The following is a 108963-nucleotide window of genomic DNA, read 5'->3' as shown; positions in this document are numbered from 1 at the left end:
TGGGCAGCATGATCGGGCTGCTGAGTTTTCAGGCGTCGAATTACTTTGCCGACGGCAAGCTGCCGGCGCGCACGGGCAATGATCACGGCATCGCGTCGCCCTACGGCTTGTTCGAGACGGCGGATGGCCAGGTGGCCATCGCGCCCAGCAATGATGTCATCTATCACAAGCTGCTCGATGCGCTGGAGCTTCCGGGCTTGCGCGCCGATCCTCGCTACCAGACCAACGCCGACCGCATGCGGAACCGCGCGTCCATTGCCGCGGACATCCAGGCGCGCACCCGGCAGCACACGAGCGCGCATTGGATCGAACGGCTGAATCAATTTGGCGTGCCCTGCGGGCAGGTCCTGAACTTGCAGGAGGTGTTCGAGGACCCGCAGGTGCGGGATCAGCAGATGGCGATAGACGTGCCCCATGGCGAGCACGGCGCCGTCCGCATGCTGGGCTTTCCCATCAAGTTTTCGCAAGCGCCAAGCCAGCCGGTGACGGCGGCCCCGGCGCTGGGCGCGGATACCGAGCGGGTATTGCTGCAGTTCGGATTTGCCGAACAGGATATCCACGGCTTGCATGAACGCGGCGTCATTTGAAGACGCCGCGGTAAGACCATACGGGCTGCGTAAGGGCAGCCTATGTACCTATAACGACGGAGACACATGACATGCTACGCACCCTGCTGCTATCAGCCTGTGTACTTGGCCTTGCCGCCAGCGCCCAGGCCCAGGACTCATATCCGAACCAGCCCATACGCATCATTGTTCCCTTCACTCCCGGGGGCGGCACGGACTTTCTGTCGCGCACGGTAAGCGCCAAGCTGGGCGAGACGACGAAATGGAATGTGGTGGCCGAGAACCGGCCCGGCGCGGGGGGAACGATAGGCATCGGGGCGGCGGCGCGCGCCAAACCGGATGGCTACGAAATCGTGATGGGTCAGGTCGACAACCTGGCCGTCGCACCTTCGATCTACAGCAAGCTCTCGTACGACCCGGTCAAGGATTTCGAGCCGATCGGCATCGTGGGCGAAGCGCCCCTGGTCATCGTGGCGGGCAAGAACAGCCCCTACCAAAGCCTGGGAGCGCTGATCGATGCGGCGCGCAAGGCGCCGGGCACGGTCAACTATGGCTCGCCGGGAGCCGGCACCATCACGCATCTGGCCGCCGAACTGCTGCAGCAGCGCGCGGACATCAAGCTGGTCCATGTGCCCTATAAGGGTTCGGGTCCCGCCATGGCCGATCTGCTGGGCGGACAGGTGCCGGTGATCTTCACGTCGATCCCTTCGGCGGCGCCGCAGATCAAGGCGGGCAGCGCCGTGGCGCTGGCCGTCACATCGCCCAAGCGCAGCCCGATCCTGCCCGACGTGCCTACCGTGGCTGAACTGGGTTATTCGGGCTTTGACGTGCGCGTCTGGTATGGCCTTCTGGCCCCGGCCAAAACGCCCAAACCCATTATCCAGACGCTGAACACCGAACTGAACAAGGTGCTTGCCCTGCCCGCCATGCAGGAGGCATTGGCCGCACAGGGCGCGCAGGCCATGCCCACGACGCCGGATCAGTTCGCGTCGACCATCAAGCAGGATTACCTGAAATGGAAGCCGGTGATCGAAGGGGCAAAGGTCAAGCTGGATTGATCGCGAGGCGTACGGGCCGGGACCGGCATGGAGGCTGCCCCGCGCATGCCGCAGCCGGTCCGCATGAGAGCGTGTGCAACGTAGCCATACCCTGTGACGTCATGAGCCGACCTCTGAATTTCCGTCAGATCGAAGCCTTCCACGCGGTCATGCTGGCGGGCACCACGACCGGCGCCGCGCGGATGCTGCGCACCACTCAGCCCTCGATCAGCCGCTTGCTGGCTCAGGCGCAGCAGGCCAGCGGCCTGAGGCTGTTCGACATGGAGCGCGGCCGCTTGCGGCCCACGCGGGAAGCGACGGAGCTGTTCAACACCGTTCAGCGCCATTTCGTCGGGCTGGAGCGCATCGAGGACCGCGTGGCGGCCATGCGGCGCAGCGGCAGCGGGGTGCTGCGGCTGGCGTGCACGCCAGCGCTGGGCCTGGGCATGCTGCCCGGCGCCGTTGAGGAATTCACCGAATGCTATCCGGATGTGCATATCAATATGCAGACCGTGGGCAGCCAGTATCTTCGGGACGGTCTGTTGCACGGCGCCTATGACGTGGTGGTGACCACCGTGCCGCTGGATGGCTCGCACCTGGCTTTGCACAGCCTGCACGAAAGTGCGGCGGTCTGCGTGATGCGGCCAGACCATGCCCTGGCAGCGCTGCCGTCCGTCGGTATCGGGGATTTGAACGCGCGCCGGCTGCTGGTGCTGAACGCGGACGACGACGTCTACCTGCAGTTGCGAGGCGCGATGCAGCAGCATCAGGTGCAGCCCGCGTCGGAAATCGAGACCACCTATTCGTCGACGATCTGCGCGCTGGCGGCCGCGGGCAGCGGCCTGGGGCTCGTCAATCCCTACATCGCCGCGGTGTTCGCCGGCCAGTTGGCGATACGGCCGTTCCTGCCGTGCCTGCCGGTTCGGGTCTGCATGGCCTATCCCGCCCAGACCGCGCCATCGATCGTGACCGAGGCGTTCGTGGATATCCTGGCGCGCAGGTTCCGCGAGCTGCCAGGCTTGTCGTGATGCAGGAGGGATCGGGACGAGGCGGTTGGAAGCCATCCGCCCGTCCGTTGGGAAGGGGCGCCGCCCGGCCTGATCTGCCGCGCGGCGCCATTCCAGCGAACGCTTACGCGCCTACGGGCTTGCCGTCGGTGCGACGGACCACCACGGTCGCGGAGCGGGCGTCGCCGCCGCCCGAACGCAGCGTGTTCCAGGTCGCGTTGGGATGCTGGATGTTGATGAAGAACGTCGTCAGATCCGGCGTGTAGGCGATGCCGGTGATTTCGCAACCCACGGGTCCCACCAGGAAGCGCTTGGACTCGCCGGTCTTCTGGTCGATGTAGTACATCGAGTTATTGCCGAAGAAGTCGGTGGTCGAAGAACCGGTGCCAGCGTCGGTCTGGACCCAGAGACGGCCCTTGGGATCGACGCGGATGCCGTCGGGGCTGGAGAACGTATCGCCCTTGACGTTGCCGGTCAGGTTGGCGGCTACGCCGTCAGCGGCGTCGCGGCCCGCCAGCAGCAGCAGGTCCCATTCGAAAGTCGTGGCCAGCGGGGAATCACCGCGCTCGTGCCAGCGGACGATCTGACCATGCGAGTTGTCCACGCGCGGGTTGGGCGCGCTGGTGCGCTTGCGGCTGCCGTTGTTGGTCAGCGTGCAGTACACGGTCTTGTCGACGCCCACCGTGATCCACTCGGGGCGGTCCATCAGCGTGGCGCCGGCGACGCGCGCGGCGGCCTGGGTCTTGATCAGCACGTCGGCCTGGGTGTTGAAGTCCACGAGCACGCCGGTGATGACGGTGCCGACGGCCAGTTGCGTGAAGTTGCCCGGGTCGGTGGCGCCCGTCGTGAGGCCATTCTTGCCTACGGACAGTTCCACCCAGTTGCCGCTGCCGTCGTCGTTGAAACGGGCGGCGTACAGCGTGCCCTCGTCCAGCAGGCCCATGTTGTTGGCGCGGTTGACCGGGTCATAGGCCTTGCTCGGCACGAACTTGTAGATGCAGCCGGGCGTGGTGTCGTCGCCCATGTAGAACGCCACGCGATTGTTGGCGTCCAGCATGTAGGCCGTGTTTTCATGGCTGAAACGGCCCATCGCGGTGCGCTTGACGGCGGTCGAATCCGGATTCTGCGGGTCGATCTCGACGACCCAGCCATAGCCTTCGTCGGCCGGCTTGCCGACATCGCCCACCAGGTAGTGGTAGTTGTTGAGCGTTTCTTCGCAGGTCAGGTACGTGCCCCAGGGCGTATCGCCGCTTGCGCAGTTGTTCAGGGTGCCGACGACGGTTGCGCCGACCACCGCCTTCGCCGGACCGCTGACGTCATACACGGTGTTGCCGGTATAGCGCTTGTTGTAGCGGGAATCGGCCTTGACCGCCCACGCGCCGTCGCTGCCGCGCGCAACCTCGACCACCGAGACGCCGACGTTCGACAGACGGGTCCGCAGGCCTTCGACGCTTTGGTCCAGCGTCGCATTGTCGAGGGCTTCGTGGTTCAGGACCAGCAGGCCGCCCTGGTTGGGGTCCACGCCTTGCAGCGCGTAGAAATGCATGCCGTCGTGCTGGCCGCCCGACTGGTTTTCGGTGGCGGGAAACGACTGCGGAATACCCGCGTAGCCGGCCGAGCCGATCACGCACTTGTCGCCGGCCGAATACAGCACCTCGGCCACATAACCGGAAGGCACGGTCACCGTGTCCGCGACGATCTTGTCGCCCAAAGGCGTGAACGTGACTGAGTAGTCGGGGCCAGCCGGCTCCGTGGGAGGGGTGCCGCCGGGGGCGGGCGTCTCGCCCGGCGCCGGGGTGTCCCCATCGTCGTCGTCGCCGCCACAGGCGGTCAGCAGCGTCGAGGCGCCGAATACGGACAGCATCGACAGGCCGAAGCTGTTCTTCAGCAGCGTGCGGCGCTCGGGATTCGCTGCGACGATATCTTCGAGCATCTGGCCCGGAACCGTGACTTCTCCCTGGGCATCGCGGTAGGGAGCGCGCAACTTATCAGTCAAGTAGGACATTTCAACCTCATAGAATTGAGAACGGATCGCTCAGTTGTTTGTCAGCCTTTCGGCGGCGAGGTTATATGGCCTCCATTACACAAGAGTGACTGTCGCGCGAGTCCGGCGGGGAACGGCAGACCCATTCTCGTTACTAAGATGGCACTTCCCCTATTTTCCACAGGTTTGCCATGCCCGCCATCCACCCTGGAATCCGTAGCGCCAGCCGTCTCTCTTGGCGTGAGAAGCCATGACCGCCCCTGGCCAGACTCTGGGCCTGGAAATGGAGATGGCCGTGGCGCGCAGCGACACCGGCGCGAGCCATCCGGTGGCGGGCTATTTCGAACGGTTGGCGCGGATCAAGGCCGCGCGCGGCGAGGCGCCGGCCCTGTCGCGGATTGCGGGGCAGGATGTCGGCGTGTCGGTGGCCGCGGGCGAGAGCGGGCTGGACAATGGCTTCAACCTGCTGGAGACCGCCTTCTCGCCGGTATCCGCCTCGGAAGGCGGGCTGGCGGAACTGGGCCGGCGCGTGCGGCGCGAGCTTGAAGACGCGCTGCAGGCCTTGGACGCCGAGGGCGCAACGGTCCTGAACGTGTCGGAACATCCGGCATGCACGCTGGACCCGGCCTGGTATGCCAAGGTCCAGGTGCCGCGCCCCATCTACCGCGAACTGGTGGGGCATCGTGAATGGCTGCATCGCGTGGGCATCGACGCCAAGGCGCAGAACAGCCCCTGCACGTCGGTCGACGTGCGGCAAGCGGCGCGCGCGTTGAATGTGGTGTTGGCGCTGGCGCCGGCCAGCGTGGCGATATTTGCGAACAGCCCGCTCGAGAACGGCCGCGAGACGGGCCTGAAGGAGAACCGGCTGACGGTGTGGGACCGGATGTTCCGCTATTCGCGCTACGCGGGCGACCACTTTCTGCAGCGCTTGCCGGAACGTCCTTTCGCCGACCTGGGGGATTACTTCCGCTGGATGTTCGGGCCCGGCACGGCGACCCGCTGCCTGCCCCTGGCGGTCGAGGACGGCTACAAGTCGGCGGCGGGCGTGTACCTGCAAGGCAGTCCGCCGCTCTCGCGTTTCATGGCGTCCGACGGGTGGCCGGGACTGCGCACCGATACGGGCGCATCGTTGACAGTCGTGCCGCAAGGCGGACATTTCGAGTATTCGCAGTTCGCGCATTTCCTGGACGCGCGCTGGCGTTACCGGCTGGATTCGCATCCCCCGCTTGATGCGTTGCGCGAGGCCTGGACGCGCCCCGGCGGCATCGAGGACCTGTATGCCGGGCTGGGCGTGACGGGCTATATCGAAGGGCGCGCGCCCGGCGCGGGCTTTGCCGACGCGCAACTGCTGCAGGATGCCGGCAGGGCGGTGGCGGCCACCACGGTGATGGCGCCGTCCGCCTTGCAGCTGGGCCTGATGCGCAATCTGGAGCAGGCCGAGGACCTGGTACGGGACTGGGGATGGCTGCGCCTGCGCGCCCTGCGGGCCGATGCGATGCGCCACGCGCTGGACGACGATGCCGTCTGCGCGCTGGCCCGCGACGTGCTGGCGGTGGCGGAAGGCGGCCTGGACGCCGGCGAACGGCATTGGCTGGATTACGCCCGCTATGCGGCCGGCAGCCGCAGCACGGGCGCGGACAGGCTATTGCGGCTATGGCGCGAGCAAGCCGGCCAGTCCGGCCGGCTTCAGGCGGTGTGCCGCGCCAGGGCGGCGGTGCCGCTCTGACCCGGGCGCGCGCGGCGGAACCGGACCGGGTCCGGCTCCGGGTCCGCTAGACCGGCATCATCGTCAACGGGGGCGGGGCGCCATTGCCCAGGCCGTTGATCACGGCCAGCAGCCTGGCCTGCTGCTCATCCGGACTGGGCAGCGATTGCAGCGCGAGCTTCTCGTCGGGCGACAGCATCGCCGCCACCTCTTCCAGCGAATCGCATCGCATCGAATAGGCCTGCTGCGTGCGGGCATCGATCTGCTCCAGCGCCTTCCAGGCCGACAGCATGTGGGCCTGATGCTGCGTTTCGTCGCTGATGCTGGACGTGAGCGTCTTGATGTCGCCGTGGAAGACCGGCAGGGCGTTCGGCCCGGCGTTCCACACTTTCTTCTGGTCCTTCAGATTGGCGCCCGCCTGATCCGGATGGCTGGTAATCAGGTTCACGAAAAAGGCCTTCACCTTGTCCAGCACGCCTTGCGGCTTGGCCTCGGGCTTGCCGCCGTGCATGATCTGGTAGCCCTTGCCGTTTTCGTCGAACGTCAGCAGCAGGGTGCGGGCCCGCATCTCGCCTTTGGCGTCCGCATCCAGACGCACGCGCGCGCCGGTGGCGTCGTGGGGCTTGAGGAACACCTCGGACGGCATGTTGCTGCCGATGCCGCCATCCGCAAAGACCTTGTTTTCGCCATTCATGTCGATCGACACGGCCTTGAACGCGATCGGGAAGGCCATCGACATGCGCGCGGCATAGGCCACCGGCATGTCGGGCGCGGTCTGCGCGTCGAAGTAAACCTCTTGCTGGTCGGTCTTGTTCCAGCCGGTCAGGGTGAGGTTCTTGAATTTGTCCGGCGCCAGCTCATGCATGGATTTCAGATCGCCGAAGGTGATCATCTTGCCTTGCCGGTTTTCGTCGAAGTTCTGCGGCTGGCGCAGCTCGTCCAGCCGCACCTGCGCCACCGGGTCGAGCCGCGCCAGCCTGGCCTGGAAGGCGCCGTCGTTCCAGTTGCTGTTCAGGTAGTTGGCGACGCTTGTGGCGCTGCTCTGGTCCACCACCTTCAGCGAGGCGACCGCGGGCGCGAGGCCTCCTTCCATCTGCAGGTCGGGGTACAGGCGGGGCAGGTCCCCGCCGCCCTTGAGCGCGTCCAGCACGCCGGGGCGGAAGAGGGCGTCCGCGGGGCCGCTTTCGAATTCCGACGCCGACAGGCCGCAAGCCAGGCAGGTGGCCGTCAGCGCGCCGGCGGACGAACCGGCCAGGTTCTTCAGCCCGGCCATCATGCCGGCCTTCTCCATCTGGTCCAGCGCGGCGCTGTAGCCGACGCCCTTGGCCCCGCCGCCGCGCAGCACCAGGTTCTCCAGTTGCGGCGCGGGCCGGATGACGACGTACTTGCCCTGGTGCGAGATGATCTGCGGGCTGGTGTCCGCCGGGCGCAGGTTGGCCGTCAGTTCGTGGCGCGCGGCGTCCACCTTCAGGCGGTCCAGCGCCATCGCGGCTTGCGAGCCGGCCTTCTTCATGGCGGCGGCGAAGTCCTTGCCGCCGACCGAACCGTCATTCTTGAGCGGCAAGGCGTCGAAGGTGCGCTGCATGATGGAGTCGAACTTCGCGTGCGCCTCGCTGGCGAAGCCCGCGATGCCATTGGGGCCCATCATGCCGGTCAGCGCGCTCGTTTCCTGCTGGAAATATTGTTCGAAGGACTGCTTGGCGGCCTGCACATGGGTGGCGCTGCTGTCGGGCGTGACGAACAGGCCCTTGAGCTGGCCGAGCAGCGAGGTGGGCGCCTGGGTGGGTGCCTGCCAGGCGGGTGCGCTGGCGCTGTTCTGGATCTGGCTGGAAATGTTCGTCATGCCAGTGCTCCCGGAGCGACCGGGGCGGCGCCGCCGCCGACGCCGCCAAAGGAGATCTCGGCGTTGTCCAGCGACAGGCTCCTGACGAGTGCGCGTGTATCCAGCGCCTGCGTCACCTGGTACTGCAGCCAGCGCGGCCAGATGTCGTCGTCCAGCCGGTCCAGCGCGATGCGGGCGGTGGTGGCCACGAAATCGCGGCTGTCCAGGCCGACCGCGAAGGCGTTTCCGCGCAGCGCGTTCTGATTGATGAGCAGGGCGCTTTTGATGATGGCGCGGCGCAGGCTGCCCTGCACGGCCACGGCATCATGCAGGTAGAAGTCGGCCACGGCGAGGCGATTGGATGGGTGCAGCGTGATGCGTCCGGGCAGGTCGTCGAACAGCAGATCGAACTGGCGGGAGCCGGCGGGCAGCGCGTCCAGGCCGCAGCTCTGGGCCAGCCGCGACAGGTCGCGTTCGGCGCGTTGCGCATCGCCCAGCAGGGCGCGCGCATCGGCCGGCGCGACGGGCAGGCGCTCGGCGGCTTCACCGGGCGCGCGCTCCATCTGGTCCAGTTCGCGCAGCAGCGCGTCCGCCGCGTCGTGCAGCGGCTGCGCGTCGCAGGCGGCGTACAGCGGCAGGCTCAGGCTGGCGCCCAGCTCGGGCGAGATGCCGCCGACCAGCCCGGCACCCAGTCGCGTGTCGAAGCCCCGGCGCAGCAGGGCCTCGCCCAGCACATCGTCCGTGTCGGGCGCGTCGTGGAAGGCGCGGCGCCAGGCGGTCAGGACGGCGCAGCCCTCATTCGGGTTGAACGTCATGCCAAGGTGGCGTTGATCGTCCAGCGGAACAGCCCATTGCGCCGGCGGCGGGGTGTCGCCGGCGGGGTGGAAGGCCGCGTGCGTGTATTCGGCGGCGGCCTGCGCGATGTCGGAAATCGAGTTGTGTGCCATGGGGGCCTCACGGAGTGGAATCTAGCCCGTGAGTAACCGGACGCCGCTCATGAGTTCCCCCGATTGGCCGATGCCATGAACGCGGTTAAGATGGGCGCCGTTTCCACCGCTCTCCTGCCTACCTGCCGCTGGTGTTTCGCGGCGCCTCGCATAGCCCGTACCGTGTCAGATCCCCTATTCGCCCGGATACTCTCCGAACTCGGCCAGGCCTTGGGCATACCCGCTCTCGCGCCTGCCGAAGGCGGCCTGTGCCAGCTTGCATTCGACGGCCGGCATCTGGTGCAGCTCATGGAACATGGCGCGCGCGCGCAAATACTGCTGTCCTGCGCGGTCGGCGGCAAGATGGACAATGCGCAGGCCTTGCTGGCAGCGCAAAGCAACTTCATGCAGGCCGGCGGCGGCGTGGTCGCCTGCGCGGCGCCCGACGGGCGCATGCACCTGCAACTGGGCGTGCCGCGCGCCGATTGCCGCGCCGACAGCCTCATGGCCGCGATCGACGCCCTGCTGGGCCAGGTCGAGGCCTGGGAGACGCGCAGCGCGCGCGCCGAACCCGACGTGGACGCGCTGCGGCGCAACCCCGCCTTCATGATGCAGTCGGTATAGGGGCGGCGGCGCCGCCCGCATCCCTAGCTGGACTTCTGGATCACGCCCTTCAGCGAATCCGCGATCTGCTTGGTGATCGTGCTCTGGATGTCGATCATCATCGTCCATTGCTGGATCTGTTGCTGCATTTGCAGCATCTGGGCCTGGGACACGCTGCCGTCGGCATTGGTGCCCATGTTGGCCAGCGTCGATTGCAGGTTGGTTTCCTGCGTGCGAATGCTGTCGTAGATCGTGCTGTTGACGGAGTTGAAGTTCAGGCCGGACGAGCCGGAAAGACCGTTGATTGCCATGCTGCGTCTCCTTAGCGGGACAGGGAAGTGAAGGCGGACGGCGGCACCGCGGCGCCGGCATCCGAAACAGGTTGAGAGGACCGCTGCGCCAGGACGGCGCGGGCCGCCTGGGCGGCCTCCGCCACGGCCAGGCAGTCCTGAAAGGCGGCGGGCGACAGACCAGCGGCCATGCGGGCGCGGGCGGCGTGTTCCAGTTGCGTCAGGCGCTCGGCCAGCGACGCGCTCAGTTCGGCGCCGCCGGGGGCGGCCAGTCGGTGTTCGAGTTCGGTCAGGGCGGCGGGCGTGTTCATGGGCGGCGGGTGTCGGTTGTGGTGTGGGCGGCGATAGGGACCGGGACGCTCAGCGCGTCACGATCGCATTGCGCGGCCCCTCGAAGATGATGCGTGTGTTTTCCACCGTGACCAGGCGGTACTTGCGGTAGACGCCGCCCACCAGCAGCTTGCTGCCATCTTCCAGCACGATGAAGGGCTGGGGGCCGCCGACGACGCTGCGGATCATGAAGGGCACGCTGTCGGCAGGCGCGGCGGCGCTGGCGGCGGCGATCCGGGCAACGCCCAGATGATGCTTGTTGAAGTCGTCCACCAGGTCCTGCAGGCGTTGAAGCTGATCGTCATCCAGCGCACCCGGAGCGATGTCCAGGTAGTCGGCCTTCCAGGCGAGCGTGACGCCGGACAGTCCGGCGTCCACCATCTGGCTGGAGAACGTATCGCTCAACTGCTGCGTCAGCACGATGTCATTGCCCAGCACGGTCATGCCGGGAAGCTGCGCGCGCAGCGCGTCCATGGCGGAGGCGCGTTCGCGCGCGCTGCTGGCGATGCCGGCGATGTTGAGCCGGCCGTCGCCCTGGTACTGGGGCTCGTACTTGACGTTGAAGGCCCGCAGCGCGGCGCGGGCGGTGCGCACCGCCTCGTCCTCGTTGCTGATGCGCATGGCCGGCATCGGCCAGATCTGCGACAGGGACGCCGCGACGGCGTCCTGTTCGCCCGCGTTGCGCACCCAGCCCGATACGGTGACCGTGCCGTCGCGCGACAGTGATACGTGCAGGCGCGAGGCCAGCCCCATGCGCTCGAACACGGCGGATATCTGCCCCATGGATTTTTCGGCCGCGGCCAGGCGCGGGTCCGGCGTGGGGGCCCGCTTGGCCGTGGAGGGCGGGATCAGCGCCAGCGCGATGGCCACGATGATGGTGAGCAATACCGCGCCCAGGCCCAGCGCCATCGGCCAGGAGTCGCGCTTGCGGCGCCTGCCGTGAGCGGGCGGCATAGGCAGGCGGCGTTCGAGCAGGCTGTCCTCGTCGGAAGCGCCCGTGGGGGCCGGCCCGGGCGCGGTGTCCGGCGAGGCCGGCGCGGCTGCGGCCGCGACGAAGGGGGCATCCGCGGTCGTGGTGGCGGTAGTTGCGGCATCCGGCGCGCCGCTGGCGGCGTCGGGAACCTGGGGCCAGGGATCGCCGCGGCGCGCCACCGTGATCCACACCGGGCCCAACGGCGCCGGCCGGTTGAACGGCGTGCCGGGCAAGGCGTCCGGCTGGCCGCCGTCGATCGCCAGATCCCAGCCGCCCGCGCCGATGCGCACGCGCGCGGCGCGCGCACCCATGCCGTCGTCGGCCAGCACGATGTCGCAGGCGGGATCGGCGCCCAGCACCGAGCCGTCTTCCACCAGGCAGCGCGCATCGCGATGCAGGCCGCTCAGGACGCGCAGTTCCAGCGCTTCGCTCATGCGGGGGCTCCGTTGTGGCGCGCGGTCACAGGTCCACCCTGGCCAGCGGCTGCACGTTGATCTCTTGCGTGAGCTCCTGGTAGGACAGCACGGGCAGCTCGTACAGATCCTGTTCGATCATCTTGCGCAGATAGCGGCGGATGTCCATGGAGGTCAGCAGCACCGGCTTTTGTGCCGTGGCGCTCAGGTCGCCGGTGGCGCGCTTGATGTTGTCGACGAGTTTCTTGGATGCGTTGGGATCCAGCGCCAGGTAGCTGCCCGCCGAGGTCTGGCGGATGGCGCCGCGCACGGTCTCCTCGACGTTCGGGGCCAGCAGGTAGGCGGGCAGAATGTTCTGGCCGGTGGAGTACTTGTAGCTGATGTGGCGCTTGAGCGACACCCGCACGTATTCGGTGAGGAGCACGGTGTCCTTCTCTTTCTGGCCCCATTCGATCAGTGCTTCCAGCACCGCCCGCAGGTTGCGGACAGAGATGTCCTCGGACACCAGCCGCTGCATGATCTCGGCGATCTTCTGCACCGGCATCACGCGCAGCGCCTCTTTCACCAGGTCGGGGAAGCGGTCTTCCATGGCGGTGAGCAGGAAGCGGGTCTCCTGGATGCCGATGAAATCCGACGAGTATTTCTTCAGCACGAATGCCAGGTGCCAGGTCAGCACCTGATGCGGATCCAGAAACGGGATGCCTGCGGCGGACAGCGTGGGCGCCAGGTCCGCGTTGACCCAGATGGTGGGGATGTTGGGCAGGAAGCGCTTGTCCGTTTCATAGGGAACCTGCAGCGCCTGCAGGTTCTGTTCGGTGTCGCGCACCAGCACCGCGCCGGGCCGCAGCTTGCCCTGGGATACCGGCACCTCCGACAGCAGGATGTTGTAGGTGTCCTGCGGCAGCGCATCGTTGAAGCGCAGCTGGATGCCGGGGAACGGCACGCCCAGGTCGAAGTACAGCGCGCGGCGGATCTTGAGCAGTTCTTCGTTCAGCTCGTCGGCGTCGAAGCTGCGCTGCAGGTGCGCGGCCACGTCGATCATCAGCGGCAGCGTGGGCGCGAATTCGGCGCTGCCGTCGTTGCGGGGTTTGGCGGCCGGTTTCTGGCCATCGGCCGCCAGCGCCGGGATCTCGGTGATCTCGCCCGTCTTCTCGTCCACCACCTTGCGCGTGCCGCGCAGCAGCACGAAGCCGATGGTGCCCACGACGGCGGCCAGCGCCAGGAAGGTCAGCGTGGGCATGCCGGGGATCAGGCCCATGCCCACGGCGATGGCCGCCGCGATCAGCAGGGCGCGCGGCTGCGCCAGCACCTGCGCGCCGATGTCCTTGCCCACGTTGGAGGGGCCGTCGCCCGTCTGCACGCGGGTCACGATGATGCCGGCGCAGATGGCGATGAACAGCGCCGGGATCTGCGCGATCAGGCCGTCGCCGATGGTCAGGATGGAATAGACCTGCACGGCCTCGCCCGCGGTGAGCCCGCGCTGCATGGTGCCGATGAGGATGCCGCCCAGCAGGTTGACCGCGACGATGATGAGCCCGGCGATGGCGTCGCCCTTGACGAACTTCATGGCGCCGTCCATGGCGCCGTAGAGCTGGCTTTCTTTTTCGACGATGGTGCGGCGCTTGCGGGCCTCGTCCATGTCGATGGTGCCGGCGCGCAGGTCCGCGTCGATCGACATCTGCTTGCCCGGCATGGCGTCAAGCGAAAAGCGCGCCGCCACTTCGGCCACCCGTTCCGCGCCCTTGGTGATGACGACGAACTGCACGATGGTCAGGATCAGGAAGACCACCAGGCCCACGATCAGGTTGCCGCCCACGACGAAATTGCCGAAGGTCTCGATGATGTGGCCCGCGTCGCCCTGCAGCAGGATCAGGCGGGTGGTGGCGATGGAAATGCCCAGGCGGAACAGGGTGGTGACCAGCAGCACCGACGGGAACGACGAGAACGCCAGCGGCGACGGCAGGTACATGGCGACCATCAGCAGGATGGCCGACAGCGTCATGTTGGCGCCGATCAGCACGTCGACCAGCGTGGTCGGCAGCGGCAGGATCATCATGAAGATGATCGAGACGATCAGAATCGCCAGGACGATATCGTTGCGGCTGGTGGCGGCGGCGACGACGCGGTTGAGGGCTTGCATGGTGCGGCTCAAGGGGACACGGTCTCGGTGGGCAAGGCGGTGGCGGCGGGGCGCAGGGCGACGTAGGCGCGCATCGCCGCGGCGGCTTCGTCCCGGCGTTCCAGCGACAGCAGGGTCTGGGCGCGGATCAGGTGGAAGGGGGCGTCGATGCCGCCCTGCATGGCCAGGCCATCCAGCGTGGACAGGGCGTTCTCGGGCTTGCCGGCGCGCAGTTGCGCCAGCGCCAGCGTGGCGAGCTGGCGCGGTTCGGCCAGGCCCAGCGCGCGCAGGGCGTTCAGCAGCACCGCGGTCTTCTCGGGCCGGTTGTTTTCAAGGTAGACATACGCCAGCAGGCTGAGCAGCTCGCGCGCCTCGTGGGTCAGGGGCATCGGGCATTCATCCTTGGTACAGCGCGCTTCGGTACATGGTGACCAGTTCGCGCAGGCCGGCTTCGTCCTTCAGCAGGCGCAGCGCGCGGTTCAGGACCCGGGCGTCGTCCTGGCTCTGGTGCTGCGTCTGTTCCGCCGCGGCGGCCAGGCCGTCCAGCGCCGATTGCAGGGCGTGCTGGAATTTTCCCGGCATCAGCAGGTCGCGGTTGTCCAGCGCGGGGCGCAGGTGTTCATCCAGGTAGCGGGCGGTATTGGGCTTGTCCAGCAACTGGGCGAGCTGCGCGCGCACGCCGTCGGCGGGAGGCGTGAGTTCATGGCGCTCGGGAAGCTGCTGGCCGCCGGTCTCGCGGCCCGTGTACGAAATGCTGTCTATGCCCCGGTCGAACGCCAGGCCGTTGATGCGGATGTCGGACATGATGGTTCCGTGTCCCGTGTTCAGTCGTCGCGCGCGGCATCGAGCCAGCGCGACAGATGCTCGACGGCCTGCCGGAGCTTGTGGCCGCTGGCGTCGGCGGCCGCCAGCCGCGTCACGGCCAGCAGGCGCGGCACGCCGTCCTGCTCGCGCAGCGCCGTCTGCACCGGCCAGCCGTCCAGGCGCGAGAAATGCGCGCGCCGCCAAGCCTTCTGCAGACGCTCGGACGCGTCGTAGGGCACGGGCTCCGATACATAGACCAGCACTTCCTCGCCCGCGGGCTCGATGGCGACCCGGCGGCCCGAGTCGAGCTGCAGGGCCAGGTTGCCGCCGGCGCCGAGCGCCAGGCCGGGCATGCCGATGTCTTCGCCGAAGGCGCCCAGCGCGCGGTCCAGGCTGTTCATTCGTATTCCTCGTCGATGGCCGTGTCCAGGGCCTGTTGTGCGGCGTTCAGGACGGATTGCCGGGTGTCCGCGTCGGCGTAGACCTGCACGGGCAGGTCCTTGAGCAGGGCGCGCACGCCGCCCAGGAAGGCGATGCGGCCTTCGACGGTGACGACGCCGTGCGAGCCCGCGAGCCCGGAGAAGCGGGCCTCGGAGACCCATTTCTCGTTGCTGACATTGACCAGGTCCTGCATCAGCCGTTCGGTGTCCAGGGCCTTGCCATGGTCACGCTCCAGTTTCGCGGCCAGTTCCGCGCAACCGTCCAGGACGGTGACGGCGGTGCCCAATTGATAGAGATCCTGCATCAGGGACTGCAGGCGATCGGGGCTGGTGGACGGGCGCGCGGCGGCCAGATCCAGTCCCAGGGCCTGGATCAGTTGCTGCAGACCCCGGCCGACATCCTTGCCGCCGAAGCGCTCCAGCGCCAGGGCCAGCGTCTTGGCCAGGGAGGATTCGCCCAGCACCACGTCGCGGTAGGTGCGCTGGAATTCGGCCACGCCACGGCTGTCCTCGGCATAGGCGGAGGCGGCGCTGACGGTGTTGAGGCCCGCGCGGATCTGCGGACCGCTTTCCAGTTCCAGATCGGCCAGCGCTTCGCGCAGGCCGTCCAGCACGTCTTCGGGCGCGCCCTCGCTTTCGCCCTGGCGCAGCGCGTATTGCAGGCCCAGGTACTGCTGCGACACGTCGCCGAACGCACGGCCGGCGGCCTGGCGGGGATCGCCCTTGCCGCCCAGCAGGAAGCGCGCCAGTTCAACCAGCTTTTCCTGGGCGTCGGCGTCATGGGTGCCGGCCAGATAGGCCAGGATGGCTTCGGTGCTCAGCGTCTGCAGCGGGGCGTCGCCCCGCATCTTGCGCTCGGAGTGGTGCTTGTCTTCGGTTTTCTCGGCCATGTGCAGGCTGAGTTCTTCGGCGGAATCCGCCAGCGAGAACTCGCCGGCCACCGCGACCGTTGCCTGGCCCAGCATCGTGCCGACCTGCTGCTGGCCGTGCTGAACATCGGCATGCGAGGTCGTCGAGGAAAAGGCGGAAGAGGGCAGTCCAGCTTCGATACGGTTCATAAGGCGCGTGAGGGCAGCCGACACAGGCCGCGCGTAGTCAGTGGTAGTAACGGCACGGCGGAAAAGGTTCCATCCATTCCGGGTGGAACCAAGCAGGGGGCAAGCGTTACGAACACGGGGTGGAGGCGGACGGCGGCAGCGTCGCCGCCGCAAATGCCGGGAACGCAAGGGTTAACCCTGGGTCTGCAGGGCCGGCGTCCCGCTGGTAGCGCAACTAATTCAAGGAGAAAGCGATGTCCTCGGTAGCCGGAGTGGGTGTAGGTGGAGTCTCGGGCATGGATCTGTCCAGCATGGATCTGGAGACCGCGCTGATGGCGGTGCAGACCCAACGGACCCAACTATTGGAAGACTCGCTGCGCCAGCAGCTCGATTCCGTGAATGCGCGCAATGCCGAGATGGCCGGCCTGAACGAATCCATGACCGCCAAGTCGGCCGACAACCTGAAGCTGGAGTCGTCGAATGTGTCGATGCAGGCCCAGATCGCTGAATTGAAGGATCTGCAGGGGCGCCTGGCGGCCAGCAAATGCCCGGATTCCGAGGGCTGGTACGGCCTGTCCTGGGGGCAGGGCGACGACAAGGCGCTGTCCCACGCAACCTTGGACCAGATCAAGGCGTCCGGGCTGACCGTGCCGTCCGGCGCCGATGAGCCCCGCGACGTGGACGGCAACGGCACCATGGATGCCAAGGGCCGCGTCGTGCAGGGCTGGGTTGACCAGATCGGCGGGAAGGTCGCGGAACTGGAAGCCAAGATCAAGGAGAACGCCGCCACGGTCGACACCAACAAGAGCGACATCGCCGCGGCCAAGAACCAGGTCGACGCGCTGGGCAATACCCAGCAGATGGAAATGATGCGCCTGCAGAGCATGACCGGAAAGCGCAATGAAGCCTTCGACGTGATGACGAACTTCATCAAGAAGATGCAGGACAGCCGGTCCAGCATCATCGGGAACATGCGCTGACGCCCTGCGGATATCCCGGGGCGGGCGGCGCGGCCGGGGCGGACAAATAATCCGCCCCGCGTGGAACTCCCGGCCCGGGCCCGTTACTTACACGGTATGCGGCGTCCGGCTGGCGCGCACCCAGGCGCGGTCCCCGGATCGCGGACGATGACCAAATTCTCGGAGATTGGCAATGACCACAGTAAACGGTTCGAATGGCGCCGCCGGCGTGGGGCAGATCGACCTGTCCAGCATGGACCTCGAAACCGCGCTGATGATGGTGCAAGGCGAACGCGTCAAGCTGCTGGATGCGCAGTTGCAGAACCAGATCAGTGAAGTCCAGGCGCGCAACACGCAGATCGGCAAGCTGAACGACGCCATGAACAGCCTGAATGCCCTTGCCGGGCTGTTCAAGTCGGGCAAGGACGGCAACACGGCCATGAAGGACGGAGGCATTCCCGACTGGAACAAGGCCGGCACCGAAAACGACAACCGCTACAACCAGATGCGCGACGCGATGTTCAAGGCCATGGAAGACGCGGGCATGGACCTGAACACCGACAAATACAAGCTGCAGATCGACGGCGGCATCAGCAAGGTCACCAAGGGCAGCATCGACACCGCCATCCAGGCCATCAAGAACAAGGTGGATGCGCTGTCGAACACGCAGCAGATGGATATGTCCCGCCTGCAGAGCATGTCGAACAAGCGCAACGAAGCCTTCGACGTCATGACGAACTTCGTCAAGAAGATGCAGGACAGCCGGTCTTCCATCATCGGCAATATGCGTTGATTTTTTCCCATTCACCTTGAATCGCGACGAAGACATGAGCCAGAAAAAGACCCCCGAACAGATCCATGCCGAAGCCGAGCGCGTGCTGGGCGACGCCCGCCGCGCGCTGGAACGCGCCGACGACTTCTACCGCGACCAGGGGCTGGACCCGGAAAAGGTCCGCGCCGTGACCGCCGCCCGCCTGGGCCCGAAGGAAAAGGCCGAGGCCGAGGCCCTGTTCCGCCAGGACCTGGAAGCCATCGAGACCGAGGTGGCGCAGGAAATGGCGCGGCAAAGCTTCGCCAGCGCGCCGTCGGGCGGCGTGAAGAAAATGCGCCCGATGGTCTGAAGGAACGGACGCCCCGGGGAAAAGGAGAGCCACATGAGTCTGGATGCCGAAGAGAACGCCGCGCTGGCTGAAAACCTGGCCGCGGCCATGGAAGAGGCCACTGGCGGCCTGGCCAGCTACATCCGCGCGGGCGGCAAGCTGGGCGACGTGCTGGGACTGACGCAGGCCGAACTGGAAGCGATGTATTCGCTGGGCTACGCCATGTATGAACAACAGCGCTACAGCGAGGCATTCAAGGTGTTCTCGGCGCTGGTGTCCTACGACCATACGCAGCCGCGCTATGGCCTGGCCCTGGCCGCCGCCAGCCGCATGCTGGGGCGGCACGAGGACGCCATGCGCCAGTACCTGCCCGCCATCGCCGCGAATCCGCTGGACCCCGCGCCGCTGTACCACAGCGCCGAATCCCTGGTCGAGATGGGCCGGCGCGACGAGGCCATCGAGGCGCTGGACGCCGTGGCGGCGATGTGCGACGGCGAGCCGCAGCACGCCACGCTGGCGGCCCGCGCGCAGGTCCTGCGCCGCGCGCTTTCGGGGCCGCCGGCCTGAACCCTGACCGGCGCCCGGCGGCGTCGAACCAAGATACTGGAGCCATTCCATGACGAACATTTCCGTAGGTAGCGGCGGGCCGCTCCCGATGCAGAATCTCGACGACCTGATCAAGCCGGCGTCGCCCGACGTAATCAAGAACATCACGGAAAGCGCGAAACAGATCGCGGCCGAGAACGAAGCGCTCAAGCAGAAGCTCATGGGTGCGCTGGGCGCCACGGGTAATGTGGATCCGGCCGCGCTGGCCCAGATCTCCGCCACCATCGAAAAGCAATTGCAGGACTCCGTGGGCGGCGTGCGCCATATGCAGGCCCCCGAGGGCAAGCTGGGCGCGGACGTGGCGGCCACGCTGAACCAGCTCCACGGGCTGAGCGAACAGGACGTGCAGACGGACATCTACGCCTTCATGGCGTTGTTCCAGCAGATGGCGCAGACCATGCGGACCTCGGCGCGCGAAGTCCGCCAGAGCGAGATGGAGGCGCAGGTCGGCGCCCTGAAGAACGCCGCCCAAGAGATGCGCAACGCCGCGCAGGATCGCATGGTGGGCGCCATGGTGGCCGGGGCATTCCAGATCGCGGGCGGCCTCGCCCAGGTCGGCGCCGGCGTCATGCAGGGCCGCACCCTGGCCGGCAACGGCCCGTTCGCCGAGTCGCAGGCCAAGCGGCAATCGGATATGGGCGGCGGCGTGTCGGGCATCGCTGGCGGCATCGGCTCCATGGTCAATGCCAGCCAGGAGCGCAAGGCTGCCGAGCACGACGCGAAGAAGGCCGAACTGGAAGCGCAGTCCAAGGTGCATGAATCGGGTATGCAGCAGGCCTCGGAACTGGCCCAGCAGATGATGGACGTGATCCGCGACGTGCGCGAGAAGCTCGCCGCCATCGAGCAGTCCCGCATGGAAACCAATCGCGGCATCGCCCGCAACATCTGAGCCCCCGTGCCGTAAAGGATTCCGACATGAGCTCCATATCCCCCAACTCTCCCAACATCGGCGGCGCGCCCCTGCCCGGCGGCGTGGGGATCCAGGAAGCGGCCGCGGGCGCGTCCCAGGGCGCCGCGGGCGCCGCCAAGGTCCGCGAGCTGCTGGATGCCTTTGTGGGCATGGCCGGCACCCTGCCCGGTGCGAAGGATGCGGGCGGGAGCGGCGGCGACGGCGTGTTCAACGCAAACGGGGCGCCGGCGCTGCAGCCGCCGCCGCAATCGTTCTCGGCCAACGACATGATCGACCTGCTGCGCAGCATCCGGTCGAAATCCGACGAGGCCCAGGTCGCAAGCGCCAAGGAAAACCTGTCGGTGGCGCGCACCAAGATGGAAAAGAACAACGAGGCGCAGCTCCAGAAGATCCAGGACTACGTCAAGAAGTGCGAGGAAGCGGACCGCAAGGGCGTGCTCGGCAAGATCTTCGGCTGGATCGGCAAGATCGCGGCCCTGGTGTTTTCGGCGATCGCGGTGGCCGTGCTGGCCGCCGGCACCGTCGCCACCGGGGGGGCGGGCGCGCCGCTGCTGGCGCTGGCGGTGATGGCCCTGATCGGCTCGACCGTCGCGCTGGCGGACCAGATATCGAAGGAATGTGGCGGCCCCGAGATCAGCCTGGGCAACCTGATGACGACCATCGCCAGCAAGTTCCTGCAGGCCTGCGGCGTCAGCGAAGAAACCGCCCAGCGCATCGGCAAGGTGGTGGCGGGACTGGTGGGTCTGTCCTCGCCCGCCATGCTGCTGATCGAACCCGGCCTGATCGGCGGGCTGGCGGGCGGCATCGCCGAACTGGCCGGCGCCGACCCGAAGACTTCCATGGCGGTGACGATGGCCTTCGCCATGGCGGCGACCATCGCCGTGGGCGTGGTCACCATCGCCGTCACGGCAGGCGCCAGTTCGGTCAGCACGGCGGCCCGCATCGTGGGCGCCGCCGGCCAGATCACCCAGGGGGCGACGCAGGTCGCGCAGGGTGCCGTCAAGATGGACGTGGCCAAGACCCAGAACCAGGCCGACAACATCCAGGCCGACAAGAAGGAACTGGACGCCATCACCCGCAAGCTCCAGGCCAGGATGGAAGAATCGCGCGAGGAGATCACCAAGGTGATCCAGCAGATGGAAGAAGGCTTGCGCATGGTGACGCAGATGATCAACGGGACGGCGGACAGCATGTCGCAGATCACCGCGAACATCGGCAAGCGCATGGCCGTCTGATGGATCACCCTGGACACGGCGCCCGTGGCGCCGCCTCGCAAACGAATACGCAGCAAGGATTGGAAATGGCCGATACCGCAATTGAACGCAGTGAGTTTGGCGAAGCGCTGTTGCGCGGCATGGAGGGCTTGCCGTCCAGCCGCAGGCTGACGGCCGAACAGCTCGAGGTCGTGTATGCGCTGGCCTACGCCCAGGTGGCGCAGGAGCAATATGCGCAAGCGCTGCCCATGTTCGCCTTCCTGGCCCAGTACGGGCCTACCCGCAAGCACTATCTGATCGGCCTGGGCGTATGCCTGCAAATGCTGGGTCGGGCGGACGAGGCGATCAACATCTATTCGCTCGCGCTCACCCTGTATCCCGATTCCCTGCCGACCGCGCTGCGCGTGGCGGAGTGCCAGCTTGCCTTGCGTCAGATGGACCAGGCGCGGCGCACGCTGGAACTGCTGTCCACGCCGGGCACGCCCGACGACGTGCGGCTGCGGGCCGGCGCGCTTTTGCAACTTTCTTCGCGCGAGGCCGCGTCATGAAACATGAACGATAGCGCCGATATTTCGGTTTCCGCCGACGCGGGCGAAGCCGTCTCCCTGGAGACGGCTTTTGCGCTTGCGGCGGACGACGCCCGGCTCCTGACCGAAGTCGGCTTCCTGGCGGCGGGCGCGGGCGACGCGGCCCGCGCCGAAACCATATTCAACGCCCTGCGCCGCCTTCGTCCCGCGGCAGCCTACCCGCTGATCGGCCTGACGGTCGCCTGCCTGAACGCAGGCCGCGCGCCCGACGCCGTGGCGCTGCTGGAATCCGCCGCCATGGCGGACCCCGGTGAGCGGGCGCTGCTGGACGCCTGGCGCGGATTCGCGCTGCAGCTTGCGGGCCGCAATGGCGAAAGCCGGCGCTTGCTCGAAGCCGTCGCGCAGGGGCAGGGCGATGGCGCCACGCTGGCGCGCGGCCTGCTCGGCCTGCCCGCGCAGGACGCCTGACATGCGCGCCGATGTTGCTTGCCATCTTGATTACAGGAGTTAGGGACCATGGAAATCGCCGCGCTCTCGGCCGCCTTGCCGCCCATACTGAACGCGCCGGCCACCCCGCCCGCGCAACTCGCCACCGAACGCTTCAATGCGGTCATGAACGCGCCCGACGTGGATGCGCCCGCGCTGACCGGCCTGCAGGCGGCGTTGCAAACCGCCTTTGCGGCGCCCGTGGATGCGGCGCCGCAGACGCTGGGCAACCAGATTCTGTCCAGCCTGCGCAGCACGACCACCGAATACGCCGAAAAATGGCAGGGCATTTCGGGCCGGCTGGACGCGATGGCCACGCAGCCCTCCGTGGCCGACATGATGCGGCTGCAGGCGGATCTGCTGCATGTATCGGTGAACTACGAAATGGTCAGCAAGGCTGTGTCGCGCACCACTCAGAACATCGATTCGCTAGTCAGGATGTCGTAATGCCATACGTTTCATGCTCTTCTTCCGGCGCGGCGGCGCGCGGCCAGGGTCAGGCGCTGCTGGGCCGTCTGCGCTATCTGCTGCTGGGCCTGCTGCTGGTGCTGGCGGCCTGCGGATCGCGCGTCGAGCTGTTTTCCGCCGCCAACGAAAGCGAGGCCAACGAGGTGCTGTCGGTGCTGCTGGACGCGGGCATCTCGGCGCAGAAGGCCACGACCAAGACGGGGGTGTCGGTGTCGGTGGAAGGCCAGCAGGTGGCCCGCGCGCTGGATATCCTGCGCGCGCGCGGCCTGCCCCGGGAACGGTTCGACGGCATGGGGCAGATCTTCCGCAAGGAAGGCCTGGTGTCCTCGCCCCTGGAAGAGCGCGCCCGCTACATCTATGCGCTGTCGCAAGAGCTGACCAACACGCTGTCGCAGATGGATGGCGTGCTGGCCGCCCGCGTCCACGTGGTGCTGCCCGAGCGCGGCGGCGTGGGCGAGACCACCACGCCGTCGACCGCCGCCGTGTTCATCAAGCACCAGACCGGCTACAACCTGGACGCCCTGCAGCCGCAGATCCGCAAGCTGGTCACGCATGCCATTCCTGGCCTGACCGAAGACCGGGTGTCGATCGCGCTGGTGTCGGCGCAGCCGGCGGCGGCATCCGCCGCGGCCGGCGCCGCCACGCGCAAGGTGATGGGCGTGGAAGTGGCGGAAGACTCGGCCAGCGCCTTGACCGCATGGCTGGTCGCGCTGGCCTTGCTGGTGCTGGCGCTGGCCGGCGCGATCGGACTGCTGCTGTGGCGTTATGGCAAGCCCGTGGCCCGCACGCCGGTCCGGCGCGAACCGGCGCACGAGGCGCGTGGATCATGACGCCGGCGGCCGGCGTGCTGGATCGACGGCTGGTTGCGTTCAACCAGCTTCCCAGCCGCACCCTGCATCCCAGCCGCCACGCCGCGTTCGTGGCGCCCGCGATCCTGGATGCGCTGGCCGCCGCGCCCGCGTTGGCGGGCGCCTGGCACCGGCACTGGTCGCGTGAAATCCTGCTGTCGCTGGGTCTGCTCGAACGTCCCGTGACCGACCCCGGAAGGCCCGAGCTAGCGCTGGCATTGCTGGCCCCCGATGCGCTGGCGCAGTGCGCGCGGCGCCTGGGCGCGGTGCTGTGCGGCCCCCGCTTGCGCCGCGCCATCGCGGGCGACGAGGTGCGCCTGCTGATCGGCAGCCTGGGCGCCGATCTGATGGAGTTCACGCGCCGGACTGCCGGAAAGCTGCACGCCGGCCTGCCGGAAAGCGCGGCGTGGCCGGTTGAACAGGCCGCCGCCGCCGTGGACACGCTGGGTCAGGGCGTCTTGCGGGCCGCGTTGAGCGAAGCGGGCCCCGAAATGTTGCTGCGCGCCGAACTGAAACTGCCCGAACTGCCCGGCCAGGATTCTCCCCTGCCCGCCGCCGAAGCGCTTGCGCTTGGGTTGTCGATACTGAAGAACACGGATCCCCTATGGCATTCCTCATTCCCCGCGCTCCGCTGACGCCCCGCGCGCTGGCGGGACGGATCGATCCCGGCGTGCGCGTGCTGCGCGCCGCGGACCAGGCGGCCTGGGCCGACGCCGACGCCCTGCTCGCGCGGGCGCGCGAGCAGGCGGACGCGATCGTCGGCGGCGCGCAGGCCGCGTTCGACGCCGAAAGCCGGCGAGGCTACGACGAAGGCCGCGAGTCCGCCTTGCTGGATCAGGCCGAGAAGATGATCGAGACCGTCGGCCGTACGGTCGAGTACTTCGCCGGCGTCGAAAATGAGATGGTCGAGCTGGTGATGGCGGCGGTGCGCAAGGTCGTCGACGGCTTCGACGACCGCGAGAAGGTCATGGTGGTGGTGCGCAATGCGCTGGCCGTGGTGCGCAACCAGAAGCAGATGACGCTGCGCCTGAACCCGGCCGAAGTCGACACCGTGCGGGAACAGATCAACGACCTGCTGGCCGCCTATCCCGGCGTGGGCTATCTGGACATCCTGGCCGACGGCCGCCTGGCGCGCGGCGCCTGCATCCTGGAAAGCGAAATCGGCATGGTCGAAGCCAGCCTGGAAGGCCAGATCCAGGCGCTGCGCCAGGCCTTCCAGCGCACGCTGGGAAGCAGAATCTAACCATGCGCCAGTTCGACTACATCGCCGAGATGATGAGCCTGGCGCTGCAGGATACTCCGACCCTGCGCATCAAGGGCCGGGTCACGCAGGTGATCGGCACGATCATCAAGGCCGTGGTTCCCACCGTGAAGGTGGGAGAGGTATGCATCCTGCGCAACCCCGGCGAGAACTTCGAGATGAAGGGCGAGGTGGTGGGCTTCGCGCGCGACGCGGCCCTGCTGACGCCCATCGGCGACATGTATGGCATTTCGACCGCGACCGAAGTCATACCCACCGGCCGCGCCCACATGGTGCCGGTGGGGCCGGGCCTGTTGGGCCGGGTGCTGGATGGCCTGGGCCGCCCCTTGGACGAGGCCGAACTGGGGCCGCTGGAAGCCAGCAAGTTCTATCCCGTGTTCGCGGAAGCGCCCGACCCCCTCAAACGCCGCATCATCTCGGAACCCCTGGAGCTGGGCGTGCGGGCGCTGGACGGCGTGCTGACCTGCGGCGAAGGCCAGCGCATGGGCATCTTCGCGGCGGCGGGGGGCGGCAAGTCCACCTTGATGGGCATGCTGGTCAAGGGCGCGGACGTGGACGTGACCGTGGTGGCGCTGATCGGCGAGCGCGGCCGCGAGGTGCGCGAATTCCTGGAGCACGAACTGGGCCGCGAGGGCCGCCGCAAGAGCGTGATCGTTTGCGCCACCAGCGACAAGTCGTCGATGGAACGGGCCAAGGCGGCCTACGTCGCCACCGCCATTGCCGAGTACTTCCGGGATCAAGGCAAGCGCGTGCTGTTCCTGATGGATTCCGTGACGCGCTTTGCGCGGGCCCAGCGCGAAATCGGCTTGGCGGCGGGCGAACCGCCGACGCGCCGCGGCTATCCGCCGTCGGTGTTCGCGACGCTGCCCAAGCTGATGGAACGCGCGGGCATGAACGAGCACGGCTCCATTACCGCGCTTTACACCGTGCTGGTGGAAGGCGACGACATGACCGAGCCCATCGCGGACGAGACCCGGTCCATCCTGGACGGCCACATCGTGCTGTCGCGCAAGCTGGGGGCATCCAACCACTATCCCGCCATCGACGTGCTGGCCTCCGCCAGCCGCGTGATGAACGCGGTCATCACGCCCGAACACAAACGGGCGGCGGGACGGCTGCGCGAGCTGATGGCCAAGTACCAGGAAGTTGAGCTGTTGGTGAAGATCGGCGAATACAAGCGGGGCGGAGATGCCGTCACCGACGAGGCCATCGACAAGATCGGCGCGATCAACACCTTTCTGAAGCAGCGCACCGATGAACGCGCGAGCCTGTCCGAGGCCCTGACCCGCATGACAGAGATCGTGGGGGCCTGATGAGCGTCTTCGACGAACTGCTGGCCATCAAGCGCTTCCGGGAAGGGCAGGCGGAGATCGCCGTGTCGCGTCAGCGCCTGCGCCACGCGGAGGCGGACGCCGCCAAGCGCGATACCGACGCCGCGCTGGTGGCCTATCGCGACGAGGCCGAGCGGCGCGAACAGGCGATGTACAGCGACCTGTGCAGCCGGGTGGTGCGCGTGCGCGAAATCGAAAACGTGCTGCAGGGCGTGGCGGGGCTGCGCGAAGGCGAGCGCCAGCGGGAGCAGGCGGTGGAAGCCGCCGCGCAGCAGCTCGACCAGGAAAACAAGGCGCTGGCCGCCAGCCGCCAGCAGCATCAGCACGCGGTGCGGCTGACGGGAAAGTTCGTGGAGCTGGCGCGGATCCATCTGGACGAGCACCTGAAAGCGCTGGAGCAAAAGGAAGACCTGGAAATGGAAGAAGCCGCGTCGGTCTCGCGAGACCGCGAGGACTGGGAGCAGCACGAGGAGTACGAGCCGGCATGAGCATCGACCGACGCATCGGCCTGGAGACGGCCATTTCGCAGGGCACGCGGACGATGGCGGATTCCGGCGGGCACGCCCCCGGACGCCAGGCGAGCGACGCCGACCGCCAGGCCTTCGAGCGTGCGATGTCGCAGGGCGAGGCGGAGGCCGCGCCCGAGCCGCCCGCCGCATCCTCGCCGTTCGCGCTGTTCGGCGCGAACGCCCGCGCGCAGGTTCCGGCCGGCGACAGCCAGTCGGAATCCCTGGCCCAGGCCCTGAGCGAAACCGCCGAGCAGTTGCTGGTTGCCGACGGCAGCCAGGGGCGCCGCCAGGTCCGGGTCGAATTGAAAGACGATGTGCTGCCGGGCGTCAGCGTATCCGTCTACGAAGAAGAAGGCCGCACGGTGGCGGATTTCACCTGCGCCAATGAACGTTCGCGCGAGCGGCTCTGCGAGATGGCGCCCGATCTGGCCGCGCAGCTTGCCGAGAGCCTGGACAGGCCGACCCGCGTGCGTGTCGGCACGGACGACCCGGAAGATCCCTGTTTGGCCGAGACCGATGCCCCGGCGCCGTCCCGCTGATTCCCCTTGAATTCCCATGACCGCCAGTACGCATAATCCGTTGCCTTCCTATCCGCTGCCCCGCCTGACCGGCAATGAAGCGCGCGCCCGCTCGCTGATCGCGCATCACGGCGCCGACCTGCGGGTCGTCCTGGCGCCGCTGGCCGGCGCGGACGCCGAACCCGCCGCCTGGCGCCTCGGCTTCACGCCGGGCGTGCCGGACGCGATACGCCAGTCGGCCACCTTGTCCGCCGACCTGGAATGGGCGGGCGCCCGCCTGCGGGTGGGGCTGCCGCCTTCGGCCATCCAGGCCTGGCTTGCGGCCCGGCTGCCTGGCCTGGACGCCGGCGCCATGCCGGCGCCATTGGCCGCGACCGCTATCGAGACACTGCTGGCGGAAGCGATGGCGGCCCTGAGCGCATCGTCGCCGGGCGGCCCGGCCCGCGTCGTCGCCATGGGCGGCGCGCCCACGCCGCTGCCGCAGGCCTGGACGCTCACCGCGCGCAATCCCGCCAATGGCGATACCCTCCACGCCAGCCTGGAAACGGACGGGCTGGGCCTGATGCTGCTGGCCGGCCTGATCAGCGGCGCGGCACCGGCCGACAACGGCATGGCGGTGGACGCGGTGCCGGTACGCGTCGGCGCCCGCCTGGGCTGGACCGACGTGCCGGCCGCCGAACTGCGCACCCTGCAAGCGCGCGACACGGTCTTCCTGGACCACTACCTGGTCTCGCCGGAAGGCGAACTCTGGCTGACGGCGGGGGCGCAAGGCCTGCGCGTGCGTCCCGAACAATCCTCATACCTCGTTACCCAAGGCTGGACTTCCCTTATGACCGAGACGCCTCAACCGCCGGCCGACGCCGAGCCCGGCGCCCAGACGCCGTTCGATATCGACGCCATTCCCGTGCGCCTGACGTTCGAGCTGGGCGAGCGCCACCTCACCCTGGGCGAGCTGCGCCAGCTCCAGCCCGGCGAAACCTTCGACCTGGAGCGCCCGCTGGCCGATGGTCCCGTCATCGTGCGCGCCAACGGGGCGCTGCTGGGCACGGGCGAGCTGGTCGAAATCGATGGCAGGATAGGCGTGACGCTGCGCGCGCTGGGCAAGGCGGGCGCATGAGCGGCGCCGCGGATCCCATCAGCCTGGCCGTCGTCCTGGCGCTGCTGGCGCTGGTGCCGCTGGCCGCCGTCATGACCACCTCGTTCCTGAAGATCGCGGTGGTGCTGACGCTGGTGCGCAACGCGCTCGGCGTGCAGCAGGTGCCGCCCAACATGGCGCTGTACGGCCTGGCGCTGATCTTGTCCGCCTATGTGATGGGACCGGTGGTTATGCAGATCGGCGACGAACTGCGGGCGCCTCCCGCGGCGGCGGCGCCCGGCATGGCGGCTCCCGGCATGACTTCCGGCATGGCCGCGCCCGGCGCGCCGGCGCCGGACCGGCTTGAAAGCATTCTGGACGCGGTGGCCCGGGGCGCGGAGCCCATGCGCGCCTTCATGATGAAGAACAGCCGGCCCGAGCAGCGCGACTTCTTCGTGCGCACGGCGCGCGAACTGTGGGGCGAGCAGGCTGCCCGCAACCTGAAGCAGGACGACCTGCTGGTGCTGATTCCGTCGTTCCTGGTGTCCGAACTGACGGCCGCCTTCCAGATCGGCTTCCTGTTGTACCTGCCGTTCGTCATCATCGACCTGATCGTGTCCAACATCCTGCTCGCGATGGGCATGATGATGGTGTCGCCGGTCACGATATCCATGCCCTTGAAGCTTTTCCTGTTCGTCATGGTCGACGGCTGGACCCGGCTTATCCAGGGCCTGGTGCTGTCCTATAGCTGAGCGCGCCATGGGAACCGTCGATCTCGTCTCTTACATGACCCAGGCGCTGTACCTGGTGCTGTGGCTGTCCTTGCCGCCGATCGCGGTGGCGGCCATCGTCGGCACCTTGTTTTCGCTGTTCCAGGCGCTGACCCAGATCCAGGAACAGACGCTGTCGTTCGCGGTGAAGCTGATCGCGGTATTCGCCACCATCATGCTGACGGCGCGCTGGCTCAGTACAGAGCTCTACAACTTCACGATTTCCGTGTTCGACCTTTTCTACAAGATCCACTAGGGCTGCCCATGATCTCCGGCATCACCTACGCTGAAGCAAAAGTTTTCCTGGGCACGCTCGCGCTGACGCAGCCCCGGATCCTGGCGCTGTGCGCGATGCTGCCGCTGTTCAACCGCCAGCTGCTGCCCGGCATGCTGCGCTATGCGATGTGCGCGGCGATCGGCCTGATTCTGGTGCCGGCGCTGGCCCCGCGCTACGCGGTCATGGAACTGGGCACGGTCGAGATCGCGCTGCTGGTGGTCAAAGAGGTCTTCGTGGGCATGGTCATGGGCTTTCTCGTGGCCATTCCGTTCTGGATCTTCGAGGCCGTCGGCTTCGTGGTGGACAACCAGCGCGGCGCCAGCCTGGGCGCCACGATCAATCCGGCCACGGGCAACGATTCGTCGCCCATGGGCATTCTGTTCAACCAGGCGTTCATGGTGTTCTTCCTGGTGGGCGGCGGCTTCACCCTGATGCTGACCATGCTGTATGACAGTTTCCGGCTGTGGGACCTTTGGGACTGGTCGCCCACGCTGCGCAAAGAGAGTATTCCGCTGATGCTGGATCAGCTTGGCCGGTTCCTGCGCCTGACCCTGTTGTTCGCGGCGCCCGCGATCGTCGCCATGTTCCTGGCCGAGGTCGGGCTTGCGCTGGTGAGCCGCTTCGCGCCGCAGTTGCAGGTGTTCTTCCTGGCCATGCCCATCAAGAGCGCGCTGGCGTTGCTGGTGCTGGTGCTCTACATGAGCACGCTGTTCGAGTACGCCGGCGAGGCCACCGGCCAGATCGGTTCGGCGCTGCCGTTCCTGGACAACCAATGGCGGGCGCCATGAGCGGCGAAAAGACAGAACAGCCAACCGGGAAAAAGCTGCGCGACGCGCGGCAGAAGGGCGATGTCGCGCACAGCAAGGACTTCACCCAGACGCTGCTGGTGCTGGCGCTGTTCGGCTACATGCTGGGCAATGCCCACGGCATCGTCGAATCCCTGGGCCGCTTGATCCTGATTCCCGCGACGCTCGTGGGCATGCCGTTCGAGCAGGCGCTGCCCACCGCGCTGGATGCCGCGCTGCGCGAAGCCGTGGCGCTGGTGCTGCCCTTCGTGCTGATCGTACTGATCGTCGGTATGTTCTCGGAGTTTCTGCAGGTGGGAGTGGTGCTGGCGTTCGAAAAGCTCAAGCCCTCCGCCAAGAAGCTGAACGTGATGGAGAACCTGAAAAACATCTTCTCCAAGAAGAATCTGGTGGAGCTGCTGAAATCGATCCTCAAGATCGCGTTTCTCTCGGTATTGGTGACGCTGGTTGTGCGCGATGCTCTGCCGGAACTGATGGCGGTGCCGCACAGCGGACTGGCAGGGCTGGAGGCGGGCGTGGGCGGCATGATGCGCACCCTGGTGGTGAACATCGCGTTTGCCTACGTGGTGATTTCCCTGGCCGACTTCGTCTGGCAGCGCATGCAATACCGCAAGGGTCTGATGATGAGCAAAGAAGACATCAAGCAGGAATTCAAGGAGATGGAGGGGGATCCCCACATCAAGCACAAGCGCAAGCATCTGCACCAGGAAATGGTGATGCACGGCGCCGTGGCCAGTGCGCGCAAGGCAACGGTGCTGGTGACCAACCCCACCCACCTGGCGATCGCGATCTACTACCAGCCCGACGAGACCCCGCTGCCCCGGGTGCTTGCCAAGGGTGAGGGCGCGCTGGCCGAACAGATGATGAAGGCGGCGCGCGAGGCGGGGGTGCCCGTCATGCAGAACATTCCGCTGGCGCGCGCCCTGATGGCGACCGCGGCCGCCGACCAGTACATACCCAGCGAGCTGATCGAGCCCGTCGCCGAAGTGTTGCGGCTGGTGCGCAAGATGGCCGCGAATCCGGAATCCCAGCCATGAGCCCAGTCCATCCCCTCGTTTCAGCCTACGTCAGCCGTCACGGCCTGCCTTTGCCCTCGCGCGCCGATGGCCGGCTCACCGTGGTGGTCGACGACACGTTCCGCATCCACCTGCATGCCGCGCCCAGCGGCTGGCTGGCGATGACCTCGCGCCTTTGCGGCCTGCCCGAGCAGAGCGCGGCGCGCGATGACCTGGTGCGTGAAATCGGCAAGCTGGCCGCGGGGATGCTGAGCCGCCATGCGGCTGCCTGCGTGGTTGATCCGCAAGGCCGCACGCTGTGGCTGCAGCAAACATTGAGTCCGGACAGCAGCCCCCTGGCGCTGGACGAAGCCGTCGGCGCGTTCGCGAACGCCTTGTCCTTCTGGGCGGGCGCGGTGCGGCGGCTGGCATGAAAAAACGTTCCGGGACTTTTACCCGAGGAGATAGCGTGTTCAAGCGGATGATTCTGGCGACAGCCCTGTCGCTGGGCGTGAGTGGCGCGGGCGTGGCCGCGCCGAACTGGGCCAACGTGCCTTACAGCTATTACGCGCGCGACGAAAACCTGCAGACGCTGCTGCGTGAATTCGCGGGCGGCTTCAGTTTGTCGCTGCAGATGGGTCCCAGCGTGTCGGGCACCGTCAACGGCAAGTTCAACGCCAACTCGCCCACCGAATTCCTGGACCGGCTGGGCGGGGTGTATGGCTTTAATTGGTTCGTCTACGCGGGCACCTTGTTTGTCAGCCGCACGAACGACATGAAGACGCGTTCGGTCAGCGCCATGGGCAGCTCGATCAGCGCCTTGCGCCAGGCCCTGCAGCAGCTCGGCATCCTGGACCCGCGTTTCGGCTGGGGCGAACTTCCGGACCAGGGCATTGCCCTGGTGTCGGGCCCCCCCGGCTATGTGGATCTGGTGGAACGCACCGTCGCCGCGCTGCCCATGGGCGCCGGCGGCCAGCAGGTGGCGGTGTTCCGCTTGAAGCATGCATCGGTGAACGACCGCACCATCAGCTACCGCGACCAGAAAGTCGTGACGCCCGGATTGTCCACGGTGCTGCGCAACCTGATCACGGGTGGCGGCGGCGGCAACAACAACGAGACGTTGTCCGCCATCGCCGCGCCCTTGCGCGACAGCCCGCCGTCCTTTCCGCAGGTCAACGGCGGGCCGGCCGCCGATAGCGCGCCCACGGTTGCGGCCGCCTACGGCGCGCCGGTCCCGGCGGGCAAGGGCGGACTGCGCCTGCGTGAACCGACGGTGCAGGCCGATGCCCGCCTGAACGCCATCATCGTGCAGGACATTCCTGACCGCATCCCCATCTACCGCAGCCTGATCGAACAGCTCGATCTGCCCAGCACGCTGGTCGAGATCGAGGCCATGATCGTCGATGTGAACTCCGACCTGGTCAACGAGCTGGGCGTGTCCTGGGGCGCGCGCGCGGGCACCACCAGCTTCGGCTATGGCAACCTGGCGTTGACACCCAGCGGCGGCCTGCCGCTGGACGGCGCGGGGGCGTTGTCGCCGGGCACGATCGGCGTCAGTGTGGGCTCCAGCCTGGTGGCGCGAATACGCGCGTTGCAGACCAACGGGCAGGCGAACATCCTGTCGCAGCCCTCGATCCTGACGGCCGACAACCTGGGCGCCATGATCGACCTGTCGGATACGTTCTACATCCAGACGCGCGGCGAACGCGTCGCGACGGTGACGCCCGTCACGGTCGGCACGTCGCTGCGGGTGACCCCACGCCATATCGAATCCCGCGATGGGGCCCGCGTCGAACTGACGGTGGACATCGAGGACGGGCGCATCCAGGAAGAACGCCCCATCGATGGCCTGCCGACCGTGCGCAAGAGCAATATCAGCACCCTGGCCGTGGTGGGCAATGACCAGACGCTGCTGATCGGCGGCTACAACAGCAGCCAGAATTCCGAGCAGGTGGACAAGGTGCCGTTCCTGGGAGACATCCCGGGCCTGGGCATCTTCTTCTCGAACAAGTCCAAGACCGTGCAGCGCCGCGAACGGCTGTTCCTCATCCGGCCCAGGGTTGTCGCCGTCAACGGCGAGGTCGTGGCTCTTCCGGGCGCGGCGAACAGCGCGCCGATGCTGGATGCGACCTGGACCGGCGGCACGCCCATGACGGCCGGACAGTATCTGGACCTGGCGCAGGGCCAGCGCACGCGCATCCTGTTCGGACCCAATGTCGAGGTGCAGGGCGGCGGCGGACCGGTGCGCGTGTCGGAGTGGATGCAGGGCGTCCCGGCGGCGCAGCCTGTCTTGCAGGGCAAGTCCAATGCCACGCAGGGGCCGGTGATCCAGGTGATGCCGGTGGCGGCGCCGGGGACGGGCAGGGCGCCTTGAGGCGTCCTAGTCGTCCAGCCGCAGGCCCTTCTGGGCCATCTTGTCGCGCAGCGCCGAGCGCGCGCGCGACAGGCGGCTGCGCACGGTGCCGATGGGCACCGTCAGCAGGGCGGCGGCTTCTTCGTACGAGATGTCGTCGAGCCCCACCATGAGCAGGATGTCGCGCATGTTGTCGGGCAGCTCGTCCAGCGATTCCTGGAGCAGCGCCATGGTCTGGTTCTGTTCCAGCACGCGGTCGGGAGTCAGGTCGGAAGACGCATGGTCCTGCAACACGCTGTCGCTGACGAAGTCGTGACGGCGTTCCGGCGCGCGCGACAGGTGGTTGCGCACCAGATTCAGCGCAATGCCGTAGAGCCAGGAAGACAGTTGCGATTCGCCGCGGAAGCTGCGATAGGAGCGGGCCGCTTCGACAAATGCCTGCTGGGCCAGGTCCTCGGCCTCGGTGGCGTTGCCGATGTGCTTGATGATGAAGCGCTGCAGGCGGGTGGAGTGTTCACGCACCAGGTCGCGCAGCAGGTATTGATCGCCCGAGTCCCATCCCTGCCCTTCGCCATCTGCGCGAATGGGCGGCATATCCGCTTCCGGGGAAGCAGGCGTGCAATCGCTGGGATTGGTCATGGGATGAAAGAAAAGATACGAGTTTTAAGCTACAAGTTACTACTTGTGTGGCGAATTATCGCAGCTTAGCTGCGTAACAATATTTCGAAAATCGAAATATTGCGCTAAAAGTCGGGTTTTTCGGGGTGTATTTGTAAAAACAAGTAAACCGCCAGCTCGATATTCCGGCTGGCGGAAACTAGGCGGTTTTGATCAGTTCCCGCAGCCAGCCGGATGCCGTGGCCAGCGATACCGGGCTTTGGCCCGAGCGGGCGGCCTGGTCGAAGCGGCCCTGCATCGACTCGTCCAGCGCGGCGCGGCGGGCAGCGTCCAGGCTGGACGGCGCGATGCCGGCATCGGTGCAGGCCTGCTGGAAGGCGGGCGTGTTGCCGGCCGCGGACGTGGCCAGGCGGGTCATGAAGTCCACGCCGGACAGGGCATGGCTGGATGTTTCCGCCATGTCGATGGCGGCGGCGACGGTGCGGGCGGACAGCGGCTTGCCCGGACTGGGATCCAGGCCCAGTTCGCGCGACACGGCACTGGCGATCCCCTGGCCGTAGCTATGCGCAAGCGCTTGCGCGAACATGGCGGTCGTGTCGACATGGGGAGCCACCCATGCCACGCTGCGGCCGCTGGGCGTGGCGCCCATGCCGAGCACTTGCAGCTTTTCGCCCGCGATATCGACGTATAGATCCTGGCCACCTTCCGCGGCTTTGGCGAAGGCGTCCAGTGAGACGAATGGCGACGAAGGGGTAACCGATGAAATTGTCATGCAGCCAAGAAATCCTGCGTGTCCTAAATCGGGCCCGTGTAAGGTTTAGCGACTCCTGGGCGTAAGTAACCTGGGCGCCGCTTTAGTTCCACGGTAATGACACGTGCGCCATTTTATGACATCAACGGCTTTGCCGCGTCGGGCGGGCCGTTTCGACATATGACATTACCTCGCCGGCTGCCCCGCGGGTGGCCTCTTTTGGCGTTATTGCGTTTCGTAGACTTCATCGGCCGCCAGCAGGATATCGACCGGCGGGTCGAAACCGATGACCCGCGCGGTTTCAAGGTTGAGCGCGATCTTGGCCGGATCGATCCACACCTGCGACAGTTCGCGCGGCTTGGCGCCGTTGAAAATGCGCGCCATCGTTTCGGCATGGAACAAGCCTACGTAGGAGTAGTCCGCCTGGGCCAGGCTGAGGAGCAGGCCGTGCTTGACCTCTTCCGAGCCCAGCATCGAAAAGCTGGGCACGCGCGCCTGGCGCAGGATCTCGGCGATCGTGTCGATGGACGCGGCGGTCACGCCTCGATGCACGGTGACATAGACGGCGTCCACCCGGGGAGCCAGCTTGGCATAGCATTCCACGGCATTGCGGGTGGCGATCTCGGCGGCGATGCCGTTGGACGGCGCGTTGCAGGTCAGCACTTCGAACCCCTCTTCGCGCGCGACCTGCTCCACGGCCTCGACCGCGCTGTAGGTGCGGCCCTCCGGGCTGTCTTCGTACACCAGCCCAAGGCGCTTGAAGGGGACGATCTCGTGGAACAGCCGCACCTGCCGCTGATAGCGTTCCGGCTGCACGCGCGCGTGCAGGTTGTCCAGGCCGCTGTCCTGGGCCGAGCGCGTGATGCGCGCGCCGACGGCATCGCTGGTGGAGGCGACGATGGTCGGCACGGGCGCGCCCATCCCCGCCATGTCCTGGCCGGCCCAGGTGCCCATGGCGATGATGAGGTCCAGGTCATGCCTGTCGGCCAGGCGCCGTTTGATGGCGTCGCGCACGGCCGGGCGCTTCGCGGCGTCGAAATTGCCCGGTTGCCACCAGGCGTCACGCACGAACTCCAGCGTATCGCTGCGCGCGTTGTCGGCCAGGAACGCCCACATCTGTTCGCCGTTCAGGCCATCGGGTATGGCGGGCACGTTGATCCAGCCCAGTTTTTGCAGGCCGTCGACGGTCACGCGCAAGGTGCGCGGATATTCGCTGTAGTCGCCGCTTTCGAAATAGCCGATACGCCATTTCTTGCCGTCGGGCCTGGGAGTGGGCTTGGTGGGAAACACCTGGGCCGCGGACGGCGCCGAGGCCGCCAGGGCCGGGGCCGCCTGCGCCATGCTTGCCGCGGGGGCAAGCAGGACCAGGCAGAGCATCAGGGTGGACAACGGTTTCTTCATGGGCGGCGGATCACAATCAATGTGATGTCATCGGATTGTTCCGCGCCGTCGGCAAAGGCCTGCACGTCTTCGAGCAGACGCTTGGCCAGGCTGGCCGAGGCAACGGGGGGATTGGACAACACGGCCAGCAGGCGGGGGTCGCCGTACTGGGCGTCGTTCGGGTTGACGGCCTCGGTGACGCCGTCGGTGTAGCCCACCAGCATTTCGCCGGGCGCCAGGACCGTGGACAGGCTGCGGTACACCAGGTCTTCCTGCACGCCGCAGGCCGGGCCGCTGCGGCCTTCCAGCAAGCGCAGCGTGCCGTCCGCGCCCACCACCGCCGGCGGCAGATGGCCGGCATTGGCCCACTGCAGTTCGCCCGTGGTCAGGTCCAGCACGCCCAGCAGCAGCGTGACGAACATCATGTTGGGATTGTTCTCGGACAGGCGATTGTTGATCTTCTGCATCATCAGCGCGGGGTCTGTCTCGTCCTCGGCGGTGGCGCGGATCAGCGTGCGCGTCACAGCCATGAACAGCGCGGCCGGCACGCCCTTGTCCGACACGTCGCCGATCGCCAGGCACAGGCGTCCGTCGGGCAGCGTGAAGTAATCGTAGAGATCGCCGCCCACTTCCTTGGCCGGCAGCATCACGGCATTCAGGTCGACCTGTTCGCGGATGGCGCTGGATAACGGCACGGGCAGCAGGCCGAGCTGGATCGCGCGGGCGATGTTCAGTTCGCTTTCGAAGCGTTCGCGCGCCGTGGTCTCGCGCATCAGCCGGGCGATGTTCTCGCGCAGCTTGTGGTCCATGAACAGGAACGAGGCGGCCAGCCGGCCGACTTCGTCCTTGTGCTTGTCCGGCAGCGCCGCGATGTGCGCGGGAACGCTGGACGCCGCGGTCAGATCCTGTTCGGGCAGCAGACGCGCGTAGTGCGTCAGGGTTTCCAGCGGGCGCACCACGCGGGCTGCCATCAGCCAGGCGCAGATCAGCGCGACCAGCATCATGCCGATGAAGATCAGGGCCTGCCGGTTCAGGAGTTCGCGCGCGGGCGCGGTCAGGTCGCTTTCCGGCACGGCCGCCACCAGCGTCCATCCCAGCGGCGCGAAGCGCGCGCTGTCGATCCGCCACGGTCCGCCGCCGCCGTCGAACGACAGGCTTTGCAGTTCTCCACCGCCTTTCTGCCCCGCCAGCAGGCCGCGCAGTGTCTCGCCCCGCGGGTTGGCCGCATCGAGCAGGCCGGCTTGCTTGTCGGGCAGCGGCACGATCATCCGGCCGTCATCGGACGTGATGAAGATGAAGCCCGATTGCGCGAGCGTCAGTTTGGACAGCGTGGCGCGCACCGAGCTTTCCATCTGCTCGCGCCGCGTCTGGATCTGTTCGATGACGTCATGCGCGCTGTCGGTGATGGCAAACACCCAGTTCCACGGGCGGAAATAGCCGAAATAGGCGTAGCGGGTTTCGCTGTCTTCGCGCTGGGCGGAGGGCGGCCAGCGATAGATGGCGAAGCCGTAGCCAGAGGTGCGGCTTTCTTCATACAGGGCCTGGGCCAGCGGACGGTTCTTGAAATCCGACAGTTGCGACAGGTCGCGATCGATCATCTCGGGATTGCCGCTGGCCAGCACCTGGAAATCGGCGTCGTAGACAAACGCGTAGCGCCTGTCGTCGAGCTTGAGCCGGTTGATCCATGCGCGCGCCATGCCCTTGGCGGCGCCCGGGGTCATGACGCCGCGCTCGGCCATGTCGGCGTAGGAGCTCAGCGCGGCGGCCACCACGGTGCCGGTCTGCATGAGCTGGCGGCGCCCGTTGCGCACCGTGGATATCTTGTCGGTCAGCAGCGCGCCCCAGCGGGCTTCGGCATCGCGCAGAACCAGTTCCATCACGTTGCTGACGGCGTGGCGCTCGCTGTTCATCACCGTGCGCGTCACGTTGCGCTGCGACGTCAGCATCACGAATGCAGCCACCGCCACGAGAAGCGCCACGACCAGAAGAAAAATCTTGCTACGCAGCGACCGGAACGGCATGGAGGCAGGAGTGGGCGGTGGGGAAGGAGATGTGAAAAAAGATGCAATTTGCATTAATTGTAAATACCATTGGTGCCCGTGTGTAAATACTTTGCGGTGTTTCAGTCCCATGCGTAGCGAACCGATTCAAATAGTCCTGGAGGGTTTGAAACGCCGCCCGGTGCTGGAAGTCACGCTGGCCTGTCTGGCCGTCCTGCTGCTGGCGCAGGCGCTGATCGGCGCCCTCAGTCTCTCCGCGTTGAACCGGCTGGTGGTGGACACCACCGCCGATCGCGTCGAGGTCATCGCGCGCCGCGCGGCAGGCAATATCGAAAACGGATTGCGGCTGGGCAAGCCCCTTGAGCAGTACTTCGGCTTGCGCGAAGGCCTGCGCGACAGCGTGTCGGGATCGCGCGATCTGCGCGGCGCGGCGGTGCTGCTGGCCGATGGCCAGACGCTGGCCATGCAGGGCGAACTGCCCGAAGGCGCGCTTGCGCTGGCCAAGGCATTGGATGCGGGTACGCGCGACGCGGGCGCGACGCGCCGTGCTTCCGGCGCCTTGATGTCCGTGGCCGAAGGCGCGGTGACGCTGGCGGTGCCGCTGGCCGGCGCGGGCGGCAAGGTCGTCGGCGCGGTGGTGCTGTCGGTGGCCAAGGACGGCGACGCCAGCCGCCGCCTGATCGTCGACAACCTGCAAGTGCTGCTGGCCGTCACCATCGTGGTGGGGCTGGGGCTGGCCGCGGTCTTCAAGTATCTGGTGCCGCTGACCTCGCTTGCGGCGGGTGGGCGCGCGCGCTTCGTGGTGCCCTTGCTGGCGCTCGTGCTGGCGCAGGGCGTCTACGCGGCCTATACGATTTCCACGTTCCGCAGCGGCTGGCTCGAGGTCACGCGCAACAACGTCGGCTTGCTGGCCGAAGGCTTGCAGCGCGATCTGGACCGGGTACTGGGCTATGGCCTGACCCTGGACAGGCTGCGCGGCGTCGACGCGCCGTTCTCGCGCCTTGCCGCGACCTTTCCGGCGGTGGAGCAGATCGAACTGGTGGACAGCGCCGGCCGCGTGCTCGGCAGCGCCGATGCGCGCGGGCCGCTCGAGGTTTCCGGCTTGCCGGCGGCGCGCCCGCAAGCCGATGACCTGACGCTGGTGCTGCCGCTGGGCGCGTCGCGCCCCGATCCGCGGGCGCACGGCGATCTGGTGCTGCGCCTGTCGGGCGATGTCATCGCCGCCGGCGTGCGCAGCCGCGCGCTGGATGCCGTGACCGTGGTCGCCGTCGCGCTGGTCGCCGCCATAGAAATGCTGTTGCTGCTGGCATTGCTGATGAACCGCGCTTTCGCCACCCGCGCGGTGCTGCCCGACGGCACGCGTCTCGGGCCCGACGATGCATCCGAGGTGGGCCGTATCGCGCGGCCCGTCATGTTCGGCTTCCTGTTCGCCTGGGCGCTGCCGCTGGGATTCCTGCCCTTGTATGCGCGCAGCCTGTCGGCGGGCGGGCTGGATCTGCCGGCCAACCTGCTGCTGGCGCTGCCCATTTCGGTCGAGATGGGTTGCGGCCTGCTGACCTCTTTGCTGGCCGGCAGGTTGACCGACCGCAGGGGCTGGCAGGTGCCCGTGCTGGCCGGGCTGGGTGTGTCCTGCGCAGGCATGCTCGCTTGCGCGGCCGCCGGCGACCTGCTGATGTTCAGCGCGGCGCGCGGCCTGGTGGGCCTGGGCTACGGACTGACGTGGATGGGACTGCAGGGCTTCATCGTGACGCGCAGCCCGGCGGGCTTTCGCGGACGCAACATGACGGGCGTCATCGCCGGCCTGTTCGCCGGCCATCTGTCGGGCGCCGCCGTGGGCGCCATGCTGATGGAGCAGGTGGGGTTCCGCGCCGTGTTCGGCGTAGGCGCGGCCATGCTGGCGCTGCCCCTGGCCGGCGTGCTGGTCCTGATGCGTCCGTACATGGACAGCGGCATCGCGCTGGCGGGCCAGGCGGCCGCGCGGGTCCAGGCAAGCCTGTCGGATACGCTGCGCCTGCTCTTCACGCGCGACTTCGGCCTGCTGCTGCTGGGCAGCGTCATTCCGTTTTCCATCGCGCAGGTGGGTCTGCTGTCCTTCGCGCTGCCGCTCTATCTGGAAGCCGAAGGCGTGGCGGCGTCCAGCATCGGCCGCGTGCTGATGATCTACGGCCTGTGCGTCATCTACGTCGGACCGCTGATGGGCCGCGTGGTCGACCGCAGCCGCATCAAGAAAAGCTGGATCGTGCTGGGCGGGCTGGTGGGCAGCGTCGGCATGCTGGGCCTCTACTTCAACAGCGGCTTGCTGGCCGCGGCGGCGGCCGTCCTGCTGTTGGCGCTGGCCAGTTGCTTTGCCGGCGCATCGCAATCCCCGTACATGCTGGCCCTGCCCGATGTGCAGCGCTACGGCGCGGCGGGCGCGACGAGCGTCATGCGCGCCGCCGACAAGCTGGGCCAGATGGCCGGACCGCTGGTCGTGGGCGCGATGTTCGGCGCGGCGGGCATGGGCGCGGGGCTGGCCGCGACCGGCGTCATCTATCTGTGCGCCACGATGTTGTTCCTGCTGTTCGCGCCCGCGCGTCCGCGCGGCGAGGCCGCCTGAACGCGCGCCGGCCGGCCTGTTGGCGGCGGGCGCGGGGGCAGCGGCGTCGGACGGGCGCGCCGTCATTCAGCGCGCGGCGTCCTGACGGGTCAGTTGCATGGAAACGCGTGCGCTCAGGCCGGCAAGCAGGTCCGCCGCGATCGTGCCGGCCGCCCGCGCCACTTCCTCGACGGCCAGTCCGCCCGCGCCCCACAGCGTGACGGGCGTGCCGATGCAGGCATGCGGGACGGGACCCAGGTCAACGGCCATCATGTCCATCGATACGCGCCCCAGCAGACGGGTCCGCACGCCGTCGACGATCACCGGCGTGCCGGTGGGCGCGTGGCGCGGATAGCCATCGGCATAGCCGCAAGTGACGATGCCCACGTCGATCGCATCCGGCGCGACGAACGCGCGGCTATAGCCGACGCCCGCGCCGGCCTTCACCCGTTGTATGCCCACGATCTGCGAATGCAGCGACATGGCGGGCCGTAAATCCAGTTCCGCCGCGCTCGTGCCGGCAAAGGGACTGGCGCCGTAAAGCGCCAGTCCGGGCCGGACCCATTGCGTGCTCGCGGCACGCGCGCCGTGTTTCAGCAGGGCGGCGGAGTTGCTGGTGGACACGGGCCCGGGCAATCCCGCGATCACGTCGCGGAACACCGCGTCGGCATCGTCCACGCCGTCCGGTTCATCGGCGCGGGCGTAGTGGTTCAGGTGCCCGATTTCGCCGGCCAGGCCACGGCGGAACAACGCGCTGGCGGCGTCGAACGCGGCGCGGTAGCCGTCCGCCGCGAAGCCCGTGTGATGGATGTCTCCCGCAAAGCGCAGCCAGATCGCGGGGCGATGGCCAGGCGCGGCGTGCGCCAGCCACTCCAGTTGCGCGGCATGCGTGATCACCAGATGCAGGCCGGGGGTGTCCACAAGCAGCGCATCGGCGGGGGAATACAGTCCGCCATAGACCAGGATGGGCCCTTGCCAGCCCAGGTGGCGGCAGGCGCGCGCTTCGTTCAGATGCAGCACGGCAAGCCCGTCCGCGCCGCGCAGGGCTGGCAGGATGCGGGCCACGCCATGGCCGTAGGCATCCGCTTTCACGGTGGCCCACAGGCGCGGCGCGCCGGCGCCTGCCGGCAGTGCGCCGCGCAGCCGCGCCAGGTTGTGCGCAACGGCGCCCGGGTCGATGCGGGCGTGCAGCGGGCGGGCAGTCAATCCTTCAGGGCGATAGGGAGCATTCACGGGTGGCATCGGTACAGGGGCGGCGCGCAACCGGCGCGCAGTCTATGCATGAGTGACCGATGCGCGGATTTTGTTCGGTACTTTCTACCTATGAATCAGAAATGCCCGATAGGGTGGTTTGATGAACGAGACCGCGGGTGCCCGTTCAGGCGGCGCGCACGATGAGCGTCAGGCGGTTGCGGCCGCCGCTGCGGGCATAGCGCAGGTCATGCAGGTAGTGCTGCATGAGGCGCACACCGTGCCCGCCGACTTCGGCGTCGTCCAGCGTTGCCGCCAGCGGGGGCGGCGGCGTCTTCGTGGGATCGTAGGGGCGTCCGTTGTCGACAATGTCGAGAGAGATCCACTCGCTGTCCTGGCTGCAGGAAAGCAACACGCTGGGCGGCGTCCCGGCTTCGGCCGGATCGTCGAAGGCATAGGACACGATGTTGGTCAGCGCTTCGTCCACGCTCAGCGACAGGCCGAAGTTCAGCTTGGGCGGCCACGCTTCGCGTTCGGCGATTCCCTCCAGCCACTGCATGGCGGCGGCAACGGCGTTCTGATCGGGAACGAGGTCAAGCGTATCGGGCTGAGAGGGCATGGGTTGCCTTGCGTTCAGGGGTACACGTGCAGGCGCAAGTATGCACGATTGCCTAGCGCCGCGAACAGAGCGCGCAGGCTCGCGTATCATCTCGGCATCGCGCCGCCGCCCTCATGAGCAGGTGCCGGGCGCCGGTCACTTATCGGGAAACCACTATGAGTCTCGCAATAGAGAAAGTCGGAGAAGTGCTGGTTGTCTCGCCCGAAGGCCAGATCAACAGCGGCAACGCCGCCGGCATCGAAGCCGACCTGCTGGCCCATGTCGAAAAGGGCGAAAGCCGTTTCGTGCTGGACCTGTCCAACCTGAACTACATCTCCAGCGCGGGCCTGCGCGTGGTGCTCGTGCTGGCCAAGCGCCTGAAGCAGGGCGCGGGCGCGCTGGTGTTGTGCGCCATGCAGCCACATGTGCGCGAGGTCTTCGACATCAGCGGCTTCCTCGCCATCCTGACGGTGGTGGACACGCGTCAGGATGCGGTGGCGAAGGTTGCGTGACGCGGGGGCTCAGCCCTTGCGATTTTCGTAAGACGTATCCAGCACATCGTCCTCTGGGGTGATGATGCCGGGCTCGCCCGGCTCCGCTATGGCACGGCCGCGCCGCGGCATGCCGGCGACGACCTCGCCGTGTTCCGGCATCGGCAGGACTTCGGTGCCTTTGCGCGGGTCGGTGCTGGGTTTATCCGCGTCGGCCGGCTTGGCGGCAAGGTTGGGATCTGGGGCGGTTTTCAACATGGCGTTTGCTCCGTCTGCGGGCGTCCCGGGATGGCGACGCGCCTGGATTCCAATTCCATCTTAGGACGCCCATGCCGCATCGTGGCCGTTCGGGCTGTCACGTTTGCAAGGGGCTGTTGCAGCGCCCGAACCCTATAATTTCGAGCCCACGCGGCTTTGCGCGCGGACGCCCGGTTTCTCTTACTTCTACGCGCCTACCTTGACCGAATCCGTCGAACGCTCCGTCCATGCAGAACTCGTTGCCGTGCTGGTTGCCGTCACGAACGGCGAGCCGCGCGTGCTGACCACCGACGATGCGCGCGCCTTGCCCGCGGGGCCTTTCGAACTTTCGCACCGCTCGCTTCAGGCGGGCTTGCGCGCCTGGGTCGAAGCGCAGACGCATCATCCGTTGGGCTATGTAGAGCAGCTCTACACCTTTGCCGACGGCGACCGGTCCGATGAATCCGGCGCGCGCGTCATGTCCGTCAGCTATCTGGGCCTCACCCGCGAAGCGGGCGAGACCGGCGTGGCGCAGGTGGGGTGGCAGGATTGGTATCGTTACTTTCCGTGGGAAGACCGGCGAGCGGGGACGCCGGCGCTGGTTGAAGCCTTGATCGTGCCCCGGCTCGCGGCCTGGTGCGAAGACAGCGCCGACGCCGACGTGCGTGCGCGGCGCCTTCAACGCGCGGCGATCACCTTCGGGCTGGACGGGGCGGCGTGGAATGAAGACATGGTCCTGCAGCGCTACGAACTTCTGTTCGAGGCGGGCCTGGTGCCCGAGGCCGTCCGGCGCGGCGGGGGGCAGGCCGCGTTGCCGGGAGAGCCGATGCGCCATGATCACCGGCGCATTCTGGCCACCGGCATCGCGCGCCTGCGGGCCAAGATCAAGTATCGGCCGGTGGTGTTCGAACTGATGCCCGCGCAATTCACGCTGTTGCAATTGCAGATGGCGGTGGAGGCGCTGGCGGGACGCGGACTGCACAAGCAGAATTTCCGCCGCTTCATCGAACAGCAGGCGCTGGTGGAAGAAACCGGCACGATGGCCACCGGCACCGCGGGACGGCCCGCCAAATTGTTCAGATTCCGGCGCGACGTCTTGCTGGAACGGGCGATCGCGGGCAGCAAGCTGCCGCTCTCGAGGGTATTGTGACGCTTGACAAGCTTTATGCTCGTCTCTAGCATAAGTGGTGCGCAATCGTTGCGCGCCTTTTTTTAACTCATAAATACTCAAAATGAGCATTAAAACCGCAGCGCCCGCGACCCTCGTCCGGATGGCAGTGCCCTCTTTACCGGAAGTCATGCTCGAGCCGCTGGTGCGCGCGGCTTTGCTGGAAGACCTGGGCCGCGCCGGCGACCTGACGACGGACGCCATCGTCCCCGCCGACGCCACCGCCGAGACGCGCCTGGTGGCGCGCCAGGAAGGCGTGCTGGCCGGACTGGACCTGGCACGCCTGGCGTTCCGCGTGATGGATCCGAACATCGAATTCACGGTGGCGCGGCGCGACGGCAGCGACCTTGCGCCGGGAATGGAGATCGCGCGCATCCGCGGCAACGCCCGCGCGATGCTCACCGCCGAACGCGTGGCGCTGAACTTTCTGTGCCATCTGAGCGGCGTGGCTACCGCGACGGCCTCCATCGCCCGGGCCATCGCCGGGCACGGCGCACGCGTCACCTGCACGCGCAAGACCATGCCGGGCCTGCGCGCCGTGCAGAAGTACGCGGTGCGCGTGGGCGGGGGCAGCAATCATCGCTACGGCCTGGATGACGCGGTGCTGATCAAGGACAACCACATCGCGCTGGCTGGCGGCGTGGCCACGGCCGTCGAGCGCGCGCGCGCCGGCATCGGCCACATGGTCAAGATCGAATTGGAAGTGGACACCCTGGAACAGCTTGAAGTGGCGCTGTCGCTGGGCGTGGACGTGGTGCTGCTGGACAATATGAGCCTGGACGATCTGCGCCGCGCCGTCGCCATGGCGCGCGGCCGCGCCATCACGGAAGCGTCGGGCCGCATCACGCCCGAAACCGCCGCGGCGGTGGCCGCCACCGGGGTCGATCAGATCGCGGTGGGCTGGCTGACCCATAGCGCCAAGGTGCTCGACATCGGCCTGGACGCCTGAGCCATGAACCGTCTGCTCGGAACGTCCCTTTCGCTCCTGGTCCTATCGCTGACTGCTTGCGGCAATCCGCCGTCGGGCGAAGCGCCGGGCGATGCAACCTACCCCGCGCACCCCATCACGATTGTCGTGACGTTTCCGCCCGGCGGCGGCACCGACCTGCTCGCGCGCCGCATCGGCGCCAGCCTGCAAGAAACGCTGGGCCAGCCCGTCGTCGTTGAAAACCGGCCGGGCGCCAGCGGCAACATCGGCGCGCGCATCGTGGCCGAAGCCGCGCCCGACGGCTACACGCTGCTGATGGTGAACAGCTCGTTCGCGATCAACCCCGGTGTGTATCGCAATCTGGGTTTTTCGCCCAAGCGCGACTTTTCCGCCGTCATCAACGTGGCCTTCGTGCCGTCGGTGTTCGTGGTGCCGGCGGCGTCGCCGCTGCGCAACCTGGACGACGCGCTGGCGGCTGCCCCGGCGGGCAAGCCGCTGCCGTTCGCGTCCTGCGGCAATGGCACCCCGCAGCATCTGGCGGGTGAGATGCTGGCGCGCGCCACGGGCGCGTCGCTGCAGCAGGTGCCGTATAAGGGTTGCGGTCCGGCGCTGACCGATGTCACGGCGGGGCAGGTGGGCATGGGCGTGGTGACGGCGTCCAGCGCCGCGCCGCTGATCGCGGCGGGCAAGCTGCGCGCCCTGGCTGTCACGTCGCCAGCGCGTTCGCCGCTGATGCCCACCGTTCCGACGGTGGCCGAGCAGGGTGTGCCCGGCTATGCGCTGGACCAGTGGCATGGGCTGCTGGCGCCAGCGGCCACGCCGCCCGCGGTGGTCGCCAAGCTGAATGCGGCCGTGGCCAGGATCGTGCAGCGCACGGATGTGCAGGCTTCATTGCGTGAGCAGGGCTTTACGCCCGCCAGCAGCACCCCGCGCGAATTCCAGAAGATGATCGGCGCGGATATCGACCGCTACACCGCGCTGACCGAGTCTATCGGGCTGAGGGCAGACTGAGGGCCGGTCTGGCTGGTCTGGCCGGTGTAGCCGGCTGGCGGCGGCAGCCGTCCGGCGGCCAGGCCCCGGAAGATCCCGCGGCCCCGCCTCGCGCCGTCTTCAGGCGGCCGCCGCCTTGGCGTGCTGTTCCAGCTGCTCCTTCAACCCGGGCTGCAGCTTGAGCTGGCGCGCCAGTTCATCCAGGTAGGCGCGTTCCATATAGCTTTCCTCATCCACGATGAGCAGGCTGGCCAGGTACATTTCGGCCGCCATTTCCGGCGTTTTGGCCGATTGCGCAACCACGCTGGGGTCCAGCGGACGCGAGAGTTCGGTCTCGAGCCAACGGCGGTCCTGGGCGTCGGCCGATAGCTTGCCCAGTTCGGTTTCCAGCAGCGCGCGCTCTTCGGGGCCGATGTGCCCGTCGGCCTTGGCCGCGCCGATCATGGCGGTGAGCACGGCGCTGCTGTGCTGCTCGGCCTCGGGCGCGGGCAGGCGGTCGAGCGTCTGCGGCGGAGCGGCGGGCGCGCCGGACTGGCTGCGCTGCCAGTCGCCATAGGCGCGATAAGCCAGTGCGCCCAGCGCGGCCATGCCGCCGTACATGGCGACCTTGCCGCCGATATTGCGGGCCTTCTTGCTGCCCAGCAGCAGGCCCAGCGCGCCCGCGCCCAGCGCGCCGCCGCCCAGGCCGCTCAAGAACGAGGAGCCCTTGCCCCCGGTCGCGTTCTGGACGCGGTTCGTCGTGTCGGAGAGCAGGCCTTGCCCGGACTGCAACAGTTGATCAAGTAATTGTCTGGCGCTCATGCGGCCTCCTGAGGGGTGTTCGGATAGTGCGGATAGGGATATCCGACCGGGTTCGAGCCCGGAAGTTCAGCTTTTCGTCAGCCGACCGCCGTAATCCGGCCAGCCATCCGCGCTGCGCTCCGTCCTCGCGGCGGCAAGTGCTACAACATGCCTGGTGGCGGCCGTCCGGGCCGTCCAGTCCAGGAGATCCGATCCATGAGCATCCGCGTGCGCCAGAATGCGCCTGACACCCTGCAATTCACCGCCACGGCCGAGGGCCATGAACTGCCCTTGGCGATGCCGCAGCCGCAGGGCGAAGGGCCCGATCCCCACGATTATTTCGACACCGCGCTGGGCGGCTGCAAGGCGATGACGCTGATGGTCTACGCGCAGCGCAAGGGCTTGCCGCTGCAGTCGGTGGGGGTGGAGGTGGTGCGCGACGCGGGCGAGGAACGCAAGGGCATCTACCGCCTGACGGCCAAACTCACGCTGCATGGCGAGTTGTCCGATGCGCAGATCGACGAACTGCTGGCGGTGGCGGAAAAATGTCCGATCCACAAGCTGATGACGGCGGTGGACGTGCAGGTATCCACGCTGGTGGTGCGGCCGGCGTAAGCGGCCGGCCGGGCGGGGCGCCGGGCCCCTCCCGGAGAGACGGTCAGTCTTCCATGCCCGGGACGATGGTCGAGAAACCGCCGTCCACATGCGTGATTTCGCCCGTCACGCCGGCGGCCAGATCCGACAGCATGAAGGCGGCGACGTTGCCGACGTCGTCGATGGTGATGTTGCGGCGCAGCGGCGCCTGGCTTTCCACGAACTTCAGGATGGCCGAAAAGTCCTTGATGCCGCTGGCGGCCAGCGTCTTGATCGGGCCGGCGGAAATGCCGTTGGCGCGGATGCCGCGCGGGCCCAGCGCGGTGGCCAGGTAGCGCACGCTGGCTTCCAGCGATGCCTTGGCCAGGCCCATCGTGTTGTAGTTGGGCACGACGCGCTCGGCGCCCAGATAGGTCAGCGTCAGCACGGAACCGTTGCGGCCTTCCATCAGGGGCAGCGCGGCCTTGGCCATGGCGGCAAAGCTGTAGGCCGAGATGTCGTGCGCGATGCGGAAGCCTTCGCGCGACAGGCCGTCGAGGAAGTTGCCGGCGATGGCTTCACGCGGGGCAAAGCCGATCGAGTGGACCAGGCCGTCCAGGCCGTCCCAGTGCTGGGCCAGTTCAGTGAAAGCGCCCTCGATCTGGCTGTCTTCGGCCACGTCGCAGGGCAGTACGATCTTGCTGCCGAAGTCGGCGGCGAATTCGCTCACGCGGTCCTTGAAGCGGTCGCCCACATACGTGAACGCCAGCTCGGCGCCTTGCTGGTGACAGGCGCGCGCGATGCCGTAGGCGATGGATCGGTTGGAAAGCACCCCGGTGACCAGGATGCGCTTGCCGGCGAGAAAGCCCATATATCTATCCTTTGATTTTTCCCTGCTGAAGACCGCCTATTTTAAGGAGTTTGGCGGCTTCGCGGGCGTGAAAGCGCGGCGCCCGCTGCGGGCGCCGCGCTTTCCGGTCTATGTAATCAGCCGCGGGCGTTAGTGCCCGGCACGCGCAACTGCGAGCCCACCTTCAGGTTGTTGCCCTTCAGATTGTTGAGCGCGCGCAGCGCATCCACCGTGGTGCCGTACTGCTTGGCCAGCCCGAACAGGGTGTCGCCCTGGCGGATCTTGTGGCTGCGGACGTTGGGGCGGGCGCTGGCGACGCGGGCGGCGGGCGCCTGCGCGGCGCGCCCGCGCGGGGCGGCTGCCTTGTTGTCGGACGGGGCCGAATCCAGGGCGCCCACCGGGGCCGCCAGCGAAGCGAGCTGTACGCCGCCGGTGCCGGGCTCGCCGGGCACCAGCAACGACTGGCCCGTGGCCGACTTCTGGCGCGAGCCGATGTCGTTGGTCTGGCGCAGCGACGATTCGGTCACGCCGAAACGCTTGGCGATGGACGCGTAGGACTCGCCGCGGCGCGTATGGTAGATCTTCCAGGCGCTCAGGTCGCCCTTGTAGTTGGTCAGGTTCGCGTTGAAGATTTCGACGCGGTCGGCCGGCAAGAGCAGGGTGGGGCCATGGTCGCCGCGGATGACCGGGCGGTTGAACGACGGGTTCAGGGCCTTGAATTCGTCCAGCGGCATTTCGGCCAGCTTGGCGGCGATTTCAAGATCGATGTCGCTGTTCTTCTGCACGGTCACGAAATAGGGCGTATTGCCCACGGGGGGCAGCGCCACCGCATAGCGCTGCGGGTCCGCGATGATGTTCTTGATGGCCTGCAGCTTGGGCACGTAGTTGCGGGTTTCGTCGGGCATGTTCAGGGACAGGTAGTCCGTGCCCTGGCCGGCCGCTTCATTCTTGGCCATGGCGCGCTGCACCGACCCCTCGCCCCAGTTGTACGAGGCCAGCGCCAGGTACCAGTCGCCCTGCATTTCAAACAGCTTTTCCAGGTAGTCCAACGCCGCGTTGGTCGAGGCGATGGGGTCCCGGCGCTCGTCGCGCCACCAGTCCTGCTTCAGGTTGAAATGCTGGCCCGTGGCCGGCACGAACTGCCACAGGCCGGAGGCCTGCGCACGCGACAGCGCGGTCGGGTTGTATGCGCTTTCCACGAACGGCAGCAGCGCCAGTTCGGTCGGCAGCCCGCGGCGATTGATCTCGTCGACGATGAAATACAGGTATTTGCCTGCGCGTTCGGCCATGCGCTGCACCGCCTCGGGGTGGGACGCGTAGTAGTCGGTCCACTGGCGCGAGAGGTCGGTGTTCAGGTTGGGGATGGCGAAACCGCGGCGGATGCGGTCCCAGGCGTCGGCGGGCGGGTTGGTCAGGTCAACCGTTCTGGACGTATCCCGGGCAATGTAACGCCCTTGGGAATTGGTGGTGAGGTTCTTGCTATCGGGGGCTTTGGTTCCTGCGCAACCGGCGAGGACTGCCAGCATGAGCGGCAGAAGGAGTCGGGATAGATTCATCAGGTGGTCACTTGAAATCGTTCTTCCATTCACGAAGGGAGGCAAAGACCTCTACCGGCGTATTCTGGCCACGGCCAGCCCAGCTTGCTGCCGCGCGGGCGACCTCGGGTTGCTGCGTGCGCAAAAACGGATTGGTCGCGCGTTCCTGACCGATGGTCGACGGAAGCGTGGGGGTTCCTGCTGCTCGTAATTGCTGGGCCCGCTGGTACCACTGTTGCAGGGTACGGTTGGCCGGTTCTACCGCCAAAGCCCAGCGCAAGTTCGCTAGAGTGTACTCGTGCGCGCAAAAAACCTGTGTATCCGGCGGTAAAACGGAAAATTTTTCCAAGGAATCATGCATTTGCGTGGGGGTGCCCTCGAACAGGCGTCCACAGCCTCCGGCAAACAGGGTGTCGCCACAGAACAGCACGGGTTCCACTCCGGCCGCCCGGCCGGTGTAGGCGATGTGTCCGGCGGTGTGACCGGGAACGTCCAGCACGGTCAGGTCCAGGTCCAGTTCGGGCAGCGCCACGCGGTCGCCTTCAACCAGCGGGACGTCGCAGCGCGGCAGGCGCTCGTGAGCGGGACCGTATACGGTAATGTCCGCGATGCGGGACAATTCGGAAACACCGCCCACATGGTCGGCGTGATGGTGCGTGAGTAGAATGGCGCGCAGCCTCAAGCCTTGCTGCTCCAGGAATCGCAGTACGGGGCCGGCATCGCCGGGGTCCACGACCGCGGCCTGGTCGCCCTGGACGATGGCCCAGATGTAGTTGTCGGAGAAGGCTGGCAAAGGCAAGACCGCGGCGTTGCGTTCGCGGCCGCCTGCGGGGGCGGTCAAGGCTTGCATGGGATTCGAAGGAATAAAACGTGGCAGAAGATACTTCGCCGATTGTAGAACTGGCCGAATGGTTCCAGACGCCACCGGGCCAGTACGTCCTGGCCTGGGAGCGGGCCCAGTTCGACGCGGCTGTCGCGGATGTTTTTGGATATTACGCCTGGCAGGTCGGCCTGGCCGACATGAATCTGCTGCGGGCCAACCGGATGCCCTTCAAGGGCTACGTGGGCACCGAGACCCCGGCGCCGGAAAGCGCGGCCGGCTGGCAGTCCCGGGTGGTCGTCGCCCAGCCTGAAGCGCTGCCGTTCGAATCGCAGAGCGTGGACCTGCTGATCCTGCCGCACGCTTTTGAATGCACCCCGGAGCCCCACAATGTGCTGCGCGAGGTAGAGCGCGTGCTGGTGCCGGAAGGGCGGGTCGTGATTTCCGGATTCAACCCCTGGAGCATGTGGGGCGCGCGCACGCGGATGCCCGGCATGGAGCCATGGCTGCCGCAGCCGCCGTCATCCCAGGTATCGCTGGTGCGCCTGAAAGACTGGTTCAAGCTGTTGTCGCTGGAAGTCGATGAAAGCCAGTTCGGCTGCTACGCGCCCGCCTGCCGCAGCGAAAAATGGCTGCAGCGCTGGAGCTTCCTGGAGTCCGCCGGCGCCCGCTGGTGGAGCCTGGGCGGCGCGGTCTACATGGTGTCGGCCGTCAAGCGCGTGGCCGGCATGCGTATCATCGGGCCTGCCTGGAAAACCAAACCCAAGCGCGCGCGCGCCGCGTCGGTGGTGGTCAACCGCCAGGCGGACGACCGCTCCTGAGCGGCCGGGCCGGAACGACTTTGCACAAATTAGGAAAACCAGGCAGCACCATGCAGGACAACAAAACGAACGACCAGAAAGTGGAAATGTGGACCGACGGCGCCTGCAAGGGCAATCCGGGTCCAGGAGGCTGGGGGGTGCTGATGCGCGCCGGCGGCCACGAGAAAACCCTGCACGGCGGCGAACTCCAGACCACCAATAACCGGATGGAGCTGCTGGCCGTCATCGAAGGGCTGCGCGCGCTCAAGCGCCCTTGCGTCGTCACCATCCACACCGATTCCCAGTATGTGATGAAGGGCATGACCGAGTGGCTGGCCAACTGGAAACGGCGCGGCTGGATGACGGCCGACAAGAAGCCGGTCAAGAACGTGGAGCTCTGGCAGGCGCTGGACGAGCAGGTGCAGCGTCATCAGGTGGCCTGGCGCTGGGTCCGCGGCCACGCGGGCGACCCGGGCAACGAACGGGCCGACCAGCTTGCCAATATGGGCGTTGAGGTTGCCCGCCGGGCCTGACGGCATCGGTATATACCCTCAAAACCGCCCGTTAGGGCGGATTTAGTTCTTTCATCCGGCTTCTGGATTGTTCCAGTATGTAAATTCGGGTGCTAAAGTGCCAACCCTCATTCCAGTTCCTGCGGCGTCGTCCGAGTGGGGCATGCTCGGCCCGCGCCGCAATACCGCCACATTCGCGCATGAAAAAAGCAGTACTGCTGGCCGCCGTTGCGGCAGGGTTGGCCGCGGGGGCCGCGCTCGGCGTTTTTGTACCGCGCTGGCTCGCGCCCGCGGCAACGCCTGGCCAATCCGTCAATAAACCCCTCGTGACGCCCGCCGCTCCGGCGCGGGTCGCGGTGGCCGTCGTCCAGGAAATCCCGTTCGCGCGCGGCCTGTCCGCCGTGGGCAGCCTGCGTTCCGACGAATCCGTCGTGCTCAGGCCGGAGGTGCCGGGCCGCATCCAGGCCATCGAGTTCAAGGAGGGGCAGCCGGTCAGGCAAGGCCAGACGCTGATCCGCCTGGACGACTCGGTGCCGCGCGCGGAATTGGCCCAGGCCCGCGCCAATCTCACGCTTGCGCAAAGCCATTACCGGCGCGCGGTGGAACTGCAGGGCAAGGGCTTCGTCAGCCAGCAGGCCCGCGACGAATCCGCCAGCACGCTGAAGGTCCAGGAAGCCGCCGTCTCGCTGGCGCAGGCGCGGCTGGACAAGCTGACCATCACCGCTCCGTTTGCCGGCATCGTCGGGCTGCGCAGCGTGTCGGTCGGGGATTACGTGAATCAGGGACAGGATCTGGCGCCGCTCGAGGCCATCGATCCCCTCAAGGTGGATTTCCGCGTGCCGGAGATGTATCTGAGCAAGGTGGGCGTGGGTCAGCAACTGACGCTGCGGCTGGACGCGCTGCCGGGCCAGGAGCGCCGTGGCGTGGTTTACGCCGTAAGTCCGCTGATCGACGCGGGCGGGCGGTCCATCCTCCTGCGCGCCACCGTCGCCAACCAGGATGCCCTGCTGCGGCCCGGCATGTTCGCGCGGGTGCAGTTGCTGTTCAATCAGGACAAGGCGCTGGTGGCGCCGGAGGCCGCGCTATCGCCGTCGGGCGAAACGCAGTACGTTTACCGGGTCGCGGACGGCGTGGCGCAGCGGCGCGAGGTGACGATAGGCGAGCGCCGCGAGGGCCGCGTCGAGATCCTGACGGGCGTGGCCGCGAACGACCAGCTGGTGGTCTCGGGCCTGCAGCGCGTGACGGACGGCGCGGCCGTGACCATCGTGGGCAACGGCCAGTGACGCCGGCCCTTATCCACTTTCAGCGGTAGCGCCATGCGTATCTCGGAAACCTGCATCAAGCGGCCGGTGTTTGCGTCGGTCCTGTCGCTGATCATCGTGCTGATCGGCCTGATTTCGTACTCGCGCCTGACGGTGCGCGAGTATCCGAAGATCGACGAACCCATCGTGTCGGTGGACACCACCTACAAGGGCGCATCGCCCGAGGTGATCGAATCCCAGGTGACCAAGCCCCTGGAAGACCAGTTGGCGGGCATCGAGGGCGTGGACGTGATGACCTCGCGCAGCCGCTCCGAGCGCAGCCTGATCAACATCAGGTTCAACCTGTCGCGCGATCCGGACGCCGCGGCGGCCGAAGTCCGCGACAAGGTGTCCCGCGCCCGGCGCTTCCTGCCCGATGAAATCGACGAGCCCATCATCGGCAAGGTCGAGGCGGATTCCCAGCCCATCATCTATATCGCCGTGGAGTCGGGTTCATATTCGGCGATCCAGACTTCCGACTACATCAACCGTTATATCAAGACCCGCCTGTCGGTGCTGCCGGGGGCGGCGGAGGTGCGCGTCTTCGGCGAGCGCCTGCCGTCCATGCGCATCTACGTGGATCGCGACAAACTGGCCGCCTACGGCCTGACGGTGCAGGACGTCGAAGCCGCGCTGCGCAGCCAGAACGTCGAGATCCCCGCGGGCCGCATCGAATCGCGCGCCCGCGAGTTCTCGGTCGTGTCGTCCACCGACCTGCAAACTCCCGCGCAATTCGAAGACGTGATCGTCGCCAACGTAAAGGGCTATCCGGTGCGGCTGCGCGATGTCTCGAAGGTCGAGATCGGCGCCGCCAGCGACCGCGTGCTGTCGCGTTTCAACGGCAAGCCCGCCATCAACATCGGCGTGACCCGGCAGTCCACCGCCAACCCGCTGGAACTGTCCAAGGCGGCGCGCCAGGAAGTCGAGCGTCTGAACGAGACCCTGCCGGCCGGCATGAAGCTGAACATCGCGTACGACTCGTCGGTGTTCATCGAACGCTCCATCACCTCCGTCTTCCACACCATCGGTGAAGCGATCATCCTGGTCGTGCTGGTGATCTTCTTTTTCCTGCGCAACCTGCGCGCCAGCATCATTCCCATCGTCACCATCCCGGTATCGCTGGTGGGCGCGTGCGCCCTGATGTACTTCTTCGGCTTTTCCATCAACACGCTGACGCTGCTGGCCATGGTGCTGGCCATCGGCCTGGTGGTGGACGACGCCATCGTGGTGCTGGAAAACATCTACCGCCACATCGAAGACGGCATGCCTCCCAAAGAGGCGGCGTTGCGCGGCTCGAAGGAAATCGGCTTTGCCGTGGTGGCGATGACCATGACCCTGGTCACGGTGTACGCGCCGCTGGCGTTCGCCACGGGCCGCACCGGCCGGCTGTTCATCGAATTCGCGCTGGCGCTCGCCGGCGCCGTGCTGGTGTCGGGCTTCGTGGCGCTGACGCTCACGCCCATGATGTGTTCGGTGCTGCTACGGCACCAGAACAGCCACAGCCGCTGGTACAACCTGATCGAAGGCTGGCTGAACGGCATGAGCAACGGCTACCGGCGCCTGCTGGGCGCATCCTTGCGGCGCCGCTGGCTGGTGGTGGTGATCGGCGTGGTGGTGGCGGCCAGCAGCGGCGTCCTGTTCAAGGTCGTCAAGAGCGAGCTGGCGCCGATCGAGGACCGGGGCGTGGTCTTCGGCATCGTCAATTCGCCGGAAGGCGCCACGCTGAACTACACGCTGGACAGCATGCTGGGCATCGAAAAATTCTATGCCGACATCCCAGAGGCCAGCGGCAGCCAGGTCACGGTGGGCTTTCCCACGGTCACCGACGGCACCGCCATCCTGCGGCTCAAGCCCTGGGAAGAGCGCGGACGCAAGCAGCAGGCCATCACCCAGCAGCTGCAGCCGCAGTTTGCGTCGCTGCCGGGCGTGCGCGCCTTCCCGACCAATCCGCCGTCCCTGGGCCAGTCCGCCCGCTCCAAGCCGGTGGAATTCATCATCATGAGCCAGGCCTCGTACGAGGAACTGTCGCGGCTGACGCAAATATTCCTGACCGAGCTGCGCAAGTACCCCGGCCTCTTGAACCTGGACACGGACCTGCGCCTGAACACCCCGGAACTGCGGGTGCGTGTGGACCGCGACAAGATGGCCGACGTCGGGGCCAATGTGGACACCGTGGGCCGCACGCTCGAGTCCATGCTGGGCGGCCGCCAGGTCACCCGCTACAAGGACGAGGGCGAGCAGTACGACGTGATCGTGCAGGTGACGCCGCGCGACCGCGCCAATCCCACCGATATCTCCGGCATCTACGTCCGCGCGCGCGACGGCAGCATGGTCCAGCTCGACAACCTGCTCGGCGTGCACGAAGGCGTGTCGCCGCAATCGCTGAACCACTTCAACCGCCTGCGCGCCGTGAAGATCGACGCCGCCGTGGCGCCGGGCTACGCGCTGGGTGAAGTGCTGACCCATATGCACCAGGTGGCGCGCGAGGTCCTTCCCAACACCATCGTGACGGATCTGGACGGCCAGTCCCGTGAATTCCGCGATTCGTCGGGCAGCATCTATCTGGTCTTCGGGATGGCCCTGGCCTTCATCTACCTGGTGCTGGCGGCGCAGTTCGAAAGCTGGCGCAATCCCTTCATCATCATGCTGTCGGTGCCGCTGTCCATGACGGGCGCGCTGCTGGCCCTGTGGCTGACGGGCGGCACGCTGTCCATCTACAGCCAGATCGGCCTGATCACGCTGGTGGGGCTGATCACCAAGCACGGCATCCTGATCGTGGAATTCACGAACCAGTTGCGCGACGAGGGCAGGGAACTGTTCGAAGCCGTGACCGAGGCCAGCGTGCTGCGCCTGCGCCCCATCCTGATGACGACCGGCGCGATGGTGCTCGGCACCGTGCCGCTGGCCCTGTCCACCGGCGCGGGGGCCGAATCGCGCCAGCAGATCGGCTGGGTTCTGGTGGGCGGGCTGTTGCTGGGTACACTACTGACCTTGTTCGTCGTGCCGGTGGCCTACACGCTGATAGCCACCGCACGCAAGAAACCCGGCAAGTCCGGCAGCGAAGCGCATCCTCCGCAGACGCCGCCGGCCTCGCAGCCACAAGCGTCGGAATAGCTATGCGCCAGATCATCTTTGACACTGAAACCACCGGACTGGACCCTGCCCAGGGCCATCGCATCGTCGAGATCGGCTGCGTGGAGATGATCAACCGGATGTCCACGGGCAACAATCTGCACCTGTACCTGAACCCGGACCGCGACAGCGATCCGGAGGCGCTGGCGGTGCATGGTCTGACCACGGAGTTCCTGTCGGACAAGCCCCGCTTCGCGGATGTCGCGGACGAATTCGTGAAGTTCATCCAGGGCGCGGAACTGATCGCGCACAACGCCGCGTTCGACGTCAAGTTCTTCAACGCCGAACTCGCCAAGACCGGCCGCGGTCCGATCACCGAATTCTGCGAAACCGTCACCGATTCGCTGCTGCACGCCCGCTCGCTGTTCCCCGGCAAGCGCAATTCGCTGGACGCGCTGTGCGACCGCTTCGGCATTTCCAATGCCCACCGGACGCTGCACGGCGCGCTGCTGGACTCGCAGCTTCTTGCCGAGGTCTGGCTGGCCATGACGCGCGGCCAGGATGCGCTGCTGATCGATGTGGACGACAACGATGGCGCGGGCGGCAACGGCATCGTGCTGGCGAAGTTCGACGCCTCGGGCCTGCCCGTGCTGCAGGCCAGCGCGGAAGAACTGGCCGAGCATGACGCCTACCTGGCGGCGCTGGACAAGGCCGTGAACGGCGAATGCGTCTGGCGCAAGATGGATGCGCCGGTGCCGGCCTGAGCGTGTCCACGCAGGCGACTTGCGCACGTTCAAAAAAACATGCTATTATTTCGCCTCTTTCGGGGTGGTTAGCTCAGTGGTAGAGCACTGCCTTCACACGGCAGGGGTCACAAGTTCGAAACTTGTACCACCCACCAAAGACCCTCGAAAAGCGGCAACAGGCGAAGTCGCCACGGGACGAATCCACAGGATTTACCCATGGCAACAAAGCGGAACCCGTTGCCCTTGTCGGGAATTGCAATCAAGCCAACCTTACGGTTGGCTTTTTTGTTTTCCGGGGCGGATTCGTGGCCTGTGCGCCGTTACGCCGACAGTGGGCAGTGAGGCCAGGCTGCACAGCGGGGAGTGACGGCGGGCAAAGAAAGCGGGCAGCGCGGACAGGCCCAGGCTGCACCCGCCACTGCCGTTGAATCCCGCCGCTGCCGCTAAATCCCGCCGCTGCCGCGGGGCGGTCCATCATCCGGCGTATTTATCTGTCCAGTACGGCGATGCCAAATCCATGGCGTCCGAACTCGTTGCCGTTGTAGAGCAGGTACGCCTTGCCATCCACCTGGAACAGGTGGGGATAGCATTGCATCTGCGCGTCCCAGCCTTCAGCGGAAACGTCTATGCCCGCCAAGCTGTCATCGCGCACCCAGTGTTCCAGGTCGGTGGAATGGGCGTAGCCAATGCGATAGCCGCGGCTGGGGTCCTGCCGGAACCCATAGGCCTGGCGGTAGCAGAAATACATGTGGTAGACGCCGTCCAGGGCGATCACCGTGGGAAGCGCCTGACACTCGTCGGCGTTCAGCCGGTCGCTGATGATCTGTCGTCCATCGCGCCGCCAGTCGATGCCATCCGCCGAGGTGGCGTGGGCAATTTTGTAGACGCGGTCCGGCGGGGCGGTTTCACTGAACTTCTGCCACTTGGTGCCGTAGATGTACCACATGTGATAGACGTCGCCGTAGCGCTGCACGAAGGCATCCGCCACCAGGAACGGCTCGTTCAGCGAGGCCGTCAGCACCGGGCCCGTGCCGTGGCGCTGGAAAGTCTGTCCGGCGTCATGGCTGATGGCAAGGCCGATCGAGGCGTCCGCCGATACCGACACCTTGCGGTTCCAGCCGGTCGTGTAGGCCAGCACCCGATCTCCATCCTGGAGAACGTTGATCGGGAAAATGCCATGCTCATCGAAACAACCCAGCCCGCCCAAGGGCAGCACAGGCTGCGTGGATACGCCAAGCAAGCGGCTCATGTCGCGCGAAAAATCGGCATAGGCGATGTGGCTCAGGTACTTGCCGACGCTATCGCGTTCGCGAGTGGAAAAGTACACCCGAACCCGGTCCGCCAGTACCAGCGTCTGAGGCGACTGGGCAAATCCGGCGCCATTCTCGAGCAGGGTGTGTTCGGTCGGATCGAACAATTTGCCCAGCTTCTTCCATTTCATCGCTGCTTTCATACGCTCTTCGATTCCAGCACCGCCAATCCGAAGCCAGCGCGTCCCATGCCATTGCCCTGATACAGCATGTAGGTGGCGCCGTCCAATTCGAAGACATGCGGATAGTTGACCATTTCCGAATCCCAGCCCGTTTCGGACAAGTTGATATCTACCAGGTCATCGTTGCGCTGCCAGTTCACCATGTCGGCCGACACGGCATATCCGATGCGGTAGCCGCCCTCGCTGCCCTTGTAGTTCCGGATATCGCGGTACGAAAAGAACATGTGGTACTGGCCCTCGCGGAAGATCACGTCCGGGCATGCCTGGCATTCATGCTCGCCCAGCTTGTCGGCGATCAGATCCTGGCCCAGCTTGACCCAGTCGATGCCGTTGTCGGAGGTCGCCATGCGTATCTTGTACACCGGCTCCGGCTTGCCGTCGGTCATCCTCCACTCCTTGCCCGCCACATACCAGAGCTGCCAGCGTCCGTTGAAGTTGCGGATACGCGGGCTGCCGAGCAGGAAAGGTTCATCCGGGGAGTAGGGCAGCACCGGGCCTTCGCCCAGGCGCTGGAAGGTTTCCCCGCCGTCCCGGCTGACGGCCAGGCCGATGGCGGCATTGAAAGGCACCGATTCGCAGCGCGTCCAGCCGGCGTAGTAGGCGCGGATCTCGTCGCCGTTGCGGATCACCGATACCGGATAGGTGCCGAATTCGTCGAAGGTGCCGTAATTTCCCAGCGGCAGTACCGGTTCCTCGCAGACTCGAAGCACCCGCTGCAGATTGCCGCGATCGAGGTCAATGTAGGAGATATAGCTGAGATACTGCCCATCCGGCCCGGGAGCGGGACGCGAGCAGAAATAAACCCGCACGTAAGTGTCCGCGATCAGCACCGAGGGCGACTGCGCGAATTCGTGCATCCAGGTCGGCGTGGTCAGATCCTTGGGATCGAATACTTTGCCGAGTTTTTTCCATCTGAACATGTAAATCTTCCCCATCTCGCCTTAATCAACCGCCAGCCGACGCGGGTAGCGATCTGGCAACCGCACCTGGTTCATGGCAAGGCCCTTCTGCGCGCCGCCTCGCGAGCAAATCCTTCCGTCAGCGAAATACGCGGGAAGTAATCGATCCGTTGATAGAGCGAATCATCCGAGGCAAAGGCGTTGTCGCGAGTGTCCGGTTTGGACGGATCGAAGCGGACCGTGCCAGCGCTGCCAAAGGCGGCGATCGCCGCCGCCGCGATTTCGGAAAAGCGTGCGTTGGACAGACTGGCGCAATCGTAGCGGCCTTCAACGCGCTGTTGCACCACGCGGGCCAAGACTTCGGCCACATCCGCAATGTGTATGTAATTGCGCTGGGCGTCGTGGTTGCCGTTAAGGACGATGTCTTCGCCGCGTTGCGCGCGGTCCAGAAGCATGTACACGAACGGCTGGTGGCGGCGGAAGGATTCGCCTTCGCCATACATTTGTGCCGGACGCACGATCGCCAAGGGCAAGCCGGCGCTTCGGCAATAGAGCTGCGTCAGTTCTTCGCCGTGGCGCTTGGACAGGGCATAGACGTTGTGGAACGGAGAATCCTGGTCGAGGGCCGCGAAAATGCTGGAAACCTGTACCAATTGACCCACGCCAGCGCGGACGCAGGCGTCGGCCAGCTTCAGTGCGCCCAACACGTTCACGTCTTCGGCGGCCAGCATATCGGCGAAACTCTGTCCGCCAAAATGCGCCCCAAGATGAATGACCGCATCCAGGCCCGCCGGAAGCGCCATGCGCTCGGCAGGCCAGGCCAGGTCCAATTCCATATCGCAGCCGCTGCGCCCCGCCGTAAGGACTTCGGCAAAAGGCGCCAGCGCAGGGCGTAGCGCCTGCGCCAACATAGAAGTGCCACCCGCGAGAAGTATCTTCATCGGACCGAAATCTCCGCAAGCAGGCCGCAACTGAGTTCCGGGTAGCCAATGCCAAGTTGGCACAGCGCGTCGATGATCTTGCGGTCCAGGTGAAGGGAAGTGATCTGGGCCGTGGTGAAGGGCTTCAGGTAAATGCCCTCCAGCAGGTCCACGCCGCAGCCCGCCTGCGTGATGTCGGCGCTGAACGTCGCCACGTCGTAGTAGCGCTTGTGGCCGAGGAGCACGTCGTTGTCGGACAGGGTGGTCACATCGTCGAGCAGCCCGGCCAGATTACCCAGCCGGCGATTCATCACTTCGGCGTTGGGCACCGCCAGGAACATTTTGCCGCCGGGGGCGAGAAAATCGCGGAAGCGGCGCAGAATCAATACGGGGTCGTCGACGTGCTCCAGGATGAAACCCATCACGATGACATCGAAGCGTTCGTCGGTGGCGAAGTTCTCGAACCAGGTTTCGACGATTTCGGCGCGGCAGTCCGGGTGCTTTTCACGAAAATTGCCGATCACCGCCGGGGAGCCTTCCAGCACGACGTGGCGCTCGAAGCGGGAGGAGAAGATGTCGGTGGTATAGCCGTGGCCCAGCCCCAGTTCAAGCAAAGAGCGCGCTGACCCGGCGTGATGCAGGATCCGCTGCGGATACCAGGTCAAGAGAATCTCGTTGTCGAAATCGTAGAGATTGTCCCCTTGGTATGCAGCAACATGAACGTCCAGCTTGTTTGTCATAGCGTCATTAGTCCATCTAAATGGGTTCAGGCATGCATGCATCGATACACGGCCATTTTCGAGCGGCTTCAAGCCGGCGGCGTGTTCAAACCAGGCGCAAGCGCCACAAGGCGCTTTCCTCGGTCGGCAGGCAGACCGATGCAGGCAGCTGAATTCGCGAAAATCGGGCGGCTTTGGCCGTCCGCCGTGCGAAGCAGGGCTTCAAGCGCCACCCGGAAAATTCTGCCCAGCTCAAGCAAGCCAGCGGTCTGGAATCAAAGGGTAGGCGAGGGCGTGCACTTTATACTACAAGAGTAGACCGTGAGGGATGCCACTTTTTGCCGGGACGGGTTTTGCGCGGACGGTCTGTAACCGTTCGGCGGCCCCGGGTTTGCCCCTTCCGCCAGTGCCCTTCGGCGTGGCAGTCAAAGCAAGCCGCCGGCGCTTGATCTCGCGCAAGCAGGCGGCACGCCGTTGCGGGGCCTCGTTTCCTGCCTTGTCTATCATGAAGTCAGTACCCCCGTGGTCCTGCGCCGTGCCAACCGGAGACCTCTATGCATACCAGCACCAACACCATGTTGATCATCATCGTCACGGGCGTCGCGCTCATGCTGGTGGGTTTCGGGCTGCGTGATCGCAATCTCGGCATGGGATTGATGGGCCTGGGCCTCATCACGGCCATCGGCTCCATTCTGTATAAGGCCTACATCACCTTCTATTGACGCCCCGCGACCCCGTTCAGCCCTTCTGTGCCGTTTGGCGCGCAACCCGCGCCAGCAGGGTGTCGAGCTGGTTGGCGAAGGCCTTGCGGTCGGCCTGGCTGAACGTGGGCGGGCCGCCCGTGTCCACGCCGCTTGCGCGCAGTTCTTCCATCATGTCCCGCACCGCCAGCCGTTCGCGGATGGTCTCGGGCGAATAGCGTTCGCCGCGGGGATTGAGCGCCATCGCGCCTTTTTCCAGCACCTGCGCGGCCAGCGGGATGTCCCCGGTAATGACCAGGTCGCCCTTGTCCGCGCGTTCGACGATGTGCGCATCGGCCACGTCGAAGCCGCGCGGCACCTGCACGGCGCGGATCAGGGGCGAAGGCGGGGTGTAGAGCGCCTGGTTGGCCACCAGCGTCAACGGCACCTGCCAGCGCTGCGCCGCGCGGAACAGGATGTCCTTGATGACCGCGGGGCAGGCGTCCGCATCGACCCAGATGTGCATCAGGCTTGTTCGTCCAGCGCTTTTTGCAGCACGTCGGCCACGATGTCGTTGGTCGAGACGCCGCGTTCCGCCGCCAGGGCGCGCAGCTTGTCGGCGTGCGCCTGCGACAGTTTCAGCGGGAACGGCACCAGGCCGGCGGCTTGATCCAGCTTGCGTTGCTCGCGGCGGTCGGGCGCCTGCGAGGCCGTACCGAAGCGGTCCGGCGTGGCGGACTGCTTGAGCTGGCCAGCCAGCTTCAAGGCCTGGGTCTTTTGAAGATCGAATTTATTCATGAGAATTCCTGATAAGGAGCGCCATCATAAGCGCAACCGGCCTCAGCGCGGTTTGGCGTGCTCCAGCCCGGCGATGCCTTCTTCCGCGCCGTCGTGCAGCGGCACGGTCAGCCCGCGCCGGGCGGTGGCCACCGACACCTGGGAGCCCTGGGCGGAGCCGGCGGCCAGCAGGTCCTGGCCGGTCTGGTAGACGGCGCGCACAACCACCAGCGCCTCGTCTCGGGTCAGGTCGGTGGTGGTGAGCATCAGCGCGGCCGTGCCGACGGTGGGAATGCGCTCCGGCTGATTGGGATAGGTGCCGGCGGCGATGTCCAGCGGCATCAGCGCGTTGTTTCCCGCCGTCAGCGTCTTGATGGCGGCAGGGTCCAAGGGCAGGAGCTTGAGCTGCGCCGGGATCAGCGCGTCGCGCAGCGGCGCGGCCGGTACGCCGATCACCTGGGCGGCAGCGTGCACGGCGCCGGAGTGCAGCGCGGGCAGCGCAGCCGCGAACGCGGTGTCCACCACCTGGTAGTCGCGCCCGGCCTGCAGGCCATGCGCCGCCAGCACGGCCTCCAGAGTGGTGCGCACCGCCGACCCCTCGGGGCCCAGCGCGATGGTCTTGCCCTTGAGGTCTTGCACCCCGCGCAGCGCGGGATCGTCGCGCACGACGATGTGGACCATTTCCGGGTACAGGCTGCCCAGGGCGCGCAAGCCCGTGAACGGGCCCTGTGCGGCGAACGGGCCCTTGCCTTCGTAGGCCTGCTGGGCGGTATCGGCCTGGGCCAGGGCGACCACGGCGTCGCCGCTGCGCAGCAGCGCGATGTTGTCCGCGCCGCCGCCGGTAATAAGGGGCGCCACTCGGATCTGCCGGGCCCGCGCCACGTCGCTCAGGGCGCGGGCAAAGGCCAGGTATTCGCCGCGGTCCGGGCCGCCCGCCAGCGGATAGCCCTGCTGCAGCCGGGACAAGCGGCCATTGATACGCGCCACCGAACGCTCCAGTTCTTGCTGGACCACGTGCTGCGCAGTGCCGGAGGCGGTGTAGGCGACGGAATGGGTGATCTGGTCCAGCGTATCCAGCAACTGGCGCGTCACCGTCGGCGGGGCGCCGGTGTCCAGCGAGGGGGCCTCCGCGGCCTTGAATCCGGCTGGCGTCACGAGCTTCCAGGCGCCGTCTTCTTGCCGGTAGATGGCGCTGGCGTGCGCCACGATGCGGTCTCCGGCCAGGTTGCCGCCGGACTTGACGCCGGTGATGCTGCGCGGGCCGGCCCCCAGCAGGGTCACCAGCGATGCGGCGCCGGGCTGGTCCCAGGCGCCCAGCGAGATATCGCGGCCAAGTTTCAGTTCGACGTTGTAATAGACCACGCGACGGGTCTCGCCCGCGGGCGCGGTGCTGTCCCTGGCAGAACCCATGCGCCGGAGGTCGGCGACGCCGAACACGCCCGGGCCATAGGTGGAGGCCAGGCTGCGTTCCACGTCGGCGCGCAGCGCGTCGGCGTCGGGCGCGCGGCCGCAGGCCGCCAGCAGCAGGCAAAGCGCAAGAATGACAAGGCGTTTGAACATGCTTACATCCCTCCCACGAACGGCAAGGAGATCAGCGACGTCAGGACGATCACGTTCAGGATATCGACCAGGAACGCGCCGGTGACCGGCACGACGATGAAGGCCTCGGGCGCGGGGCCATGGCGGCGCGTCAGCGCCTGCATGTTGGCGATGGCCGTGGCCGTCGCGCCCAGCGCAAAGCCGCAGAAAGCCGCCGACATGATGGCCGCTTCGTAGTCGCGCTTGAGCAGGCGGAACACCACCCACGCGGCGTACAACGCGCAGAACAGCGTCTGCACCGCCAGCATCAGGGCCAGCGGACCGGCCAGCCGCGCCACGCTGGACAGGTCCAGCGTCATCATCGTCATGGCAAGGAACAGGGACAGGGCAATCGTGCCGATGATGTCGGTGGCGCGGTCGTCCAGCTTGATACCCACGAGGGGGCCCGCATTGCGGATGAGCACGCCGGTCGCCAGGCACCACAGAAAGTTGGGCAGGCTGACCGGCGCGTCCTCGACCAGGGCCGCCAGCAGGCCGCCCACGACCAGGCAGACAAAGGCCGCGGTCAGGGACATGATGAACGAGCCGGGGTTGGGCGGCTGCCGATCTTCGTTCAGATCGGGCGCGGATTGACCGGCGCCGGCGGCGTGATCGAGACTGCCGGACAACTTGTGCCGCCGCATGATCCATTCCGCCACCGGGCCGCCCACGATGCCGCCCAGTACGAGGCCCAGCGTGGCCGCCGTCATGGCCAGCGGCATCACATCCTGGATGTTGTTGAAATCGGCGAACCGCGTTGCATAGGCCGCGCCCGTTCCATGGCCGCCCACCAGCGTGATCGTGCCGCCCAGCAGGCCCATCAGCGGATGCATGTCCAGCAGCCAAGCCATGCCCAGTCCGACCGCGTTCTGCAGCACCAGGAACGGAATGAGCGCCAGCAGGAAGGCGATCAGCCGGGGGCCGCCCTTGGCCAGCAGCTTGAGGTTCGCGGTGAGCCCGATGCAGCCGAAGAACAGCAGCAACAACGTGGGCTTGATGCTGGTTTCCAGCGCAACGGACACGCCGCCCCAGGTCGCCAGCAGATACGCGAGCACCGCGAATAGCAAGCCGCCGACGATGGGGTCGGGAATGCTGTACCGGGCCAGCAGCCCTATCCGGGATGTCATTACGCGCCCGATAACGAGCACAAGACAGGACGCGAGGAGGGATTGAACGGGCGAAAGGGAAATCATAGGAACCTTCGCGCCCCGCCGGGGCGCAGCAAATTCAAACTATCCGAACCGTTGCTGCCGCATCGCTCGCTGGCTGCGTGACCTATCTTACGGCGTCTGGAGAAGAAACGGGGAACGTGCCGGCAAGCGCGCGCGACATGTAACACGCGTTGCCGCCATACCCGGCCAGCTTTTCGGCCAGTACGCCGCTCCGGACATCGACGGGCGCGTAGCCATGGCGCCGCCAGTAGCCCACCGCGGATTCCAGCGACACCAGGCTGGCGTGCCGCAAGCCATTGTCAGCCGCGCCCTGGGCGGCCGTGCGGACCAGCGCCTGCCCCACGCCCAGCCCATGGGCGGACGGCACGACCGCGCAGTCGTGCAGGAACCAATGGTCGGCGCCGCCCGGCAGCGCGGCCAGCGCCACGTCCAGGGCGGGAGGCAAGCCGGCGTCCCACGGGTAGGAAATCAGGTAGCCCAGCAGGCCCGCGCGGGCGTCGGACGGCGCCGCCTGCGCGACCCAGCAATACGACGGGGCGAGGTTCAGCCGGTTCAGGAAGAAATCGGCGCTTTCGAGCAGGAAGCGGGGGTAGGCCAGGGCCTGGGCATACAGGACGGCGTCGACATCGCTGGCCTGCATGGGGCGGATTCGGTATGGCATGACGACCTGCATACACACGGATTCGGGGCATTTTAGCGAGGGGCGGCATTTCATGAAAATTCGACGACGCCCTGCGCATACTGCTGGGCATCGAGTCCCGCATTCCGTATTCAGAGTCTTATGCACATCCAATTCCGGTCCGATTCCCTTGCGCAGCCCGTGCTGGCCAAACCGCTACCCCTGAAATCGGTCTGGCCGGCGCCGGCGGCGAACGTGCCCTATGACACCCGCGTGACCTGCGTCATTCCCAGCCTGAATGAAGTCGAGAACCTGCGCGTGCTGCTGCCCGCGCTGCGTAACCGCCTTGCCGCGCTATGCACGAGCTGGGAGATCATCGTGGCCGATGACGGCAGCACGGACGGCACCGAAGCGCTGATGGAGGAATGGGCCGAACACGACGGCTTCCGCTACGTGCAGCTGTCCCGCAATTTTGGCAAGGAAGCCGCGCTCAGCGCGGGCCTTGAAGCCGCCAGCGGCAATGTGGTGATCTGCCTGGATGCCGATCTGCAGCATCCGCCGGCCTTGATCGAACAGATGCTTGCCCGCTGGGCCGCCGGCGCGGAAATGGTCTATGCCGTACGCCAGACCCGTACCGGCGAGTCTTGGCTCAAGCGTTCCGGCGCACGCTGGTTCTACAGGCTGCTCAGCAGCGCGCGCGGAGTGGATGTGCCCGCGCATGCGGGAGACTTCCGGCTGATGGACCGGGGCGTGGTGGATGCGCTGAATGCCTTGCCCGAACGCACCCGCTTCATGAAGGGCCTGTACGCCTGGGTTGGCTTCAAAGGCGAAGCGCTACCCTATACGCCCGACGAACGCATGCACGGCGCCAGCCGCTTCGGGGGACTGCGCCTGTTTCGCCTGGCCCTGGATGGCCTGACCGCCTTCACGACGTGGCCGTTGCGCCTGGTGAGCCTGGTGGGCGTGGCATTTGCCGTCATGGCGCTGGCCTATGCGGCGTTTTTGGTGGGCGACTATCTGATGTCCGGCAACCCGGTCTCCGGCTGGACGACGATCGTGACCGCGGTGCTTTTCTTTGCCGGCGTCAACCTGATCTCGCTTGGCGTGGTGGGCGAATACGTGGCCCGGATCTTCGATGAGGTGAAAGGCCGCCCGCTCTTCGTCGTGCGACGGCGCCAGGGGCGTCCCTCCGGCAAGGCGCGGGGCTGACCATGCGGGCCTCCACCCCCCCGGCGGGCTCCCTCTGGACCCCGCCGGCAGGACGGTTTCTGCTTGCCGTCGGCGTATGGCTGGCCTGGCTGGCCTGGCTGCGTCCCTTGACGCTGCCTGACGAAGGCCGCTATGCCGGCGTCGCCTGGGACATGCTGCGCAGCGGGTCCCACGCGGTGCCGCTGCTGGACGGCATGCCCTATTTCCACAAGCCGCCGCTGTACTACTGGCTGACAGAACTGTCGTTTTCGGTGTTCGGCGCGCACCCTTGGGCGGCGCGGGTGCCGTCCTGGCTGGCCGCGTGGGGCTCCGCCGCGGCGATGTATGTCTTCGTGCGGCGCCATCGCGACGCCGCCGCCGCCACGATGACGGTGTTGATCCTGTCCACCATGCCGTTCTTCTACGGCGGCGCGCAGTTCGCGAACCTGGACATGCTGGTCGCGGGCATGATCACGTTGTGCGTGCTGGCCGCGACCGAAACCGTGCTGCGCGCCGAGCGCGGCCAGGCCCATCGCTGGATGTCGGTGGCCGCCGCCGCGCTGGCCGCGCTGGCGGTGCTGGCCAAGGGCTTGATCGGACTGGTGCTGCCCGGCGCCATCATGCTGATCTGGCTGCTGTGGGGGCGGCGCTGGCGCGGCCTGTCCGCGCTGGTCTGGCCCCCCGCGCTGCTCGTGTTCCTTGCGGTCGCGGCGCCCTGGTTCGTGCTGATGCAGCTCCGGTATCCCGGTTTCTATGACTATTTCTTCGTCTATCAGCACTTCCAGCGCTTTGCCGCCGGCGGCTTCAACAATGCCCAGCCCTTCTGGTTCTACCTGCCGGTGCTGGCCGGCTTGAGCCTGCCTTGGTCGCTATGGGGCGGCGGCATCCTGCGCCGCGCATTCTGGGCCGAGGGGGCCGCGCGCGATCTGCGGCGCCTGGCGGTCATCTGGTTCGCCGTCGTGGTGCTGTTCTTTTCCCTGCCGCATTCCAAGCTGATCGGCTACGTGCTGCCCGCGCTGGCGCCGCTGGCTTTCCTGCTGGCGGAGGTGATCCTGGCGGCGTGGCGCGCTGAAGCCGGTTCCGTCACGCCGCGGCTGGTGGGCATCGGCGCGGCGGCCGCGGCCGCTGTATGCGTCATCGCGGTGGGCGTGGCCGCCACCGCTGCGCGCGGTAGCGCGGCGCCCCTGGCAAAACTTGTGCGGGAGCAGGCGCGGCCGGACGACACCTTTGTGTCCCTGCACGCCTATCCCTTCGATCTGGCGCTGTATGCGCGCGCTCCCCGGCCCACCTGGGTGGTGGATGACTGGATCAATCCCGAAGTGCCGGTTCGGGATAACTGGCGCAAGGAACTCTATGACGCCGCCCGGTTCGATCCGGCGACCGGACAGCAGGTGCTGATCAGCGCCGCGCAGTTCAATGCCCGGCTGTGCGCGGCGCCGGAAGGCGCGCGCTTCTGGGTCTGGGGCAACCACGAGGACGGCGCGGTCTACACGCCGTTGCAAGGACTGCACGCCGCGGTCAGCGGCGTGAAACATGCGATGTGGCGATTGGATGTGGACGCGGCCCTCAGGCAGCGGGTTTGTGGCGGAACGCCCACAACCGGCTTGCGATGAAGGTGGCGAACGCCAGCGCGATCAGGATCAAGGCCAGCAGCGTGTCGTAGGGAATGCGGGTGGCGTGCAGCAGCCAGGCATAAGCGGATTCATTGATCGCGAAGCCGATGGCTGAAACAAGAAAGTAACGGCGGACCGCTATGGTCCAGGGTATAGGCGAATGTCGGAACGTAAGGCGGTAATGGCCGCTGAAGGACACGATGAAGGCGGCCAGCCAGCCGATCAGGTTGGCGGCCAGCGGCGGGGCGCCGAAGGCCTCCACGCAGCCCACGGCAACGGCCCAATGGGTGGCCGCCGCGGCACAGCCGACGGCGACGAAAAGGCTGATTTGCCGGAGCAGGGTGCGCATGGGGGCGGTGAAGAAACGTTGTGCAAAGGAGAAGCGATGAGCAAGCGCGTAGTGGTCTGCGGGGATGATTTTGGCATGAATGCCGACATCGACGGGGGCATGATCGCACTGGCCGGCATGGGCCGGGTCAGCGCGGTAAGCTGCCTCGCGCAGGGTCCCACCTTCGCCGCGAACGCGCACCGGCTGGACGCGCTGGACGTGGACGTCGGCCTGCACGTGAACTTCACGGAAGCGCTGAGCCCCGGCGATGCGCCGATGCCGGCGCTGGGCAGGCTGATCCTGAAAGCCTACGCGCGTCTGCTCGATGCCGCGTGGATCGACGCGCAGCTCGTCCGCCAGTTCGACGCCTTCGAAGCGGCATTCGGCCGCGCACCCGACTACGTCGACGGGCATCAACACGTGCATCAACTTCCCGGCATCCGCGATCGCGTGGTCGCGCTGCTCAAGCATCGCTACGGACCCCGCAGGCCGTGGCTGCGCCAGACCGCGCCCGGCATGCAGTGCGGGATTCCATTGAAGGAATCGATCAAGGCGCGCTTGATCGGCGGGTTAGGGGCGGCGGCGCTGGCGCGCGAAGCGCGAGAGAACGGCTTGCGGACCAACCGCCGCCTGCTGGGCGTCTACGGCTTCGACGGAGGCAAGCGGCGCTACTCGGGCCTGCTGCAGAACTGGCTGTTCAATGCGCGCGACGGCGATCTGGTCATGTGCCATCCCGCGCTGGACGGCAAGGATGTCAGTGCCATGGCGCGTCAGCGGCGGGCCGAGTTCGATGTGCTGGCCAGCCCCAAGCTGGGCGACTGGCTCAGCGCCAATGGCGTGCGCATCGCGCGCCTGCGCGCCGCGACACATTGAACGGCGGCGCGAACCGGCGCCTACCCCCGCGTCAGGCTCTCGAGCAGCCAGGCGCCCGCCGGCCCCAGCGCGCGGCGCGTCGACCACACCGCATCGACCCGGATGTGCCGAGGCCATCCCGGCACCTTCAATTCCACCAACTGATCCCGGCCGAAGCGCTGGATCATCCAGCGCGGCAATTCGGTCCAGCCGAACCCCAGGCTGGCCATTTCCAGCAGCATCAGATAGCCAGGCGCCGACCAGGTGGAATGTGCGGGCGTGGCTTCCTTGTCGTCCAGTTCGTAGGTGCTCAGGCGCAGCTCGCGTTCGGCCTTCAGATGATCGGCCGTCACCGAGGGCAGGCTGGCCAGGGGATGGCCCCGGCCCACGCACAGCACGATTTCGGACACTTCGGCCAGGCAGGCGTGCGCTACATCGGGCGGATAGGTTTCCTGCGCAGCCATCAGCCCCACATGCGCGCGGCCCTGCTGCACCAGCGCCACCACGTCCTCGTATTCGGCGATCAGGCATTCGAAGCGCAGCGCGGGATAGCGCCGGTCGATCTGGCTGAGCATGGTTTCGAAGGTCTGCGACTGGAAGGTGTCCGAAAGCACCACGGTAAGCCGTGGCTCCAGTCCTTCGGATAATTGGCTGGCGCTGCGGTTCAGCCTGTCGTTGGCGGCCAATACCTGCAGGGCCTGCCCCAGCATCACCTGGCCGGCCTCGGTCAACGAAGGCTGCCGCTGGCTGCGGTCGAATAGCGTCACGTTCAGGTCCACCTCCAGGTTGGCGATGGTTTCGCTGATGGTGGACTGGCTTTTACCCAGCTTGCGGGCAGCGGCGGAAAACGATCCTTCGGACGCGACCTGCGCGAACGCCGCCAGGGATTCCAGGGAATGGCGCATGGGGAGATGCCAGTTTGTTATCGGATTTTCCGATGGATAGTATCTTTATCGTACCGGAAATATCGTCGAAAATGGCTTCCATTCAGTAGCAACCGACCTCAGGTGGGTCATGACGCAAGCCAAAAAAACGCTTAAAGAACGATTCCTCCACGCCTTTTTGTTCGAGATCCTGGCCATCGGCCTGTGCGCGCCGATCGCGGCGTGGGCCATGGGCAAGTCCCTGTTCGAAATGGGGGTGCTGACCGCCGTGATCGCCTGGATCGCGCTGGTCTGGAACATGATCTACAACGCCGGCTTCGACCGGATCGAAAACCGGCTGGGCTGGACGCGCAGCTTTCGGGTGCGCGTCGTGCACGCATTCGGCTTCGAGCTGGGCCTGATCCTCATCGTGATCCCGCTGGCGGCCTGGTGGCTCAGCATCAGCCTGTGGGAAGCCTTCGTGCTGGACATCGCCCTGGTGCTGTTCTACCTGCCGTATGCCTTTTTCTACAACCTGGCTTATGACCGCGCCCGTCCCCGGGTCATGGCGTGGCTGGCCCGAGGCCGTACCGACGCCTCGCCCGCCGAGGCGACGCAATCGCCTTGAGCGTGGGCCTGGGCTCAGGTTTTGGCCCGGGGCGTCCGGACCGCGTCCGCGCCCCGCAATGGCGCGGACGGCGCCGGCTCAGCCCTTCTTGCGCTGATAGGCCCGGCTGGCGTCCTGCATGAAGGTCTTTACGGCGGCTTCGTACTGCGTGCCGCTGCGGAAGGCGCCCGAATGCGAGGCGCCTTCGATCTTGACCAGCCGCTTCAGGTCCGGCGCCACGTTGCGGGCAGCGGCGAAAAGCTCGTCGCTCATCGTGTGGGGCACGACGCGGTCGGCGGTGCCGTGCATGAACAACATGGGGGTATGCATCTGCGCCAGCTTGTCCACCGAGGCAAACGGCTGCGTGACCAGCAGGCTGGCCCCCGGCACCTTGCCCCAGCGCAGGGTGGACAGCATCGCGCCGATGCTGGTGAAACTGGACTCCACGATCAGGCCGGCAAAGTCCGGCTGCTCGGGACGGGCGGCCAGGTCGATGGCGATCGCGCCGCCCAGGCTGTGCCCATAGACGAAGCGGCGCGCCGGGTCTGGCTGGCGCCGCGCCAGTTCCTTCAAGCCCGCCATCGCGTCTTCCAGCGCGCTCTCTTCGGACGGCAGGCGCGGGGTGGAAGCCCCGAAACCGCGGTAGTCGATCGCCAAGACCGAATAGCCCATGCGGGTCCAGCCGTCGATGCGGAAGGCGCTGCCGTTCAGGTTCCAGCGCGCGCCGTGCAGGTACAGCACGGTAGGCGCGCCCGCCTTCGGACTTTGCCAATACCAGGTGCGCACCTTGTCGCCGTTGGCCAGCGCCAGGTCGAACACCTCGGTGCCGGCGGCGGGCTCGCGCCACCAGGTCTGCGGTTCGGCCTGAGGAGAGAAGATGGTCTGGCGCTGCCAGGAATCCAGTTGGGTGCAGCCGACCACGCCGGAGGCGGCAAGCAGGGCGGCGACGAAGAGTCGGCGGGACGAGAATCGGGGCAGGGCGCGCATGATTTGTCTGACCGGGGACGGGCCGGCGGGTTCCGGCATCAGCATACCCCGGGTGCCCGGTTTTCGGCACGGCGCCGGGAACGGGCCCGGCCAAGGCGTGAAAACCGGATCAGCGCAGCAGTTCCAGCGCAACGGGGTACAGGGACGCCACCAGCAGCAGGGCCATGCCCACGTTGAAGGCGCGGATCGCGCCGGGCCGATGCAGGACGCGGCGCAGCGCCGTGCCGAACGTCACCCAGATCCCGATGCTGGGCAGATTGACGATGCCGCAGACGATCGTGGCGATGATCAGGTTCGCGAAGAAGCCGTTCTGCGGGGTATAGGTCGCCACGACGCCCACGGCCATCACCCAGGCCTTGGGATTGACCCACTGGAAGGCGGCCGCCTGCAGGAAAGTGAAAGGCTTGCCGCGCGCCTGGCCCTCGTCCATGCGGCCCGAATTTGCAATCTTCCAGGCCAGGTACAGCAAATATGCGGCGCCCGCGTATTTCAAGACCGTGTACAGCTCGGGCACCTGCTGAAAGACCGAGCCCAGGCCGAGCCCCACCAGGAAGATCATCAGGGTGAAGCCCAGGTTCACGCCCAGCAGATGCGGCAGGCTGCGGCGAAAGCCGAAGTTCAGCCCGGACGAAGCCAGCATCACATTGTTCGGGCCGGGCGTGATCGAACTGACCAGCGCGAACAGCGCCAGGGGGCCCAGCAGCGACAGCGACGCCAGGGGCACGTCGGCAATATTGAAGGGAAACAAGCTCATTTCGAGGTCCTGACGATGGCGCGGCGTCCGCCAGCAATAACGACAATCACGGCGACGGCGAACAGGAATGTTGCCGCTTCCACCGATTCGCCAAACAGCAATGCGGCAGCCACCACGGTCAGGAAGGGCTGCAGCAATTGCACTTGTCCCACCCGGGCGATGCCGCCCGCCGCCAAGCCGCGATACCAGGCGAAGAAGCCCAGGAACATCGAGCCGAACGCCAGATAGGCGCAGGCGGACACAACCAGCGCGCTGGGCCACGCGGCCTGCGCGGCCATCCAGCCCACCGGCGCCGCGACCACGGGCGCGCTGATCGCCAGCGCCCAGCATATGGTGCGCCATCCGCCCAGCGTGCGCGAGGCCCGCGCGCCCTCGGCATACCCCATCCCGCCCAGCACCACCGCCACCAGCAGCCACAGGTCGCCCGCCGATAGCGCGCCATCGCCCTGGCGCAGGGCATAAGTCGTGACCAGTACGGCTCCTACGATAGCCCAGCCCCAGAACGCGGGCGAGGGGCGCTCGCCGCTGCGCAGCGCGGCAAAGGCCGCCGTCGATAGCGGCAGCAGTCCGTTGAACACCGCGCCGTGGGAAGACGACACGGTCTGCATCGCGAGCGACGAGGCCAGCGGCCAGCCCACCACGATGCCCAGCGCCGCCAGGATGACGCCCGGCCATTCCTGGCGATTGGGGCGGCGGCTGCGCGTGAACCACAGCAGGGCAATGGCGGGCACGGCGGCGACCAGCGCGCGCCCCAGGCCGACCAGCAGGGGCGCCAGCTCGGTGACCGCCAGCCGCGTCATGGGCAGGGTCAGCGAAAAGACCAGCACGCCCAGCAGGCCGTAGCCATAGCCTTCCCAGGGAGAGGCCGCGGCGGGGACGGCCGGGGATGGGGGATAAAACGCGGGACGGGTCATGACAGCACCAGATTGGGCAGGGCGGGGTTGAGGCTACCCGCGGTTGCGGGCTTTCGATATTGCTGTCACTCTACGCATAGTTATCGGTACAGTACCGGTACACATTGGCATATCACTTTAATCACTGGCCTGGTCAAATCTCCATGACAGTTGCTCCCGCCCCGTCTTCTTCCCTGCCTTGGCAGCCCGTGCGCCAGGCCGATGCCACTCTGGTGGCGCAACTGGCCGATGGCCTGGCCCGCCGCATCGACGAGCAGGGCCTGCGGCCGGGCACCCGCCTGCCGTCCATACGCAAAATGGCCGAACAATCCGGCGTCAGCCGCTTCACAGTGGTCGAGGCCTACGACCGGCTGGTCGCGCGCGGGCTGGTCCAGTCGCGCCGGGGCGCGGGGTTTTTCGTGCGGGCGCGCAGCGGCCCCCTGGCCGCGGTGGCTGCCGTCGCGCCCAATTCCCTGGTGCCGCCCGCCCGCGTGGACATCGCCTGGCTGCTGCGCAGCATGTTTCGCGAATCCAGCGCACCCTGCATGCCAGCTGGAGCCGGCCTGCTGCCCGCGGACTGGATGGATCCGGAAATGGTGGCGGGCGCCGTGCGGGCGGTGGGGCGTTCGGTGCGCGCGAATCTGGTCAGTTACGGTCATCCGCAGGGGTTCGCGCCCCTGCGCCAGCAGATTGCCGCGTCCCTGCAGAACGATGGCGTGCCGGCTCATCCCGAACTCAATCTGCTGACCACCAACGGGGTCACCCACGGGCTGGACCTGATCGCGCGGCACCTGGTCAAGCCAGGCGACACCGTCCTGGTCGAGGACCCCGCCTGGTTCGTCATCTTCGGCCGGCTGGCCGCATTCGGGGCGCGCCTGATCGGCGTGCCGCGCGGCCCGGACGGTCCCGACATCGCGCTGCTGGAACAACTGGCCGCGCAACACAAGCCCAAGCTCTTCATCATCAACGGCGCGGTCCATAACCCCACTGGCCACACGCTGTCGGCGGGGGCGGCGTACGGCATCCTGCGTATCGCCGAACGGCATGATTTCATGGTGGTCGAGGACGACACCTATGGTGAACTGCATCCGGGCGGCGCCATGAAACTGGCGACGCTGGACCGCCTGAACCGCGTGATCCTGGTAGGCGGCTATTCCAAGATGCTGGCCGCCAGCTTGCGCGTGGGCTATGTGGCCGCCAACGCCGACGTACTGCAAAAGCTGGCCGACCTGAAGATGCTGGCCGGCCTGACCTCGCCCGAGCTGGGCGAGCGCGTGGTACACCGGGTGCTCATGGAAGGGCAGTACCGGCGCCACATCGAACGCGTGCGCCTGAGGGTCGATGACGCCCGCCAGCGCTGCATGAAGGGGCTGCTGAAATTGGGGTTGACCGTACACCACGAGCCGCACGCGGGCATGTTCGTCTGGGCGGATTGCGGACGCGATACCGAAGTGCTGGCCCGCGAGGCGGCCGACCGCGGCATGCTGCTGGCCCCGGGCACGCTGTTCTCGCCGTCGCAGGCGCCGTCCACCATGCTGCGATTTTCGGTGTCCATCGCCGATCATCGGGGTGTCTGGACCGAATTGGAAAAACTCTTCGCGCAAAACGGCTCCTACAATCAATAATATGCAGCTATTACGTTGAAGCCATTGAAGGAATCGTCATGTCCGCACCCATCAAGCCTCTGACCCAGAACTTTGCCGTCGCCCCGCAACTGGGTCCCGACGACATGGCCGATGTTGCCGCCGCCGGCTACAAAAGCGTCATCATCAACCGTCCTGATTTCGAAGGCGGTCCAGACCAGCCGACCGCCGCCGATGTGTCCCGGGCCGCGCAGGCCGCCGGCCTCAAGATCGAATACCAGCCGGTCGTGGGCAGCGCCATGACGGCCGCCGATGTCGTCCGTTTCGCGGAGCTGCTGCGCACCTTGCCGGGTCCCGTGCTGGCCTATTGCCGTACCGGCACCCGCTGCACCAATCTGTTCGCGGCCGCCCAGCAACTGGGCTGAACCCGGCGTTGACCCTCGTCAAGCCTGCCCGGTTCAGTTGATGTGAACCTGGCGGCTTTCCGGTAGCATAAAGATTCCTCTCAAACAGGAGCAGGCAAGATGTTCAAGAAGATCCTGATTCCCACCGACGGTTCACCGCTCTCGGCGCAAGCCGCCAACGCGGGTATTTGCTTTGCACGTTCCGTGGGCGCCGAAGTCGTGGCCCTCTACGTGACCCAGCCGTTCGCGGCCACGATCGGCTTTGACGGCATGGCCGCGGCCTATGCCATTACCGACGAAGACTACGAAAAAGCCTCCGCCGAGCAAGCCGACAAGTACCTCAAGCAAATCCACGACCGCGCCGACACCGCCGGCGTGAAATCCGAATCCCGTGCCGTCTCCAACTTCAATGTGGCCGACGGCATCGTGCAGGCTGCCGGCGACGCCGGCTGCGACCTGATCTTCATCGGCAGCCATGGCCGCAGCGGCCTGTCGCGCCTGCTGCTCGGCAGCGTCACCGCCAAGGTGCTGTCGCTGGCCAGCACCGCGGTGCTGGTATACCGCGTCAAGGAAGACAAGAAATAACCGCGATGCGCCGGCGCGCGCGACGCGCCGATGCATGGCCCCGAGGCCCCTCGCTTAAGAGGGGCTTTTTTTCGTGCGCGGCGCATCGTGTGGCGGCGTCGAATCATATGTCCCTTTTCTTGGCCGCAGGTCGCGCCCGCTCTGCCCGGTGGCCGGCGCCATTGCGCCCGGCGGCATCCATACCTTCGTATGATCGGGGCAAACCCATGGCCCCGCCGATATCCGCGCACAAGCCCTTTCCAGGCTTGTATCTTGCCGCGCGGCGCGTAATATTTACCCATCAGCGCGGGCGCGGTTTCGCAACACCCAAGCACTGCACGCGGCATGGCGCCCGCCGCGGCAAGGCCCGGTCGGGCTTGCCGTTTTGCCAGGTAGTTCACCGCTAGGGAAGAGGCCATGACTCGCAAGACGCGCATCGAGCTTTATCGCAATATCGGCATCAGCGCCCATATTGATGCAGGCAAAACCACGACCACCGAGCGCATCCTCTTCTATACCGGCATTACTCACAAGATCGGCGAAGTGCACGACGGCGCCGCGGTGATGGACTGGATGGAGCAAGAGCAGGAACGCGGCATCACCATCACGTCGGCCGCCACCACCGCTTTCTGGAAGGGCATGGCGGGCAATTACCCGGAACATCGCATCAACATCATCGACACGCCCGGCCACGTGGACTTCACCATCGAAGTCGAGCGGTCCATGCGCGTGCTGGATGGCGCCGTCATGGTCTACGACGCGGTGGGCGGCGTGCAGCCGCAATCCGAGACCGTCTGGCGGCAGGCCAACAAGTACAAGGTGCCGCGCCTGGCATTCGTCAACAAGATGGACCGCGTCGGCGCGGACTTCCTGCGTGTGCATCGCCAGATTGCCGAGCGCCTCAAAGGCGACGCCGTGCCCATCCAGTTGCCCGTGGGAGCCGAGGACCACTTCGAAGGCGTCATCGACCTGGTCAAGATGAAGGCGATCATCTGGGACGACGCCAGCCAGGGCGTGAAGTTCCAATACGAAGAGATCCCCGAGTCCATGAAGGCGCAAGCGCAGGAATGGCACGACAAGATGGTCGAGAAGGCCGCCGAGGCCAATGAAACCCTGCTTGAAAAGTACCTGTCGGGCGAACCCCTGACCGAAGCCGAGATCAAAGAGGGCCTGCGCATCCGCACGGTCGCCAACGAGATCGTTCCGATGCTGTGCGGCAGCGCCTTCAAGAACAAGGGCGTGCAGGCCATGCTGGACGCCGTCATCGACTACATGCCGTCGCCGCTGGACGTGCCCGCCATCAAGGGCCATGACCAGCGCGATCACGAGATCGAGCGCCATCCGGCCGACAACGAGCCGTTCTCCGCGCTGGCGTTCAAGATCATGACAGATCCCTTCGTCGGCCAGCTGGTGTTCTTCCGCGTCTACTCAGGCGTGGTGAAATCCGGCGATTCGGTCTTCAACCCCATCAAGGAAAAAAAGGAACGCCTGGGGCGCATCCTGCAGATGCACGCCAACGAGCGTCGCGAGATCACCGAGGTCTACGCGGGCGATATCGCTGCGGCCGTCGGCATCAAGGACGTCACCACTGGCGACACGCTGACCGATCCGTCGCACATCATCATCCTGGAACGCATGGTGTTCCCCGAGCCCGTTATCTCGCAGGCCGTGGAACCCAAGACCAAGGCCGACCAGGAAAAGATGGGCATTGCGCTGGGCAGGCTGGCGCAGGAGGATCCCTCCTTCCGCGTGCGCACCGACGAGGAATCCGGACAGACCATCATCTCCGGCATGGGCGAGCTGCATCTGGAAATCCTGGTCGACCGCATGAAGCGCGAGTTCGGCGTCGAAGCCACGGTGGGCAAGCCGCAGGTGGCGTACCGCGAAACCATCCGCAAGGCCTGCAACGAGGTCGAGGGCAAGTTCGTCAAGCAATCCGGCGGCCGCGGCCAGTATGGGCATGTGGTGCTGAAGCTTGAGCCGCAGGAACCCGGCAAGGGCTACGAGTTCGTCGATGCCATCAAGGGCGGCGTGGTGCCGCGTGAATTCATTCCGGCGGTCGACAAGGGCATCCGTGAATCTCTCAACGCCGGCGTGCTGGCTGGCTACCCCGTCGTGGATGTGAAGGCGACGCTATTCTTCGGTTCTTACCACGACGTGGACTCGAACGAAAACGCCTTCAAGATGGCGGGCTCGATGGCGTTCAAGGAAGGCATGCGCCGTGCCGATCCCGTGCTCCTGGAACCGATGATGCACGTCGAGGTGGAAACGCCCGAGGACTTCACCGGCAACGTCATGGGCGACCTGTCATCCCGCCGCGGCATGGTGCAGGGCATGGAAGACATCGCGGGAGGCGGCGGCAAGGTGGTGCGCGCCGAGGTGCCGTTGGCCGAGATGTTCGGGTATTCGACCTCGCTGCGTTCGCTGACGCAGGGGCGCGCGACATACACCATGGAGTTCAAGCACTACGCCGAGGCGCCGCGCCAGGTCGCGCAGGAAGTCATCGCGGCCCAGGGAGCGGCCCGCTAAGCTGGCTGTGTTCCGGCCTCAGGCGGGGGCGGCGGCCGTGGCCGCCGCCGTGCGCACCCGCGCCGAGGCCAGCTTCACGCCCAGCAGGATCATCACGAAGCCGTAGGCGTGGAATAGCTGGGGGGCTTCGCCCAGCAGCGGCCACGCCAGCAGCGCCGCATACACCGGCACCAGGAACATGGACAGGCCCGCGGTCGCCGGGCCGGCCTGGCTGATCAGCCGGCCATACACGTAATACGCGCCCAGGCTGGGCACCACCGCAAGGAACAGCAGCACGGCCGCCAGGCGCGGATCCGTCCAGGGCGGGGCCGTGCCGCTCGCGGCCTCGATGGCGGCAAAGGGCGCCAAGGCCAGCACGCCGCCCAGCATCAGCGTGGCCAACCGCGCGCTGTCCGGCACGGCAGGCAGGGTCAGGCGCTTTTGCAGCACGGTATAGAACGCCCAGCCGGTCGCTGCCAGCAGGATCCAGAAGTCGCCCTGTCCAAACGCCAGCCGGGCGAGCGTCTGCGCGTCGCCGCGCGCAAGCACGACCAGCACGCCGCCCAGGGCCAGCGCCAGTCCGGCCGCGCGCACCGCCGACAGGGGCTTGCGCAAGATCAGGGCCTCCAACAACGCCACCAGGATGGGGCTGCACGAAAATATCAGTGCGATGTTGGTGGCGCTGGTGGATTGGGCGCCGATGTACTGCGGCGCCACCGCCACGCCCATGCCCAGCACCGCCAAGGGCAAGAGCGAGGGCAGTCCTCGCCACAATGCCTTGCGATGCGCGCGCAAGGCGGGGGCGGCAAGCGGCAGCAGGATCAGCAGGGCGATCAGCCATCGGCCGAAGGCCAGAAAGACAGGGGGGAGGCTGGCGTCATGGGCCCAACGGGCCGCCACCATGTTCGAGGCGAACAGCGCCGGGGCGGAAAGAAGCATGAGGGCGCCGGACAGGCCCAGGCCGGTTCTTGCGGATGCTGCTGCTGCGTGGGACATGGTTTCCAGCCGCGCGGATCGGCGCGCGGATTGCTGCGTGGGAACTGCGGCGCTGGCGCCGGGTTGTGCCGCAGCGTGAACGCCGAAAACCGACGGGCGGGATATGTGCCCGTCTTGCTGGAAAGTCTACGGGCGGCCGGACAAAATAGGTTTCCTGAATCACGCCGGATCACCGTATTTTGAAAAATATACTTCCTGTAAAATTGTTTATTACAGAGATATTCTCTTTTTTTACCCGCCATCATGTCCAATCCGCCCAAAATCGACGAAACCGACCGCAAGATCCTGCGCGCCCTGCGCGCGGACGGGCGGCTCACCAACCTGAAACTGGCCGAGCGGGTCGGCCTGTCGCCCACGCCCTGCTGGAACCGGGTCAAGGCGCTGGAAGAGGCGGGGGTGATCGAAGGCTATGCGGCCTTGCTGAACCAGAAGGCGCTGGGTTTGCCGGATACGGTGATGATCGAAGTGACGCTGGAGCATCACGACGACGAGACGCTGGCGCGCTTCGGCGAAGAGATCACCCGCCTGCCGGAGGTAGTCGAAGCCTTTCTGGTGACGGGCGAGTACGACTACCTGATCAAGGTGGCCGTGGCGGGCACCGAGGGCTACGAGGAATTCCTGCGCAAACGCCTGTACAAGCTGCGCGGCGTGCGGCATAGCCGCTCCACATTCGTGCTGCGCCGTCTGAAGCACACGCCTTCGGTCGAACCCTGACGGGCAGGGGTCTCAGCCCCCGATGAATTCCTGGATGGCGCCATTGAAGGCGCGCGGATTGCCCAGGTTCATGCCGTGCGACGAGCCGGTGATGGTCACGCGATGGGCATGCGGCAGCCATTGCGACAGCGCGTCCAGCACGGCCGGGTAGGGCGCCGGACTCAGCGCGCCGCCGATCAGCAGGACAGGTATCGTCAGCCCGCCGATCTGTTGCGGCGTGAGGGGTTCGGGCTTTTCGAGCGCCTGGCCGAAGAGCGTGCCGACGTTGTCGCGCACCATCTCCTTGAACCACGGCACCATGCGGTGCCAGGTGTCCGGTCCGGTCACGGTGTCCACGAATAGCGCCAGGCCTTCTTCGATTTCGCCCTGGCGGATCAGCGCCAGCGCGCGCTGGCGAAAGCCGCCACGCTCGTCGCCGCCGCCGGGCAGAGGCAGGCCGGGGTCGGCCAGCGTCAGGCTGCGCAGGGCGTCCGGCTGGCGTAGCGCCGCCTCCAGCACGACCCGTCCGCCGCGGGAATGGCCCACCAGATGGGCCGGGCCGCCCGCCACCGTGTCGATGAACTCCAGCACGTCGCTGGCATGCTGCCCGATGGAAAAGCCGTCGCCTTCGCCATCCCAGGCTTCGGGCCAGTACCGGCGCAGGCACACGGCCAGCACGCGGAACGACTGCCCCAGCGGCGCCATCTGCGACTTCCAGTAGCGGCTGTCGGACAGCGATCCATGCACCAGCACCAGGGGCGTGCCGCTGCCGAATTCGGTGTATGACATGGCATAACCGCCGATAGGCGCGGTTTGCAGGGGCAGGACGGGTTCGGAACGCATGGAGGTCGGGAGGGAAAGCCAGGTCCGCATTCTAGCCCGGCGTGGCTGGACGGTGACGCCGTTCGACGCTGATAAACTCGGCTCCAGCCTGTGCGGGCGCGGGGTCCGCGCGCCCGAGCCCTTGAACGGAGTTCACCCAGATGTCCCCAGAGTCTCTTGCCGCCTTGCCCGAATCCGCCCAGCGCGTGGCCCGCCTGTTGCTGGAACTGGGGCACGACAAACCCGTGGTGGTTTTGCCCCAAACGGGCAAGACCTCGGCGGAAGCGGCGGCGGGGCTGGGCTGCGAGGTCGCCCAGATCGCCAAGTCCATCATATTCCGGCGCGCCGCCGACAACGCCCCGGTGCTCGTCATCGCCAGCGGCGCCAACCGCGTGGACGAGACCAAGGTGGCGGCGCAAGTGGGCGCGCTGGCCAAGGCAGACGCCAAGTTCGTGCGCGACATGACCGGCTACGCAATCGGCGGCGTCTGCCCCATCGGCCATGCGGTCAAGCCGGTGATGCTGCTGGATGCGGACCTGTTCAATTACGACAGCCTGTGGGCCGCCGCCGGCCACCCGCACGCCGTGTTCAACCTGACGCCGGCGCAACTGGCGGGCATGACCGGCGCACCGGTGGTGGACGTGGCCCAGCGCGCCTGATCGCGGCAGGGCCGCGGATCATCCGGGGTGCTCGTCCAGTCCGTCGATCAGCACCTGCCGCCTTCCCAGGGAGCAGGCCTCCACCCGTGCCTGCACGCTATAAACCGCCGCCAGTGAGGCCGGCGTGATCACGTCGGCGGGCGCGCCCGCGGCGTGCAGCCGCCCCTCGTGGATCATCACGGCCTGATCGGCGTGCTGCAGCGCCACGTTCAGATCATGCAGGACGATCAGACTGATCAGGCCGTGGTCCCGGGTTTCCTGTTTCAAAAGCCGCATGACGTGGAACTGGTAATTCAGGTCCAGCGCCGACAGGGGCTCGTCCAGCAGCAGCACGCGGGGATGGCGGATCAGCGCCTGCGCCAGGCCCACCAACTGCTTCTGTCCGCCGGACAGCGCGTCCAGGTAATGCAGCGCCAGATGCCCGATGCCCAGCCGTTCCAGCAGCCGGTCGATGGCCTGCAGATCCACGGGACCCGCCACGCGGTCGCTGGCCCTGGCCGCCACCAGCACCGACTCGAACACCCGCAGATGCACGGCCGCCGGCAGGCTTTGGGGCAGGTACACCACATGGCGGGCGCGTTCGCCGTGATTCAGGCGGGTCAGGTCCAGGCCGTCGAGCGATGCCCGGCCGGCGCGCGCGCGGACCAGGCCGGCCACGGCCTTGAGCAGGGTCGATTTGCCGCTGCCGTTCGGCCCCAGCAGCGCCGTGACTTCGCCCGCCGCCAGTGCGGGTATCGACAGGCCGTGCAGGACGTCCTGGCGTCCGTATCCGGCCGTGAGGCCCTCCACGGCCAGTTCGGGCTTGCGCAACGCGTCGGCGGGGGCCGTCATGGCAGTTGCCTGCGCAGCACGACGGACACGAAGAAGGGAATGCCCACCAAGGCTGTCACGATGCCCACCGGCACGACGACGCCGGGCACGAGGTTCTTGGATGCGATGGAGGCCAGCGACAGGATCACCGCGCCCACCAGCGCGCTGCCCGGCAGATAGAACCGGTGGTCCTCGCCAAAGAGCCGGCGCGCGATATGCGGCGCGACCAGGCCGATGAAGCCGATGGTGCCGACGAAGGCCACGGCCAGCGCCGACAGCAGGCTTACCCGCGCCAGCGCCCCGACCCGCACGCGGCGCACGTCCACGCCGAAGCTCGCGGCGCGGTCTTCGCCCAGGCGCAGCGCGGTCAGCTTCCAGGATTGCCGCATGGCCATGGGCAGGGCAAGCGCGAATGCCAGCGCCAGCACGCCGACGGTCCACCAGCTCGAACGCGCCAGGCTGCCCATCGTCCAGAACACCAGATTCTGCAGGGCTTCTGCGCTGGCCGTGAATTGCACCAGCGACACCAGCGCATTGAAGGTAAACACCATGGCGATGCCGAACAGCACCACGCCCGACGTATTCATGCCGCCCCATCGGGCCACGGCGTCCAGCAGCAGCGCCGCCAGCAAGGCGAACAAAAAGGCGTTGGCCGCTATCAGCCAGGCGCCCGCGATGCCCGGCAGGCCCAGTTGCAGCACGATCGCCAGCGACGCGCCGAACGCGGCGGCCGATGACACGCCCAGCGTGAACGGACTTGCCAGCGGATTGTTCAGGATGGTCTGCATCTCTGCGCCCGCCAGTCCCAGCGCCATCCCCACCAGCGCGGCCATCAGGGCCGAAGGCAGGCGGATATCCCAGACGATCACACGGTAGGTCGGATCTGCCTGGGCGGGGGAAGTCAGGGTCTGCCAGAGGTCGCGCCACGGCAGGCCCGACGGGCCCACGGTGAAGTCGATCAGTAGCGCAATGAAAATCGCCGCCAGGAGCAGGGCGATAAGCCCTGCCCGGCGGCGAAGGATGTGCCGGTACGCGGCGACCGCGCTTGCGGCTTGCCGCATTACTGCAGCAGTTGCAGCCGGCTCTTGGCCGTGCTGGCGGCCGGCGTGGTCGGGTAGTCGCGGACGATACGCTGCAACGTCGCCTTGGCGCCGGCGCGGTTGTTCAGTTCGATCTGGCTGCCGGCGATGATCAACAGGGCGTCAGGGGCGCGGGCATTGTCCGGGGCTTTCTGGACCATGGCGTTCAACTGCTCGATGGTGCCCTTGAAGTCCTTCAGCGCGTAGCGGCTGCTGCCCTGGTAGAACTGGGCGCTGGGGGCAAGCTGGCTGTTCGGATAAAGCGCGGTGAAGGCGGCCAGCGATTCGGCCGCATCCTTGTACTGGCCTTTGCGGAACAGGTCCATGGCGCCGTCATAGGCGGATTGTTCCTGGGGGTCTCCGGCGGACGCGCCCGGCGGGTTCGAACCGCCCGCAGCGGCGCCCGGCTTGGCGCTGGGCTGCTGGCGCGACACCAGTTCGAGCTGGTCGCGCAATTGGGCGACTTCCTGTTGCAAGGCCTGAATCTGGTCTGCCAGTTGTAGCTTGGCGCGCTGGCTTTGCTCGTTCTGCTGCTGAACCTGCTGGCGCAAATCCAGGATGGCCTTGCGGGCCTCATCATCGGAAAAAGCGTGAGCGGGCGCGGTCAGGGCGGCAAGCACCAGACCAGTGGCCACAATCAGGGGACGCAGGGACAGAACGTTATCGCGCATGAATATTTCCCGGGTATAAAAACAAGCGTCGGGACGGCCGGCTGACCGTCCCGACGCGTGGTAGGGCTCTAGACTAAGCGAAAAGCTTAACGCAGATAGTTGATATCGGCGCGGCGGTTTTCGGCAAAGTCGGCTTCAGTCGTACCCGTCGAGCGCGGCTTTTCTTTGCCGAAGCTGATGGTTTCGATCTGGTTGTCGCTGACGCCCAGCAGGGTCATCATGCGACGCACGGCGTCGGCACGACGCTGGCCCAGGGCCAGGTTGTACTCAGCACCGCCACGTTCGTCGGTGTTGCCTTCGATCTTGACCTTCTGCTGTTGGTGCGAGGCCAGGTACTTGGCGTGGGTTTCGACCAGGCCGCGGTATTGGTCCGACACGGTGTAGCTGTCGAAATCAAAGTACACCGAGCGCTGTTGCGCCAGGATGCTTTGGGGATTAAAGGGATCAAGGATCTGGCCAGAGGCCGAGGATCCTTGGCCAGCGCCTCCGCCCTGACCCGCTTTATCGTCGAGAGGGACGGAGCTGCAAGCTGCCAGGGTGGCGGCCAGAGCGGCGATGGTTAGGCTTTTGGCAATGCGCGACTTCATGATAGTTCCTTTGCAAAGAGAGTCACACGTGTTATCGGGTAAATGGGCCCCAAGTCGGTTCACGTATTTCCCCGTTCAGTACCGAAAGCGTCTGTCGTACGCGGCCATCGCTCGATACACCAGCAAGCACGCTACGTCCATTTTGGATGGCGGCGTAAAGGACTTGCATGCCGTTTGGCGCAAAGCTAGGCGACTGATCGTCACGACCATCAGTCAGCAAGGCTTCGGCGCCAGTGGACAGGTTCAAGGATGCGATTCGAAACGCGCCGTCTCGTCTTGCAACGTACAGCAGCGTCGATCCATCGGGGGAAATTCGGGGTGATATGTTGTAACCACCATTAAACGTGAGACGGCGAGCTTCGCCGCCTGTCGAGCCGGTCTGATAGATTTGCGGCCCGCCGCTGCGGTCACTCGTAAAGATAATGGAAGCGCCGTCGGGCGTAAAGCTCGGTTCGGTGTCAATCCCGGGAGAACGCGTAACTCGGGTCGGATTCGATCCGTCGGCCGCATTAACGACGTAAATTTGCGACAAACCGTCACGAGTCAGCGCCACCGCAAGCTTGCCGCCGTCGGGCGACCAGCCGGGTGCGCTGTTGTTGCCCTTGAAGTTGGCGACGGGAGCGCGGGCGCTGGTAGCCAATGTGTGCACGTAGACGACAGGCTTGCCGGACTCGAAGCTCACATAGGCGAGCTTCGCGCCATCGGGCGACCAGGCCGGCGAGATGATCGGCTCGCGCGAACGCAGGGCGACCTGCGGATTCTGGCCGTCGGCATCGGCGACCTGCAGTTCGTAGGTGGCGCCTTTCTTCAGCACATACGCAATACGGGTAGAGAACACGCCGCGAACGCCGGTGATCTTTTCGTAGATGCGGTCAGCGATCTGGTGGGCGACGCGGCGCAGTTCCTGCTCCGTGCCGGAAAATGCCACGCCGTCCAGTTGCGCCTTCTTGACCGTATCGGCCAGGCGGTAGCGAACGTCGTAGCGGCCGTCGGCCCCACGGGTGATGCTGCCGTAGGCGATGAAGTCGGCGCCCTTGCCACGCCAGTCGTCGTGGGCAATGGGGGAATCGACGTTCAGGCCGGAGCCGGCGGCGTTGATCAGGCGGAACTGGCCCGTGCGGGTCAGGTCGGCGCGGATCACTTCGGCCAGCGCGCGGCCGTGGGTGTCATCGACGGCGAAATCAGCGATGGCCACCGGATATTGGGTTGCCCCGGTGCCGGAAATATCGACGCGTAGCTGCGCATGGGCGGGCTTCATGGCCATCAGGCAGGCCAATGCCACCATCAGCAGCCCGAGTCCATACGATCGCCAGAGAGCGAAGGGGGGTACTCGTCGGCTATAAGCGGGAGTCATATTCATCAATCTCCTGTCAATCATACATTCTGTACACAACGTCAATGATGGGTTCATAGCGGCCCGTCGAGGGCTTGGGGAAGGGGTTGCAGCGGCGGATGCCGGTCTCGACCGCGCGGTCAAAGCCGACGTTGCCCGAAGAACTGGTCAGTGTGACGCCGTTGACCTTCCCGTCAGAACCTAACTGTACCCGGTATTGCGCCGTCGGATTCTGCGATCCGCTGCGGGCCTGAGGCGGATAAGCCACCCCCGGCTGCACGCAGGCGCGGACCTTGGCGCCATACCCGCTGTCGCGTCCGCCGCCAGCCTGATTGCGGTCGGCGGTGCCGCCCGGAATGCCGGCCGCGCCCAGCGCGTCGTTACGGAAGGCGTCCTTGAGCGCCTTGTCGGCGGCGGCCTTCTTCGCGGCAGCGGCTTTCTCGGCGGCGGCCTTTTCGGCAGCGGCCTTTTCAGCGGCAGCCTTTTCAGCCGCGGCCTTCTCGGCGGCAGCCTTTTCGGCCTTTTCCGCCTTCTCGGCCTTTTCAGCGGCCGCCTTTTCAGCAGCGGCCTTTTCGGCGGCAGCCTTCTTGGCGGCGTCGTCCTTGGCCTTCTTCTCGGCGGCAGCCTTGTCGGCGGCGACCTTCTCGGCAGCGGCTTTCTCAGCGGCTGCCTTCTCGGCGGCGGCCTTTTCAGCAGCCTGGCGCTCTTGCTCCAGGCGCTTCTTTTCCTTCAGCTCGGCCTGCTTGCGCTCTTCTTCGAGACGCGCCTTTTCCTTGGCGGCCTCGGCAGCCTGGCGCGCCTTTTCTTCCTGCTCGCGCTTTTTCTTGGCTTCCTGGATGGCGATCTCGGGGTCGACTTCCTCGGTCTTGGGCTGAACCTGCGGTTCGGGCTCGGGCGGAGGAGGCGGCGGCGGCGGGGGCGGCGGCTCGGGCGCCTTTTCGGGCTCGGGCTGAGGCTGCGGCTTGGGCTGCGGTTTCGGGGGCTCGGGCTGAGGCGTGGGCGGCGGCTCGTCGGGCGAGTTGCCGTCCGCCCAGAGTTCCACCTGGACGGGGCCAGGGTTCTCGGTTCGCCAGTTCACGCCGAAGATCAGGGCGACCAGCAGCAGCAAATGCACCGCCACAGCCAGAATGAGCGAATTCCGGTTGTCGTTGTTGGGCGGGGTGGCCGGTGGGCCGCTGCGGTGTCGAATAATGGGTGGCGTCATGTGGGAGGCGCGCCGGCCAGGCCGGCGCAAGGCGGCGCGTTAGCGTTTTTTCTCGGGTGCGGGCTGGGATCCGCCGGCGGACTGGTCCACCAGCAGACCCAGGCGGGTGATGCCATTGGTGCGCAGCTCGTCCATGACCTTCACGACCGTCTCATAGGGCACCTTGCCGTCGGCGGCGATGACTACCGGGGTTTCCGCCGTAATCCGCGAACGCACCTGCGCCACCAGCTCGGTACGCGCAATGTCCTGCATGGTTGCACCGGGTTCGCGCATGCGCAGCGCGACCTTGCCGTCTTCGGAGATCTGGACTTCCAGGGGCTTGACGGGCACGTCGGACGCGGCGCCCACCGAAGGCAGCTGGATCAGGCCGGGCGTGATCAGGGGGGCCGTCACCATGAAGATGACCAGCAGCACCAGCATCACGTCGATGTACGGCACCACGTTGATGTCGGCCTTCATGCGGCGGCCGGACCTGCCGCGTGAGCTTACCGAGGGCATCAGCGCACCTGCCGTTGCAGAATGTTCAGGAATTCATCGACGAAGCTGTCGAAACGGATCGAGATGCGATCGATGTCATTCGTGAAGCGGTTGTAGGCAACCACGGCGGGGATGGCGGCGAACAGGCCGATGGCGGTAGCGATCAGCGCTTCCGCGATGCCGGGGGCCACCGAAGCCAGCGTGGCCTGCTGCATGTTCGACAGGCCGATGAAGGCGTGCATGATCCCCCAGACCGTGCCCAGCAGGCCGATGTAGGGCGATACCGAACCGGCGGAAGCCAGGAAGTTCAGGTGGGATTCCAGCGCATCCATTTCGCGCTGGTAGGCGGCGCGCATGGCGCGGCGCGGGCCGTCCAGCAGGGCGTCGCCGCCCGCGTTGCCGCGGCGGGCCTTCAGAAATTCGGTCATGCCGGCATCGAAAATGCGGGCCAGCGCGCCTTGCTCGTCCCGGCGCGAGGCCACGGCCTGCTGCAGCATGGACAGGTCGCCGCCCGACCAGAAATCGTCTTCAAAGCGGCGGGTCTGGGTATGGGCGCGCTTGATCGCCATTCGCTTGGCGAATATATAGGTCCAGGACATGATCGAGATGCCCAACAGCATCAGCATGATCAGCTGGACCGGCACGCTGGCGTGCGAAATCAGCGAAAGCAACGACATGTCGTTGGTGGCTTGCATGGTTATTCCTGAATGAATTCCAGTTTGGCGCGAACGTCAGCCGGCAACTCCGCCGGCCGCATGTGAACGGCATCGACGCAACAGACTTGGATGTTGCCTTCGGCAAGCAGTTCCCCGTTGCGTTCCGCGCGCTGCGCGAAGTGTATCGAAGCGCGGCCCAGTTTGGTGACTCGGCTGCGTATGGTAAGCAAATCGTCCAGTCTGGCCGGCTTCCGGTAGGACATGTCCAAGGAGCGGACAACGAAAAGACGTTGCTCGCTGGCGGCCAGCCCGGACTGATTGACGCCCAGATCGCGCAACCACTCGGTGCGGGCGCGTTCCAGGAATTTCAAGTAGTTGGCGTAGAAAACCACCCCGCCCGCATCCGTGTCTTCGTAGTAGACACGGACTTGCAGGAGGGATTCGGCGGACTTCGGGTCGGTCACGATACGGATGGGAATGGTGCAGGTCGGGACACGGGAAGTCCGTAGTTACTTTAGGGTTTAAAGGGTGTCGAGTTTCGTCAGCACGGCTTCAAGCGCGGACTCTACCGGAATCTTGGCTGCTTCGGTTTCCCGACGGGCCTGCAATTCCACCACACCATCGTTCAGGCCGCGTTCTCCAACTGTTACACGCAGCGGCGCACCGATCAATTCCCACTCGGCGAACATGACGCCGGGACGCGCATCGCGGTCGTCCAGGATGACGTCCACCCCTCGCGCCAGCAGCGATTCATAGAGCTTTTTCGCGGTGTCACGCACCGTTTCACTTTTGCCCCAGCCCACCGGGCAGATCACGACTTCGAACGGCGCGATCGCCCGGGGCCAGATGATGCCGCGCGCGTCGTGGTTCTGTTCGATGGCGGCGCCCACGATGCGGGTGACGCCGATGCCGTAGCAGCCCATTTCCAGTACGGCCGGCTTGCCCGTTTCGTCCAGGAACGTGGCCTTGAGGGCTTCCGAGTACTTCTTGCCCAGGTAGAAAACGTGGCCCACTTCGATGCCGCGCTGAATCGACAGCGTGCCCTTGCCGTCGGGCGACGGGTCGCCAGCCACCACGTTGCGCAGATCGGCGACCAGCTCGGGCTCGGGCAGATCGCGGCCCCAGTTCACGCCCCGGGTGTGAAAGTCTTCGCGGTTGGCGCCGCAGACGAAGTCGGCCATGTTGGCGACCGTGCGGTCGGCGATCACATGGACGGGCTTGGCGGTCTTGACGGGGCCCAGGTAGCCGGGTTTGCAGCCGAAGTGTTCGACGATCTCGGTTTCCGTGGCGAAACGGAAGCCCGCCAGGCCCGGCAGCTTGCCGGCCTTGATCTCGTTGAGTTCGTGGTCGCCGCGCAGGAGCAGCAGCCAGATGTCGACCTTGCCCTTGTCGCCGTCGGTGGCCAGGACGATCGACTTGATCGTGCGTTCCAGCGGAAGCTCCAGGAGCTTGGCCACGTCCTCGCATTTGGCGGCGCCCGGCGTCGCCACGTCCGCCATGGGTTCGGCGGCCTCGGCGCGCACCGGGTAAAGGGAAGCGGCTTCGGCGAGTTCGATGTTCGCGGCGTAGTCGGAATCCGCGTTGTAGACCAGCAGGTCTTCGCCCGTGTCGGCGATGACCTGGAATTCATGGCTGCGCGTACCGCCGATCGAGCCCGTGTCGGCCGCCACCGCGCGGAATTCCAGGCCCAGGCGGCCGAAAATGCGCATGTAGGCGTCGAACATGATGTCGTAGCTGCGCTGGGCGCCGGCTTCGTCGCGGTCGAAGGAGTAGGCGTCCTTCATGGTGAATTCGCGGCCGCGCATCAGGCCGAAGCGCGGACGGCGTTCGTCGCGGAACTTGGTCTGGATGTGATAGAAATTCAGCGGCAGCTGGCGGTAGCTGTGGATTTCATTGCGGGCGATGTCCGTAATGACCTCCTCGGACGTGGGCTGCAGCACGAAATCGCGCTGGTGCCGGTCCTTCATGCGCAGCAGTTCCGCGCCGTATTGCTCCCAGCGGCCCGATTCCTGCCAGAGTTCGGCGGGCTGGACGACCGGCATCAGCAGTTCGATGGCGCCCGCCGCGTTCATTTCGTCGCGGACAATGGCCTCCACCTTGCGGATGATCTTCAGGCCCAGAGGCATGTAGGTGTAGATGCCGCCCGCGAGCTTGCGGATCATCCCGGCGCGGGTCATCAGCTGGTGGCTGGCGACTTCGGCTTCGGAAGGGGCTTCTTTCAGGGTGTTGATGTGGTAGTTGGATGCGCGCATGTTTAAAGGTGGCAGCAGATACGTATAATCGACCGTAATTGTATTGAATTCGGTGGGGGTGGCCCATGCTTGACCGCGAAGGCTACCGCCCCAATGTCGGCATCATTCTCGTCAACACTAGAAACGAGGTCTTTTGGGGCAAGCGTATCAGGGAACATGCATGGCAGTTCCCCCAGGGCGGCATCAAATATGGCGAAAGCCCGGTGCAGGCCATGTATCGCGAACTCCATGAAGAAGTGGGCTTGAAGCCCGAGCATGTCCGTATTTTGGGGCGTACACGCGATTGGTTACGTTATAACGTGCCCGATCACTTTGTCCGGCGTGAGTGGCGTGGCCACTATAAAGGACAAAAACAGATTTGGTTCTTGTTGCGCCTGGTGGGCCGTGACAGTGACGTGTGCTTGCGCGCGACGCAGCATCCGGAATTCGATGCCTGGCGCTGGAGCCAGTATTGGGTACCCCTGGACGCTGTCATCGAGTTCAAGCGCGACGTCTATACCCAGGCGTTGAACGAGTTGTCGGCTATCCTCTTTCGGCGTCATCACGAAACCCGCTATCTGCGCCAGCGTGTGCATGGTCAGCGGGCGGCAGAGAATTTGCCCGAAGGAACGGACGGTCATGCGCATATTGCTGGTTGAAGACGAACGGGACATGGCGTCCTGGTTGATGCGCGCGCTCGCCCAGAGCGGATTCGTGCCGGACCACGCGGCGGACGCCCGTACCGCTGAAGCGTTCATGGCGGGCACGGAATACGACGCCATCGTCATGGACCTGCGCCTGCCCGACAAGCACGGGCTGGTGGTCCTGCGCGAAATGCGCAACCGCGACGACCGCACGCCCGTCCTGCTGCTGACCGCCCAGGGCGCGCTGCAAGACCGGGTGCGCGGCCTGAACCTGGGCGCGGACGATTTCCTGACCAAGCCCTTCGCGCTGGAAGAACTCGAAGCCCGGCTGACCGCGCTGGTGCGCCGCAGCCGCGGCCGCCAGCATCCGCGCCTGCAATGCGGCTCACTGTCCTACGACAGCGAAAGCCGCGCCTTCACCCTGGACGGCTCGCTCCTGTTCCTGACCCCGCGCGAACATGCCGCGCTGGCCGCCTTGCTGACCCGCAGCGGCTATCCGGTGGACAAGTCGCAGTTGTTCGGCAAGGTCTTCACGCACGACAGCGAAGCCAATCCGGACGCCATCGAAGTCGTGCTGCACCGCTTGCGCAAGAAGCTCGCCGGCAGCGACGTCCGCATCGTGACCGTGCGCGGACTCGGCTACATGCTGGAAAGCGTGGCCAGCGAGTCCGCGGAACCCTAAGGGCCATGCGAGGCGCTCTCAATGTGCACAGGCCCTAAGTGAGCTTGCGGATCCCGGGACTGCCGCGCGTCGGCATCCGCGCGCTGCTGATCATCCTGCTGCTGCCGGGCGTGGTGGTACTGCTGGTCATCGACAGCCTGAACGACTACCGCACCTTGGCCGAGATCACCAACGAAGCCTACGACAGCGCGCTGGTGGAGCCCGCGCGCGTGCTGGAAAGCAGCCTCGAGTTCACGCCCGAGGGCAATCTCCAGGTGGCCACGCCGCTTTACGCGCAGGTCATGCTCGAATCCCGCGCGGGCCTGCGCAAGTATTTCCGCATCGAAGAAATCGATCCGCCCCTGCCGGACGGCGCCGCCGTGCCCGCCGCTCAAGGCAAGACCCTGCTGGGCATGCCGGAAATGCCGCGGCCCCCTAGCTGGCCTCGTTCTAACGGTCAGCCCATCTTCTACGACAGCGTGTACCGCAACGATCCGGTACGCGTCGTGTCGGTCGTGCGCGACCTCTATTACCAGGGCCAGCATCGCCAGGTGCTGGTCGTCGTGGCGGAAAGCACCGGCAAGCGCATCGAGGCCGAGAACAACGCGCGGCGCCAGGAAATCCTGCGCGACGCGCGGATGCTCGCGCTGGTCGTCGTGCTGGTCTGGTGGGGGGTGTCGTGGGCCCTCAAGCCGCTGCGCAGGCTGCGCGCGGACATCCGGGGGCGCCGCCCGGACGACCTGACGCCGCTGGACGCCTCGCGCGTGCCCAGCGAAGTCGCGCCGCTGGTCGAAGCCGTCAATCACCATATCGCCCGCTATCGGCGGGTGCTGGACGAACAGTCGCACTTCCTGGCCGACGCCTCCCACCAATTGCGCACGCCGCTGGCCATCATGCTGACGCAGGCGCAATACGCGCTGCGCGAACCGGACCCCGCGCGCGCGCAAGAGGGCCTGCGCGCCATCGTCGACCAACTGGGCCGCACCCGCCGCCTGACCGAGCAGCTCCTGTCGCTTGCGCACGCCAACCAGGCCGATCCGCTGCCACGGCAGTTGCTGGACATGAACGCCGTATCCCGCGAAGTCGTGCTGCAGTACCTGCCGCTGGCGCACGAGAAGCAGCAGGACCTGGGGTGGGTGCAGGCGGGCTCCGAAGAGGGGCTGGAAACGCCGGTCCCGGTGTCCGGCAACGAGGCCGAACTGCACGAGGCGCTATCGAACCTGGTGCACAACGCGATCCACTATGCACCCGCCGGCGCGCGCATCACCGTATCCGTCTGCCGGCAGGAAAGCCGCGCCGAGGTCGCCGTGTCCGACAACGGTCCTGGCCTGGACCCGGTCTTGCGCGTGCGCGCCTTCGCGCGCTTCGAACGCGTGGGCACGGACAAGCCCGTGGCGTCCTCGGGCTCCGGCCTGGGGCTGGCGATCGCGCGGGCCTACGCGAGGCGCAACGATGGCGACATCGAACTGCGCGACGGCGAACCCAACGGGCAGGGCGGGGTCGGACTCGCATCCGTGCTGTGGCTGCCGCTCGCGCCCACCGTGTCGCAGTACCCCAGGCCCAGCGACGTCGAGCTCAAGGGCGATCAGTAAGCGCCCGGCTTTCAAACTTCCCACCGCCTGTGTTCCAGCCGATCGCGGCTTCCGATCAGGGATAACCCCTGGATTCAGGAACGCGACAGCGCACAGAAAGCGGATTAGCAGCTTCCTTCCGTAATCTGCGTTCCGGCCAGTCGTCAAGGGCCGGGTGCGGCTCGTTCCGAGCGGCACATCGAGGGCCGGCACGGTCCTGCACCAGGAAGGAGGATGGAAGTGCAAAAGACAATCAACAGAAAGGACTACTACGGCGGCGCGCTGATGGTCCTGATCGGGCTCGGAGCCATCTATGGCGGAACCGACTATCACATCGGCACGCTCAGCCACATGGGCCCAGGCTTCTTTCCCGCCGCCCTGGGAGGGCTGCTGGCGCTGACGGGCTTGCTGATCGCCATGTCGGCGCGCTCGGCGGAACCCTCCGCGCCCGCGCCGGCCGAGGGCCACCCGCACGGGATGCCAGACATCCGCGGCAGCGCCTTCATCCTGCTCGGCATCCTGGCCTTCCTGCTGCTGGGCCATTACGGCGGCCTGCTGCCCGCCACGTTCGCCATCGTCTTCATCTCTGCGCTGGGCGACCGCAAGAACACGATCAAGCAGGCCGTCCTGCTGGCGGTCGCCATGTCCGCGATCGCGGTCGTTGTCTTCTGGTGGGCGCTGCAACTGCAGCTTCCGCTGTTTCGTTGGGGTTGAAGCGCCATGATTTCTCAAGCTTTGATGGACCTCTGGTACGGCTTTGGCGTCGCGTTCCAGTGGCACAACCTGATGTGGTCGTTCTTCGGCGTGCTGGTGGGCAACCTCATCGGCGTGCTGCCCGGCATGGGCGCCCTGTCGGCCATTTCCATTCTGCTCCCGCTGACCTACGTCATGCAGCCGGTGCCCGCCATCCTGATGCTGGCCGGCATTTTCTACGGCTCGCAATACGGCGGCGCCATCGGCGCGATCCTGCTCAACCTGCCTTCGCATCCGCCGCACGCGGTCACCTGCCTTGACGGTTATCCATTGACCAAGCAGGGCAAGGGGGGGACCGCGCTCGGCATCACGATGATCTGCTCGTTCTTCGCGGCATCGGTCGGCATCATCGTCATGATCTTCGCTTCGCCCCTGCTGGTGGAAGTGGCCTTCAAGTTCGGCCCGACCGAGATTTTCTCGATCATGCTGCTGGGCTTGCTGGCGGGCGCCACGATGTCGCGCGGTTCGCCGCTCAAGGGCGTGGCCATGACGCTGTTCGGCTTGATGTGCGGCGTGGTCGGCACCGACGTGAACACCGGCACCATCCGCTTCTCGTTCGGTCTCTTGGATCTGTCCGATGGCCTGGAACTGGTGGCGATCTCGATGGGCCTGTTCGGCGTGGCCGACTTCCTGATGAGCGTGAACCGCATGACCATCATCGGCAGCGGCGCCAAGCTCCGCCTGCGCGACATGCGGCCCAGCAAGCAGGAGCTCAAGACCGCCTTCTGGCCCATGGTGCGCGGCACGGCCGTCGGCACCCTGTTCGGCGCCATGCCCGGCACCGGTCCCACCATCACGACCTTCGTGGCCTACGCGCTCGAGCGCAAGATCTCCAAGACGCCCGAGAAGTTCGGCACCGGCATGATCGCGGGCGTGGCGTCGCCGGAAGCCTCTTCGCACTCCAAGACGCAGGTCGACTTCATTCCGACCATGAGCCTGGGCATTCCGGGCGACGCGGTGATGGCGCTGATCCTGGGCGCGCTGCTGATCCAGGGCATCCAACCCGGCCCGCAGCTCATCACGGAACATCCGGACATCTTCTGGGGCCTCATCGCCAGCTTCTGGGTCGGCAATGTGCTGCTGATGGTGTTGAATGTGCCGCTGATCGGCGTCTGGGTGAAGCTGCTGCAGGTGCCTTACCGCTATCTGTTCCCGTCCGCGCTGTTCTTCATCGCGGTGGGCGTGTTCAGTACGCAGAACAGCCTCTTTCAGATCTGGGAAGTGCTGGCCTTCGGCGTGATCGGCGCCATCCTCATGACGCTGGAGTTCTCCGTGGCGCCGATCCTGCTTGGCTTCGTGCTCGGGCCCATGGTCGAAGAGAACTTCCGGCGCGCGCTGCTGTTGTCGCGCGGCGACCTGGCGGTATTCGTCGAGCGTCCGATCAGCGCCTGGTTCATTGCCGCCAGCGCCTTGCTGATCCTGCTGCAGGTCTGGGCCTTCCTGCGCCGCAATAAAGGCCGGAACAAGCCCAGCGTGCCGCAGGCGGCATAAGCGGATTGCTCCGTAGCAGTACGCGCGGCCCGGCTTCATGCCGGGCCGTTTGATTTGTGCCGCGCCATCCCTCATGCTTGAGGTTTTCATCGCCCGCGCGCACAGCCACCATGCACATCCTCTTTGCCTGCCCCCACCACGATCCCGACGCCTGGGTGCCTCGCCTTGAAGCCGCCATGCCCGGCTGCCGCATTTCCGTGTGGAATCCCGATGGTCCTCCGTCGGGCGCGGAAGTCGCCCTGGTGTGGCGTCCGCCTGTCGAGCTCTTCAAGCACGAGACCTCCCTGCAGACCCTGTTCAACCTGGGCGCGGGTGTCGATGCCTTGCTGAAGATGCCCGAGATCCCCCCGCATGTCCGTATCGTCCGCCTGGAAGATGCGGGCATGTCGGTGCAGATGGCCGAATACGCGCTGTATGCGTTGTTGCGGGTCTCGCGCGATTTCGAAGCCTTCGACCACGCGCAGGCGCGCCAGCACTGGGATACCCGCGAGGGCACGCGCCAGGCGGACTGGCCAGTCGGCGTGCTGGGGCTGGGGCAGGTTGGCGCGCGCGTCGCGCAGACTCTGGCCGAATTCGGCTACCCGGTGGCGGGGTGGTCGCGCACGCCGCGCGACATCCCGGGCGTGGAGTCGTTTGCGGGCGAGGCCGCCTTGCCGGCCTTCCTGGCGCGCACGCGCTTCCTGGTGAACGTGCTGCCGCTCACGCCGGATACGCAGGGCATCCTCAATCGCCAGACCTTGTCGCAGCTATTGGCCGACGCGCACCTGGTCAACGTGGGCCGCGGCGAGCACCTGGTCGAAGACGACCTGGTCCAGATGCTCGAAGAGGGCGAGATTGCCGGCGCCACGCTGGATGTCTTTCATACCGAACCCCTGCCCAAGGACCACCCGTTCTGGCGCGATCCGCGCGTCCATGTCACGCCGCACATCGCGGCGCGCACGCTGCGCGATGAAAGCATCGCTCAGATCGCGGGCAAGGTGGCGCAGTTGACGCGCGGCGAGCCCATCACTGGCGTGGTCGAGCGTTCGCGCGGTTACTGAGCCGCCGGCGCCGTCGCCTTCTCCAGGCGCTGATACATCGAGGGCAGGCGCTGCGACAGGAAATCGAGCAGGGTACGCACGGCGGGCATCATGCCCCGCCGTGACGGATAGATGCAATGCACGATGCCCTCTGGCGACTGCCATTGCGGCAGCACCGGCACCAGCTGGCCCAGGCGCAGTTCTTCTTGCGTCGCTATCGATGGCAGCAACGCGATGCCCCGGCCGCGGACGGCGGCTTCGGTCAGCACGATGAAGTCGTTGCAGGACAGTTGAGGCTTGAGCTCGATGTGCACCTCTTCGCCCTTGTCGTTACGCAGCGGCCACCGCACTTCGTTCTGCGGATCGCTGAAGCTCAGTGTGGTATGTGAGGCCAGGTCCTGCGGCGAGTCCGGCGCGCCATGCCGCTGCAGGTAGCCCGGGCTGGCCACCAGCGTGCCGCGCGCCGTCCCCAGGTGCCTGACCACCAGTTCGGCGTCCGTATCCAGCTTGGTGCGAACCCGTAGCGCGAGGTCCACGCCTTCGCGGATCAGGTCGACGCGCCGGTTGGTGACCAGCAGTTGCACCGACACGGCCGGCCAGGCGTCCAGGAATTCCGGCAGCAGGGGGGCCAGCACGTCCTGCGCGATGGATACCGGACAGCTCACAATCACCGGGCCAGTCGGTTCCGACTGCAATTGCCGCATGGCGTCGTCCGCCGCACGCGCGGAAGCGGCCATTTCCCGGCAATAGTGCAGATAGCGTTCCCCCGCCGAGGTCAGGCGCAGCCGCCGCGTGGTGCGCTGCAAGAGCCTCACGCCCAGGCTTTCTTCCAGGTGCGAAATCCGGCGGGACAGGCGGGATTTCGGAATGTCCAGCGCCCTGGCCGCGGCGCTGAAGCCGCCTTGCTCGACGACTTGGGAGAAATAGTAGAGGTCATTGAGATCTTGCATGATTGTTCTATGTTTGGAACGAACAGTTCATCTTACCTGTATTTATGTGTTCAATGAACCCGTCTACAGTGACGTCATGCCTTCGGGATCCGGCAACGCCACTTCGGTGGCCAGCCACGTCCGCCGCCCCTTCCGGGCCTGAGCGAGACGCCCGCGGATCCCGGCCGCCCGCGATGCCGGGCAACCACTGGAGATATTTGCAATGAAGACCCTGGTTATCCTTTCCTCGATTCTCGGCGAGCGTTCGAACAGCAAGCAGTTGGCCGATCACCTGATCGCCCGCGTCAAGGCGTCCAACCCGGCGGCCATCGTCAAGGTCCGCGACATCGGTGCCCAACCCATTCCGTATTTCGACGGCAACACCGCCGGTGCCTTGTTCACGCCGGCCGAAGGCCGCAGCGTCGAGCAGCAGCGCATCGTCGAATTGAGCGATTCCCTGGTGGCGGAACTGATGGAAGCGGACCGCATCGTGTTTGCCGTGCCCGTATACAACTTCAATCTGCCTGCGCAGTTCAAGAGCTATCTGGACCATCTGGCCCGGGCCGGCGTCACGTTCCGTTATACGCCGGAAGGGGTGCCGGAGGGCCTCGTCAAGGGTAAGCAGGTGTTTGTCCTGACGGCGCGCGGCGGCAAGGCCGAAGGTACGCCGTCCGACACGCTGACGCCGTACCTGCGCCAGATGCTGGGCTTCCTGGGCATGAGCGACGTGACCTTCGTCGCAGCGGAAGGCATGGCCATGGGTGAGGTGGCCGCGCTGGAAGGCGTGGCGCAAGCCAAGCAGCGCATCGATGCGCTGCTGGCCGAAACGGCGCAGACCAGCCTGGCTGCTTGAAAACCGCCGGCAGCCCGGCAACAAAAAGGCGAGCCCCGCAGGGCTCGCCTTTTTGCCAAGCGCACGCCCTGTGCAGGCCGTGCGCAGGCCGGATCAGTCGCGCAGGCGCTTGACCAGGCTGGACGTATCCCAACGGCCGCCGCCCATCTTCTGGACGTCGCCGTAGAACTGGTCCACCAGGGCGGTCAACGGCAGGCGCGCGCCGTTGTTGCGGGCCTCGGCCAGCACCAGGCCCAGGTCCTTGCGCATCCAGTCCACCGCGAAGCCGAACTCGAACTTGTCGTCGACCATGGTGCCGCCACGGTTCTCCATTTGCCAGCTCTGCGCCGCGCCCTTGCTGATCACGTCCAGCACCAGCTTCATGTCCAGATCCGCCGCCTGGCCGAACGCGACGGCCTCGGACAGGCCTTGAACGATGCCGGCAATGCAGATCTGGTTGACCATCTTGGCCAACTGGCCGGCTCCCGGCGGGCCCACCAGGGTGACCGCGCGGCCGAAGCACTGGGCGGCGGGCCGGATTGCCTCGAAGGCAGCGTGTTCTCCGCCGCACATGATCGTCAGCACGCCATTGACGGCGCCTGCCTGGCCGCCCGACACGGGCGCGTCCACGAAATTCAGGCCCAGGTCCTTGGCTTGGGAATAGAGTTCGCGCGCCACGTCCGCCGATGCAGTGGTGTGATCGACGAACACGGCGCCGGGCGCCATGCCCGCGAACGCGCCGTCCGGTCCCAGCACGACGCTGCGCAGGTCGTCGTCATTGCCGACGCAGGCAAAGACGATCTGCGCCCCGTCCACGGCTTGGCGCGGCGTGGCGGCGCTGCGCCCGCCAAATTCGGCGACCCAGGCCTGCGCTTTGGCCGGCGTGCGGTTGTAGACGGTCACGTCGTGGCCGGCGCGCGCCAGATGGCCGGCCATGGGCAGGCCCATCACGCCCAATCCGAGGAAAGCGACTTTCTGGGCTACGACCGCGTCGTAGCTCTTGGTACCGATCGTTGCCATGCAGGAAACTCCGCTCTAGAAGGGTAAGGTCAGTCTCAGGACACTAACCTTAACGCAATCAAAAGCCGGCGGCGAGTCCATCTCGACGGCTGTCGCTGGCGCTGACGTACCCGTCCACCGCCGGATCTCCCAGGCGCCAGATGAACTGGCCAGATCCGAAGTCCATATAAGGATCGTCGATGCCCTCCAGCACGTGACCGCGCGCGCGCAGCCCTTGCAAGACGGGCGGAGCGATGGCGGGCTCCACATCCACCGCCAGGCCGTGGTTCCATTTCCAGCGAGGCGCGTCGCAGGCGGCCTGAGGCTGCTGCCCATAGTCCAGCATGCGCACCAGCGTCTGGATCTGCCCTTGCGGCTGCATATTGCCTCCCATGACGCCAAAGCTCATCACGGGAGCGCCGTCGCGCATCAGAAAGGCGGGAATGATGGTGTGAAAGGGCCGCTTGCCGCCCGCGACCACATTGGGATGAGCCGGATCGGTGCTGAAGCAATGCCCGCGGTTCTGCAGGCTGACGCCCGTGCCGGGCACGACGACGCCCGAGCCGAAGCCCATGTAGTTCGACTGGATGAAGCTCACCATCATGCCGTTGCGGTCGGCGGCGGTCAGGTAGACGGTGCCGCCCTGCGGCGCATGGCCGGACGAGAAAGCCTGGGCCGTCCGGGGATCGATCAGGCGGGCCCGCTCGGCCAGATAGTCCGCGCGTAGCATCTGTTCGGGGGCGATACGCATATGGCGGGCATCGCCGACATGCGCGTATACATCGGCAAATGCCAGCTTCATGGCTTCGATCAGCAGGTGCTGGGTGTCGGGATGGTCGACAGGCCGGGCCGCCAGGTCGAAGTTCTGCAAGATGCCCAGGGCGATCAAGGCAGCGATGCCTTGGCCATTGGGCGGGATCTGATGCAGCGTATGGCCGCGGTACGCCTGGCTGATCGGCGCCACCCATTCCGGTGTGTAGTCGCGCAGGTCCGCCAGCGTCAGGGCGGCGTCATGCGCCTGCGCGTGCGCCACCAGCTTGTGCGCCGTCTCGCCTTCGTAAAAGTCTCGCCCACCGCTGGCGGCGATGCGCTTGAGCGTGGCCGCCGCGCCCGGCAGGATGAAATGCTCGCCGACGTGCGGCGCGCGGCCGCGCGGCAGGAAATGCTGCGCAAAGCCGGGCTGTGGCTGCAGGATATCGGCTTGCGCGGCCCATTTTTCCTGGACGACAGGCGAAACCGCATAGCCGCGCTCGGCATATTCGATGGCCGGCGCCAGGATGTCGGCGAACGCCAGGCGGCCCAGCTTTTCATGCAAAGCCGCCCATCCCGCGATGCATCCCGGCACGGTCACGCTGTCCCAACCCCTGGCGGGTATCGTGCCTTGGTGCTTGCGCCGGAAGTAGTCCACGTTCCACGCAGCGGGCGCCGCGCCCGACGCGTTCAGGCCATGCAGCTTCGAGCCGTCCCAGATGATGGCGAAGCAATCCGAGCCCAAGCCGTTGCTGACGGGTTCGGTCAGGGCCAGCGTGGAGGCCGCGGCGATCGCGGCGTCTACCGCGTTGCCGCCCTGGGCAAGGATCCGCAAGCCCGCCTGGGCCGCCAAAGGGTGGGACGTGGCCACGACATTGCGGGCAAACACCGGCGTGCGGGTGGTGGGGTAGGGATTCTTCCAGTCGAAATTCATGCCGAATCATCGCGTGGGGTAAACCCGTAGCTTAACGTAGATGCGACGACGCGCGTACGATTTGTAGCGTACAGTAATCGATTGTATCTTTCAGCGGCCCTGCGTTTTGCGGACGCAAAGAAAAACCCCCGGGCAAGCCCGGGGGTCTCTGATCCAGAACGCCGCGGCAAGGCGGCGGTTCCGTTCTTTACTCTTCTTCGACGAAGGTCTCTTCGCGCTTCTTGCGGATGGCCGGCAGCGCGACCAGGATCACCAGGAAGGCGGCGACAGCCAGCAGCGAAGCCGACAGCGGACGCGTGACGAAGGTAGTGAAGTCGCCGCGAGACAGCAGCAGGGCACGGCGGAAGTTCTCTTCCATCATGGGGCCCAGCACCAGGCCCAACAGCAGCGGCGCGCCTTCGCACTTCAGCTTGGACCACACGTAGCCGACGATGCCGAACATGGCGGTGGTGAAGATGTCGAACGGGTTGTAATTCAACGAATACACACCGATCGTGCAGAACACCAGAATCGCCGGGAACAGGATGCGGTAGGGCACCTTCAGCAGCTTGACCCACAGGCCGATCAGCGGCAGGTTCAGCACCACCAGCATCAGGTTGCCGATCCACATCGAGGCGATCAGGCCCCAGAACAGCTCCGGGTGGCTCGTCATGACTTGCGGGCCGGGCTGGATGTTGTGGATCGTCATTGCGCCAACCATCAGCGCCATCACGGCGTTACCCGGGATGCCCAGCGTCAGCAGCGGGATGAACGAAGTCTGGGCGGCGGCGTTGTTCGCCGATTCCGGACCAGCCAGGCCGGCCGGGTGGCCCTTGCCGAAGCGTTCCGGATTCTTCGAGATCTTCTTTTCCAGCGTGTAGGACGCAAACGACGACAGCACGGCGCCACCGCCCGGCAGGATACCCAGTGCCGAACCCAGGGCCGTACCACGCAGCACGGCGGGGGCGGCTTCCTTGAATTCCTGCTTGTTCGGGTACAGCGTGCCGATCTTGTCGGTGATGTCGACGCGGTTTTCCTTCTGCTCGAGGTTGGTCATGATTTCGGCGAAGCCGAACACGCCCATGGCCACGATGGCGAAGTCGATGCCGTCTTGCAGTTCGGGGATGCCGAAGTCATAGCGGGCGACGCCCGAGTTGACGTCGGTGCCGACCATGCCCAGCAGCAGGCCCAGGATGATCATCGCGATCGCCTTGGGCAGCGAGCCCGAGGCCAGCACCACGGCGCCGACCAGGCCCAGGCACATCAGCGAGAAGTACTCGGCGGGGCCGAACTTGAAGGCGACTTCAGCCAGAGGAGGCGCGAACGCGGCCAGCAGCAGCGTAGCCACGCAGCCCGCGAAGAACGAACCCAGCGCGGCAATGGCCAGCGCGGCGCCAGCACGGCCGTTGCGGGCCATCTGGTGTCCGTCCAGCACGGTCACCACCGCGGATGTTTCCCCTGGCAGCGCCACAAGAATGGCTGTGGTGGATCCGCCGTATTGGGCGCCGTAGTAGATACCCGCCAGCATGATCAGGCCGGCGATAGGGGGCAGCACATACGTGATCGGCAACAGCATTGCGATCGTCGGGACAGGGCCGATGCCCGGCAGCACGCCAATCAGCGTACCCAGGATGCAGCCCAGCAGTGCGTAGAACAGGTTCTCGGGCGTAAACGCCACCGAGAAGCCCATCATCAGGTTGTCAAACAATTCCATGACCGGTTGCTCCTTAGTTCATGCCCAGAAACGACGGCCACAGCGGGAAAATCAGCCCCAGCCCCTTGACGAATGCCAGATACGAGAAGACCACCAGGAAGATCGCATTGGCGACGGCGACCTTCAGGCTGAACTCGTGGCTGGCCAGGCTGCTGACAACAACCAGGATGAAGACCGAGATATAGATGCCCAACGGCTTGAGGATGAAGCCGTACAGGACAACTGAGCCCACGACGAGGAACAGGATGCGCCAATCGAACTTGTCGATATGCGTGTCGTGGGCCTTCTTGGACAGTGAGCCAAGCAGCACGACGGCGCCCAGCAATGAGAGAACGATACCTAGCCAAAAAGGAAAGTACCCGGGGCCCATTCGGGCAGCAGTACCCATTTGGTAGCTGCTGGCCTGCCAGGCGAATCCCAGTCCAAGGGCGATGAACATCACCCCCGACCAGAAGTCCTGTCGATTGCGTAGCTGCATGATTGGTTGGCTCCTGTTTACAGCATGTAGATAAAAAGGTTTGTAGCCGGAGTCACTCGCCGACAGGCGAGCGACAGGCACAAAAAAGGCACTTCGGGGTGCCATTAGTTCTTCTGAAAGCGACGACGTGGTTTCTTGAAAGGGCGAATGGTAATGGACGCCCGCGGCGCTGCAAACCCTGTAAGCTCTGTGAAAGCCTGGGGTTTTCCCTAGAATTCGGGAACTCCCGACCCCGAGTTGTAACGGCGCGGGAAGATTGAGGGCTTTTTGAAAGCTAAGTGAAAGTTTATAGAAAGAAAGGCGAAAGCCGGATCGGCCGGAAGCGGCGGTTTTGACGGATGGGACTTTCCATCGGTCCCAAGACTCGGTAACCTTCGCGCCGCCGGAATCCCAATCGAATTTCCTACTGAATATTGCCGGGTTTCTCACCTTGCGTGAAGAGGCCCGGTTCAACCCAGGATGGTTTACGATAGCGCCCATGCTGCAAGATCTAGACCAACTCGCCGCCCGAATCGGGCAACTGGTGCAACGCACCCGCCAACTCCACGCCGAGCGTGACGCGTTGCGTCTTCGCCTGAATGATTTCGAAGCTGAGCAGCGCGTGCTGAAGCAACGCGCCGCCGACCGCGAAGCAGAGATCGTCACCCTGCAAAGCAAGCTCCAGGACCACGATGGTGCCGTCACGGCCATGCTGGAGCAAGCTCAGCAAGCCGAGATCGTCTTGCGTGAACAGCTTGCCCGCGAGACCGCCGAACGCCAGGCGCTCGAGTCGCGGTTTTCCGCCAGGGAAACCGAACTGCAGGGCAACCTGCAGACGCGCGATACCGAATTACAGCGCTTGCGCGTGGCCGCCGCGTCGGCCCGCGAGCGCATCGACGCCGTGCTGGCCCGCTTGCCGGGTGCGCCGTCCGGAGAGCAACACTAATGGAACGTGTAGACGTATCGATCCTCGGCCGCGACTATTCCCTGGCGTGCTCCGCGGAAGAGAAGCCCACGCTGCTGGCCGCCGTGCGCCATGTGGATCAACTCATGCTGCGTATCCAGGGCACCGGCAAGGTTTCCAGCAATGAGCGCATCGCCGTGATGGCCGCTTTGCAGGTGGCCGGCGAGCTGCTCGCGATGAAAGCTCCCGACGGTCCGCTGGGCGGTTTGGCGGTCGGCGACTTCAAGCGTAGAATTGAGGACATGAACGCAGTACTCGATGACGCCTTGTCGGGTCAGGAAAAACTGCTCTAACGTTCATAAGCAGTATTCAAGATTTTTCAGTTTGTCCCTGCCGTGTCCGTGACTAGGCCATACATTCTCTGAACCTATGTCTTTTTGGCATATTGGTTGCGGGAGTGCAGAGCTGGAGTGATTGTCTCTCGTAGACGAACCCGATGCTCTACGGAACGCGACCACCTTGAACCTCAGGGTTCGAGATGCCGGCCTTGACGGCACAGGCGGGGCATCTATCCCAGCGGGCCTGCCATAAGAGCAGGTCCGCGTCGGGCGCCTCGGCACTCCCCTTCGTCCTCCCTCCTAGGACCAGTCCATGTTCAAACACCCTGTTTTTTCGCTGACCAAGCTTGGTGCAGCGTGCGCAGCCGTGGCCGCGATCGCCGCCGCTCAGCCCGTCTATGCACAGGCTCAGGCGCCCGCCGCCGCGCCCACCGCTGTCGAGCCGGCCGCCAACCGGTCTCCAGAGATGACGCTGCAGGCCATGGCATCGTCAGAGGTCCAGCAGGACACGGTGCGCATTTCCTTGACCGCCGAAGTGGACGCGCCGGATCAGCCCGCCGCGGGCCAGAAGCTGACGACGGTGCTTGACGACGTCGTCAAGCGCGCGCGCGACACCAAGGGCGTGGATGTGAGTTCGAGCGGCTTCAATGTCTGGCCCAACATGAACAGCAAGGGCAAGATCAGTTCCTGGCGCGGCCAAGGCGAGATCGTGCTCGAATCCAAGGACTTCGCGGCCGCGGCCGCGCTGGCGTCCAAGCTATCGGACAAGACGGCGATTTCCAACATCAGCTTCTCGCTATCGCGCGAAGCGCGCGACGCCGAAGAACGCAAGCTGCTGAAAGATGCCGCGCAAGCCTTCAAGGATCGCGCATTGGCTGCGGCCAACGCCTTCGGTTTCTCTGGCTACCGCCTTTCCAAGCTGGAACTGGGCGGTTCCGGCGGCGCCGCGCCCATGCCGCGCATGGTGGGGGCCGCCATGTCCAAGGACAGCTTGAGCAGCTTCAATGCAAGCGTTCCCCTGGAAGCGGGGAACGTCACGGTCAGCATTGCGGTCAACGGGACGATCGTCTTGCAGTAAGGCTGAACATGATGGCGCCCAAGGCGACCATCGGCAGGGACAGCCACTGTCCCATGCTCAACCCGCCCGCGAGCAGGCCCAGGAAGTTGTCTGGCTCGCGGGTGAATTCCACCAGGAAACGGAAGGTCCCGTAGCCCATCAGGAAGAGGCCGCTCACCTGACCCAGCGGACGCGGCTTGCTCGAGAACCACCACAGCAGCACGAACAGCACGATTCCTTCCAGCCCAAGCTCATAGAGCTGCGAAGGATGGCGGGCCAATCCGTCGCCGCTGTCGGGGAACACCATGGCCCACGGCACATCGGTGGGCCGGCCCCACAGTTCGCCATTGATGAAATTGCCCAGGCGGCCAAAACCCAGGCCCAGCGGAATCAACGGCGCGATGAAATCACTGACCGCGAAAAAGGGCAGGCGCTTCTTGCGAGCGAACAGCAGCATCACGAGAATCACGCCGATCAGGCCGCCGTGAAACGACATGCCGCCTTGCCACAGGTACAGCACTTCCAGCGGGTGCGCCAGGTAGTACGCGGGCTTGTAGAACAGCACGTAGCCCAGCCGGCCCCCCAACACCACCCCCAGCACGCTATAGAAGATCAGGTCTTCCAGATCCCGCACGTTCAGCGAGGTGGTGTGCCCGCTTGTGATGCGGCGGCGGCCCAGCAGGTACACAAGGGCGAAGCCCGCCAGGTACATCAGCCCATACCAATGGATGGCCAGAGGCCCGATCTGCAGGGCGATGGGGTCGATTTTCGGATATTGCAGCATGTTCTGCCCGACACAATAAAGTTGAATGATAATAACCGGCGAGCACTGAAGATTCGCATGCAAGCGAGCCAGCTTCCCTGGGTGCGATTGTCATGTCCGCGCCCCGACGGCCGACAGGAGACACAGACCATGCCGAACAACGAACGTTCCCGCCATATCACCCATGGCGTCGCGCGCGCGCCTAATCGCGCCATGTATTACGCGCTGGGCTACAAGGAAGCCGATTTCGAGAACCCCATGATCGGCGTGGCCAACGGCCATTCGACGATCACCCCCTGCAATAGCGGCCTGCAGCGCCTGGCCGACGCCGCCATCGACGCGATTCGCGCTTCCCGCGCCAATCCCCAGGTGTTCGGCACGCCCACCATTTCGGACGGCATGTCCATGGGCACCGAGGGCATGAAATATTCGCTGGTGTCGCGCGAGGTCATCGCCGACTGCATCGAGACCGCCGCGCAGGGCCAATGGATGGATGGCGTCGTCGTGATCGGCGGGTGCGATAAAAACATGCCGGGCGGCATGATCGCCCTGGCGCGCACGAATGTGCCTGGCATCTATGTCTATGGCGGCACGATCAAGCCGGGCCGCTACAAGGGCAACGACCTCACCATCGTGTCCGTCTTCGAAGCTGTCGGCGAATACACCATGGGCCGCATGCCGGAAGCCGACTTCAAGCAGATCGAAAAGTGCGCGATTCCAGGCTCGGGTTCCTGTGGGGGCATGTACACGGCCAACACCATGAGCTCTTCCTTCGAGGCCATGGGCATGAGCTTGCCGTATTCCAGCACGATGGCCAACGAAGACGAGGAAAAAGTCGTTTCCGCCGCGGAGTCGGCGCGCGTGCTGGTGGACGCGGTCCGGCGCAATCTGCGTCCGCGCGACATCATCACGCGGGAGTCCATCGAAAACGCCGTGTCCGTCATCATGGCCATCGGCGGATCGACCAACGCCGTGTTGCACTTCCTGGCCATCGCGCACGCCGCCGAAGTGCCGTGGACCATCGACGATTTCGAACGCATCCGCAAACGCGTGCCGGTGCTGTGCGACCTGAAACCCTCCGGCCAATACGTTGCCACCGACCTGCATCGCGCGGGCGGCATCCCGCAGGTCATGAAGCTGCTGCTCAACGCCGGTCTGCTGCACGGCGACTGCATCACCATCACCGGCAAAACCATCGCCGAAACGCTGGCCGATGTGCCCGACACGCCGCGCGCCGACCAGGACGTCATCATGCCGATGGATCGAGCGCTCTATCCCCAGGGCCACCTCGCGATCCTCAAGGGGAATCTGTCGCCCGAAGGCTGCGTCGCCAAGATCACGGGCCTGAAGAACCCGGTCATCACGGGCCCCGCGCGCGTCTTCGATTCCGAAGACGACGCCATGACGGCCATCATGGCGCAGCAGATTCGAGACGGCGACGTAGTGGTCATCCGCTATGAAGGCCCCAAGGGCGGCCCCGGCATGCGCGAGATGCTGGCGCCCACTTCCGCGCTGGTTGGCCAGGGGCTCGGTGAAACGGTTGGTCTGATCACCGATGGCCGGTTCTCGGGCGGCACCTGGGGCATGGTGGTCGGCCATGTCGCGCCCGAGGCCTTTGTCGGCGGCCCGATCGCGCTGATTCAGGAAGGCGATTCGGTTACCATCGATGCCCACAAGCTGCTGTTGCAGCTCAACATCAGCGACGAGGAAATGGCGGCTCGTCGTCAGGCCTGGGTTCAGCCCAAGCCGCGTTATACACGCGGTGTGCTTGCCAAGTTCGGCAAGCTCGCCAGCACCGCGAGCCGTGGGGCAGTAACCGATGCATTTGAAGATTAGTCTGTTGGCGGCCGTGGCCAGCGTCCTCTGCGCTGGCGCGGCCCATGCACAAACCGCGGGGCTGGATCTGGCCAAGAGCAAGGCCTGTATGGCATGTCACCAAGTTGAAGCCAAGCGGGTGGGGCCGCC

At 66.3% G+C, this 108963-nt stretch carries 115 protein-coding genes, 1 tRNA gene and 1 other RNA gene (2 of these 117 running past the window's edge); 63 read left to right on the top strand and 54 right to left on the bottom strand.

The window, feature by feature from the left end; all coding sequences use genetic code 11:
• The 3 genes from ASE30_RS24985 to ASE30_RS24975 form a co-directional block, all read left to right on the top strand.
• Nucleotides 1–587, top strand: partial view of a CaiB/BaiF CoA-transferase family protein gene (locus tag ASE30_RS24985; RefSeq protein ID WP_057286954.1) — the 3' end only. It extends 592 nt beyond the left edge of the window; the window shows 587 of its 1179 coding nt (coding positions 593–1179); the start codon falls outside the window, past its left edge; its stop codon occupies nucleotides 585–587.
• A 71-nt stretch (nucleotides 588–658) separates the two neighbouring features.
• Nucleotides 659–1624, top strand: coding sequence for a tripartite tricarboxylate transporter substrate binding protein (locus tag ASE30_RS24980; protein WP_057286953.1), 966 nt, complete (start codon nucleotides 659–661; stop codon nucleotides 1622–1624).
• Between the two features lie 101 nt (nucleotides 1625–1725).
• Nucleotides 1726–2631, top strand: coding sequence for a LysR substrate-binding domain-containing protein (locus ASE30_RS24975; RefSeq protein ID WP_057286952.1), 906 nt, complete (start codon nucleotides 1726–1728; stop codon nucleotides 2629–2631).
• Nucleotides 2632–2734: 103 nt separating this feature from the next.
• Here the strand turns inward: ASE30_RS24975 and ASE30_RS24970 are convergent, their stop codons facing one another.
• Nucleotides 2735–4615, bottom strand: a complete 1881-nt coding sequence (locus ASE30_RS24970) for a PhoX family phosphatase (RefSeq protein WP_057286951.1) — start codon at nucleotides 4613–4615, stop codon at nucleotides 2735–2737.
• A gap of 229 nt (nucleotides 4616–4844) precedes the next feature.
• Between ASE30_RS24970 and ASE30_RS24965 the strand changes: the two genes are divergently transcribed.
• A complete protein-coding gene (locus tag ASE30_RS24965; protein ID WP_057286950.1) occupies nucleotides 4845–6320 on the top strand; it encodes a glutamate-cysteine ligase family protein in 1476 nt (491 codons plus the stop codon).
• 46 nt (nucleotides 6321–6366) lie between these two features.
• Here the strand turns inward: ASE30_RS24965 and ASE30_RS24960 are convergent, their stop codons facing one another.
• Together ASE30_RS24960 and ASE30_RS24955 are read right to left on the bottom strand one after the other, a co-directional pair.
• On the bottom strand, nucleotides 6367–8142 hold the full coding sequence (locus ASE30_RS24960) for a patatin-like phospholipase family protein (protein WP_057286949.1): 1776 nt from the start codon (nucleotides 8140–8142) through the stop codon (nucleotides 6367–6369).
• On the bottom strand, nucleotides 8139–9068 hold the full coding sequence (locus ASE30_RS24955) for a hypothetical protein (RefSeq protein WP_057286948.1): 930 nt from the start codon (nucleotides 9066–9068) through the stop codon (nucleotides 8139–8141). Before ASE30_RS24955 ends, ASE30_RS24960 begins: the two co-directional genes overlap by 4 nt.
• 162 nt (nucleotides 9069–9230) lie before the next feature.
• On the opposite strand from ASE30_RS24955, the gene ASE30_RS24950 reads away from it, so the two are divergent.
• The gene (locus ASE30_RS24950; protein ID WP_235515345.1) at nucleotides 9231–9671 is read left to right on the top strand and encodes a type III secretion system chaperone; all 441 of its coding nucleotides are present in this window, start codon (nucleotides 9231–9233) and stop codon (nucleotides 9669–9671) included.
• A 23-nt stretch (nucleotides 9672–9694) separates the two neighbouring features.
• On the opposite strand, the gene ASE30_RS24945 is transcribed toward ASE30_RS24950, so the two are convergent.
• From ASE30_RS24945 to sctW, 8 genes are read right to left on the bottom strand one after another with little or no spacing between them, the layout of a single operon-like run.
• Entirely contained in the window at nucleotides 9695–9961 is a 267-nt protein-coding gene (locus tag ASE30_RS24945; protein WP_057286947.1) for an EscF/YscF/HrpA family type III secretion system needle major subunit, read from the bottom strand.
• 11 nt (nucleotides 9962–9972) lie between these two features.
• Complete coding sequence (locus ASE30_RS24940; RefSeq protein WP_057286946.1) at nucleotides 9973–10251, bottom strand: hypothetical protein; 279 nt, start codon at nucleotides 10249–10251, stop codon at nucleotides 9973–9975.
• A gap of 49 nt (nucleotides 10252–10300) precedes the next feature.
• On the bottom strand, nucleotides 10301–11677 hold the full coding sequence (gene sctD / locus ASE30_RS24935; RefSeq protein ID WP_057286945.1) for a type III secretion system inner membrane ring subunit SctD: 1377 nt from the start codon (nucleotides 11675–11677) through the stop codon (nucleotides 10301–10303).
• A 25-nt stretch (nucleotides 11678–11702) separates the two neighbouring features.
• Nucleotides 11703–13796, bottom strand: a complete 2094-nt coding sequence (sctV, locus tag ASE30_RS24930) for a type III secretion system export apparatus subunit SctV (protein ID WP_057286944.1) — start codon at nucleotides 13794–13796, stop codon at nucleotides 11703–11705.
• A gap of 8 nt (nucleotides 13797–13804) precedes the next feature.
• Nucleotides 13805–14164 (bottom strand): M48 family metallopeptidase, encoded by a 360-nt coding sequence (locus tag ASE30_RS24925; RefSeq protein WP_057286943.1) that lies wholly within the window; start codon nucleotides 14162–14164, stop codon nucleotides 13805–13807.
• Nucleotides 14165–14171: 7 nt separating this feature from the next.
• Nucleotides 14172–14579: a hypothetical protein gene (locus tag ASE30_RS24920; protein WP_057286942.1), complete on the bottom strand. Its 408-nt coding sequence runs from the start codon at nucleotides 14577–14579 to the stop codon at nucleotides 14172–14174.
• Nucleotides 14580–14599: 20 nt separating this feature from the next.
• Nucleotides 14600–14980: a hypothetical protein gene (locus ASE30_RS24915; RefSeq protein WP_057286941.1), complete on the bottom strand. Its 381-nt coding sequence runs from the start codon at nucleotides 14978–14980 to the stop codon at nucleotides 14600–14602.
• Complete coding sequence (sctW, locus tag ASE30_RS24910) at nucleotides 14977–16077, bottom strand: type III secretion system gatekeeper subunit SctW (protein ID WP_057286940.1); 1101 nt, start codon at nucleotides 16075–16077, stop codon at nucleotides 14977–14979. The genes ASE30_RS24915 and sctW overlap by 4 nt, the downstream gene beginning before the upstream one ends.
• A 233-nt stretch (nucleotides 16078–16310) precedes the next feature.
• Between sctW and ASE30_RS24905 the strand changes: the two genes are divergently transcribed.
• From ASE30_RS24905 to sctC, 22 genes are all read left to right on the top strand, one after another.
• The gene (locus tag ASE30_RS24905; RefSeq protein ID WP_057286939.1) at nucleotides 16311–17036 is read left to right on the top strand and encodes a hypothetical protein; all 726 of its coding nucleotides are present in this window, start codon (nucleotides 16311–16313) and stop codon (nucleotides 17034–17036) included.
• 172 nt (nucleotides 17037–17208) lie between these two features.
• On the top strand, nucleotides 17209–17808 hold the full coding sequence (locus ASE30_RS24900; RefSeq protein WP_057286938.1) for a hypothetical protein: 600 nt from the start codon (nucleotides 17209–17211) through the stop codon (nucleotides 17806–17808).
• 34 nt (nucleotides 17809–17842) lie between these two features.
• Nucleotides 17843–18136 carry a hypothetical protein gene (locus ASE30_RS24895; RefSeq protein ID WP_156407754.1) on the top strand — a complete coding sequence of 98 codons (294 nt, stop codon included), beginning with the start codon at nucleotides 17843–17845 and terminating at the stop codon, nucleotides 18134–18136.
• A gap of 33 nt (nucleotides 18137–18169) precedes the next feature.
• Nucleotides 18170–18682, top strand: a complete 513-nt coding sequence (locus ASE30_RS24890; protein ID WP_057286936.1) for a SycD/LcrH family type III secretion system chaperone — start codon at nucleotides 18170–18172, stop codon at nucleotides 18680–18682.
• Between the two features lie 49 nt (nucleotides 18683–18731).
• Complete coding sequence (gene sctB / locus ASE30_RS24885; protein WP_156407753.1) at nucleotides 18732–19610, top strand: type III secretion system translocon subunit SctB; 879 nt, start codon at nucleotides 18732–18734, stop codon at nucleotides 19608–19610.
• A gap of 26 nt (nucleotides 19611–19636) precedes the next feature.
• Complete coding sequence (gene sctE, locus ASE30_RS24880) at nucleotides 19637–20866, top strand: type III secretion system translocon subunit SctE (RefSeq protein WP_057286934.1); 1230 nt, start codon at nucleotides 19637–19639, stop codon at nucleotides 20864–20866.
• Between the two features lie 65 nt (nucleotides 20867–20931).
• Nucleotides 20932–21393: a tetratricopeptide repeat protein gene (locus ASE30_RS24875; protein ID WP_057286933.1), complete on the top strand. Its 462-nt coding sequence runs from the start codon at nucleotides 20932–20934 to the stop codon at nucleotides 21391–21393.
• Between the two features lie 3 nt (nucleotides 21394–21396).
• Entirely contained in the window at nucleotides 21397–21840 is a 444-nt protein-coding gene (locus ASE30_RS24870; protein WP_057286932.1) for a tetratricopeptide repeat protein, read from the top strand.
• Between the two features lie 48 nt (nucleotides 21841–21888).
• Nucleotides 21889–22305 carry a type III secretion system inner rod subunit SctI gene (sctI, locus tag ASE30_RS24865; RefSeq protein ID WP_057286931.1) on the top strand — a complete coding sequence of 139 codons (417 nt, stop codon included), beginning with the start codon at nucleotides 21889–21891 and terminating at the stop codon, nucleotides 22303–22305.
• Entirely contained in the window at nucleotides 22305–23156 is an 852-nt protein-coding gene (gene sctJ / locus ASE30_RS24860) for a type III secretion system inner membrane ring lipoprotein SctJ (protein WP_057286930.1), read from the top strand. Before sctI ends, sctJ begins: the two co-directional genes overlap by 1 nt.
• Nucleotides 23153–23809, top strand: coding sequence for a SctK family type III secretion system sorting platform protein (locus ASE30_RS24855; RefSeq protein WP_057286929.1), 657 nt, complete (start codon nucleotides 23153–23155; stop codon nucleotides 23807–23809). The genes sctJ and ASE30_RS24855 overlap by 4 nt, the downstream gene beginning before the upstream one ends.
• Entirely contained in the window at nucleotides 23779–24417 is a 639-nt protein-coding gene (locus tag ASE30_RS24850) for an HrpE/YscL family type III secretion apparatus protein (protein ID WP_057286928.1), read from the top strand. Before ASE30_RS24855 ends, ASE30_RS24850 begins: the two co-directional genes overlap by 31 nt.
• A gap of 2 nt (nucleotides 24418–24419) precedes the next feature.
• Nucleotides 24420–25748, top strand: coding sequence for a type III secretion system ATPase SctN (gene sctN, locus ASE30_RS24845; RefSeq protein ID WP_057286927.1), 1329 nt, complete (start codon nucleotides 24420–24422; stop codon nucleotides 25746–25748).
• Nucleotides 25748–26254: a type III secretion protein gene (locus ASE30_RS24840; protein ID WP_057286926.1), complete on the top strand. Its 507-nt coding sequence runs from the start codon at nucleotides 25748–25750 to the stop codon at nucleotides 26252–26254. Before sctN ends, ASE30_RS24840 begins: the two co-directional genes overlap by 1 nt.
• Nucleotides 26251–26814, top strand: coding sequence for a hypothetical protein (locus ASE30_RS24835; RefSeq protein WP_057286925.1), 564 nt, complete (start codon nucleotides 26251–26253; stop codon nucleotides 26812–26814). Before ASE30_RS24840 ends, ASE30_RS24835 begins: the two co-directional genes overlap by 4 nt.
• A 16-nt stretch (nucleotides 26815–26830) precedes the next feature.
• Nucleotides 26831–27910, top strand: coding sequence for a type III secretion system cytoplasmic ring protein SctQ (gene sctQ / locus ASE30_RS24830; protein ID WP_057286924.1), 1080 nt, complete (start codon nucleotides 26831–26833; stop codon nucleotides 27908–27910).
• On the top strand, nucleotides 27907–28620 hold the full coding sequence (locus tag ASE30_RS24825) for an EscR/YscR/HrcR family type III secretion system export apparatus protein (protein ID WP_057286923.1): 714 nt from the start codon (nucleotides 27907–27909) through the stop codon (nucleotides 28618–28620). Before sctQ ends, ASE30_RS24825 begins: the two co-directional genes overlap by 4 nt.
• Before the next feature lie 7 nt (nucleotides 28621–28627).
• The gene (sctS, locus tag ASE30_RS24820; protein WP_057286922.1) at nucleotides 28628–28894 is read left to right on the top strand and encodes a type III secretion system export apparatus subunit SctS; all 267 of its coding nucleotides are present in this window, start codon (nucleotides 28628–28630) and stop codon (nucleotides 28892–28894) included.
• Nucleotides 28895–28902: 8 nt separating this feature from the next.
• Nucleotides 28903–29703 (top strand): type III secretion system export apparatus subunit SctT, encoded by an 801-nt coding sequence (gene sctT / locus ASE30_RS24815; RefSeq protein ID WP_057286921.1) that lies wholly within the window; start codon nucleotides 28903–28905, stop codon nucleotides 29701–29703.
• Complete coding sequence (gene sctU, locus ASE30_RS24810) at nucleotides 29700–30758, top strand: type III secretion system export apparatus subunit SctU (RefSeq protein WP_057287065.1); 1059 nt, start codon at nucleotides 29700–29702, stop codon at nucleotides 30756–30758. The genes sctT and sctU overlap by 4 nt, the downstream gene beginning before the upstream one ends.
• On the top strand, nucleotides 30755–31150 hold the full coding sequence (locus tag ASE30_RS24805) for a CesT family type III secretion system chaperone (RefSeq protein WP_057286920.1): 396 nt from the start codon (nucleotides 30755–30757) through the stop codon (nucleotides 31148–31150). The genes sctU and ASE30_RS24805 overlap by 4 nt, the downstream gene beginning before the upstream one ends.
• A gap of 47 nt (nucleotides 31151–31197) precedes the next feature.
• The gene (gene sctC / locus ASE30_RS24800) at nucleotides 31198–33090 is read left to right on the top strand and encodes a type III secretion system outer membrane ring subunit SctC (RefSeq protein ID WP_057287064.1); all 1893 of its coding nucleotides are present in this window, start codon (nucleotides 31198–31200) and stop codon (nucleotides 33088–33090) included.
• A 6-nt stretch (nucleotides 33091–33096) separates the two neighbouring features.
• On the opposite strand, the gene ASE30_RS24795 is transcribed toward sctC, so the two are convergent.
• The 4 genes from ASE30_RS24795 to ASE30_RS24780 form a co-directional block, all read right to left on the bottom strand.
• Nucleotides 33097–33663 carry an RNA polymerase sigma factor gene (locus ASE30_RS24795; RefSeq protein WP_235515344.1) on the bottom strand — a complete coding sequence of 189 codons (567 nt, stop codon included), beginning with the start codon at nucleotides 33661–33663 and terminating at the stop codon, nucleotides 33097–33099.
• A gap of 223 nt (nucleotides 33664–33886) precedes the next feature.
• The gene (locus ASE30_RS24790; RefSeq protein WP_057286918.1) at nucleotides 33887–34459 is read right to left on the bottom strand and encodes a hypothetical protein; all 573 of its coding nucleotides are present in this window, start codon (nucleotides 34457–34459) and stop codon (nucleotides 33887–33889) included.
• Between the two features lie 204 nt (nucleotides 34460–34663).
• Nucleotides 34664–35839 (bottom strand): ABC transporter substrate-binding protein, encoded by a 1176-nt coding sequence (locus ASE30_RS24785; protein WP_057286917.1) that lies wholly within the window; start codon nucleotides 35837–35839, stop codon nucleotides 34664–34666.
• On the bottom strand, nucleotides 35836–37839 hold the full coding sequence (locus tag ASE30_RS24780) for a SpoIIE family protein phosphatase (RefSeq protein ID WP_057286916.1): 2004 nt from the start codon (nucleotides 37837–37839) through the stop codon (nucleotides 35836–35838). Before ASE30_RS24780 ends, ASE30_RS24785 begins: the two co-directional genes overlap by 4 nt.
• Before the next feature lie 109 nt (nucleotides 37840–37948).
• On the opposite strand from ASE30_RS24780, the gene ASE30_RS24775 reads away from it, so the two are divergent.
• Complete coding sequence (locus tag ASE30_RS24775) at nucleotides 37949–40414, top strand: MFS transporter (protein ID WP_057286915.1); 2466 nt, start codon at nucleotides 37949–37951, stop codon at nucleotides 40412–40414.
• 66 nt (nucleotides 40415–40480) lie between these two features.
• On the opposite strand, the gene alr is transcribed toward ASE30_RS24775, so the two are convergent.
• Nucleotides 40481–41635, bottom strand: a complete 1155-nt coding sequence (alr, locus tag ASE30_RS24770; protein WP_057286914.1) for an alanine racemase — start codon at nucleotides 41633–41635, stop codon at nucleotides 40481–40483.
• A gap of 136 nt (nucleotides 41636–41771) precedes the next feature.
• Nucleotides 41772–42203 (bottom strand): ATP-binding protein, encoded by a 432-nt coding sequence (locus ASE30_RS24765; protein WP_057286913.1) that lies wholly within the window; start codon nucleotides 42201–42203, stop codon nucleotides 41772–41774.
• A gap of 155 nt (nucleotides 42204–42358) precedes the next feature.
• Here ASE30_RS24765 and ASE30_RS24760 point away from each other — a divergent pair, with 155 nt between their 5' ends.
• Nucleotides 42359–42694 carry an STAS domain-containing protein gene (locus ASE30_RS24760; RefSeq protein WP_057286912.1) on the top strand — a complete coding sequence of 112 codons (336 nt, stop codon included), beginning with the start codon at nucleotides 42359–42361 and terminating at the stop codon, nucleotides 42692–42694.
• A gap of 9 nt (nucleotides 42695–42703) precedes the next feature.
• Here ASE30_RS24760 and ASE30_RS24755 read toward each other — a convergent pair whose 3' ends face one another.
• A complete protein-coding gene (locus tag ASE30_RS24755; protein WP_057286911.1) occupies nucleotides 42704–42931 on the bottom strand; it encodes a hypothetical protein in 228 nt (75 codons plus the stop codon).
• Between the two features lie 199 nt (nucleotides 42932–43130).
• Here ASE30_RS24755 and ASE30_RS24750 point away from each other — a divergent pair, with 199 nt between their 5' ends.
• The 3 genes from ASE30_RS24750 to ASE30_RS24740 all read left to right on the top strand — a co-directional run bounded on the left by ASE30_RS24750 (nucleotide 43131) and on the right by ASE30_RS24740 (nucleotide 46017).
• Nucleotides 43131–44060 (top strand): hypothetical protein, encoded by a 930-nt coding sequence (locus tag ASE30_RS24750; protein WP_057286910.1) that lies wholly within the window; start codon nucleotides 43131–43133, stop codon nucleotides 44058–44060.
• A gap of 82 nt (nucleotides 44061–44142) precedes the next feature.
• Entirely contained in the window at nucleotides 44143–45027 is an 885-nt protein-coding gene (nadC, locus tag ASE30_RS24745; protein WP_057286909.1) for a carboxylating nicotinate-nucleotide diphosphorylase, read from the top strand.
• Between the two features lie 3 nt (nucleotides 45028–45030).
• Nucleotides 45031–46017: a tripartite tricarboxylate transporter substrate binding protein gene (locus ASE30_RS24740; protein ID WP_057286908.1), complete on the top strand. Its 987-nt coding sequence runs from the start codon at nucleotides 45031–45033 to the stop codon at nucleotides 46015–46017.
• Nucleotides 46018–46116: 99 nt separating this feature from the next.
• Here ASE30_RS24740 and ASE30_RS24735 read toward each other — a convergent pair whose 3' ends face one another.
• Nucleotides 46117–46797, bottom strand: a complete 681-nt coding sequence (locus ASE30_RS24735) for a tellurite resistance TerB family protein (RefSeq protein WP_057286907.1) — start codon at nucleotides 46795–46797, stop codon at nucleotides 46117–46119.
• A gap of 195 nt (nucleotides 46798–46992) precedes the next feature.
• Here ASE30_RS24735 and ASE30_RS24730 point away from each other — a divergent pair, with 195 nt between their 5' ends.
• Nucleotides 46993–47391 (top strand): OsmC family protein, encoded by a 399-nt coding sequence (locus tag ASE30_RS24730; RefSeq protein WP_057286906.1) that lies wholly within the window; start codon nucleotides 46993–46995, stop codon nucleotides 47389–47391.
• A gap of 43 nt (nucleotides 47392–47434) precedes the next feature.
• On the opposite strand, the gene fabI is transcribed toward ASE30_RS24730, so the two are convergent.
• From fabI to gloB, 3 genes are all read right to left on the bottom strand, one after another.
• Nucleotides 47435–48220, bottom strand: a complete 786-nt coding sequence (gene fabI / locus ASE30_RS24725; RefSeq protein WP_057286905.1) for an enoyl-ACP reductase FabI — start codon at nucleotides 48218–48220, stop codon at nucleotides 47435–47437.
• Nucleotides 48221–48336: 116 nt separating this feature from the next.
• Complete coding sequence (locus tag ASE30_RS24720) at nucleotides 48337–49755, bottom strand: transglycosylase SLT domain-containing protein (protein WP_057286904.1); 1419 nt, start codon at nucleotides 49753–49755, stop codon at nucleotides 48337–48339.
• Nucleotides 49756–49762: 7 nt separating this feature from the next.
• Complete coding sequence (gloB, locus tag ASE30_RS24715; protein WP_057286903.1) at nucleotides 49763–50584, bottom strand: hydroxyacylglutathione hydrolase; 822 nt, start codon at nucleotides 50582–50584, stop codon at nucleotides 49763–49765.
• A gap of 20 nt (nucleotides 50585–50604) precedes the next feature.
• On the opposite strand from gloB, the gene ASE30_RS24710 reads away from it, so the two are divergent.
• The 6 genes from ASE30_RS24710 (at nucleotide 50605) to ASE30_RS24685 (ending at nucleotide 57140) form a co-directional block, all read left to right on the top strand.
• The gene (locus tag ASE30_RS24710) at nucleotides 50605–51375 is read left to right on the top strand and encodes a class I SAM-dependent methyltransferase (RefSeq protein WP_057286902.1); all 771 of its coding nucleotides are present in this window, start codon (nucleotides 50605–50607) and stop codon (nucleotides 51373–51375) included.
• 50 nt (nucleotides 51376–51425) lie between these two features.
• Nucleotides 51426–51887: a ribonuclease HI gene (rnhA, locus tag ASE30_RS24705; protein ID WP_057286901.1), complete on the top strand. Its 462-nt coding sequence runs from the start codon at nucleotides 51426–51428 to the stop codon at nucleotides 51885–51887.
• 179 nt (nucleotides 51888–52066) lie between these two features.
• Entirely contained in the window at nucleotides 52067–53149 is a 1083-nt protein-coding gene (locus ASE30_RS24700) for an efflux RND transporter periplasmic adaptor subunit (protein WP_057286900.1), read from the top strand.
• Between the two features lie 33 nt (nucleotides 53150–53182).
• On the top strand, nucleotides 53183–56281 hold the full coding sequence (locus tag ASE30_RS24695) for an efflux RND transporter permease subunit (protein WP_057286899.1): 3099 nt from the start codon (nucleotides 53183–53185) through the stop codon (nucleotides 56279–56281).
• A gap of 2 nt (nucleotides 56282–56283) precedes the next feature.
• Nucleotides 56284–57003, top strand: a complete 720-nt coding sequence (gene dnaQ / locus ASE30_RS24690; RefSeq protein ID WP_057286898.1) for a DNA polymerase III subunit epsilon — start codon at nucleotides 56284–56286, stop codon at nucleotides 57001–57003.
• Nucleotides 57004–57065: 62 nt separating this feature from the next.
• Nucleotides 57066–57140 (top strand) — tRNA-Val (locus tag ASE30_RS24685).
• Nucleotides 57141–57472: 332 nt separating this feature from the next.
• Here ASE30_RS24685 and ASE30_RS24680 read toward each other — a convergent pair.
• From ASE30_RS24680 to ASE30_RS24665, 4 genes are all read right to left on the bottom strand, one after another.
• Nucleotides 57473–58426 (bottom strand): hypothetical protein, encoded by a 954-nt coding sequence (locus ASE30_RS24680; protein WP_057286897.1) that lies wholly within the window; start codon nucleotides 58424–58426, stop codon nucleotides 57473–57475.
• Nucleotides 58427–58434: 8 nt separating this feature from the next.
• Complete coding sequence (locus ASE30_RS24675; RefSeq protein WP_057287063.1) at nucleotides 58435–59397, bottom strand: hypothetical protein; 963 nt, start codon at nucleotides 59395–59397, stop codon at nucleotides 58435–58437.
• Nucleotides 59398–59468: 71 nt separating this feature from the next.
• Complete coding sequence (locus ASE30_RS24670) at nucleotides 59469–60317, bottom strand: NAD(P)-dependent oxidoreductase (protein ID WP_082601721.1); 849 nt, start codon at nucleotides 60315–60317, stop codon at nucleotides 59469–59471.
• Entirely contained in the window at nucleotides 60314–61036 is a 723-nt protein-coding gene (locus ASE30_RS24665) for a bifunctional 2-polyprenyl-6-hydroxyphenol methylase/3-demethylubiquinol 3-O-methyltransferase UbiG (protein ID WP_057286895.1), read from the bottom strand. Before ASE30_RS24665 ends, ASE30_RS24670 begins: the two co-directional genes overlap by 4 nt.
• Nucleotides 61037–61569: 533 nt before the next feature.
• On the opposite strand from ASE30_RS24665, the gene ASE30_RS29305 reads away from it, so the two are divergent.
• Nucleotides 61570–61737 carry a hypothetical protein gene (locus tag ASE30_RS29305; protein WP_200964478.1) on the top strand — a complete coding sequence of 56 codons (168 nt, stop codon included), beginning with the start codon at nucleotides 61570–61572 and terminating at the stop codon, nucleotides 61735–61737.
• Between the two features lie 16 nt (nucleotides 61738–61753).
• On the opposite strand, the gene ASE30_RS24660 is transcribed toward ASE30_RS29305, so the two are convergent.
• From ASE30_RS24660 to ASE30_RS24640, 5 genes are all read right to left on the bottom strand, one after another.
• Nucleotides 61754–62221: a YaiI/YqxD family protein gene (locus ASE30_RS24660; protein ID WP_057286894.1), complete on the bottom strand. Its 468-nt coding sequence runs from the start codon at nucleotides 62219–62221 to the stop codon at nucleotides 61754–61756.
• Entirely contained in the window at nucleotides 62221–62493 is a 273-nt protein-coding gene (locus ASE30_RS24655; RefSeq protein WP_057286893.1) for a hypothetical protein, read from the bottom strand. The genes ASE30_RS24660 and ASE30_RS24655 overlap by 1 nt, the downstream gene beginning before the upstream one ends.
• A gap of 42 nt (nucleotides 62494–62535) precedes the next feature.
• The gene (locus tag ASE30_RS24650) at nucleotides 62536–64032 is read right to left on the bottom strand and encodes a TAXI family TRAP transporter solute-binding subunit (RefSeq protein WP_057286892.1); all 1497 of its coding nucleotides are present in this window, start codon (nucleotides 64030–64032) and stop codon (nucleotides 62536–62538) included.
• 2 nt (nucleotides 64033–64034) lie between these two features.
• Entirely contained in the window at nucleotides 64035–65243 is a 1209-nt protein-coding gene (gene gltS, locus ASE30_RS24645) for a sodium/glutamate symporter (protein WP_057286891.1), read from the bottom strand.
• A gap of 82 nt (nucleotides 65244–65325) precedes the next feature.
• The gene (locus ASE30_RS24640; RefSeq protein ID WP_082601720.1) at nucleotides 65326–65862 is read right to left on the bottom strand and encodes a GNAT family N-acetyltransferase; all 537 of its coding nucleotides are present in this window, start codon (nucleotides 65860–65862) and stop codon (nucleotides 65326–65328) included.
• A 141-nt stretch (nucleotides 65863–66003) separates the two neighbouring features.
• On the opposite strand from ASE30_RS24640, the gene ASE30_RS24635 reads away from it, so the two are divergent.
• Together ASE30_RS24635 and ASE30_RS24630 are read left to right on the top strand one after the other, a co-directional pair.
• Complete coding sequence (locus tag ASE30_RS24635; protein ID WP_057286890.1) at nucleotides 66004–67050, top strand: glycosyltransferase family 2 protein; 1047 nt, start codon at nucleotides 66004–66006, stop codon at nucleotides 67048–67050.
• Nucleotides 67051–67052: 2 nt separating this feature from the next.
• Nucleotides 67053–68642 carry a glycosyltransferase family 39 protein gene (locus tag ASE30_RS24630; protein WP_057286889.1) on the top strand — a complete coding sequence of 530 codons (1590 nt, stop codon included), beginning with the start codon at nucleotides 67053–67055 and terminating at the stop codon, nucleotides 68640–68642.
• On the opposite strand, the gene ASE30_RS24625 is transcribed toward ASE30_RS24630, so the two are convergent.
• Nucleotides 68596–68991, bottom strand: a complete 396-nt coding sequence (locus ASE30_RS24625) for a GtrA family protein (protein WP_082601719.1) — start codon at nucleotides 68989–68991, stop codon at nucleotides 68596–68598. The two genes, ASE30_RS24630 and ASE30_RS24625, sit on opposite strands and share 47 nt — an antisense overlap.
• Before the next feature lie 36 nt (nucleotides 68992–69027).
• On the opposite strand from ASE30_RS24625, the gene ASE30_RS24620 reads away from it, so the two are divergent.
• A complete protein-coding gene (locus tag ASE30_RS24620; protein ID WP_082601718.1) occupies nucleotides 69028–69843 on the top strand; it encodes a ChbG/HpnK family deacetylase in 816 nt (271 codons plus the stop codon).
• A 20-nt stretch (nucleotides 69844–69863) separates the two neighbouring features.
• Here the strand turns inward: ASE30_RS24620 and ASE30_RS24615 are convergent, their stop codons facing one another.
• Nucleotides 69864–70727 carry a LysR family transcriptional regulator gene (locus ASE30_RS24615; RefSeq protein ID WP_057286887.1) on the bottom strand — a complete coding sequence of 288 codons (864 nt, stop codon included), beginning with the start codon at nucleotides 70725–70727 and terminating at the stop codon, nucleotides 69864–69866.
• 109 nt (nucleotides 70728–70836) lie between these two features.
• Here ASE30_RS24615 and ASE30_RS24610 point away from each other — a divergent pair, with 109 nt between their 5' ends.
• Complete coding sequence (locus ASE30_RS24610) at nucleotides 70837–71313, top strand: multidrug/biocide efflux PACE transporter (RefSeq protein ID WP_057286886.1); 477 nt, start codon at nucleotides 70837–70839, stop codon at nucleotides 71311–71313.
• A gap of 78 nt (nucleotides 71314–71391) precedes the next feature.
• Here the strand turns inward: ASE30_RS24610 and ASE30_RS24605 are convergent, their stop codons facing one another.
• From ASE30_RS24605 to ASE30_RS24595, 3 genes are all read right to left on the bottom strand, one after another.
• The gene (locus tag ASE30_RS24605; protein ID WP_057287060.1) at nucleotides 71392–72279 is read right to left on the bottom strand and encodes an alpha/beta hydrolase; all 888 of its coding nucleotides are present in this window, start codon (nucleotides 72277–72279) and stop codon (nucleotides 71392–71394) included.
• Between the two features lie 109 nt (nucleotides 72280–72388).
• A complete protein-coding gene (locus ASE30_RS24600; RefSeq protein WP_057286885.1) occupies nucleotides 72389–73033 on the bottom strand; it encodes a LysE family translocator in 645 nt (214 codons plus the stop codon).
• On the bottom strand, nucleotides 73030–73947 hold the full coding sequence (locus tag ASE30_RS24595) for a DMT family transporter (protein ID WP_057286884.1): 918 nt from the start codon (nucleotides 73945–73947) through the stop codon (nucleotides 73030–73032). Before ASE30_RS24595 ends, ASE30_RS24600 begins: the two co-directional genes overlap by 4 nt.
• Before the next feature lie 143 nt (nucleotides 73948–74090).
• Here ASE30_RS24595 and ASE30_RS24590 point away from each other — a divergent pair, with 143 nt between their 5' ends.
• From ASE30_RS24590 to fusA, 4 genes are all read left to right on the top strand, one after another.
• A complete protein-coding gene (locus ASE30_RS24590; protein ID WP_057286883.1) occupies nucleotides 74091–75551 on the top strand; it encodes a PLP-dependent aminotransferase family protein in 1461 nt (486 codons plus the stop codon).
• A 38-nt stretch (nucleotides 75552–75589) separates the two neighbouring features.
• Nucleotides 75590–75934 (top strand): TIGR01244 family sulfur transferase, encoded by a 345-nt coding sequence (locus ASE30_RS24585; RefSeq protein ID WP_057286882.1) that lies wholly within the window; start codon nucleotides 75590–75592, stop codon nucleotides 75932–75934.
• Between the two features lie 99 nt (nucleotides 75935–76033).
• Nucleotides 76034–76498 carry a universal stress protein gene (locus ASE30_RS24580; protein WP_057286881.1) on the top strand — a complete coding sequence of 155 codons (465 nt, stop codon included), beginning with the start codon at nucleotides 76034–76036 and terminating at the stop codon, nucleotides 76496–76498.
• A 396-nt stretch (nucleotides 76499–76894) separates the two neighbouring features.
• A complete protein-coding gene (gene fusA / locus ASE30_RS24575) occupies nucleotides 76895–79006 on the top strand; it encodes an elongation factor G (RefSeq protein ID WP_057286880.1) in 2112 nt (703 codons plus the stop codon).
• An 18-nt stretch (nucleotides 79007–79024) separates the two neighbouring features.
• Here fusA and ASE30_RS24570 read toward each other — a convergent pair whose 3' ends face one another.
• Nucleotides 79025–79981: a DMT family transporter gene (locus ASE30_RS24570; RefSeq protein WP_235515341.1), complete on the bottom strand. Its 957-nt coding sequence runs from the start codon at nucleotides 79979–79981 to the stop codon at nucleotides 79025–79027.
• Nucleotides 79982–80224: 243 nt separating this feature from the next.
• Between ASE30_RS24570 and ASE30_RS24565 the strand changes: the two genes are divergently transcribed.
• The gene (locus ASE30_RS24565) at nucleotides 80225–80695 is read left to right on the top strand and encodes an Lrp/AsnC family transcriptional regulator (protein ID WP_057286878.1); all 471 of its coding nucleotides are present in this window, start codon (nucleotides 80225–80227) and stop codon (nucleotides 80693–80695) included.
• A gap of 12 nt (nucleotides 80696–80707) precedes the next feature.
• Here ASE30_RS24565 and ASE30_RS24560 read toward each other — a convergent pair whose 3' ends face one another.
• Nucleotides 80708–81517 carry an alpha/beta fold hydrolase gene (locus ASE30_RS24560; protein ID WP_057286877.1) on the bottom strand — a complete coding sequence of 270 codons (810 nt, stop codon included), beginning with the start codon at nucleotides 81515–81517 and terminating at the stop codon, nucleotides 80708–80710.
• A gap of 140 nt (nucleotides 81518–81657) precedes the next feature.
• Between ASE30_RS24560 and ASE30_RS24555 the strand changes: the two genes are divergently transcribed.
• The gene (locus ASE30_RS24555) at nucleotides 81658–82155 is read left to right on the top strand and encodes a YbaK/EbsC family protein (protein WP_057286876.1); all 498 of its coding nucleotides are present in this window, start codon (nucleotides 81658–81660) and stop codon (nucleotides 82153–82155) included.
• Between the two features lie 18 nt (nucleotides 82156–82173).
• Here ASE30_RS24555 and ASE30_RS24550 read toward each other — a convergent pair whose 3' ends face one another.
• The 10 genes from ASE30_RS24550 to ASE30_RS24505 form a co-directional block, all read right to left on the bottom strand.
• On the bottom strand, nucleotides 82174–82986 hold the full coding sequence (locus tag ASE30_RS24550) for an ABC transporter ATP-binding protein (protein WP_057286875.1): 813 nt from the start codon (nucleotides 82984–82986) through the stop codon (nucleotides 82174–82176).
• Nucleotides 82983–84026: an iron ABC transporter permease gene (locus ASE30_RS24545; RefSeq protein ID WP_057286874.1), complete on the bottom strand. Its 1044-nt coding sequence runs from the start codon at nucleotides 84024–84026 to the stop codon at nucleotides 82983–82985. The genes ASE30_RS24550 and ASE30_RS24545 overlap by 4 nt, the downstream gene beginning before the upstream one ends.
• Nucleotides 84026–84715, bottom strand: coding sequence for a tol-pal system protein YbgF (ybgF, locus tag ASE30_RS24540; RefSeq protein ID WP_057286873.1), 690 nt, complete (start codon nucleotides 84713–84715; stop codon nucleotides 84026–84028). Before ybgF ends, ASE30_RS24545 begins: the two co-directional genes overlap by 1 nt.
• 86 nt (nucleotides 84716–84801) lie before the next feature.
• Nucleotides 84802–85302: a peptidoglycan-associated lipoprotein Pal gene (gene pal, locus ASE30_RS24535; protein WP_057286872.1), complete on the bottom strand. Its 501-nt coding sequence runs from the start codon at nucleotides 85300–85302 to the stop codon at nucleotides 84802–84804.
• Nucleotides 85303–85333: 31 nt separating this feature from the next.
• Complete coding sequence (gene tolB, locus ASE30_RS24530) at nucleotides 85334–86656, bottom strand: Tol-Pal system beta propeller repeat protein TolB (RefSeq protein WP_057287059.1); 1323 nt, start codon at nucleotides 86654–86656, stop codon at nucleotides 85334–85336.
• 16 nt (nucleotides 86657–86672) lie between these two features.
• Nucleotides 86673–87839: a cell envelope integrity protein TolA gene (gene tolA / locus ASE30_RS24525; RefSeq protein WP_057286871.1), complete on the bottom strand. Its 1167-nt coding sequence runs from the start codon at nucleotides 87837–87839 to the stop codon at nucleotides 86673–86675.
• Nucleotides 87840–87878: 39 nt separating this feature from the next.
• On the bottom strand, nucleotides 87879–88337 hold the full coding sequence (locus ASE30_RS24520; protein WP_057286870.1) for an ExbD/TolR family protein: 459 nt from the start codon (nucleotides 88335–88337) through the stop codon (nucleotides 87879–87881).
• Nucleotides 88337–89011 (bottom strand): protein TolQ, encoded by a 675-nt coding sequence (gene tolQ / locus ASE30_RS24515; protein WP_057286869.1) that lies wholly within the window; start codon nucleotides 89009–89011, stop codon nucleotides 88337–88339. The genes ASE30_RS24520 and tolQ overlap by 1 nt, the downstream gene beginning before the upstream one ends.
• Nucleotides 89012–89013: 2 nt before the next feature.
• A complete protein-coding gene (gene ybgC, locus ASE30_RS24510; RefSeq protein ID WP_057286868.1) occupies nucleotides 89014–89436 on the bottom strand; it encodes a tol-pal system-associated acyl-CoA thioesterase in 423 nt (140 codons plus the stop codon).
• A 57-nt stretch (nucleotides 89437–89493) separates the two neighbouring features.
• On the bottom strand, nucleotides 89494–91224 hold the full coding sequence (locus ASE30_RS24505) for a proline--tRNA ligase (RefSeq protein WP_057286867.1): 1731 nt from the start codon (nucleotides 91222–91224) through the stop codon (nucleotides 89494–89496).
• A 65-nt stretch (nucleotides 91225–91289) separates the two neighbouring features.
• Here ASE30_RS24505 and ASE30_RS28705 point away from each other — a divergent pair, with 65 nt between their 5' ends.
• From ASE30_RS28705 to ASE30_RS24475, 6 genes are all read left to right on the top strand, one after another.
• Nucleotides 91290–91862, top strand: coding sequence for an RNA pyrophosphohydrolase (locus ASE30_RS28705; RefSeq protein ID WP_008157869.1), 573 nt, complete (start codon nucleotides 91290–91292; stop codon nucleotides 91860–91862).
• Complete coding sequence (locus ASE30_RS24495) at nucleotides 91843–92529, top strand: response regulator (protein ID WP_056327910.1); 687 nt, start codon at nucleotides 91843–91845, stop codon at nucleotides 92527–92529. The genes ASE30_RS28705 and ASE30_RS24495 overlap by 20 nt, the downstream gene beginning before the upstream one ends.
• Nucleotides 92530–92567: 38 nt before the next feature.
• On the top strand, nucleotides 92568–94100 hold the full coding sequence (locus ASE30_RS24490) for a sensor histidine kinase (protein WP_200964477.1): 1533 nt from the start codon (nucleotides 92568–92570) through the stop codon (nucleotides 94098–94100).
• Between the two features lie 213 nt (nucleotides 94101–94313).
• Entirely contained in the window at nucleotides 94314–94793 is a 480-nt protein-coding gene (locus ASE30_RS24485) for a tripartite tricarboxylate transporter TctB family protein (RefSeq protein WP_200964476.1), read from the top strand.
• Nucleotides 94794–94799: 6 nt separating this feature from the next.
• Nucleotides 94800–96323, top strand: coding sequence for a tripartite tricarboxylate transporter permease (locus ASE30_RS24480; protein WP_057286865.1), 1524 nt, complete (start codon nucleotides 94800–94802; stop codon nucleotides 96321–96323).
• A 110-nt stretch (nucleotides 96324–96433) separates the two neighbouring features.
• Nucleotides 96434–97363, top strand: coding sequence for a glyoxylate/hydroxypyruvate reductase A (locus tag ASE30_RS24475; RefSeq protein WP_057286864.1), 930 nt, complete (start codon nucleotides 96434–96436; stop codon nucleotides 97361–97363).
• Here the strand turns inward: ASE30_RS24475 and ASE30_RS24470 are convergent.
• The gene (locus ASE30_RS24470) at nucleotides 97357–98292 is read right to left on the bottom strand and encodes a LysR family transcriptional regulator (RefSeq protein WP_057286863.1); all 936 of its coding nucleotides are present in this window, start codon (nucleotides 98290–98292) and stop codon (nucleotides 97357–97359) included. The genes ASE30_RS24475 and ASE30_RS24470 overlap by 7 nt on opposite strands.
• Nucleotides 98293–98494: 202 nt before the next feature.
• Here ASE30_RS24470 and ASE30_RS24465 point away from each other — a divergent pair, with 202 nt between their 5' ends.
• Nucleotides 98495–99124 carry an FMN-dependent NADH-azoreductase gene (locus ASE30_RS24465; protein WP_057286862.1) on the top strand — a complete coding sequence of 210 codons (630 nt, stop codon included), beginning with the start codon at nucleotides 98495–98497 and terminating at the stop codon, nucleotides 99122–99124.
• A gap of 93 nt (nucleotides 99125–99217) precedes the next feature.
• Here the strand turns inward: ASE30_RS24465 and ASE30_RS24460 are convergent, their stop codons facing one another.
• The 4 genes from ASE30_RS24460 to ASE30_RS24445 all read right to left on the bottom strand — a co-directional run bounded on the left by ASE30_RS24460 (nucleotide 99218) and on the right by ASE30_RS24445 (nucleotide 103957).
• Nucleotides 99218–100123, bottom strand: coding sequence for an NAD(P)-dependent oxidoreductase (locus ASE30_RS24460; protein ID WP_057286861.1), 906 nt, complete (start codon nucleotides 100121–100123; stop codon nucleotides 99218–99220).
• A 58-nt stretch (nucleotides 100124–100181) separates the two neighbouring features.
• Entirely contained in the window at nucleotides 100182–101786 is a 1605-nt protein-coding gene (locus ASE30_RS24455; protein ID WP_057286860.1) for a gamma-glutamyltransferase family protein, read from the bottom strand.
• A 187-nt stretch (nucleotides 101787–101973) separates the two neighbouring features.
• Nucleotides 101974–103479 (bottom strand): tripartite tricarboxylate transporter permease, encoded by a 1506-nt coding sequence (locus ASE30_RS24450; protein WP_057286859.1) that lies wholly within the window; start codon nucleotides 103477–103479, stop codon nucleotides 101974–101976.
• 13 nt (nucleotides 103480–103492) lie between these two features.
• On the bottom strand, nucleotides 103493–103957 hold the full coding sequence (locus ASE30_RS24445) for a tripartite tricarboxylate transporter TctB family protein (RefSeq protein ID WP_057286858.1): 465 nt from the start codon (nucleotides 103955–103957) through the stop codon (nucleotides 103493–103495).
• A gap of 478 nt (nucleotides 103958–104435) precedes the next feature.
• Here ASE30_RS24445 and ASE30_RS24440 point away from each other — a divergent pair, with 478 nt between their 5' ends.
• The 4 genes from ASE30_RS24440 (at nucleotide 104436) to ASE30_RS24430 (ending at nucleotide 106256) form a co-directional block, all read left to right on the top strand.
• Nucleotides 104436–104882 (top strand): hypothetical protein, encoded by a 447-nt coding sequence (locus tag ASE30_RS24440; RefSeq protein ID WP_057286857.1) that lies wholly within the window; start codon nucleotides 104436–104438, stop codon nucleotides 104880–104882.
• Entirely contained in the window at nucleotides 104882–105193 is a 312-nt protein-coding gene (locus ASE30_RS24435; protein ID WP_057286856.1) for a cell division protein ZapA, read from the top strand. The genes ASE30_RS24440 and ASE30_RS24435 overlap by 1 nt, the downstream gene beginning before the upstream one ends.
• 31 nt (nucleotides 105194–105224) lie before the next feature.
• A non-coding RNA gene (gene ssrS / locus ASE30_RS28700) (6S RNA) lies at nucleotides 105225–105410 on the top strand.
• 81 nt (nucleotides 105411–105491) lie between these two features.
• Nucleotides 105492–106256: an SIMPL domain-containing protein gene (locus tag ASE30_RS24430; RefSeq protein WP_057286855.1), complete on the top strand. Its 765-nt coding sequence runs from the start codon at nucleotides 105492–105494 to the stop codon at nucleotides 106254–106256.
• On the opposite strand, the gene lgt is transcribed toward ASE30_RS24430, so the two are convergent.
• A complete protein-coding gene (lgt, locus tag ASE30_RS24425; protein ID WP_057286854.1) occupies nucleotides 106231–107019 on the bottom strand; it encodes a prolipoprotein diacylglyceryl transferase in 789 nt (262 codons plus the stop codon). The genes ASE30_RS24430 and lgt overlap by 26 nt on opposite strands.
• Before the next feature lie 129 nt (nucleotides 107020–107148).
• Here lgt and ilvD point away from each other — a divergent pair, with 129 nt between their 5' ends.
• Complete coding sequence (gene ilvD / locus ASE30_RS24420) at nucleotides 107149–108834, top strand: dihydroxy-acid dehydratase (RefSeq protein WP_057286853.1); 1686 nt, start codon at nucleotides 107149–107151, stop codon at nucleotides 108832–108834.
• On the top strand, nucleotides 108818–108963 hold the start of the coding sequence (locus ASE30_RS24415; protein WP_057286852.1) for a c-type cytochrome. Its footprint extends 190 nt past the window's final position; the window shows 146 of its 336 coding nt (coding positions 1–146); its start codon is at nucleotides 108818–108820; the stop codon falls past the right edge of the window. The genes ilvD and ASE30_RS24415 overlap by 17 nt, the downstream gene beginning before the upstream one ends.

This window comes from Achromobacter sp. Root83, assembly GCF_001428845.1.
Classification (GTDB): domain Bacteria; phylum Pseudomonadota; class Gammaproteobacteria; order Burkholderiales; family Burkholderiaceae_B; genus Achromobacter.
The sequence above is the reverse complement of the archived record's forward strand: the minus strand, read 5'-3'. Positions and strand labels throughout refer to the sequence as shown.

Excerpts from the sequence above, each read along its gene's own strand:
- ASE30_RS24570 (WP_235515341.1), bottom strand. The coding sequence starts at position 79,981 with ATGTCCCACGCAGCAGCAGCATCCGCAAGAACCGGCCTGGGCCTGTCC.
- ASE30_RS24855 (WP_057286929.1), top strand. The coding sequence starts at position 23,153 with ATGACGCCGGCGGCCGGCGTGCTGGATCGACGGCTGGTTGCGTTCAAC.
- ASE30_RS24925 (WP_057286943.1), bottom strand. The coding sequence starts at position 14,164 with ATGCCCCTGACCCACGAGGCGCGCGAGCTGCTCAGCCTGCTGGCGTAT.
- ASE30_RS24980 (WP_057286953.1), top strand. The coding sequence starts at position 659 with ATGCTACGCACCCTGCTGCTATCAGCCTGTGTACTTGGCCTTGCCGCC.
- sctJ (WP_057286930.1), top strand. The coding sequence starts at position 22,305 with ATGCCATACGTTTCATGCTCTTCTTCCGGCGCGGCGGCGCGCGGCCAG.
- sctS (WP_057286922.1), top strand. The coding sequence starts at position 28,628 with ATGGGAACCGTCGATCTCGTCTCTTACATGACCCAGGCGCTGTACCTG.
- ASE30_RS29305 (WP_200964478.1), top strand. The coding sequence starts at position 61,570 with ATGCATACCAGCACCAACACCATGTTGATCATCATCGTCACGGGCGTC.
- ASE30_RS24700 (WP_057286900.1), top strand. The coding sequence starts at position 52,067 with ATGAAAAAAGCAGTACTGCTGGCCGCCGTTGCGGCAGGGTTGGCCGCG.
- ASE30_RS24825 (WP_057286923.1), top strand. The coding sequence starts at position 27,907 with ATGAGCGGCGCCGCGGATCCCATCAGCCTGGCCGTCGTCCTGGCGCTG.
- ASE30_RS24755 (WP_057286911.1), bottom strand. The coding sequence starts at position 42,931 with ATGTTGAAAACCGCCCCAGATCCCAACCTTGCCGCCAAGCCGGCCGAC.
- ASE30_RS24625 (WP_082601719.1), bottom strand. The coding sequence starts at position 68,991 with ATGCGCACCCTGCTCCGGCAAATCAGCCTTTTCGTCGCCGTCGGCTGT.
- ASE30_RS24450 (WP_057286859.1), bottom strand. The coding sequence starts at position 103,479 with ATGGAATTGTTTGACAACCTGATGATGGGCTTCTCGGTGGCGTTTACG.
- ASE30_RS24970 (WP_057286951.1), bottom strand. The coding sequence starts at position 4,615 with ATGTCCTACTTGACTGATAAGTTGCGCGCTCCCTACCGCGATGCCCAG.
- sctQ (WP_057286924.1), top strand. The coding sequence starts at position 26,831 with ATGACCGCCAGTACGCATAATCCGTTGCCTTCCTATCCGCTGCCCCGC.
- ASE30_RS28705 (WP_008157869.1), top strand. The coding sequence starts at position 91,290 with ATGCTTGACCGCGAAGGCTACCGCCCCAATGTCGGCATCATTCTCGTC.
- rnhA (WP_057286901.1), top strand. The coding sequence starts at position 51,426 with ATGCAGGACAACAAAACGAACGACCAGAAAGTGGAAATGTGGACCGAC.
- ASE30_RS24680 (WP_057286897.1), bottom strand. The coding sequence starts at position 58,426 with ATGAAATGGAAGAAGCTGGGCAAATTGTTCGATCCGACCGAACACACC.
- ASE30_RS24835 (WP_057286925.1), top strand. The coding sequence starts at position 26,251 with ATGAGCATCGACCGACGCATCGGCCTGGAGACGGCCATTTCGCAGGGC.
- ASE30_RS24870 (WP_057286932.1), top strand. The coding sequence starts at position 21,397 with ATGAACGATAGCGCCGATATTTCGGTTTCCGCCGACGCGGGCGAAGCC.
- ASE30_RS24600 (WP_057286885.1), bottom strand. The coding sequence starts at position 73,033 with ATGAGCTTGTTTCCCTTCAATATTGCCGACGTGCCCCTGGCGTCGCTG.
- tolA (WP_057286871.1), bottom strand. The coding sequence starts at position 87,839 with ATGACGCCACCCATTATTCGACACCGCAGCGGCCCACCGGCCACCCCG.
- sctU (WP_057287065.1), top strand. The coding sequence starts at position 29,700 with ATGAGCGGCGAAAAGACAGAACAGCCAACCGGGAAAAAGCTGCGCGAC.
- ASE30_RS24660 (WP_057286894.1), bottom strand. The coding sequence starts at position 62,221 with ATGCACATCTGGGTCGATGCGGACGCCTGCCCCGCGGTCATCAAGGAC.
- ilvD (WP_057286853.1), top strand. The coding sequence starts at position 107,149 with ATGCCGAACAACGAACGTTCCCGCCATATCACCCATGGCGTCGCGCGC.
- ASE30_RS24480 (WP_057286865.1), top strand. The coding sequence starts at position 94,800 with ATGATTTCTCAAGCTTTGATGGACCTCTGGTACGGCTTTGGCGTCGCG.
- ASE30_RS24780 (WP_057286916.1), bottom strand. The coding sequence starts at position 37,839 with ATGCCGTTCCGGTCGCTGCGTAGCAAGATTTTTCTTCTGGTCGTGGCG.
- ASE30_RS24560 (WP_057286877.1), bottom strand. The coding sequence starts at position 81,517 with ATGCGTTCCGAACCCGTCCTGCCCCTGCAAACCGCGCCTATCGGCGGT.
- ASE30_RS24760 (WP_057286912.1), top strand. The coding sequence starts at position 42,359 with ATGAGTCTCGCAATAGAGAAAGTCGGAGAAGTGCTGGTTGTCTCGCCC.
- sctD (WP_057286945.1), bottom strand. The coding sequence starts at position 11,677 with ATGAGCGAAGCGCTGGAACTGCGCGTCCTGAGCGGCCTGCATCGCGAT.
- tolQ (WP_057286869.1), bottom strand. The coding sequence starts at position 89,011 with ATGCAAGCCACCAACGACATGTCGTTGCTTTCGCTGATTTCGCACGCC.
- ASE30_RS24640 (WP_082601720.1), bottom strand. The coding sequence starts at position 65,862 with ATGCAGGCCAGCGATGTCGACGCCGTCCTGTATGCCCAGGCCCTGGCC.
- ASE30_RS24945 (WP_057286947.1), bottom strand. The coding sequence starts at position 9,961 with ATGGCAATCAACGGTCTTTCCGGCTCGTCCGGCCTGAACTTCAACTCC.
- ASE30_RS24790 (WP_057286918.1), bottom strand. The coding sequence starts at position 34,459 with ATGACAATTTCATCGGTTACCCCTTCGTCGCCATTCGTCTCACTGGAC.
- ASE30_RS24915 (WP_057286941.1), bottom strand. The coding sequence starts at position 14,980 with ATGAACAGCCTGGACCGCGCGCTGGGCGCCTTCGGCGAAGACATCGGC.
- ASE30_RS24590 (WP_057286883.1), top strand. The coding sequence starts at position 74,091 with ATGACAGTTGCTCCCGCCCCGTCTTCTTCCCTGCCTTGGCAGCCCGTG.
- sctC (WP_057287064.1), top strand. The coding sequence starts at position 31,198 with ATGATTCTGGCGACAGCCCTGTCGCTGGGCGTGAGTGGCGCGGGCGTG.
- gloB (WP_057286903.1), bottom strand. The coding sequence starts at position 50,584 with ATGCAAGCCTTGACCGCCCCCGCAGGCGGCCGCGAACGCAACGCCGCG.
- ASE30_RS24630 (WP_057286889.1), top strand. The coding sequence starts at position 67,053 with ATGCGGGCCTCCACCCCCCCGGCGGGCTCCCTCTGGACCCCGCCGGCA.
- ASE30_RS24665 (WP_057286895.1), bottom strand. The coding sequence starts at position 61,036 with ATGACAAACAAGCTGGACGTTCATGTTGCTGCATACCAAGGGGACAAT.
- gltS (WP_057286891.1), bottom strand. The coding sequence starts at position 65,243 with ATGATTTCCCTTTCGCCCGTTCAATCCCTCCTCGCGTCCTGTCTTGTG.
- ASE30_RS24720 (WP_057286904.1), bottom strand. The coding sequence starts at position 49,755 with ATGAATCTATCCCGACTCCTTCTGCCGCTCATGCTGGCAGTCCTCGCC.
- ASE30_RS24620 (WP_082601718.1), top strand. The coding sequence starts at position 69,028 with ATGAGCAAGCGCGTAGTGGTCTGCGGGGATGATTTTGGCATGAATGCC.
- ASE30_RS24735 (WP_057286907.1), bottom strand. The coding sequence starts at position 46,797 with ATGAGCGCCAGACAATTACTTGATCAACTGTTGCAGTCCGGGCAAGGC.
- ASE30_RS24585 (WP_057286882.1), top strand. The coding sequence starts at position 75,590 with ATGTCCGCACCCATCAAGCCTCTGACCCAGAACTTTGCCGTCGCCCCG.
- ASE30_RS24890 (WP_057286936.1), top strand. The coding sequence starts at position 18,170 with ATGAGTCTGGATGCCGAAGAGAACGCCGCGCTGGCTGAAAACCTGGCC.
- ASE30_RS24430 (WP_057286855.1), top strand. The coding sequence starts at position 105,492 with ATGTTCAAACACCCTGTTTTTTCGCTGACCAAGCTTGGTGCAGCGTGC.
- ASE30_RS24975 (WP_057286952.1), top strand. The coding sequence starts at position 1,726 with ATGAGCCGACCTCTGAATTTCCGTCAGATCGAAGCCTTCCACGCGGTC.
- ASE30_RS24580 (WP_057286881.1), top strand. The coding sequence starts at position 76,034 with ATGTTCAAGAAGATCCTGATTCCCACCGACGGTTCACCGCTCTCGGCG.
- ASE30_RS24875 (WP_057286933.1), top strand. The coding sequence starts at position 20,932 with ATGGCCGATACCGCAATTGAACGCAGTGAGTTTGGCGAAGCGCTGTTG.
- ASE30_RS24610 (WP_057286886.1), top strand. The coding sequence starts at position 70,837 with ATGACGCAAGCCAAAAAAACGCTTAAAGAACGATTCCTCCACGCCTTT.
- ybgF (WP_057286873.1), bottom strand. The coding sequence starts at position 84,715 with ATGCGCGATAACGTTCTGTCCCTGCGTCCCCTGATTGTGGCCACTGGT.
- ASE30_RS24550 (WP_057286875.1), bottom strand. The coding sequence starts at position 82,986 with ATGACGGCCCCCGCCGACGCGTTGCGCAAGCCCGAACTGGCCGTGGAG.
- ASE30_RS24635 (WP_057286890.1), top strand. The coding sequence starts at position 66,004 with ATGCACATCCAATTCCGGTCCGATTCCCTTGCGCAGCCCGTGCTGGCC.
- ASE30_RS24840 (WP_057286926.1), top strand. The coding sequence starts at position 25,748 with ATGAGCGTCTTCGACGAACTGCTGGCCATCAAGCGCTTCCGGGAAGGG.
- fabI (WP_057286905.1), bottom strand. The coding sequence starts at position 48,220 with ATGGGCTTTCTCGCCGGCAAGCGCATCCTGGTCACCGGGGTGCTTTCC.
- ASE30_RS24565 (WP_057286878.1), top strand. The coding sequence starts at position 80,225 with ATGTCCAATCCGCCCAAAATCGACGAAACCGACCGCAAGATCCTGCGC.
- ASE30_RS24555 (WP_057286876.1), top strand. The coding sequence starts at position 81,658 with ATGTCCCCAGAGTCTCTTGCCGCCTTGCCCGAATCCGCCCAGCGCGTG.
- sctN (WP_057286927.1), top strand. The coding sequence starts at position 24,420 with ATGCGCCAGTTCGACTACATCGCCGAGATGATGAGCCTGGCGCTGCAG.
- ASE30_RS24650 (WP_057286892.1), bottom strand. The coding sequence starts at position 64,032 with ATGTTCAAACGCCTTGTCATTCTTGCGCTTTGCCTGCTGCTGGCGGCC.
- ASE30_RS24850 (WP_057286928.1), top strand. The coding sequence starts at position 23,779 with ATGGCATTCCTCATTCCCCGCGCTCCGCTGACGCCCCGCGCGCTGGCG.
- ASE30_RS24595 (WP_057286884.1), bottom strand. The coding sequence starts at position 73,947 with ATGACCCGTCCCGCGTTTTATCCCCCATCCCCGGCCGTCCCCGCCGCG.
- tolB (WP_057287059.1), bottom strand. The coding sequence starts at position 86,656 with ATGACTCCCGCTTATAGCCGACGAGTACCCCCCTTCGCTCTCTGGCGA.
- ASE30_RS24670 (WP_082601721.1), bottom strand. The coding sequence starts at position 60,317 with ATGAAGATACTTCTCGCGGGTGGCACTTCTATGTTGGCGCAGGCGCTA.
- sctV (WP_057286944.1), bottom strand. The coding sequence starts at position 13,796 with ATGCAAGCCCTCAACCGCGTCGTCGCCGCCGCCACCAGCCGCAACGAT.
- ASE30_RS24795 (WP_235515344.1), bottom strand. The coding sequence starts at position 33,663 with ATGCCGCCCATTCGCGCAGATGGCGAAGGGCAGGGATGGGACTCGGGC.
- ASE30_RS24960 (WP_057286949.1), bottom strand. The coding sequence starts at position 8,142 with ATGACGAACATTTCCAGCCAGATCCAGAACAGCGCCAGCGCACCCGCC.
- ASE30_RS24895 (WP_156407754.1), top strand. The coding sequence starts at position 17,843 with ATGAGCCAGAAAAAGACCCCCGAACAGATCCATGCCGAAGCCGAGCGC.
- fusA (WP_057286880.1), top strand. The coding sequence starts at position 76,895 with ATGACTCGCAAGACGCGCATCGAGCTTTATCGCAATATCGGCATCAGC.
- ASE30_RS24485 (WP_200964476.1), top strand. The coding sequence starts at position 94,314 with ATGGAAGTGCAAAAGACAATCAACAGAAAGGACTACTACGGCGGCGCG.
- ASE30_RS24675 (WP_057287063.1), bottom strand. The coding sequence starts at position 59,397 with ATGTTCAGATGGAAAAAACTCGGCAAAGTATTCGATCCCAAGGATCTG.
- ASE30_RS24605 (WP_057287060.1), bottom strand. The coding sequence starts at position 72,279 with ATGCGCGCCCTGCCCCGATTCTCGTCCCGCCGACTCTTCGTCGCCGCC.
- ASE30_RS24900 (WP_057286938.1), top strand. The coding sequence starts at position 17,209 with ATGACCACAGTAAACGGTTCGAATGGCGCCGCCGGCGTGGGGCAGATC.
- ASE30_RS24505 (WP_057286867.1), bottom strand. The coding sequence starts at position 91,224 with ATGCGCGCATCCAACTACCACATCAACACCCTGAAAGAAGCCCCTTCC.
- ASE30_RS24520 (WP_057286870.1), bottom strand. The coding sequence starts at position 88,337 with ATGCCCTCGGTAAGCTCACGCGGCAGGTCCGGCCGCCGCATGAAGGCC.
- ASE30_RS24920 (WP_057286942.1), bottom strand. The coding sequence starts at position 14,579 with ATGTCCGACATCCGCATCAACGGCCTGGCGTTCGACCGGGGCATAGAC.
- ASE30_RS24655 (WP_057286893.1), bottom strand. The coding sequence starts at position 62,493 with ATGAATAAATTCGATCTTCAAAAGACCCAGGCCTTGAAGCTGGCTGGC.
- sctT (WP_057286921.1), top strand. The coding sequence starts at position 28,903 with ATGATCTCCGGCATCACCTACGCTGAAGCAAAAGTTTTCCTGGGCACG.
- ASE30_RS24465 (WP_057286862.1), top strand. The coding sequence starts at position 98,495 with ATGAAGACCCTGGTTATCCTTTCCTCGATTCTCGGCGAGCGTTCGAAC.
- ASE30_RS24695 (WP_057286899.1), top strand. The coding sequence starts at position 53,183 with ATGCGTATCTCGGAAACCTGCATCAAGCGGCCGGTGTTTGCGTCGGTC.
- pal (WP_057286872.1), bottom strand. The coding sequence starts at position 85,302 with ATGAAGTCGCGCATTGCCAAAAGCCTAACCATCGCCGCTCTGGCCGCC.
- nadC (WP_057286909.1), top strand. The coding sequence starts at position 44,143 with ATGAGCATTAAAACCGCAGCGCCCGCGACCCTCGTCCGGATGGCAGTG.
- ASE30_RS24455 (WP_057286860.1), bottom strand. The coding sequence starts at position 101,786 with ATGAATTTCGACTGGAAGAATCCCTACCCCACCACCCGCACGCCGGTG.
- ASE30_RS24545 (WP_057286874.1), bottom strand. The coding sequence starts at position 84,026 with ATGCGGCAAGCCGCAAGCGCGGTCGCCGCGTACCGGCACATCCTTCGC.
- sctI (WP_057286931.1), top strand. The coding sequence starts at position 21,889 with ATGGAAATCGCCGCGCTCTCGGCCGCCTTGCCGCCCATACTGAACGCG.
- ASE30_RS24470 (WP_057286863.1), bottom strand. The coding sequence starts at position 98,292 with ATGCAAGATCTCAATGACCTCTACTATTTCTCCCAAGTCGTCGAGCAA.
- ASE30_RS24435 (WP_057286856.1), top strand. The coding sequence starts at position 104,882 with ATGGAACGTGTAGACGTATCGATCCTCGGCCGCGACTATTCCCTGGCG.
- ASE30_RS24740 (WP_057286908.1), top strand. The coding sequence starts at position 45,031 with ATGAACCGTCTGCTCGGAACGTCCCTTTCGCTCCTGGTCCTATCGCTG.
- sctB (WP_156407753.1), top strand. The coding sequence starts at position 18,732 with ATGACGAACATTTCCGTAGGTAGCGGCGGGCCGCTCCCGATGCAGAAT.
- ASE30_RS24495 (WP_056327910.1), top strand. The coding sequence starts at position 91,843 with ATGCGCATATTGCTGGTTGAAGACGAACGGGACATGGCGTCCTGGTTG.
- sctE (WP_057286934.1), top strand. The coding sequence starts at position 19,637 with ATGAGCTCCATATCCCCCAACTCTCCCAACATCGGCGGCGCGCCCCTG.
- ASE30_RS24805 (WP_057286920.1), top strand. The coding sequence starts at position 30,755 with ATGAGCCCAGTCCATCCCCTCGTTTCAGCCTACGTCAGCCGTCACGGC.
- ASE30_RS24785 (WP_057286917.1), bottom strand. The coding sequence starts at position 35,839 with ATGAAGAAACCGTTGTCCACCCTGATGCTCTGCCTGGTCCTGCTTGCC.
- ASE30_RS24445 (WP_057286858.1), bottom strand. The coding sequence starts at position 103,957 with ATGCAGCTACGCAATCGACAGGACTTCTGGTCGGGGGTGATGTTCATC.
- ASE30_RS24475 (WP_057286864.1), top strand. The coding sequence starts at position 96,434 with ATGCACATCCTCTTTGCCTGCCCCCACCACGATCCCGACGCCTGGGTG.
- ASE30_RS24775 (WP_057286915.1), top strand. The coding sequence starts at position 37,949 with ATGCGTAGCGAACCGATTCAAATAGTCCTGGAGGGTTTGAAACGCCGC.
- dnaQ (WP_057286898.1), top strand. The coding sequence starts at position 56,284 with ATGCGCCAGATCATCTTTGACACTGAAACCACCGGACTGGACCCTGCC.
- ASE30_RS24905 (WP_057286939.1), top strand. The coding sequence starts at position 16,311 with ATGTCCTCGGTAGCCGGAGTGGGTGTAGGTGGAGTCTCGGGCATGGAT.
- ASE30_RS24955 (WP_057286948.1), bottom strand. The coding sequence starts at position 9,068 with ATGGCACACAACTCGATTTCCGACATCGCGCAGGCCGCCGCCGAATAC.
- ASE30_RS24965 (WP_057286950.1), top strand. The coding sequence starts at position 4,845 with ATGACCGCCCCTGGCCAGACTCTGGGCCTGGAAATGGAGATGGCCGTG.
- ASE30_RS24460 (WP_057286861.1), bottom strand. The coding sequence starts at position 100,123 with ATGGCAACGATCGGTACCAAGAGCTACGACGCGGTCGTAGCCCAGAAA.
- alr (WP_057286914.1), bottom strand. The coding sequence starts at position 41,635 with ATGCCACCCGTGAATGCTCCCTATCGCCCTGAAGGATTGACTGCCCGC.
- ASE30_RS24940 (WP_057286946.1), bottom strand. The coding sequence starts at position 10,251 with ATGAACACGCCCGCCGCCCTGACCGAACTCGAACACCGACTGGCCGCC.
- sctW (WP_057286940.1), bottom strand. The coding sequence starts at position 16,077 with ATGAACCGTATCGAAGCTGGACTGCCCTCTTCCGCCTTTTCCTCGACG.
- ASE30_RS24765 (WP_057286913.1), bottom strand. The coding sequence starts at position 42,203 with ATGCCCTCTCAGCCCGATACGCTTGACCTCGTTCCCGATCAGAACGCC.
- lgt (WP_057286854.1), bottom strand. The coding sequence starts at position 107,019 with ATGCTGCAATATCCGAAAATCGACCCCATCGCCCTGCAGATCGGGCCT.
- ASE30_RS24615 (WP_057286887.1), bottom strand. The coding sequence starts at position 70,727 with ATGCGCCATTCCCTGGAATCCCTGGCGGCGTTCGCGCAGGTCGCGTCC.
- ASE30_RS24730 (WP_057286906.1), top strand. The coding sequence starts at position 46,993 with ATGAGCATCCGCGTGCGCCAGAATGCGCCTGACACCCTGCAATTCACC.
- ASE30_RS24440 (WP_057286857.1), top strand. The coding sequence starts at position 104,436 with ATGCTGCAAGATCTAGACCAACTCGCCGCCCGAATCGGGCAACTGGTG.